This is a genomic window from Aeromonas sp. S15(2024), from assembly GCF_041402265.1.
Taxonomy (GTDB): domain Bacteria; phylum Pseudomonadota; class Gammaproteobacteria; order Enterobacterales; family Aeromonadaceae; genus Aeromonas; species Aeromonas dhakensis.
This window is the reverse complement of sequence record NZ_JBGLQY010000002.1, coordinates 341743-457085: the sequence shown is the minus strand read 5'-3', so window position 1 is coordinate 457085 and position 115343 is coordinate 341743. Positions and strand designations below refer to the sequence as shown.

Sequence of the window (115343 nt, the reverse complement as noted above, 5' to 3'; positions counted from 1 at the left end):
TGGGTCAGGGTGGAGCCGAATTTGCCAAGGGGCTTGACCCACCCGAACCGGGAGATGTCCTGGCTGCCGCACGGGGTGAAGGCACAGGCTTCCAGCTGGGTTTCCAGCTGCTCGACGGTCAGCTCGAAGGGGCGGGTAAAGCGATAAATCTGCAGGTTTTTAAACCACATGGCGTCCTCGGTCTCATAGATTGTCCGGCGGGCATTGTACTAGAGAGGCGCTTTGTGATCAGCCAATCATTCTTGCTAAATAAAGGGCGATCGACTTCACAGGGAGTCATATCCGTCCCCAAAGCCGTCATCAAACTCCCCTAGACTGCGGATGTTAAGGTTGTTAACAAGGATACCAATATGCTGAGGGCGAGTCGGTCCGACGACATGGACGAGATCGTCGAGATCTGGTTGCTGGCCTCCCTGCAGGCCCATGATTTTGTCGATGCTTCCTGCTGGTGGCAGGCGCAGGAAGATCTGCGCACCCGCTATCTCGAGCGCGCCCGCATCTGGGTGTTCGAGGAGCGCGGCGAGCTGCTCGGCTTCATGGCGCTGGTGGATGACTACCTGGCCGCCCTCTTTGTGCGCCCCGACCGTCAGGGGCGGGGGGTGGGTCATGCCCTGCTGCAGGAGGCCAAGTCCAAGGGGGCCAGGCTGCATGCCCGGGTCTTCGTGGAAAACGATCAGGCGGTGCGCTTCTATCGTCGCCACGGTTTCGTGATCGAGGGGGAGCTGGCCGACCCGCTCACCGGTCATCCCCAGTACCAGATGTGCTGCGAGCCCGCCTGAATCTGACGCCAGCACCCGGTCCGGCTTGAAAAAAGGGAGGCATATCCTCATCTTGTCTGCATCGGGTGCTGCTGGCACCACCTCCATACGAGCCGTTTTTTCATGAAGATCCTGCATACCGCCGACTGGCACCTTGGCCACCAACTCCATGGCCATGACCGCCGTTTTGAACACGATGCCTTTCTCGACTGGCTGGCCGACACCATCAAGAGCCGTGACATCGACGCCCTGCTGGTGGCGGGCGATCTGTTCGACACCGCCAATCCCCCCGCCAGCGCCTGGCAGCAGCTCTACCGCTTTCTGGCCAGGCTGCGCGCCGAGCACCCGGCACTGGAGATGGTGCTCATCGGCGGTAACCACGACTCCCCCTCCAAGCTGGATGCCCCCCACGAGCTGCTGCGCGCCTTCGACCTGCATCTGGTGGGCAGCATCAGTCGGGACGACGAGGGGCGGCTCGAGACCGAGCGCCTGCTGGTGCCGCTGCGAGGCAAAAACGGCGAGGTGGCCGCCTGGTGCGCCGCCGTGCCGTTTCTGCGCAGCAGCGATCTGCGCCCGGAAGGGCTCAGCGAGGGGCAGGACAGACTGATCGAAGGGGTACGCCAGGTCTATGAGGCGGTGCTGAGCGAGGGGCGGGCGCGCTGCAATCCGGATCAGGCCCTCATCGCCATGGGCCACGCCTATCTGGCGGCGGGCCAGCTCTCCGAGCTCTCCGAGCGGCGGGTGCTCGGCGGCAACCAGCACGCCCTGCCTGCCGAGCTGTTTGCCGCCGCCGACTACACGGCGCTGGGCCACCTGCACCTGGCCCAGAGCCCGGCCGAGGGGGTGCACTACAGCGGCTCGCCGCTGCCGCTCTCGCTGGCCGAGGCGAACTACAACCATCAGGTGCTGGAGGTGACGTTTGAGGGGGGCAAGCTGGCCCGCCTTGAGCGGATCCCGGTGCCCCGCGCGGTGGAGATGATCCGGCTGCCCCAGAGCGGCTTCGACGAGGCGCTCCAGGCCATCGAGGCGCTGGACCTGCCCGCTTGCCCGCAGCAGGCACAGCCCTTCCTCGAGGTGCGGCTGCTGCTGCCCAAACCCGAGGCCCGCATCCGCGAGCGCGTGCTGGCCGCCATCGGCGACAAGCCGGTGCGCCTGGCCCGCATCACGACCAGCTATCAGGGCTCGGGGCAGGGGCTGGCGGACGGCGCCGGCCAGCGCCGGCTCGATGAGCTCTCCCCCACAGAAGTGTTCCGCCTCTGTTATCAGCGTCAGTTTGACGGAGAGCCGGAGGCTGAGCTGGTGGCGTCGTTTGAAGAGATCCTGGAGCAGGTGAAGGAGGCCAATGCATGAAAATCTTGTCGCTGTCAGGGGAGAATCTGGCCAGCCTGACCGGCCCCTTTATCCTCGATTTTGCCGGTGGCGCCCTGGGGGCCGCCGGTCTGTTTACCATCACCGGCAATACCCGGGCGGATGTGGGCAAGAGCACCCGCGATATCGGGTCGGTATGGATGGAGGCGTGTGGCGTATGAAGATCCTCTCTTTGAGTGGTGAGAACCTCGCCAGCCTGACCGGTCAATTCACCATCGATTTTGCCGGTGGTGCCCTGGGGGCCGCCGGCCTGTTTGCCATCACCGGCAATACCGGCGCCGGCAAGAGCACCCTGCTCGATGCCATCTGTCTGGCGCTCTACGACGAGATGCCGCGCTTTATCGCCAATCGCAAGAACGTCGCCGAAGTGGGCCGCATGGATGACGAGGAGAAGCTCAAGGCCAACGACGTGCGCGGCATCCTCAGCCGCGGCCACGCCAGCGGTTTTGCCGAGGTGCAGTTTCGCGGCTGCGACGGCCGGGTCTGGCTGGCCCGCTGGGCGGTGCGCCGGGCCCGCAACCGCGCCGAGGGGCGCTTTCAGGCTCAGGAGCGCAGCCTGACCGACGTGGCGTCGGGCCAGGTGTTCAGTGGCAGCAAGCGGGAGCTGCAGGATCGCATCGACGAGCTGGTGGGGCTCTCCTGGGAGCAGTTTCGCCGCGCCGTCATCCTGCCGCAGGGGGAGTTTGCCGCCTTCCTCAAATCGAGCGCCGACGAGCGTTCGGCCCTGCTCGAACGGATGACCGGCACCGAGCTCTATTCCGCCATTTCGGTCCAGACCCATGAGCGGGCGCGGGAGGAGCAGCAGAAGCTCGCCGCCATCAGTCAGCGGCTCGGCGACGTGGCGCTGATGGACGAGGCGACCCGCGAGCAGTGGGTGAGCCAGCAGGTCAGCCTCGCCACCAGCCTCAAACACGAGCAGCAGCAACAGCAACTGATGCAGGATTTGCGCGACCTCAACGGCCGCATCGCCGCCCAGTTGCAGGCCTGTGAGGAGGGGGAGGCGGCCCTTGCCGCCGCAGAGGTGGCCCACGGTGCGGCCGCCCCCGAGCGCGAGGAATTCGCCCGCGCCGAGCAGGCCCAGGTGGCCCGCGCCGATCACGACGAGCTGGCTCGCCTTACCCTGGAGGTGCAGCAGCAGGAGAAACTGCTGGCCGAGCTCGGCCCCGAGCTTGGCAAGCTGGAGGAGCAGACCCAGCAGAGCGCCCTCACCGAGCAGCAGCTGCTGGCAGAGAAGATCGCCGCCGAGCGCGAGTGGGGCGCCCTGCAGCCCGAGCTCAAGCGGGCGCAGGAGCTCGATACCCGCATTAGGGAAAAGCAGCAGCAACTGCAGAAGATCCAGCAGGAGGGAACGCAGGAGCGGGAGGTGCAGCTCACCCTGGAGCAGGGCTGGCACCAGCAGCGCCAGCAGGTGGAACTGCTCAAGGCCCAGCACCAGCAGTGGGGCGCCTGGCTTGAGGAGCACAAGGAGCTGGCGCCGGTGGCCCGCCAATGGCAGCCCCTGCTCACCGCCATGCAGGATTGGGCCGAAGATGCCGACAGGCTGCAGCAGTTGCTCACCCTGCGCGAGCACAAGCTGCGTGCCCTCAGGCAGTTGCAGCACCAGCTTGAGCAGGGGCAGCAGGAGCGCGACTACTGGCTGCGTGAGCAGACCCGGTTGCAGCAACAGCAGCACGAGCTGCAGGAGCAGCAGTGGGAGGGGCGACTGGCCAAGGCGCAGGAGCAGTGGCAGCAGCAGACCGAACAGCTGGGTCAGCTACGCCAGCTGTTGGAGCTGGCGGACTATGGTCGCAATCACGGCGAGCAGCATGGTCGCCTGCAGCAAGAGATAGCCCAGCTGGAGCAGGCGCTCGGCAAGCTGGCCATCCTCGGCGACGAGCTGGCGCCGGCCCGTGAGCGGCTCGCCCTGCAACGGGACGAGGCACGTCACGCGCTGGAGCAGTCCCGCGCCATCGCCAGTTTCGAGCAGCATCGACACATCCTGCGCGACGGTGAACCCTGCCCGCTGTGCGGTGCCGAGGAGCACCCCTATCACCAGAGCCAGCCGCAGGTGGCGGGCATTCTGGGCCAGCTGGCGGAGCGTGCCCGCAGCCTGGAGCTCGAGTGGGAGCGGCTCAATCACCAATACATTCAGTGCGAGAGCGAACGCCAGGAGCTGGCCCGTCAACTGGCGGTGCGCCAGCAACATCTGCCGGAGCTGGAGACGCGCGCCGAGCAGCTGACCTTGCGCTGGCAACAACTGGGAGGCGATACCCTGCTCGGCCATCCGCTGCCGCTAGGTCAGAGCCCGATCGAGTGGAATGAATTGATGAATACCCTGCTGGGCCGTGGCCAGAGCCTGGAGCAGGGGCTGGCCCACAGCCAGCAGCAACTGCGTGAGGCCCAGCAGGGGCAGCAGCAGTTGCAGGCCGTGCGCCAGCAGTTGAGCCAGCTGGCCAGCCAGCACCAGCAGTTCGAGCAGCAGTGGCAGGAGGCAGACCGCCAGCGCATCGCCCTGGAGGGGGAGGTGAAGGCGATGAGCGAGCAGGAGACGACCTTGCGCCAGCGCCTCGAGCAGGGGGGCAACCGGCTCGACGAGCAGATGGGGGGCCAGCCCTGGCGCCAGTGGCTCGGCAGCCAGCAGTGGCACGAGTGGCAGCGGGCCTGCGAGGCCTGGCTGCATGGCCAGAGCGAGTGGGAGCGGTTGGCCGGCGAGATTGCCAGCCTTACCCCGGCCCTGAGCGCCCAGGAGGCGCGCCTGCAGAACCAGCGCGAGCTGCTGCACAAGCTCGAGCGCGACTACAAGGAGCATGAACAGCAACGGCAGGGTCTGGTCACCAGCCGCGCCACCTGTCTGGGGGGCGAGGAGATAGCCCAGGTCGAGCATCGCTGGCAGCAGCGGCTGCAGCAGCTGGCCAGCGAGCTGGAGATGATGCAGGGGGCGGCCCGCGCCCTGCGTGAGCGCCAGACCGAGCTCAAGGCCCGTCTCAACCATCTGGAGCAGGAGAAGCAGGTGAGCAGCCGGCGGCGGCGGGAGGTGCTGGGGCGCTGGGCTGCCCACGCCAGCAGCCTCGGCATTGCCGAATATGACCTGCGCCGCCTGCTGGCCATGAGCCCGGATGAGCTCAAGGCGCGCCGCGCCGCCTTGCAGGCGCTGGAGGATGCCCGCGCCGAGGCGCGTACCCGTTTGACCGAGCGGCAGCGGGCGCTGGCGCTGGAGGAGAGCAAGCGGGATCGTTACCGCGAGCATCACCCCGAGCTGGCAGCGCTGGCGCCAGAGGAGCTCGACAGCCGGCTGACGGCGCTGGAGGCGCACTGCCGTGCCCTCGACGAGCAGCTGTTCCAGTGCAAGAGCACGCTAGCCCAGGCCGAGGCGGCTGCCCTCAAGGCAGGCACCCTGCAGGAGGAGCTGGCCGCCCAGCAGGCGGTGGCGGATCACTGGCAGCGACTCTCCGATCTCATCGGCTCGGCCAGCGGTGCCAAGCTGCGAACCTTCGCCCAGAGCCTGACCCTGGAGCGGTTGCTGCTGGAGGCCAACGCCCAGCTTGCCGAGCTCTCCCCCCGCTATCGGCTGGAGCGGGTGCCCGGCACCGATCTGGCACTGCAGGTGGTGGATCTCGACATGGGGGACGAGGTGCGCTCGGTGGACTCCCTCTCCGGCGGCGAGAGCTTCCTGGTGTCGCTGGCGCTGGCGCTGGCCCTCTCCAGCCTGTCGTCGCGCCAGACCCAGGTCGAATCGCTCTTTATCGACGAGGGCTTCGGCACCCTGGATCCCGACAGCCTGGATCTGGCGCTCTCAAGCCTCGATTCCCTGCAGGCGGCCGGCCGCCAGATCGGGGTCATCTCCCACGTACAGACCCTGGTGGAGCGGATCGGCGTACAGGTGCGGGTGGAAGCCCTCGGCGGTGGCGAAAGCCGGGTGGTGCTGCCCTAAGCCCCTGCTTCGCTTTGCTGAGAAATCGCAGCCCCGTCATCTGGCGGGGCTTTTTTGTTTCAGTGTTTCGTCAATCTGGTCGCTTGAGCTAGGTCCATACCCGCGTATCGCGGGAAACGAGAGTGAGGGGTTGACCCCGGTCTTGCATCCATCTGCCCGCAAGAGGGAATGGTCAATGACATTGATGCCTGAAAGGATCCTGGCTCGCATCGCGATGCGGCCACGCAGTGACGCGCTGTATCTCATCTGGTTCTGCTGGGGCCTGGCGTTGCTGCTCTATGTGGCGGGATCTGCATATTACAAATTACCCATAGTGCCGTTGCTACTGATGGTGCTGCTGTTGATGGTGGAGAAAACCAAGATGTTTGGACGAAAGCGCAATGAGTCTGAGATGGTCGGGGCGGGGAGCACGACGACGGTGATCGCCAAGGGGGCCCGTTTCAAGGGCGAGTTGCAGGTGGAGGGTAATCTGGATGTGTATGGCCAGTTCGTCGGGACGCTGCAACTGAACGGCGGGACGGTACGCATCATGGAGGGCGGCCGGATTGAAGGGGATGTCAGCGCAGCCCATGTGATCATCAATGGCACCCTGGACGGCACCTGCGCCTCGAGCGAGGTGGAGATACTCGAAAGCGGCAAGATGAAGGGGTTGTTCAAGGGCGGGAGCCTCTCCATCCGCAAGGGAGGCCAGTTTGTCGGCCAGTCCCAGTCTCAGGAGGAGCAGAAGGGCGAGAGCAAGGGCAACGTCAAGCAACTGCAGCCTGAAGGTAAAAACAAGGCTGCCGATACTGCCGAGGTGGTGGCCAAACAGGCCTGATCAAAAGAGGGGCGAGTACGCCCCTCTCTGCAGACAAGGGATTAACTGCGTCGCTCTGGCAGCATATTGGTCAGGGTGTTGTCCTTGAGTACGTGGTGGTGGTAGATGGATGCCGCCGCGTGCAGGGCAATCAGGGCATAGCCAATGTTGGCCAGCGTCTCGTGCAGCTCCTTGATGGTGCCCTTCAGGCCGTCGTTGGGGGCGATGAGGGCGGGAAGCTCAAGGCCGAAGAAGGGGATGGGCTTGCCACCCGCGCTCAGCAGCAGCCAGCCCAGCAGCGGGGTGAGGATCAGGAAGCCATAGAGCGCCAGGTGGGCGAGTTTGGCCAGCTTGAGCATCAGGGGGGAGAGCTCGGGCACGATGCGCGGTGAGGGGCTGCTCGCGCGTACCAGCAGGCGCACCACCACCAGCGCCAGGATCAGCAGACCCACCATGAAGTGAAACTCCTTCATCAGGTCGCGGCCGACCGACCCTTTGGGGAAAATGTCCCTGAACTCCATCAGCGCATAGACGGCGATCATCAGCAGCAGGGTCAACCAGTGCAGCCCTATGCTCAGGCTGCCATAACGTTGTTCGGTATTTTTCAACATGTTCGTATCCTTCTCGGGGCTTGCATTGCATCACGGGTGGTCTCATCGGGTGGGCGTCCTGCCCCCGGGCCACTTTTTCCATGTTACTGCGAAGATGTGTCAAAACCTTGATCTCTGTGTGTTTTTAACATGTTATTTGTAACAGGCCGGCAGCGCGCCGGTCGAAGAACTGGTTTCGCTCATCCGGGAGAGGTTGTCAGGGTGGCGAACGGCTGATGCAAAGCCGCAGAGCAGGGTGTGTTGCGGCCGGGAACCGGGCACCCAGCCCAGTTCAATGAGGGCTTTACCCCTCTTCTCCCCTCATTTACCTTTAATAAAATCCTCAACAGGTGAAGGGAATTACCTTGACCATCACAGATCCCGTGATCCTGACCGAGCTGCAGCAGATCCTGTTTCGCTCCTTCGACGTGATCCCGTTTCCTATCCTGATCTCGGAATCGGCCTGCAGCGAGACGCTGGACAGCATCCCCACCCGACTGTCGGAGATCCCCGCCCGCCATCACAGGTTCGTGAACCGGGCTTTCGTGGCGCAACTGGGTTACGACCTGACGGATCTGCCTGACATGGCCAGCTGGTTTGCCACCGTCTATCGCGACGAGGAGAGCCGGGCACTGGCCATCTCGCGTTGGAACCAGGCGGTGATGAGCAGCCTGGCAAGCGGGGCTGCGGTGGCCGAGATGAATGCCCTGCTTTACTGCAAGAACGGCCAGCAGCGCTGGTTTACCATCACGGCCCAGTTGAAAGCCGATGCCATGCCGGGCTGGCACATAGTGACCCTGCGCGACATTCACGATCTGCACTGCATGATAGAGGAGGTGAGCCGGATCTCCTGCACCGATCCGCTGACCGAGCTTGGCAACCGGCGGGCTGCAGGCCAGCAACTGCAGGCGCTCTGGCTGCAGGGAGAACCCTTCTCGGTGATCCTGGGCGACATCGATCACTTCAAGCAGATCAATGATCGCTACGGGCATCCCGCCGGGGATGCGGCGCTGTGTGAGGTGGCCCGCATCATGACCGGCCAGCTGCGAGCCGGGGAGCACCTGGCCCGCTGGGGCGGAGAGGAGTTCTTGCTGATCCTGCCCGGGGTGGATGCTGAGCTTGTGGTCGAGCGGGCTGAGCAGTTGCGCCGGCAGTTTGTCGGCCATGTGGTCGCGTGGGAGGGGCAGAGCTTCTCCCTGACGATGAGCCTGGGCTGCGCTACCCGAGGCGAGGGGCAGAGCAGCGACAGCCTGCTGCAGGTGGCTGACAAGGCGCTCTATCAGGCCAAGAGCAACGGGCGCAACCAGGTGGTCTTCGGCAAGGAGTAGCTGGAAGGCGCCCATAAAAAAACCGAAGCCTGGGCTTCGGTTTTTTGTTGCAGCGATGGGCGTTCGGCCCATGCAGCCTTATTTCTTGATGCGGATCACCGGGGTCTCGCCCACGGTCACGGCACCCGTCATCTTCACCAGCTCTTTGATCTCGTCCATGTTGGAGATGACCACCGGAGTCAGGGTAGATTTGGCTTTGGCTTCCAGAACGGCCAGATCGAACTCGATGATGGTGTCACCGCGCTTGACCTGTTGACCTTCCTGGGCGATGCGCTTGAAGCCTTCGCCTTTCAGCTCAACGGTGTCGATACCGAAGTGAACGAACAGCTCGATACCAGAGTCGGATTCCAGCGAGAACGCGTGGTTGGTCTCGAAGATCTTGCCGATGGTGCCGTCGCACGGAGCAACCATCTTGTTGCCGGCCGGCTTGATGGCGATGCCGTCACCGACGATCTTCTCGGCGAAGACCACGTCGGGCACATCTTCGATCGGTACGATTTCGCCTGACAGCGGGGCAAAAATTTCGATGCCGCCGGTATCAGAGCTGTCATCGGAAACCAGTTTCTTCAGTTTATCAAACAGACCCATAGTAAAAGCTCCTAGAGATGATTGTCGCTGTTTGCAGCCGATCTTAGCAGACTGCCTTCTGCTTAATAAAGTTATCTACACAGGCTTCGATTTCGGCGGCGGTGGCAAAGCTCAGCGCTTGATCAGCCATGGCCTTCACATCTTCGAAGTTGGTGTTGCGGATAAGCTTCTTGATACGCGGTACAGAGATGGCGCTCATGGAGAACTCATCCAGACCCATACCCAGCAGCAGCAGGGTGGCACGCTCGTCACCAGCCAGTTCACCACACATACCGGTCCACTTGCCTTCGGCGTGGGATGCATCGATAACCATCTTGATCAGGGTCAGGACGGAGGGTGACAGCGGGTTGTACATGGCGGAAATCATCTCGTTACCACGGTCGACGGCCAGGGTGTACTGGGTCAAATCGTTGGTACCGATACTGAAGAAATCCACTTCCTTGGCCAGATGATGAGCCATCACGGCAGCAGCCGGGGTCTCGATCATGATACCCACTTCGATGGATTCATCAAAGGCTTTGCCTTCGGCACGCAGTTCGGCTTTCAGCGTCTCTACGGTGGCCTTCAGGCTGCGGAACTCTTCGACGGAGATGATCATCGGGAACATGATGCGCAGTTTGCCGAAGGCAGACGCACGCAGGATGGCCCGCAGCTGGGCGTGCATGATGTCGGCGCGATCGAAGAAGATCCGCACGGCACGCCAGCCCAGGAAGGGGTTCATCTCTTTCGGGAAATTCATGTAGGGCAGTTCTTTGTCGCCGCCGATGTCCATGGTGCGCACGATGATCGGCTGATCCGGCATCGCTTCGGCCACTTCTTTGTAGGCTTTGAACTGCTCGTCTTCGGTCGGCAGCGCGTCACGGTCCATGAACAGGAACTCGGTACGGTACAGACCCACGCCTTCGGCGCCATTGCGGATGGCACCTTCGGTATCCTTGACGGTACCGATGTTGGCGCACACTTCGACCTGATGGCCATCCAGGGTGATGGCAGGCAGATCTTTGAGCTTGGCCAGCTCGTCTTTCTCGGCCTGGAACTGGGCCTGGATCTCTTTGAACTTGGCCAGCTGTTCAGCAGTCGGGTTGAGGACGATCTGGTTGTTGATCGCGTCCAGCACCAGCACGTCACCATTCTTGACGCGCTCGGTGATGTCGTTGGTACCCACGATGGCCGGCAGCTCCAGGGAGCGGGCCATGATGGAGGTGTGGGAAGTACGGCCACCGATGTCGGTGACAAAACCCAGCACGTATTTCAGGTTGATCTGAGCGGTTTCGGACGGGGTCAGGTCTTTGGCGACCAGGATCACCTCTTCGTCGATGGTGCTCAGGTTGACAACGGCGATGCCCAGTACGTTCTTGACCAGACGGGTGCCGATGTCACGGAAGTCGGTGGCGCGCTCGCGCAGATAGGGGTCATCCAGCTCGGCCATCATCTTCGCGTACTGCTCGATGACCTCGTAGATGGCCTTGTCAGCGGTGGCCTTGTTGTCTTTGATGAAGGATCTGATATCCCCTTCCAGCTCTTCATCTTCGAGCAGCATGATGTGGCCTTCGAAGATGGCCTCTTTTTCTTCACCGAAGGTGCGACCGGCCATCTCTTTGATGGCTTCCAGCTGTGCGGCTGACTTGGTGCGGGCTTCGAGGAAGCGGTTGATTTCGGCATCAATCTGTTCGGCAGCGATTTTGCCCTGATTGATAACGATTTCATCTTCTTTCAGAAGAAGCGCCTTGCCGAATGCGATACCGGGGGACGCAAGAATGCCAGATATCATAATCCTTCCTATTAAAACGACTGTGGGGGAGGAATAAAGCTGGATTACTCCAGCTCGTCCATCAGGGCAACCAGCTTCTCAACGGCTTTCTGAGCGTCCGGGCCGTCGGCCTGGATGGTCACGTTGGTGCCTTTGGTCAGGCCCAGGGTCTGCAGCTTGAACAGACTCTTGGCGCTGGCGGATTTGCCACCGGAGACCACAGTGATCTCGCTTTGGAATTCTTTGGCTTCTTTCACGAACTGAGCTGCCGGACGGGTGTGCAGGCCGTTTTCAGCAGTAATAACAACAGACTTCTCGTACATGGTTTCACCCCATATTATTGATATTTTTTGGTGTGAGGGATGCTTTTGACGCTTCCTTCTCGCACCGTGTCAGTATGGATATGTTGTAAAGTAACGAAATCAGACCTGCAATGGTTTAATCCAGGTCAATTTTCTGTGCAGTATTCGGTGTCTGCCTCAACTCTTTTCCGTTATCGCGCTACAAGCCGCGTCAATGCTGGCCTGAAATTATTTTATAACGAAAAATAACACTTTGTTACTTTGTGATACCTAGTCGGCAAACACCTCGTGACGCGGCACAGGATATGAGATTTATCACAGAATGTCTGCTTTTTTCGTCACTGGTTTGCTTGTTATTTTACCCCGAAAAATAAGGGGTCGACTGGCGCTGCCAAGTGCTCAGTCTAGCCCATAAAGAAACGGCGCTCCTGAGAGCGCCGTTGTTTTGAAATAATCCGATCACTTATTGCTGCAGCTCTTGTTCGCTGAACACCCCGGCAAACAGGGCGCTGGAGAGGTAGCGCTCGGCAGCGCTCGGCAGGATGACCACTATGGTCTTGCCTTCAAATTCCGGCAGCTCGGCGAGGCGGGCTGCGGCCACCACGGCGGCACCTGAGCTGATGCCGGCCAGGATCCCTTCCTCTTCCATCAGGCGGCGAGCCATCTCGATGGCGTCATCGCTGCTTACCTGCTCGACACGATCCAGCAGGGTGAGGTCCAGGTTGCCCGGGATGAAGCCGGCACCAATGCCCTGGATCTTGTGGGGACCCGGTTTGATTTCAAGGCCGGCCAGACGCTGGCTGATCACCGGCGATTCGCTTGGTTCGACGGCAACGGAGACCACCGCCTTGCCCTTGGTCTGTTTCAGGTAGCGGGAGACACCGGTAATGGTGCCGCCGGTACCGACGCCGGCCACGAACACATCCACGTCGCCATCGGTGGCATCCCAGATCTCGGGACCAGTGGTCTTCTCGTGGATTTCCGGGTTGGCCGGGTTTTCAAACTGTTGCAGCAGCACATATTTGCCGGGCTCGGACTCGAGGATCTCGTTGGCCTTGGCAATGGCGCCCTTCATGCCGAGCGGCCCTTCGGTCAGCACCAGGTTGGCACCGAGTGCCTTGAGCAGCTTGCGGCGCTCCAGGCTCATGGTGGCCGGCATGGTCAATGTGATGGGATAGCCACGGGCGGCGGCCACGAAGGCCAGAGCAATACCCGTGTTGCCGCTGGTGGGTTCGATGATCTCCTTGCCCTTGGTCAGAACGCCGCGCTTCTCGGCATCCCAGATCAGGTTGGCGCCGATACGGCACTTGACGCTGAAGCTCGGGTTTCGGCTCTCAATCTTGGCCAGCACGCGGCCCTTGGTAACACGGTTGAGACGAACCAGAGGGGTGTGACCTATGGTCTGGCTGTTGTCCTCAAAAATTTTGCTCATGGTGCTATCCCTGTTTGTTACGGCGATGAAACAAGATTACCCTGTGGTTTCTGAATGAGAAGTGACGATTTGTTATAACAATATGTTATTACAAGATATAGAGCTTATTCTTTCTTATTGAGACCTCCCTCGCGAAAAGGTCTCTCGTCGTCAAAGGAATGGACGTTATGGGATTTGCAGGAAGCGATCGCTATCTCGCCTCAGAGGCGCTCAAGATGGCGGTCAATGCCGCCATCGTGCTGGAAAAGCCGCTGCTCATCAAGGGTGAACCCGGCACAGGCAAGACCGAGTTGGCAGAGGCCGTGGCCAGCCATCTGGGCACCGAGCTTATCGCCTGGCACATCAAATCCACCACCAAGGCCCAGCAGGGGCTCTATGAGTACGATGCGGTGGCCAGGCTGCGGGACTCCCAGCTCGGCGACCCCAGGGTGGGGGAGATAGGCCACTACATCCGCCGTGGCAAGCTGTGGCAGGCCTTCACTGCCGACCAGCGCCCGGTGCTGCTTATCGATGAAATCGACAAGGCGGATATCGAGTTTCCCAACGATCTGCTGCAGGAGCTCGATCGGATGGAATTCGACGTCTATGAAACCGGCGAGCGTATCAAGGCCCGCCAGCGCCCTGTGGTCATCATCACCTCCAACAATGAAAAAGAGCTGCCGGATGCCTTCCTGCGCCGCTGTTTCTTTCACTACATCCGCTTCCCCGACAAGGTCGAGATGCAGGCCATCGTCAAACTTCACTACCCCGACCTCAAGGAGAGCCTGCTTGGCGAGGCGATGGATCTCTTCTTCGAGCTGCGGGAAGTAGAGGGACTGCGCAAGAAGCCCTCCACCTCGGAACTCTTGGACTGGATCCGGCTGCTGTTGGCTGACGACATCGCCCCCGAGGCGATGCGCGCCCGCGAGCCAGGCAAGCTGGTGCCCGCCCTCTACGGCGCCCTGCTCAAGACAGAGCAGGACCTGCATCTCTTTGAGAAGCTCGCCTTTCTGGCCCGCCGTGGTGGCTAGATGCTGATCGATTTTTTTACCCACCTGCGTCGCCACCAGCTCCCCTGCAGCCTGCGTGAACTGCTGGACTTGCACGGGGCGCTGGCAGCCCGGCTGGCCAGCCTCGATATAGACGAGTTCTACCTGCTCTCCCGCTGCCTGCTGGTAAAAGACGAGGCTCACTACGATCGCTTCGATCGTGCCTTCGCCGAGTATTACGAAGGGCTGGCCGCCATCCCCCTGCTGCCGGAGAGCCTGCCGGATGAGTGGCTGCGCAAGGAGTTCGAACGGCTGCTGAGTGCCGAGGAGAAGGCGTTGCTCAAATCCCTTGGCGGGCTGGATCAGCTGCTGGCGACCCTCAACCAGCGCTTGAACGAGCAGAGGGAGCGCCACGCCGGCGGCAACAAGTGGGTCGGCACCGGTGGCAGCAGCCCGTTCGGCCACGGCGGTTTTCACCCGGAAGGGATCCGCATGGGGGGAGAGGGCCAGCATGGCAAGGCGGTCAAGGTGTGGGAGGCGCGCCATTATCGCAACTTCAGCGACGACTCGCCGCTGGGGCAACGGGCCATCCAGCTGGCGCTGCGCAAGCTCAGGCGCTGGGTGCGCCAGGGCAGCCCGGACGAGCTGGATCTCGACGACACCATCCGGAGCACGGCCAGGCAGGGCTGGCTCGATGTGAAGCTCAGACCCGAGCGCCACAACGGGGTCAAGCTGCTGGTCTTCTTCGACGTGGGAGGCTCCATGGATGCCCACGTGGCCGAGGTGCAGCGGCTCTTTTCTGCCCTGCGCCACGAGTTCAAGCACCTGGAGTACTTCTATTTTCACAACTGTCTCTACGACTTTGTCTGGCGAGACAACGCCCGCCGGCACGAGGAGCGCTTCGACACCCTGCGCCTGCTGCGCACCTACGGCAGCGACTACAAGGTGATCCTGGTGGGGGATGCCACCATGGGTCCCTACGAGATCACCTGGCCCGGCGGCAGCGTCGAATATTGGAACGAGGAGGCCGGTCAGGTGTGGCTGGCCCGCCTGCAGCAGCATTTTCCCAAGCTGGTGTGGATCAATCCCACCCCGCGGCGGGAGTGGCTCTGGCACCCCTCCATCAAGTTGATGAACGAATTGATCGGCGGGCGCATGCACCCGCTGACTCTGGCGGGTCTGGCTGCGGCCATCGACCAGCTGTGACCCTCTCTACCCGAACAGACCAACAAGCCGGGAGTGAACCCGGCGAGGAGCAAAGATGACCTCTATCGTGATCAGTGGCTCAGGCCTCTATACCCCTCCCTTTGCCGTCAGCAACGAAGCGCTGGTGGCCGCCTTCAACCAGTACGTGGATCTCTACAACGAGGAGAACGCCTCCGCCATCGACGCCGGCCAGCTGCCCGCCAAACAGCATTCGAGCAGTGAATTCATCGAGAAGGCCTCCGGCATCAAGAGCCGTTATCTGGTGAGCAAGGAGGGGGTGCTGGATCCCGACATCATGCAGCCATTGATGGCGGAGCGGCCCGATGACAAGCCCTCCATCATGGTGGAGATGGCGGTGGCCGCCGCCGAGCAGGCGCTGATCGCCGCCGGTCGCGAGCCGGGGGAAATAGATCTGGTGATAGTGGCCGCCTCCAACATGCCGCGCCCCTATCCGGCCCTCTCCATCGAGTTGCAGCACTATCTGGGGGCGAGCGGCATGGCCTTTGACATGAACGTGGCCTGCTCCTCCGCCACCTTCGGCATCAAGACGGCGGCAGACATGCTGGCGGCTGGCAGCGCCCGACTCGCGCTGGTGGTCAATCCGGAGATCTGCTCTGGGCACCTCAACTTCCGCGATCGGGACAGCCACTTCATCTTCGGTGACGCCTGTACCGCCGTGCTGCTGGAGCGGGAGGCCGATTGCCAGGTGGCCAATCCCTGGCAACTGGTGGCCAGCAAGCTGGTGACCCAGTACTCCAACAACATCCGCAACAACTTTGGCTTTTTAAACCGGCTCAGCCCGCGCACCCGTTACGGTGACGACAAGCTGTTCCGCCAGCAGGGGCGCAAGGTGTTCAAGGAGGTGCTGCCGCTGGTGTGCGACCAGATCGCCGGCCAGCTTGATGAGCAGGGCTGGGCGGCGGATTCCCTGAGCCGGCTCTGGCTCCATCAGGCCAACCTCACCATGAACCAGTTCATCGCCCGCAAGCTGCTCGGCCACGATGCCAGCCAGCAGGAGGCGCCGGTGATCCTCGACAGCTACGGCAACACCAGCTCGGCGGGTTCCATTATCGCGTTCCATCTGTACAATCGCGACCTTCCCGCGGGGGCCCGCGGTGTGCTCTGCTCGTTTGGCGCCGGCTATTCGATCGGGAGCCTGTTGTTGCGGCGCCTGTGAGGGGCGGGGTCATCTCCCCGCCGTCATGACGATAAGGTTTGGGTGGAATCATGCAGAGGATCACGGGGCGCTGCGCCCTTCACTACGGGGTGACGCTGTCACTGTTTTGTCTTTACGGGCTGCAGGTCTGCCCGTTTCTGGAGAGCCTGACGCTGCCCCAGCTGCTGGGGCCCGCGCTGGTGACCTTCGCCATCATGTTTGTCCTGCGTGACCAACTGCTGCGCAAGGTGACGCTGTCCGGTCAGGGGCTGGGAGGCTTCGGGCTGGAGGTGGGCTTCTACCTGCTGGGGGCCTTGCTGCTCTCTGGCTACAACGGCATCCGGTATGATTTTCCGCTGGAGAGCCACCTCAAGATCCTGCTGGGGATGAGCACCCTGGGCTTCCTGGTGGCGGCGGATCTGTCGCTGCAGCGGGACTGGCAGCGGGCCAAGCTGCGGGAGCATCAGGCCTGTCTGGTGCTGAACCAGCCGCTGGCCATGCCGGTTTCCCGCAAGTTCTCCCTGTTCGCCTTCACCACCCTGACCCTGCTTGGCGCTGTGTTCTTCCTGCTGTTCAACAAGGATCTGGAGTGGCTGGTCACAGTGGACAAGAGCCTGCCGCGGCTTGATGCCCAGCATTACATACTGCTGGAGATCGCCTTCGTGATGGTGGTGACCTTCGGTTATCTCTGGCTCATCATTCGCGGCTATGGCCGCAACCTGACCCTCTCCCTGATGCATCAGACTCGCGCCATGGCGCAGGTGCAGTGCGGCGATCTGGAGGCGCGGGTGCCGGTGATCCGTGACGATGAGTTCGGTCTGATTGCCGCCGGCACCAACCAGATGATCGGCGAACTGAAGGCGCGTCAGGACGAGCTCAATCTGACCCGGGACGTGGCCATCCTGGGGCTCGCCTCGCTGGCGGAGACCCGCGACAACGAGACCGGCGCCCATATCATCCGCACCCAGTTCTACGTCAAGGTGCTGGCGGAGCAGCTGAGCCGCAGCGACTGGGAGCGCTATCCGCTGGACGATGCCACCATCGATCTGCTGTTCAAGTCGGCGCCGCTGCACGACGTGGGCAAGGTGGGCATTCCCGATGCCATCCTGCTCAAGCCGGGCAAGCTGACGGACGAGGAGTTCGCCATCATGAAGCGCCACCCCCAGATTGGCGCCGATGCGCTGGCGAGCGCCGAAGCCCAGCTCGGCTCCAACTCCTTCCTGCGGCTGGCGCGGGAGATCTCCCTCACTCACCACGAGAAGTGGGATGGCAGCGGCTATCCGGCTGGGCTGGCGGGGGAAGCGATCCCCTTGTCGGGGCGGCTGATGGCGCTGGCGGATGTCTACGACGCCCTCATCTCAAAACGGGTCTACAAGCCCGCCTTCAGCCATGAGCAGGCCAGAACCATCATAGTGGAGGGGCGTGGCCGCCATTTCGATCCGGCCATCGTCGACGCCTTCCTCGCCTGCGAGGAGGAATTCCGCCAGATTGCCCTCAGGCACAAGGATCACGACTGACAAAAAACCACCCGAACGGGTGGTTTTTTTATGGCTGGCTCACTGGGCCGGCTCGATGGCGAGCACTAGACAACTGGGCTCGCTGATGCGAAAGCGCACGTTGCAGTCAAACAGCCTGACGCCGTACTCCTTGTCATCCGGCTTGCCCTTCTTGTAGGCGGGGCGGGGATCCTGGGCCAGCACTTCGCTCACCAGCAGGCGCAGCTCGGGGTGGGCCTTGAGCCAGGGTTGCAGCTGCAGTTCTGCCTCTGGGCTGAAACTCACCGCCAGCGGCGGGGTGGGGGCGTCGGGGGCGAAACCGCCGCGGGCATCCGGCAGGCTGTCGGCATAGGGAACATAGGGCTTGATGTCGACGATGGGGGTGCCATCGAGCAGATCCACCGCCCCCAGTTCGAGCCAGAGTTTGCCGCGCGCACGGCCGACCCCGTGCAGCTCGACCACCGAGAGGCCGAGGGGGTTGGGACGAAAGGTGGAGCGGGTGGCAAACACCCCGACCCGCTCGTTGCCGCCCAGGCGCGGCGGGCGCACCGTCGGGTGCCAGCCATGCTCCATGGTCTGGTGAAACACGAAGCTGAGCCAGAGGTGGGAAAACTGCTCGATGCCGCGCAGCACGTCCGGCTGATCGTAGGGGGGCAGTAGCTCGAGGTGGGCGCGGGCCGATTTGACCAGACCGGGCTGGCGCGGGATGGCGAACTTCTCCTTGTAGGGAGAGCGGATGATACCCAGGGTGTCGATTTCGAACTTCATGGCGGATCCTGACTGAAAACCCCGGCAATGTAGCACAGCAGCCCTTAAAACGCAGGCGTACCCGCTTGCCGTGATCTTGCTCCCATCCCGGCCGCCCGAAGGCTGTATCACGCCGCCAACTTGCGTAGGGTGGGCGCAGGAAGAGTGAAAGGTCCGTCGGCAGGGCGGGCCGGCACAACCGGCGTGGCCATCGAGGATGGGCCGCGCCGCACAGGAGAGACAGGGATGAAACTGCTGATCATCGGCGGCACCGGATTTCTGGGTCGCCATCTCGCCTCACTGGCGCTGGACTGGGGCCACGAGGTGACCTTGTTCAATCGCGGCCGTCGCCAGCATCCGGACTGGCGCGAGCTCACCCAGCTGCAGGGGGACCGGGATCAGGACCTGACCCCGCTGCATCGCCATCAGGGAAGCTGGGATCTGGCCATCGATACCTGCTGCTATCGTCCCGAACAGGCGGCGAGCCTGTCGGCCGCCCTGCTCGGGCGCTGCGAGCGGCTGATCTTCATCTCCACCATCAGTGTCTATCGCGACTTCGCCCAACCCGGGCAGGACGAGTCGGCGCCGCTGCACGAGATGGCCGAGGGGGAGCTGCCGGAAAATTACGGTCCCCTCAAGGTGTTGTGCGAGGCGACCTATCGTGCCCGCTGGGGCGAGCGGCTCTGCATCTTGCGCCCGGGCGTCTTGTGCGGCCCCCATGATCCCACCGGTCGGCTGGCCTGGTGGATCACGCGGGTGCAGCGAGGCGGCCCCTGGCTGCTGCCGGGGCAGGGGGAAGATCGGTTGCAATATCTGGACGTGCGCGACTGCGCCGAATTCGTGCTGCGGGCCGCCGAGCAGCAATTGAGCGGCATCTTCAATCTGGTCAAGCCCGGTATCGCGCTGAGCGACTGGGTGGATCGCCTGGCCGCCAGGCTGGCCCCCGCGACCCTGATCCTGCCCGAATGGGCGCCCTGGCCCGCGCTGCTGGCCGCCGGGGTGGAGCCCTGGCAGAGCTACCCGACCCTGTTGCCCAATGCACAGCCCGAGTATGCCGGCTATGGCCTCATCAGCGCCGAGGCGGCCATCGTGCAGGGCCTCAACTTTCGGCCGCTGGAGGAGACGGTGGCGGATGTGGCCGAGTGGCTGGCCGGCGCGCCGGACGCCGTGGTGGCCACCGGCATCACCGCCGAGCAGGAGGCGCGGCTGCGTCAGCTGGTCCGCTAGGGGCCAACAAGTGCGGCAGCAAAGCAAAAGGGCATCTCTCGATGCCCTTTTCTGTCTGGCGTGAGCGGCGTTATTCGGCGCGCATGGCGGCGCCGGCGGCGGTCAGTTGCTCGCGCAAGATGGCGCGATGACAGCGGGACTCCTGCTCGCAGTAACAGCCCACCGACAGGTTGGTGGTGTGGGAGAGGGCGGCCAGCAGCGCCAGATCGTGCCTGGCGGCGGGAGTCGCCAGCTCCGCCTTGTACTGTTTGCAGAAGGCGCTCCACTGGGCGGGCGTCTCGGCAGCCTGACCCAGCTTCATGGTGTCGTTGCTGGGGGCGAGATTGGGGAACCAGACGTCGTACCAATCCTGGCTGGCAAACTCGGTTTTGGGCACGCCGCGGGGCGGGCGGCGCACTGTGCCGATCCGCAGCCCCTCGTCGGGCAGGCGGGGCGTGCCGAGGCGAACGATGGCCAGTGCCATGCAGGCTCCTTGCTGTTGACGCTTATTTCTCGGTGGCGACTTTCAGCGCCTGGCCGTAGCAGATCACCTGCTTCAGGCAGCCCGGGGTGTCGCTGAATTCGGCGCACTTGTCGAAGGTGACGCCGTTGCCGCCCATGTCGGCCACGCGGCGGCGGGCCAGGGTACGGGCCTCGCCGGCGTTGGGGATCGGCTGCTTGGCATCGCTCTGGCAGGACTCCCCTTCGACGGTGCCGAGGTAGAGGTAGTTGAGATCGGCCAGCTGGCCCTGTTCATAGATCTGAACGCTGCCCGGCTTGAAGTACTCGTCGAAGTTCTCTTTGTCCAGATTGCTGTTGAAGGCAAAGTCGGCGCAGCCGGAGGCAATCAGGGGCATCATCAGGATCAGGCGTTTCATCGTCTCGTATCTTGTGTCGGTGATGAGGACAGTAGCAAGGCGCAGGCGCTCCATGTCGGCATCTTGTGGAATAACGAAGGGGCCATTATAGGGGCCAGTCGACGGTGTCGACCAGCCCCATTTTTAGCCGTATGGGCGGGGTGTGACCAGGATCCGGCCGTGTGTTGCCCGTGCAGCTTCATGCTGCCGGCAAAGATGACTGGCCTGCTGTCATGAGAGAGGGGCGCACCGGGCGCCCCTCTCTCGTTGCTCATCAGGTCGGTGCCAGCCGCTGATGCAGGCTGCGGTAGTAGTCGTCCGCCAGCAGCGTCTGATGAGAGGCGCAGAGGCGGATCTGCCCCTCTTCCATCAGGGCGATCCGGTCCATCTGCTCCAGCCCCAGCAAACGGTGGGAGATGAGCAGCAGGGTGCGATCCGCCCCCAGCTTGAACAGCAGATCCATGATCTCCCGCTCGGTCTGACTGTCGAGCCCCTCGGTCGGCTCATCCAGCAGCCAGAGCGGCGCATCGTGCAGCAGGGCGCGGGCGATGCCGATGCGGCGGCGCTCGCCACCGGAGAGCGGCCGGCCGCCATCCCCCAGCCAGGCATCGAGCCCGCTGTCGCTGTGGCCGTTGTCATCTTCCAGCAGATTGGCAAGGCCGACCTGGGTCAGCACTTGCACCAGCTGCTCGTCACTGGCATGGGGGGCGGCCAGCTTGAGGTTGCCGCGCAGGGTATCGGCAAACAGGTGCACCCGCTGGCTCACCACCGAGAGGGAGGCGCGCAGCGCCCCTTCGCTGTAGTCGGTGAGCGGCTTGCCATCGAGCAGGATCTTGCCAGCCTGCGGGTTCCATTCGCGGGTCAGCAGCCCCATCAGGGTGGATTTGCCGCAGCCGGTCTGGCCCAGCAGCGCCAGCTTTTCACCGGCCTGCAACTGCAGGGTGCAGCCGCGCAGCACCGGCTGCGGGTTGCCTGGGTAGCTGAAATAGAGGTCGCTAATCTGCAGCGCCCCCTGTGGTGCGTGGCGCTGTTCGTGGCCCCACTCGGGGGCCTTGGCCTCCTGCAGGATCTCGTTGAGGCGGCGGGCCGAGGTGAGGCTGGTGGAGAGGTGCTGGAAGGCACCGGCCAGCGGCATCAGCGCCTCGAAGCTGGCCAGGGTGGCGAACACCATCAGCGCCGTGATGGGATCCGGCGCGGCGCCTGCTACCCCGTGACCGGCCAGCCACAGCATCAGGGTGAGGGTCCAGCCGCTCAGCAGTTGCACCGAGCCGTTGGCCAGCCCGCTCACCCGGGCCATGCGGGCCTGGGCCTGGATCAGCGCCTGTTCGGCCTGCTGCAGCTCGTCGCGCGCCCGGGGGGCGGCGGCAAACATCTGTAGCTCGGCCTGGCCGTCCAGATAGTCCACCAGACGGGTACGCAGGTTGGATTTCTCGGCGATCAGCTGGCGACCGGGCTGGCGGCCGAGGAAGTAGAACACCAGCGGCAGGGCCAGCATGCCGAACAGCAGGATGGTGCCCAGTATCAGGGCCAGGTCGGCATCGAACAGCGAGAGGAAGAACACCAGACCGGCGGTGCTGAGCAGGGCCGCCCCGATGGGGGTGACCAGCCGCAGGTAGACGTGGTCCATGGCGTCGATGTCGGCCACCAGCCGGTTGAGCAGGTCCGCCTGGCGAAAGCCTGCCAGGGCGCCGGTGGAGAGCGGCGAGAGCTTTTGCCAGAACCAGACCCGCAGCCGGGTCAGTACCCGGAAGGTGGCGTCGTGGCTCACCACCCGCTCACCCCAGCGGCCGGCAGTGCGGATGATGGAGAAGAAGCGCACCCCGCCGGCCGGCGTCATGTAGTTGAAGTGATCGCGGGTGGCCGCCGTCAGCCCCGCCACGGCGGCGGCGGAGAGGAACCAGCCGGAGAGCGACAGCAGTCCCATCCCGGCGGCCAGGGTGACCAGTGCCAGCAGCAGACCGATGGAGAGGCTGAGCCAGTGCTGGCGATAGAGGCGCAGAAACGGCAAGAGATCAGTCATCGAGAGAACCCTCGTTACGTTGGGAGAGCAGGCGGGCAAACGGCCCCTGCGCGGTGCTGAGTTGCTGGAAGTTGCCCTGCTCCACCAGCTTGCCGCGCTCCAGCACCAGGATCTGGTCCATCTTGGTGAGCTGATCGAAGCGGTGGGTGATCATCAGCAGGGTCTGGTTGGCGATGACCTGCTCCAGCGTGGTCATGATGGCTCGCTCGGAGTGGCGATCCAGGCTGGCGGTCGGCTCGTCCAGCACCATCAGCTGGGTGGACTTGAGCAGGGTACGGGCCAGCGCCAGACGCTGGGCCTGCCCGACCGAGAGGCCGCCGGCCTGATCCCCCACCGCATAGTCGAGCCCCTTCTCCATGGCGAACTCCCATGCCTGGGCCCGTTTCAGGGCCTCTTCCAGTTCGCCGTCACTGGCGGCGGGCTTGGCCAGCAGCAGATTGTCACGCAGCGAGGCGTGGAACAGCTGCGGGTTCTGGGAGAGCCAGCCCAGCTGCCTGCGCCACTGGCTCATGTCGAGGCTGGCCAGCTCCTGGCCGTTGACCTTGAGCTCGCCGCGATAGGGGGCAAAGCCGAGCAGGGCGTTGACCAGCGAGCTCTTGCCGGCGCCGCTGATGCCGATGAGGGCGGTGCGTGAGCCCGCTTCCAGGGTGAAGTCGATGGGGCCGACCAGTACCTTGCCCTCGGCGCTCAGCACTTCAAGGCCTTTGGCTTCTACCCTGATGGGGGCGTCGGCATGGAACGGCGCATTGCCTGAGGCGGGTTCACTCACCTCGGCCTCGAGGAACTCCAGCAGCTGTTCGGCGGCGCCGATGGCCTGCGCCTTGGCGTGGTAGTGGGCGCCGAGCTCGCGCAGCGGGGCGTAGAACTCGGGAGCCAGAAACAGCACGAACAGGCCAGTAAAGAGGGTAACTTTGCTGCCATAGTGGCCGAAGTTCAGGTGATCGATATAGGAGAAACCGAAGTAGACGGCCACCAGCGCCACCGAGAGGGCGGCGAAAAACTCCAGCACGGCGGTGCTGAGGAAGGCAAGGCGCAGCACCTCCATGGTGCGTTCGCGAAAATCTTCTGAGGCATCGCGAATGGCATCCCCTTCCGCCCGGGTGCGCATGAAGAGCTGCAGGGTGCGCAGCCCCTTGAGGCGATCGAGAAAGTGGCCGGAGAGACGGGCCAGCGCCTGGAAGTTGCGGCGGTTGGCATCGGCGGCGCCGACCCCCACCAGAATCATGAAGAGGGGAATGAGGGGCGCCGTACCCAGCAGAATGAGGCCGGCGGCCCAGTTGACCGGGAATACGGCCACCAGAATCACCACCGGAATGAACACGGCAATCGCCATTTGCGGCAGGTAGCGGGAGAAGAAATCCTGCATGTTTTCAATCTGTTCCAGCAGCAGGCTGGCCCAGCTGCCGGCCGGCCGACGCTGGATGTAGGCCGGTCCCAACCGGCCGAGGCGGGTGAGCACCAGCTCGCGGATGGCCTGGCGCACCGCGCTGCCGGCCTTGAAGCTGGCCACCTCGCGGCCATAGGCCAGCACCGCCTTGCCGAGGGTGACCAGCAGCAGGGTAATGAAGAGGGGAATGGATCCCGCCGGGGTGGCGTCTTCGATGATGAAGCCGTGCAGCAGGGTGGCCAGCAGCCAGGCCTGCGCCACCATCAGGATGCCCTGCCCCAGGCCAAAGCCGATGGAGAGGCCGATCCAGCGCCGGCCGTGGCTCGATTGATTGCGCAACCAGCCATAGAGTCGTTTTTGCGTTTTTTTATCCATTACCACCATCCTCGCGTCGAGTGGCGCAAGACTATCCTCGCCCCCCAGGCTTGGCAACCTTGTAAATTCCGGCCGGTGAAAACGATTGATGGAAAAAGCGGCTTGCTGCTCATTAGTTGGTCGAACAGATTGATTTATGGTAAAAAACCGTATCGGGATGATTGCGCTCGGCGGCAAAATGCATATAGTAGAGGCCCTGACGCGGGTGTAGTTCAATGGTAGAACGGTAGCTTCCCAAGCTGCATACGTGGGTTCGATTCCCATCACCCGCTCCAAATTCCTGATAATGGCCAAAGCCGTTGTCACATCAGCCGAAACGGCTGTCTGTCGTGGGGTTTCCCCATCACACCAAGCAAGTTTTGATGCCAGGCGGGCATCGTATAATGGCTATTACCTCAGCCTTCCAAGCTGATGATGCGGGTTCGATTCCCGCTGCCCGCTCCAGCCTTGATGCAAAAAGCCCACTCCTGCGAGTGGGCTTTTTGTTATCTGTTTCTGGGCGAGGCTCACTGCCTGACCGGCACTCCTGAAAGCAGCTGCAATGAAAAAAGGCGCCATCGGCGCCTTTTCAACTCGGGAGGGAGGATTACTCCTGCTCCAGCTCGCCGCAGAAGCGATAGCCTTCGCCATGGATGGTGGCGATGATCTCGGGAGTGTCGTTGACGCTCTCGAAGTGCTTGCGGATGCGGCGGATGGTGACATCCACGGTGCGGTCGTGGGGCTTGAGCTCACGGCCAGTCATCTTCTTGAGCAGCTCGGCGCGGGTCTGGATCTGGCCCGGGTTTTCGCAGAAGTGCAGCATGGCGCGGAACTCGGAGCGCGGCAGCTTGAACATGTCGCCAGCCGGGCTGACCAGGGCGCGGCTGTTGATGTCCAGTGCCCAGCCGTTGAACAGGTAACGCTCCACCAGCTTCTTCTCTTCGCCACCGGCGGCCACGTTCATGGTGCGGCTCAGCAGGTTGCGGGCACGGATGGTCAGCTCGCGGGGGTTGAACGGCTTGGTGATGTAATCGTCGGCGCCGATTTCCAGACCCAGGATCTTGTCCACTTCGTTGTCGCGACCGGTCAGGAACATCAGGGCGATGTTGTCGTCCTCACGCAGCTCACGAGCCAGCAGCAGGCCATTCTTGCCCGGCAGGTTGATGTCCATGATCACCAGGTTGATGGTGTGGGCAGTCAGGGCCTGATGCATTTCGTCGCCATTGTTGGCTTCGAGCACGATATAGCCCTCTGCCTCGAAGATGCTTTTCAGGGTATTGCGAGTGACCAGTTCGTCTTCGACGATCAGAATGTGTGGTGTTTGCATGAGTATTCCCAGATTCTTATCAGTTAATTATCTAAATTTTAACACTCTTTGGCGTTACCCGACCGGTCCTGAAAATTAATTACGTCATCCTGGGTATGAATATCAGGTCGGATTATCGCGAATTTGGCATCAGCGTTGGCAAACATCCCTGTGCCACACATAGGCTCTCAATAAGTCTGATCGAGAGAAGCCTGGAAAGGTAGTCCATTACAAAAGTGGCTGCATTTTATCAGTTAACAGGCGCATAACAACACTCTTTGCCGTCAGATAGCAACTTTTTAACTCTGGTTTGATATAGGTCAAACCCTGAGTTCACAGCATGATACTTGGGGTTGCCCCCATTTTCGCCCCTATAAAATGTAATGGAATGTAACATGTGGTTGACATGAATTTGTGGGAAAACTACAGAAAAATCTGCTTTATTGCACCCTTTTCGGCGCCGAAATGGCCTGCCTACGCCATAGTGACGGCCTGGAATCCGGCCAGTCGCCAGCTGGGAATGCGTCGCAATACCCGCCGTCAGCGGGCCCTGTGGCGGGCCATTGCGGCGGTTCCTCGTTGGCAGGTGATGGGACCTTGCCGGGGCAGTTCGCTGGATGAAACATGGCAGGAGTCGTCGCTGCTGCTGGCCTGCCCGCGCAGCGAGGCCATCCAACTGGCAGCCCGTTTTGGTCAGAATGCCATCTACTGGGTGGAACAGGGGGAGCTCTGGCTGCTGCCGGTGTTGCTGGCGGGGGAGCCACACCATCTGGGCAGAATTGAATCCCACTGGATTGTCAGGGGCTCTTCTTGATGAAAGAATGAGCGAATTCATGTCCATGGAAGGAGACTTATGATGCTGGATCTACTGCCCGATCTCTGTGACGAGTACGGCGATGCCCTGCAGGTGGCGGAGCCGCTGTTTCAAAATTTCGGTGGCAAGGCGCTGTTTCACGGCCAGGCGGTCACTCTCTCCTGTTACGAGGACAACAGCCTGGTACGGGAGCTGGTCAACCGGCCTGGGCAGGGGCGGGTGATGGTGATCGATGGTGGCGGCTCCCTGCGCCGCGCCTTGCTCGGCGATCAGCTGGCGATCAAGGCGGCGGAGCAGGGCTGGGAAGGAATCGTGATCTACGGCGCCGTGCGCGACGTGGGCACGCTGGCGACACTGGCGCTGGGGGTCAAGGCGCTGGCGCCCTGCCCGGTCAAGACCGAGAAGCGGGGGCTGGGTGAGCTGGATGCGGTGGTGTCGTTTGCCGGGGTGACCATACATCCGGGTGACTACGTCTACGCCGATCTCAACGGCGTGCTGGTGAGCGCCACCCGGCTTATCTGATCTCGCTAGAAGTTGAAGCCGACCCCGACGCTGAGGGATTGTTCGGTGCGAAAGGCGCTGACGCCGTAGTTGGCGGTGATGGCCAGCTGCGGGGTCAACAGCAGGCTGGTGTTGAGCTCCAGCAGGGTGCTGGGCTTGCTCACCTCCAGCTGTTTGAGCTGGCTGCCGATGTTGAACATGGGGGAGAGCTGGTAGCGCACCCCCGAGCTCAGGTTGTAGCCGGATTGCTCGCTGCTGGGGCCGATGGCCGGGCCCGCTTCCATGTAGAGGCTGACGCCATCGTGCAGCGGATATTGATAGCCGGTATTGATGAGCCAGAGATCGAAACTGTCGTTGTGATGAGTCTGACTGCCGAGCAGCACGCCTGAGTAGCTTTTGACGTAGAGCTGGCTGTCGGTATCGTTCTTGAGGAAATCCCAGTCGGCGGCCTGGGCGGTGAGGCTGAGGCATGAGACGAGTGCGATGACGGATGATTTGACCATTCTTTTCCCCTCCCTGGGTCCGGAACAGGAATACAAGCATGGCACATGCCAGCTGTTAGTAAAGGGAACCCCGATCACAATAAAACAGTTTTGATTTGCTCCGCTCTCATGATACACAGGCCCCCATCATCCTGTTTCTTCCCCTATTTCGCTGATATCGAGAGGTGAATCCATGAACAAGAAACTGACTCTGCTGGCCGCGCTGGCCCTGGGGGGCTGCGCCATGGCCACTGGTTCCAAACTGACGCAACTGCAAGCCTCCACCTGGCAACTGCAAGGGGCGAGCGGCGACACCTTTACCCTGCAAGTCGCCGGTGACAAGGTGGCGGGCAAAGGCGGCTGCAACCGCTATTTCGGCAGCATTACCCAGCAGGGTGACGGCGTGCTGGCGCTGGGGCCCATGGGCTCGACCCGCATGATGTGCATGGGCGAGCTGGCCGGCAAGGAGATGCTCTACCTGCAGACGCTGGAGAAAGTGGCGAGCTTCCAGATCAGCGGCCAGCAGCTGGTGCTGAGCGGCGCCAACAAGGCGGCACTGCTCACCTTCGACGCCATGCCTGCCGCCAAGTAACTGACGTTTTTGTCAAAGGCTGTCGTAGCGCACGCAGCCGGATGCAGAAAGGGACGCCACGGCGTCCCTTTTGCTATTTGCACTCCCTTTTGCAACGGTGCGCGGATCGATTAGCCGCCGCGCTGGAACTTGAAGCGCTTCTTGCGCCGGTAGGGATAGACATCCTCAAACACCCCCTCCTTGATGTTGCTCTGCAGCATCTTCCAGTAGTTGGCGTCGAACATCTCCTTGTGCAGCGCCAGCATGATCTCGCGCACCTGCGGCTTTTGCAGCAGGAAGGTGGCGAACTCCTCGGGGAAGATGTCGTTGGGGGCCACCGAATACCAGGGCTCGGCGCTCCACTCGTCCTCGGGGTAGCGCGGTGGCGGGATCTGGCGGAAGTTGCACTCCGTCATGTAGCAGATCTCGTCGTAGTCGTAGAACACCACCCGGCCGTGGCGGGTGACGCCGAAGTTCTTGAACAGCATGTCCCCCGGGAAGATATTGGCAGCCGCCAGCTGCTTGATGGCGTTGCCGTACTCCTCCAGCGCGAGCCGGGTCTGCTGCTCGTCCGCCTTGTCCAGATAGAGGTTGAGTGGGATCATCTTGCGCTCTGTGTAGAGGTGCTTGATCACCAGCTTGTCGGCGGTGATGGTGAGCGCCGAGGGGGCTACCGCCTTGAGTTCGACCAGCAGCTCCGGCGAGATGCGATCGAGGGGAAACTCGAAGTTGGTGAACTCCTGGGTATCGGCCATGCGGCCCACCCGGTCGTGCTGCTTTACCAACCGGTACTTCGCCTTCACCTGCTCGTGACTCACGTCCTTGGGGGGCGTGAATTCGTCTTTTATCACCTTGAACACCACGTCGTAGGAGGGGAGAGTGAACACGCTCATCACCATTCCCTTGATGCCCGGCGCGATGACGAACTGCTCGCGGCTCTGGGCCAGATGGTGCTGATAGTGGCGGTAGAGCTCTGTCTTGCCGTGCTTCTGGCAGCCGATGGCGTTGTAGATCTCGTAGTCCGGCTTGTGGGGCATGATCTGGCGCAAGAAGGCGACGAACAGTGCCGGCACCGGGGCATAGACCATGAAATAGGCGCGGGCGAAGCCGAACACGATGGAGGCGAGATCCGGCTCGAAGATGACGGTATCCACATAGATGCTCTGGCCGGTGCTGAGCAGGGGCAGGATGAAGGGAAAGACCTGCTCCCTTGCCCGGATCAGCCCCACCAGATAGGCCCCCTTGTTGCGGTAGAAGACCTCTCTCAATAGTTCGATGGCGAAAGGCTCATCGTGCAGAATATGCGGGCCGTTCTCGGCAAGATGACGATGGATATCGACAATATCCCGCTGTTTGTCCTCATAGGGCAGGGTGAAGCTGTAATCCCCGAGCAGCTGGCTCAGAGTCTGCGGCAGGTGGGCGAGATCGGTGCGATAGATGCGCAGCAATGCGCTCAGGTCGGGCTTGTCACCGCGGCTGACGAAGGGGTGGATGTAGAGGTTCTCGTCGCGGATGTTGCGATGGCGAAAGATGCGGCGGTAGACGGAGTTGAAGAAGGATTCCGCCACCTCGAAGTTCTCGCACTTGGGCAGCAGGTCGCTGAAGGCCCCCTTGACCCGCTTGAGCAGCTCCTGGGTGGCGTGGTGTTCTCCCATCATCTGGCGGATGGAGCCGGCCGTCGCCCCCACGTGGTGGTCATAGAGGCGGATGCGCTCGCGCCCCGCCAGCTGCACCCCCAGCCAGTCGCTGTTTTCAAAACGGCTCTTGCTGCCCTGGGTGATTTCGAGAAACCGGCTGTAAAACGACTCGAAGCGTTGCAGAATCGTCTCGGCGACGGCCTGTTCCAATGGCTGCTGCATCTCTCTCTTCCTTGTGATCTGTCGGGCCGATGGCGCCTGGGATTGGCTGCAATTTGTCCACATTCCTAGCCACTATGGCAACATTCAAACGTCTGTTCAAGTGGCAATTTTCGGGTGAAAACGGTAGATTGCGCCCCTGTTTTGCCGACGTTCCGCTGTGGTTTGCACGTTCGGCCCTGCCCAGGAGAAGACCCGATGAAACTCTATTTTGTGCTGGTGGCCCCCGCCCGTCCGGCCAACGTGGGCGCCGCCGCCCGCGCCATGAAAACCATGGGCTTTGATGCCATGCGACTGGTGGCCAGCCGGGTGCACGAAGAGGAGGAGGCGAGCTGGGTGGCCCACGGTGCGCAGGAGATTTTGACCCAGGCCGAGGCGTTCGACACCCTGGAGGAGGCGCTGGCCGACATGGATCTGGTGGTGGCCACCACCGCCCGTCAGCGCGGCCGTTATCAGCACTACCTCACTCCGGCCGAGATCCGTGACCAGATCAAGGCCAAGCCCTCCCTTGAGAAGGTGGCCATCGTGTTTGGTTGCGAGGAGTCGGGCCTCTCCAACGAGCAGCTGGCCCAGGTCGACCTCATCAGCTATCTGCCGCTCAAGGTGAGCTACCCGTCCCTGAACCTGGGCCAGGCGATCATGCTGTACGCCTACGAGCTGAGCCAGTTGCTCGATGAGCCCGAGGTGCTAGCAGAAAATATTGATAACGCCGGACAGGTTCGGGTGCTGAAAAGCAAAACAGCAGAAATTCTTGGTGATCTCGGTGTTTCGCAGGATGAAAAACTGCATCAGTGGGTGATGGACCGAGTGCCCATGCTGCCGCAGCGGGATTTGAACATGCTCCATCTGCTCTGCAAAGACCTTGCCCGCAAACTTGGCAAAGAGGTTTAGGTTGACAGCCCGGCGCCCGGCGCGGTATTGCTAAAAGCCAGCTTCGTTCAAGAGTGTTCGTCATGCAGTTATTCACCAGCGTCATCACCACCACCATTATTACCGGTACCACCACAGGTGGCACTGGGGCCGGTTGATGCGCTGACGAACAAGCACAGAAATCAGAAAAAGGCCCGTACCCACCCAGTACGGGCCTTTTTTGTTGGGTTGTTTTCAGACAGTTTTTAGACCGATTAGCGGATCAATTTGCAGGGAATACAGGGAGATAGCGATGAGAGTGTTGAAGTTTGGCGGGTCGTCACTGGCCGATGCAGAGCGTTTTTTACGGGTCGCCGATATCGCGGTGAATACCCACGGCCAATCCCAGGTTGCCCTAGTGTTGTCGGCACCGGCCAAGGTGACCAACCACCTGGTGGCCCTGGTGGAGCAGACCAGCCGCGGCATGGATGCCAGCAGCACCCTGTTTGAAATCAACGGCATCTTCTCCCGCCTGCTGGCCGGCTTGAAGGAAGCTTACCCGGCGCTGGATGACAAGGCGCTGCAGGCCCGTCTCACCAGCGAACTGGATCAGGTGGAGCGACTGATGCAGGGCATCCGCCTGCTGGGGCTCTGCCCGGACAACGTGCAGGCTCGCATCCTGAGCCGGGGCGAGAACCTCTCCATCGCCTTCATGCACGAACTGCTTCGGGTGCGCGGCCTCGAGCTGGACGTCATTGTACCAGAAGAGCTGCTGGTGACCGACGGCGGCTACCTCGAAGCTCACGTCGACATCGAAGCCTCCCGCCTGCGCTTCGCCGCCAAGGGCCTGCGCTCCGACTGTCTCTACCTGATGCCGGGCTTCACCGGTGGCAGCGACAAGGGCGAAACCGTGCTGCTGGGCCGTAACGGCTCCGACTACTCCGCCGCCGTGCTGGCCGCCTGTGTCGATGCGGAGTGCTGCGAGATCTGGACCGACGTCGAGGGCTGCTACAACTGCGACCCGCGCCTGGTGCCGGACGCCTATCTGCTGAAAACCCTCTCCTACAAGGAGGCGATGGAGCTCTCCTACTTCGGTGCCAAGGTACTGCACCCGAAAACCATCGCGCCGGTGGCCCAGTTCCACATTCCCTGCCTCATCAAGAACAGCTTCAACCCGCAGGGGCCGGGCACCCTCATCGGGGTCGAGCAGGGGGATGACGACCTAAAGGTGAAGGCCATCTCGGATCTCTCCGGCATGTGCATGTTCAACGTCTCCGGCCCCGGCATGAAGGGGATGGTGGGCATGGCCGGCCGCATCTTCTCCGCCGTCTCCCGCGCCGGGGTCAGCATCGTCCTCATCACCCAGTCATCCTCCGAATACAGCGTCAGCTTCTGTATCCACAGCTATGACTGCGACAAGACCCGCAAGGTGCTGGAGCGCGAGTTCGAGCTCGAATTCAAGAACCAGCTGCTGGATCCGCTGGAGATCATGCAGGATCTGGCGATCATCTCCCTCATCGGTGACGGCATGCGCACCTCCAAGGGGATGGCGGCCCGCTTCTTCACCTCGCTGGCACAAGCCTCCATCAACATCGTCGCCATTGCCCAGGGCTCGAGCGAGCGCTCCATCTCTGCGGTGGTGCGGGATCGCAAGGTGGCCGAAGCCATCAAGGCCTGCCACCAGAACTTCTTCGGCAGCCAGCAGTTCATCGACCTGTTCGTGGTCGGTGTCGGCGGTGTCGGCGCAGCCCTGGTGGATCAGATTGCCCGCCAGCAGCCGGTATTGGCCGAGCAGGGCACTGGCCTGCGGGTAGTGGGCATCGCCAACAGCCGCCAGATGGCGGTCAACAAGGATGGCCTGAACCTCGCCAACTGGCGTGAACAGCTGGTGGAAGCCCGTGACAGCTTCAGCCTGGAAGCGGTGAAGAAGCTGGTGGAAGAGAGCCACCTCATCAACCCGGTGATCGTCGATTGCACCTCCAGCGAGGCCATCGCCGTCCAGTACGCCGATTTCCTCGCCGCCGGTTTCCACGTGGTGACCCCGAACAAGAAGGCCAACACCGGGTCGCTCGATTACTACAAGGCGCTGCGCCGCACCGCTCGTCAGACCCGCCGCAAGTTCCTGTATGAAACCAACGTGGGCGCCGGCCTGCCGGTCATCGAGAACCTGCAGAACCTGATCAAGGCCGGCGACAAGCTGCGCGCCTTCGACGGCGTGCTGTCCGGTTCGCTCTCCTTTATCTTCGGCAAGCTGGACGAGGGGATGGCCTTCTCCGATGCCACCAAGATTGCCCGTGGCAACGGCTTTACCGAGCCGGATCCGCGTGACGATCTCAACGGCATGGACGTGGCTCGCAAGCTGCTCATTCTGGCTCGCGAGGCCGGCATGGCGCTGGAGCTCTCCGATGTGGAGGTGGAGCAGGCCCTGCCACCCGGCTTTGATGTGAGTGGCGACGTGGAAGCCTTTATGGCTCGCCTGCCGGAGGCTGACGGCTGGTTCCGCGACCAGTTTGCGGCTGCGCAAGCTCAGGGCAAGGTGCTGCGCTACGTGGGTTCCATCGAGGGTGGCAAGTGCAAGGTCGCCATCAAGGCGGTCGGTGCTGACGAGCCGCTGTTCAAGGTCAAAGATGGGGAGAACGCGCTCGCCTTCTTCTCTACCTACTACCAGCCGATCCCGCTGGTGCTGCGCGGCTATGGCGCCGGCACCGAAGTGACCGCCGCGGGCGTCTTTGCCGACGTGCTGCGCACCCAGAACTGGAAGCAGGAGTTGTAAGCATGAGTTCAGACATGTACCAGAGCAGCAGCGTGGTGGCCTATGCCCCCGCCTCCAGCGCCAACCTGAGCGTGGGATTCGATGTACTGGGGGCGGCGCTCGCCCCCGTGGATGGTTCCCTGCTCGGGGATCGCGTCCAGGTCAAGGCCGCCGATGTGCCGTTTGCCCTCTCCTCCGTGGGCCGTTACGCCCACAAGTTGCCGGCTGACCCGAAAAAGAACATCCTCCATGACTGCTGGCTCGCCTATGGCGAGGCGCTGGAGAAACGGGGCCTTGGTCTCAAGCCGCTCGAAATGGTGCTGGAGAAGAACCTGCCGGTGGGCTCGGGCCTGGGTTCCAGCGCCTGCAGCGTGGTGGCGGCACTCGAAGGCCTCAACGCCTTTCACGGCGCCCCCCTCAATGAACACGACCTGCTGCTGCTGATGGGGGAGATGGAAGGCAAGATCTCCGGCTCCGTCCACTACGACAACGTCGCCCCCTGCTATCTGGGGGGCATGCAGCTGGTGCTGGAAGAGCACGGCGTCATCAGCCAGGGCATTCCGGTGTTTGACGAGTGGTACTGGGTGGTCTGCTACCCGGGCACAGTGGTCTCCACTGCCGCCGCCCGCGCCATTCTGCCGGCCCAGTATCGCCGCCAGGATTGCCTCACCTATGGCCGCCGGCTGGCCGCCTTCGTGCACGCCAGCTACACCGGGCAGGAGGGGCTGGCGGCGAGCGTACTCAAAGACGTGATTGCCGAGCCCTACCGCGCGGCGCTCATTGAAGGCTTTGCCGAGGTGCGGGCCCAGGCCGCCCAGAACGGGGCGCTGGCCACCGGCATCTCGGGCTCCGGCCCCAGCGTGTTCGTGGTGATGAAGGATCTGGCCCAGGCCGAGCGGATGAAGGATTGGATGGACGCACATTTCGTGCAGAACGAAGATGGATTTGCCCGGGTTTGCAAACTCGACATGGCCGGGGCACGGGTAACAGGAAGCGAGCTATGAATCTTTACAATATCAAGGACAAGAGTGAACAGGTGAGCTTCGCCCAGGCGGTGCGTCAGGGTCTGGGCCGCGAACAGGGTCTGTTCTTCCCCGAGCAGCTCGAGCCGCTGGCCGATGTGGATGCCCTGCTGGATCTGCCGCTGGTGGAGCGCTCCGCCCGCATCCTCAGCCACCTGCTGGGGGACGAAGTGGCCGCGCCTCAGGTGCATGAGCTGGTCAAGGCCGCCTTCACCTTCCCGGCGCCGCTGGTGAAACTCAAAGATGGTACCTATGCCCTCGAGCTGTTCCACGGCCCGACCTTGGCGTTCAAGGACTTCGGCGGCCGCTTTATGGCTCAGTGCCTTGCGGCCTTTAGAACCAACGACAAGATCACCATCCTCACTGCCACCTCCGGCGACACCGGCGCCGCCGTGGCCCACGCCTTCTACGGGCTGGAAGGGATCGAGGTGGTGATCCTCTACCCCAAGGGCAAGATAAGCCCGCTGCAGGAGGCGCTGTTCTGCACCTTGGGGGGCAACATCCGCACCATCGCCATCGACGGCGACTTCGATGCCTGCCAGGCGCTGGTGAAGCAGTCCTTCGATGACGAGGAGTTGAAAAAGGCGATCGGCCTCAACTCCGCCAACTCCATCAACATCAGCCGCCTGCTGGCTCAGGTTTGCTACTACTTCGAGGCGGTGGCCCAACTGCCGAAAGCCCAACGCGCCAAGGCGGTCATCAGCGTGCCGTCCGGCAACTTTGGCAACCTCACCGCTGGCCTGATTGCCAAGGCGCTGGGGCTGCCGGTGAAGCGCTTTATCGCCGCCACCAATGCCAACGATACCGTGCCGCGCTACCTGAAAACCGGCCAGTGGGATCCGCACCAGACGGTGGCGACCCTGTCGAACGCCATGGACGTGAGCCGCCCCAACAACTGGCCACGAGTAGAAGAGCTGTGCCGTCGCAAGGGCTGGGCGCTGGAGACCCTGGGGTCTGGCATGCGCAGTGATGCCGAAACCCGCGCGGCCCTCAAACGCCTGCACCAGCTGGATTACCTGTGCGAGCCCCACGGCGCCATTGCCTGGGATCTGCTGGGTGAACAGCTGGCCGAGGACGAAGTGGGGGTCTTCCTCTGCACCGCCCATCCGGCCAAGTTCAAGGAGTCGGTAGACGAGATCCTGGGGCTGGACGTACCGCTGCCCGGGCCCCTTGCCAAGCATGCCGCGCTGCCGCTCTTGTCCCATAACCTGCCGGCGGAGTTTGCCCCGCTAAGGGCCTTCCTGCTCGGTTAAGTTGATTGCCAATCCCCCGACCTCGGGGGATTTTTCTATCCGTTGTTTTCTATACCGTTGCTTTCTATTCATGACAGGGCGGGCAAGCCGCCTCATAAGGAGTGAAGATGAGTCAGCATCCCCTTCGAACTCTCATCGAGACCTGCGACGCCGCCATCTCCCGGCGCGACTTCGACGCCCTGATGGCCTTCTACGCCGAGGACGCCGCCCTGGTGGTCAAGCCCGGCATGGTGGTGCGCGGCATTCCCGCTATCCGCCGCGCCTTTACCGCCATCTCGGATTACTTTCAGGGGCAGCTCAAGGTGGAGCAGGGCGCCATGGAGGTGATCGAGGGGGCCGACAATGCGCTGGTGATCATGGAGACCCGGCTCAATTACCCCGATGGTCAGGGGAGCCTGACTGAGGAAACCCGCCGCGCCACCTATGTGTTTCGCAAAGAAGCCGATGGGCAGTGGCGCTGCACCATAGACAACTCCTACGGCACTGCGCTGCTGGCAGCGGTGGACCCCGCGCCTTCTGCCTGAACGCTCCCAGGGGCTATCCCAGAGCGGGGGCTGCTACAAGCCCCCGAATGGCAGGCAATCAACAAGCTGCTGATATAGAAACAGTTGTTAGAGGTTGCTGTGGTGCGGTGCCGGTTTGTTGCAGGTTTTCTCCGCCATAGTGGCGGCACGCAGAAGAATAAAAATCGTGGGAAAAGGCCGCCGATGGGGAGTCCCTTGACCAGCCGTTCGGTGGCTGTTAATCAGGGTGCTGCATGAAGCCATCATGGACGAACAAGGCCGGGACTCTGCTCAGGGTTGGTGGCCGATGGCCGGATAATAACGGATCAGGGAGCAAACCATCATGTGGCCGTACCGAAGAGTCGTAACGCAATCCCTCAAGACCCCTCTGGTGATCGCCAGGGTGCTGGTTTATATCGCGCTGTTAATCTTGTTGCCGCTGCCCTTGAGCATCTTCTCGGATTCTCTGGTCGGTGGCGCAATTGTTGTTCCTTACGCCGTCTCTGTGATGCCTGTCAGCGTCGGGCTGATCATCATCTCCGGCTTTATGGCCATCCTGATCGCCAGGGTGGAGGCGCTCAAGAACCGCTGATAGCGAGCACCGGCGCAGATAGTGACTCGCCAAACAGGATAAACAGGAAATAAAAATCCCCCGAGCGCGGGGGATTTTTATTGTGCGAACAGGCCGCGCGGGGTCAGAACCGGGAGGCGGGAAACATTCTGGTCACCGGTTTGCTGTACCTGTATCTGGATTTTCTGACGCTCTGGCAGAGGTTAGCGGCGACAGGGCTATTCCACGGCCGTTTTCTCACAGCTGGGGTTGCCCATATCGTCGTGAACACTACAATCCCAGTTGTGCACACCATCGCTGAGCTGGTCGTATTCTACCTTGGCTGCGGCCAGGTTGACCCCTTCCAGCTCAGTCGGCTGGACGTTCACATACCAAACGCGTGTGCCGTCGGTGACGAAGTTCTCCTGCAGTGGCTTGATGAGGGCGCTGTCGACCCCTTCTGGCAGGGGGGCGATCCGCTGGTTGCCGCTATAGAAGCCGTCTTTGGTCACGGCTGAAGAGAAGTTCAGGCAGTGGAAGCTGGTGGCATCCACCTCTTGTTGGGGTTCACCCTCGAAATAGAGGGTGTCATCGATGTTGGCCCACCCCTGGCAGACGTCGTACAACGCCACTTTTCCTTTGTGAGGGATGACCTTGGTCTGGTCGGCCACATAGTAGTAGTGGCGCTGGTCAGCAGCCTGACCATGGGCCGTCTTCAGGTGTTTGGGGTCCGCTCCCTCGAGCAGTTCGCCGGTGACGAGAAAGACATGGCGATCGTCGCTGGCAAAAGGGTGGTCAAGCAAGGCGAAGGCGGCGGTATTCACCGGCACCTTGATCTGCTCGCAATAGGCATAGGCCTGCTGCCCGCTCAGCAGGAAACTGCCAAGCGCCTTGGCGCTGTTGACATCAAAGCTGTCAGGCAGCGGCTGGGCATTGCAGAAATAGCGCCCCTGCGAGAGGGCCAGGGCGAAATTATCGTTGCGGTATATGACGTCAAAGTCCGTCGGCACAGCTCCGGCCAGCGGAGTTCCCGCTTGATTGCCATAGGGTTTGAAGATGACCTTGCCGGCATCGAGCTGATAGGGGGCAGCAATCTTTGCATGGCTTGCCAGCGGCAGACAGCACGCCAACAGGGCGCAGTAGCGAACATTCATAAGGGCTCACTGTTCATTGATAAGGTGGGTGATGATGCGAAATGGCAGCCTGGGTCTTGAGAGCACAGCACGCCCCAGAACGGTGCCGTTTGGGATCATACTTAGGTGGGTTTCCATATGACAAGCATGAAGCGCCGACAAGTCAATCCACCTAGCAGGACGTTATCTGTTCAGTTGACCTGCCCGCACTCGCCGGGTTAGCCTCTTGGCTCTTCTGATATATGAGTACTTCCTCCGATGCGCATTTAACCTGTCCGCACCCCGCCTTTTGATTCCTCTCCCGCCAGGGAGATCGGGTGCGTCTTACCGTGACAGGTTGATGCTGATTCCTTGTTTGTTTTCCCATTCGTGGACACGTGTCCCTGCATTTGGCTTGGCTCTTGGCCTGCGGCTCCCGCATTGGCCCACAGGAGTTCAGATGACCCATATCGCATGTCATATCAACGCCTTGCAGCTGCCCTTCGGCGCCTGTACTGTGCCCCTTACCTTCACTTTGCCCGCAACGGGCTGCACTCTGATCGGCCGTAACGGCATCGGCAAGAGCCTGCTGCTGGAACTGCTGGCGGGCCAGCGCCGCGCGGCTTCTGGCGAGATTGAGTGGCTGGCCCCCATCAGCTGGTTGTCCCAGTTTGCGCTCGCGCAGGATTATGCCGACGGAGCCAGCGTGGCCGACGTGATCGGCTGGGGCGAGCCGCTGCGGGCCCTTGAGCGCATCGAGCAGGGGAGCTGCGCCCTGGACGATTTCGAGCTGCTGGCTGATCGCTGGAACCTGCGCAGCGATCTTGCCGACCTGCTGGCAGAGGCTGGGCTCAGACTCGATGCCCATGCTCCGGTCAGCACCCTGAGTGGCGGCCAGCTCACCCGTTTGCGCCTGCTGGCACTGTTTGCGAGATCTGCTCACTTTCTGTTGCTCGATGAGCCTGACAACCACCTGGATGCCAGTGGCATCGCGTGGCTGAGCCAGCGATTGGCCAGCCACAGTGGTGGCTATCTGCTGGTAAGTCACGACCGGCGCCTGCTCAATCAGAGCAGCCAGATACTGGAGCTGGGCGAGCAGGGGCTGCAGAGCGCCAGCCTCTCGTTTGAGGCATTTTTGGCGCAGCAGGCCGAGTTGCAGGCTGCCCGCAGCGCCCGGCTGGCGCAGGCGGAGCGCCGTGAAAAAGCGGCGGCGCGCGGCGTGCAAAAGGTGCGTGAGCAGGCGGCCAGACGAGCCAGTCAGGGGCGGCGCGAGCGCGGCTCCCAGGCCAGGATCCTGCTCGATTTCAAAGCAGAGCAGGCGGGCAAATCCCTTGGCAAGGTGCTGGATCGCCATGAGCGGGGCCACAGTGCCCAGCTGGAGGCACGCGCCGAAGCGGCGGCCGCGCTGGCGGCTGTGCAGCCGCTTATCATGCAGTGGCCGGCGAAAAGCGATCGCAAGGGGGCGGCCCAGCCGCTGGTGATCACGGCGGCGTGCCACAGGTGCTGGCACAATCAGCAGGTAGATCTGGTGCTGCAGCGGGGGCTCGCTGTCTCTTGGCCGGTCGCAACGGCAGCGGCAAGTCGAGCCTGTTGCAGATGCTGCGCGGGGAGCTGGCACCCGAGGCGGGCAGTTTTCGCATCAATGGTCGGCTGGCGTGTCTTGATCAGGGGCTTAGCCTGATTGCGCGAGACCTCAGCCCGCTGGCCAATCTGCTGGTGGTTGCACCGACGCTCTCCGAGCGTGACGCAAGAACCCGGCTGGCGGGCATAGCACTGCGCGGCGATCGCTCCCTGATGCCCTGCCATGGTCTGAGCGGTGGCGAGCGGTTAAAGCTGGGCCTCTTGATGGTGCTGGCGCAACTGCCCGACTTGTTGCTGCTGGACGAGCCGGACAACCATCTGGATCACGCCTCGCGTCAACTGCTCACTCAGGTGCTGGCCGACTATCCGGGCACCCTGCTGTTGGTCTCCCACGATCCCGACTTTGTGGCTTGGGTAGGGGTTGAGAGGGAGTATTGGTTGGAGGGGGAGAAGCAGGCGCTGAAAAGTGTATGATCCTCTGCTCGGCCCGCTGACCAAGCTGCCGCAGCTCTCCGTTAATTCGCCAGCGGAGTTTGCTGGCTTAAGAGCCTTTCTGCTGGCTTGAGCCTTGGTCGAGAACTAACTGATAGAAATAAAAATCCCCCGGTAGCGGGGGATTTTTATTTCTATGGGTAAAGCTATTTGCCAACCTGACTGGGGACATAAGTTATTTGGCGATCTTTTCTTCATGACTAAATTATAACCTTGATTTAACAGGTATCATATTTTGACCAATTATGAAATCTAATTTAAGGTTATATAATTATGCCGTAATAAATGGTTTTTATGTAAATAAAAGAATAGTTTGTGGTGTTTGAATAGGTATTTTTGTATCCTTCTTACAGTGGTAAAAGCTTGTCAGCTAGTTACTGTTTGCTCTGAAGTGTGAGTTTTCTTGGTCTCCTTTATGTATTGTTGATCAGGCTTGTTAATATTTAACTATCACGAGAATAACGTCTGATAAAAAGGAGTTATCATCATATGTAGCTGTCTTTAAAATTATTTATTGTAATTCCTTTGGATGTAGGTCCAGTAATTTCCCTAGCCGTTATCTCCACATCATCATTGTTGAAAGTCATGACAATATAACAATGGCGTTCATTTTCTACTCTGCGATTTGAGTTAACCCCTATACTTCCATTAGCCAGAATTTTTACAGTTTTTGCTTTTGATGGAGTTTGATACCTAGGATATGTTGAATACTCTATAGCATGAAAAAGATGTTGGTGGCCATGTATTATTGTGCTTACATCATGACTGATAGCCGTTTTCAATATATCAACTGCATCAATACTCATTGAAATTCCATTGCTGCTTAATTTCTCAAGGTCATTTATTGGGAGTAGGTGATGATGTAAAACAGCAAGTCTATATTTTTTTGATGATGATTCGATGCCATATTGGGCAAGAACATCGAGTCCAGCCTGTCCAACATAGCCATATTCAGTCCATTTTGTTGCTGTAATTGAACATGAATTCAATACGCATAGATCGATATCTACATCCACTTTAGGAATGAAAAAGTCATGAAGGTAGTTAAGTGGTGATTGTCTGGTTCGACTATTCAAATCTTCCCTAAATATTCTAAAGTTTCTCTCATGTTGAGTATTTTGCTGGTTCAATATTGATTGTTGTTCCATGTCATACTGTGGATCGCTAGGTGAGTATCTGTTTATATCATGATTTCCAGGGCAAACAATAATATTATGGTGTAGTACATTAAGATTGTCTGCTAATGAATGAAGCTCTTTTATCGCTGAATTCATTTGCATATCAGACCAGTCACCATTAGATGTTATATCACCACTAATAATGATTGATGCTATATCATTATCTAAGCCTAAGTTTTTTAGATCATTCTTCAATATTGATGAAAGATTATTTTTATTAGGCTGGTATTTGTGGGCGTAATCTTTTCCAAAATGAACGTCAGAAATAAACAAAAATGTGTTTCTGTCTAGTTTGGTTCGTTCAGATTTTTTTGCAAGGCTACTTGATGTTTTCCCAGTGTATAGAATGAAAGTTGGATTTTCATTGTCTGAGAATAAATTATCAATGGTATCACTGTATTTTTTCTCTGTAATAGAAGAGATTAAAAGCCATGCATATACGTTGTCACTGTTCCCCCTATAATATGAAGGAACTCTCGTGCTTGTTTTTTGTTCTGATTCTGCAGTGTTTAATTCAACTCTGTCAACATGTGCTGTGTATAGCTTTTTATTTTCTCGGTTAACTAAGCTAACATTTCCACTGAATTTGGATATTAGTTCGACAATATTATCATCAATGTGTTCATGATCTTTTTTCCACCACCCCCACCAGACAGCACGATCCTTATTAATTATTTTTTGATGCTCTGTGATAGTGTCTATTCCATCTTGTGAATTACGAAATCTAAAGGCTAGTTTCTTTGGTTCCATTTTATAATTCTTTTGTATGGTGGGAGAGGAATATTCCAGTTAATTAATTCGCCGAGTGTACTTCTATCTTCTTCATAAAAACCAGATTCAATTGCTTTGTCTAGTAGTGAAATTAGGTTTTGAGTGTTGTTTACAATCCCTACCTCATTATTAGAGCTCCATATATTTATATTTTCTCTTCCTATAGCTCTCTTGCTTACTGATGGCCAAACCCAATCTTTCATACCATTGATGAATTGTATTTCAATCTTTTCATTGCTTTCCGAATATGTGCTATTTGTTACTCGGATTGCCAATTGATAATTGTCGAATACATATCTTACCCATGTGTCATTATTTGCGATTGGGTCAAGTAATGGTGGGCTAGAATGAAATGTAAACGTAACTAAATCTGCTACTCTAGGTTTCGGTTTTGTCTTGCTTTTAACATTGCTTAGTATTTCAAAGTATGGCGTCTCATATGATATGAAGTTTTTCGATAAACTATATTCACCCCATATATTCAACCAATCGAATAGTTGCTTTTTCTCATTAATTGCATCTGGTCTAGTTTCATCAGGCCAAATTGGAAAGAGAATTTTTGTATTTGGCTTTACAGAATTGCATGCCCAAGAGATCCAACGAAGATATATATCTAGATACCATGGGGGATCCATTATCACATAATCTGAGTTTGTTATTATTGGAGAGTGTTGGTTAATATTAACACGTAGATGGTTTTCAACAGTTTGGAACGGATGCCAATCAACTAATATGTAGTTATCTCCAGACAATCTACTTGATACTGATGGTGTACCTAAACATAATACATTTGTATTGCCGGAAAATAAATTAATTATTCTTTTGGTACTTTCTTCATCAAATCTCCAGTCAAAATCTAAAGGGTGTGGGTCAGGTCTATCTAAAATACTCATGAACCATCCTTATATATGGATACTAAACATAGATACGTAAAACTATAAATCCACGCTACCGCCCGTGGATTACAGCTTCCAAAATGCTCCACTAACCAGCGAGGACTGCAGCCCATCGCAGCAATAGGCACTGGATGGCTATGTTAAGCCAATCGAATCTGGTCTCACCAGTCAAAAAGTGACGTAACTATCAGGAATATCGGCGTTTTATGCGCTGGCTCAAGAAATCGCTGTCGCGGGGGCTGGATTCCCATGGCCCTTGATTTTATTGGGGGCGGCGGGCGTGGCGGGGACAAGAGTGGCTGGCTTGCCATTAAGTAGGGGCTGGTTGGGGAGAATCCCGCTTAGCCAATCGGCGCTATAGTGCGGGCTATGGTGCCCTGTGCTCCGTGGCCCTTGCTGGCAAGGCGGGGGATCTGCGGCAACAATCAGCTGTTGTCATAACAGTTACTTGCAATCAGATCATCATGCAAACGGGTCACCATGCCAACACATCACAATAAGGAACGTCATATGAAGCGTATTGCCATCCTGTTCGGCCTGCTCTGCGGCAGCGTGTTGCTGGCCAATCCGGTCTTTGCCAACGACGCTGCCCAGTTGCAGTGCGAGGCGCAGGCCGCGGCCAAAAAACTGGCGGGCGCCGCCAAGACCAGCTTTGTCGGCAAGTGCGTGAAAGATGCCGCCGGCGCTGCGACCGGCGCGTGCGAGAAGGCGGCCGCCGACAAGAAGCTGGCCGGTGCAGCCAAGAACAGCTTTATCCAGAAGTGCGTGAAGACAGGCGCGGCGGTGGAGCCGGCGGCCAAGTGCGAGAAGGCGGCTGCCGACAAGAAGCTGGCCGGCGCGGCCAAGAACAGCTTTGTCCAGAAGTGCGTGAAGGATAGCGCCGCCAAGTAGGGCGTTTTCTTGTCCGGTGTGTTTGCGGGGGGCCAGCAGGCCCCCCGCGCTATTTTGTGCATAGGGGCCTTATTGCTGAGCGGATAACTGGGCGCAGAGCCTAACCAACTGGCCCGGATCATCAGAGTTGGGGCTGAGTGTTGGCGCCGCTCTGCTCAAGGGTTGAGAGGGCGGTGCGCAGCCGGGCCAGGCCGATGGGTTTGTATAGGCAGTCGTCCATGCCGGCGGCGAGGCAGAGTTCCCGCTCGCGCGCTGTGGCGTGGGCGGTAAAGCCCCAGATAGGCTGGGTGTGGCCGCGGGCGCGCAGGCGGCGGGTCAGCTCGAAGCCATCCATCAGCGGCATCTGGCAGTCGGTGATGACGAGATCGAAGTCCTGGCTCTGGCTGGCCCGCAGTGCCTCGGCGCCGTTGCCGCGCACGCTCACCTCGTGGCCCAGGTGTTTGAGCTGCTGGCGCAGCAGCACCTGGTTGGCGTGGTTGTCGTCCACCACCAGCACCCGCAGCCGGGTTGGCGCAACCGGCCGGGGGGAGGGCACAAGCAGTGGCACGGCCGGCGGCGACGCGGCGTCGAGAAGCTCGTGGGGGGCGGCCAGCGGGGTGAGCGGCAGCCGGATCCTGAGCTCGGTGCCGCTGCCAAGCTCGCTGCTGACCGCTATCTTGCCCCCCATCAGCTGGCACAGCATGCGGGCGATATTGAGGCCAAGGCCGGTGCCGGCGAACTGGTACGGATCGTGGGCGCGGTAGAAGGGGCTGAACAGCCCGGGCAGCTTGTCGGGGGCGATGCCCACTCCGCTGTCGCGGATGATGAGGTGCAGCAGCGGCTGCTCCGCGCTCCCCGTGAGGCTGGCCTGCAGGCTCACCTCCCCCCGCTCGGTGAACTTGATGGCGTTGCCGAGCAGGTTGAAGACAATCTGGCGCAGGCGCAGCGGGTCGATGAGCACCCGCGGCAGGGGGGGCAGCTCGACCCGGTAGCCAAGCCCCTTCTGCTGGGCCATCCCCTTGCAGGCGCGGGCCACCGAGTGGAGCAGGGGCGCTAGCTCGCACGGCTCGGGGGCGAGGGTCAGCTGGCCCGCTTCGATGCTGGAGATGTCCAGCACGTCGCCGATGAGATCCAGCAGGCCGTTGGCGGATTCGGAGGCGATGCGCAGCTGCTCGCCGGTGTGGCGGGCGAGGGCGGGATCCTGGCTCGCCAGCTCCAGCATGCCGAGAATGGCGTTCATGGGGGTGCGGATCTCGTGGCTCATGGTGGCCAGAAAGTCGCTCTTGGCCCGGCTGGCGCGGTCGGCCTGCTCCTTGGCGCGGCGCAGCGCTTCCTCCATGGTCTTGCGCTCGGTGATGTCGATCCAGCCGTTGATCACCCCGCTGATAGCGCCGCGATAGTCAAAGTAGGGCACCATCCAGTGGTAAACGAACTGGCGCGGGCCGCGCTGGCTGAAGATGCGATCCGACAGTATGGGGCTGCCGCTTCGCAGCACCTGCTGAAAATCCTGCTCCAGGGCGGCGATGGCCTCGGCGCCGAGCAGCCCCTTGAGCCCCTCGGCAAACGAGGTACCGAGCACCCGCTCGATGGGGGCGTTGAGGGTGGCCAGGTACTTGCTGTTGCAGAGGATCACCTTGCCCCCCTTGTCGCGCACCACTATGGGGTGGGGCAGGCTCTCGCCGAGCGCCTCGATGAAGCGCACGTGCTCCTCCAGCTGGCGGCGGGAGGCCTGCTCCGAGCGGGCCAGCCGGTTGAGCATGCGGTTGCGGTAAAACAGCAGCAGGGCGACGGCGCACAGCCCCGCCAGCAGCAGGTAAAAGTAAGGGGCGTTGCGCTCCATGAAGGTGGGGGCCGGCAGTTTGCGGTTGCGCCACTGGTAACTCATCATCGCCAGCTCGTTGGGGGCGATGGAGAGGATGGTCTTGTCGATGATGTCCATCAGCATCCGGTTGGCGGAGAGGCCGGCAAAACCCATCCGGATGGGCTGGTCGTCGGCGGGGCCGGCGATGCGGATCTGCTGAAGCCGCCCCCCCTCCACCGCATGCTGGGCAAAATAGAGCGGCACGATGGCGGCATCGAGACGTCCCTCGTTGACCGCCTCCATCGCCTCGTCGGCGCTCTCCAGAAAGCTCACCTGGCTGTCGCCAAGCCCTTTGGCGATGGGGTTGTAGATGGTGCTGCCCACCCGCTTGCCGGCGAGCTGTGCCAGATCGCCGCTTAAGGCATCCCCCTTGCGGGCCACCAGCACATAGATGTCATCGGTGGCGTAGGGCAGGGAGGGGCGCAGCCGGTAACCCTCGGCCACCGGGCGGGAGATGGCACCGATGAGATCCAGCGCCCCCCTGAGCAGGGCCTTCTTGCGCGCCTGCTCCGAGCCGTAACTGACGAACTCGAAGCGCAGGCCGGAGCGCTTGCTGATCTTCTCCAGCATCTCCACCGACATGCCGGTGAGCTGGTTGTCGTAGTCGCGCACCCCGTAGGGGTAGAGGTCGTCCATCAGCCACACCTTCACCGGGCCGGCGCTGGCGAGCCAGGCGCGCTCCTCGCGGCTGTAGAGATCGCTGGGGCGCTCGATGATGTCGCGGATGGGGCCGTTCCACTGGTTGAAGATGAGGCTGCGGGTGACGTCGCTTACCCCCTCCAGGGTCTGGTCGAGCAGGGCCAGCAAGCCGGGATGAGCGGCCGACACCGCGAAGCGAAAGCCGTCCGCCGCGATGGCGGGCTGCGCCTGGCTGTGCTGGCGGATCTTGTCGAAGCGCTCGCTGTTGAGGTAGTGCAGGGAGTGGGGGTCGCTTAGCAGCAGCGGCTCGTGGCCGAAGAAGACCGCATCGAAGGCCGCCACGTTGGAGGGGTAATTGACCAGTACCAGATCCGGGTAGTAGCGCTTGAAGGCGGCCTCGTTCACGTAGCCCCGCACGGTGGCGACCCGCTGGCCCGGCAGCAGCAGCGGCCCCTGTTCGGCAGCGAGGGCCGAGAAGACGGGGGCACTGCTGAAATAGCGCCGGCTGAGGGCGATGCCCGCCTGTTCGGAGGTGCCGAGGTTGAGGTTGCCGAGGTTGACGAGGTCGAGATCCCCGGCCCGCAGCGCCGCCAGCGCGCTGCGCGAGTCGTGGAATGCCCGCAGTTTCACCGGTTTTTGCAGCGCCCTGGCCAGGATGTCGAGGTAGTCGGCGGCGATCCCCTCGAAGTGATCATCGGGCCCGATCATGGCGAACGGGCGATAGTCGTGGCGCAGCACCCCGACTCGCAGCGCCGTCATTTCGGCGAGCCAGGGCTGGTCAGCCGTGCTGGCGGGCGCCGGGGGGCTTTGCAGGTAGGGGCGACTGTGCAGGGTGAGCGCCTGGGCGCAGAGGGGCAGCAGCAGGCAGAGCAGCAGCAGGGGTCGGATCAGGTTCATTGCCAGATTGTGCCCCTCCCGCCGGTTGGATGGTGATCGAAAGCGGCGATTCTACCGAAGAGCGGCGCACAATGAACCTTTAATCAGCAGTTTGTCAGTGCAAACGGCAAGGCCGCTGGCGGGACGGGACTCGCCAGCGGCCTGCCAACTGTCCGCCCTGACTCCTGATTTGGACAGGGGCAGGCACGGCAGAGGACTCACACCCCCTCGCCATCGGCGGCGACTCTGGCCCGTCCTGCCTCTTTGGCCCGGTAGAGCTGGCGGTCGGCCGCCTCCAGCAGCTGTTGCGGCGTGCCGGTCTGGCTGGGGATGGCACAGACCACGCCAAGGGAGATGGTTACCACCCTGGCCACCTCGGAGGCGAGGTGCTCGATGGCCAGCTCGCGCACGGCGCTGCACATGCTGTCGGCGAGATGGACGGCGCTGGCCAGGGGGGTGTTGGGCAGCACGCAGGCAAACTCCTCGCCGCCGTAGCGGGCCACCAGATCGTGCGGCCTGCCCAGCCGCTCGGCCAGCACGGCGGCGATGGCCTGCAGGCAGTGATCGCCGGCCTGATGGCCATAGCGGTCGTTGTAGCGCTTGAAGTAATCGACATCGAGCATGATGAGGGAGAGGGGGGTGTTGTCCCGGCAACCCTGGCGCCACTGCCGCATCAGCTCCTCATCGAACTGGCGCCGGTTCGGTATGCCGGTGAGGCCGTCGAGCATGGCCAGGTTGCGCAGCAAGTCCCCCTGCAGCTTGAGGGTGATGTGGGCCTTCACCCTGGCCCTGACGATGTTGGGGCTGATGGGCTTGCTGATGAAATCCACCGCGCCGAGCGCCAGGCCGAACTCTTCGTCCGTCTCCTCCTGCTGGGCCGTGACGAAGATGACGGGAATGTCCCGGGTGTCGGGATCCGCCTTGAGTTGCTGGCAGACCTCGTGGCCGCTCATGCCGTCCATGATGACGTCCAGCAAGACAAGGTCTGGCAGCAGGCTGCGGCAGAGGGCAAGTGCCTGCTCCCCGCTGGTCGCCATGAAGATCTCGCACTCTTCGCGAAAGAGCTGGTGCAGCAACCTGATGTTGATCGCCTGATCATCGACGATCAGCAGTTTGGGGCGACGGTTGGTGGGCAGGTTCCAGGGGACCATCTTGGGCTCCATCATTGGTTGACGCACAGGGATTTCCCCAACTTGAGGGCGGCGCCGAACTCCAGATTCTCGATCAGGCTGGCAAACTGGCGAAAGGCGGTGTGCAACTGCGGCGGCGTCTTGGGTGCCAGGGCCTCGGTCAGCTCGACCGCCGCCAGATTGCCATCCTCCAGCAGCACCAGGATGTGCTGCATGGCCTCCCGCCATTCGGCGAGGGACAAGGCATCATAGGCCGGCTGCGCGGTGGTGTCGGGGGGCGGGGCGAAGGCTTTTTCGAGGCTCTCAAGGCTGAGCCGCACCGTCTCCTGCAACAGCTGCAGCCAGCCGGCGTCAGCCAGCAGCGCTGCGGCCTGCGGCTGGTCGGCGTGGAGCAGGGCCTGCTCCTGCGCCTTGGCCAGGGTGGCCAGTCGGCAGGCCCCCATGGTGCTGGCGCTGCCCTTGATGGCGTGCAATATGCGACAGGCCTCCGTGACCTGGCCAGCGGCGATGGCCTGGTGCAAGGCCTCCAGCTGTTCTGCCATGTCGGGGCCGAACAGGCTCAGGATCCGTTGCAGCAGCTCGATATCGTTGTCAAAACGCTGGCGTATGACGGATTCCGCTTCCAGCAGGGCTTCGCTGGCTGCGGGGGACGGGGGCTGGGCAAGGGCTGGCTGGCCAGCCTTGCCAAGCTGGGCCAGCAGGGTCGAGACCAGCTGTTCGAGGGCAATGGGCTTGCCCACATGCTCATTCATGCCGGCAGCCAGGCAGAGCTGGCGATCCGCTTCCGAGGCGTTGGCGGTCATGGCGATGATGGGCAGGTTGGCAAACTGCGGGTGGGCCCGGATCTGGCGGGTGGCCTCCAGCCCGTCAATATCCGGCATCTGCATGTCGATCAGCACCGCATCAAACGAGGGGGCTTGCTGCAATACCATGGCCACCCCGTCCCGCCCGCATTCGGCCAGCAGCACCCTGGCCCCTTCGCAGCTCAGCAACTCGCAGGCGACCTGGCGGTTGAGCAGATTGTCCTCCACCACCAGCAGGGTGAGGCCACTCAGCCGGCGGGTGTGCTGGGCAGGGAGTGCGGGCGCGACATCCTGGCCATGGAGGGCCTGATAGATGGCCTCTGCCAGCTGCTTGGGAGTCACGGGTTTGGTCAGCAGGCTGACGAAGGGGGTGGCGCCCGACTGGTGCGACTCGGTGAACACCTCGTGGCCGTAGGCGGTGACCATGATGACTCCGGGGGCTGGGTCTTGCCCGGCCTGTTGCCGGATCTGGGCGGCGGCGTTCAGGCCATCCATGCCCGGCATGCTCCAGTCCATCAGCACTATGTCGAAGGGACGGCCCAGAGCACTGGCCTCGCCGACCCGGCGGACGGCTTCTGCCCCCGAGTGGACCAGCTCGGCCTGCCAGCCGAGCTGCAGCAGGGTGCGTTGCAGCAGCTCTGCCGCCAGCTCGCTGTCGTCGACCACCAGAATGTAGGGGGGCGGTGCCATGTCCGGGCAGGCCTCCTTGAGAGACTGGGGGGCGGCCTGTGCCAGGGTGATGTCGAACCAGAAGCGGCTGCCACGGCCAGGTTCACTCTCGACCCGCAGCTCTGCCCCCATCAGCTTGAGCAGGCGTTTGCAGATCACCAGCCCCAGCCCGGAGCCGCCGAAGCGACGGGTGGTGGAGGCCTCGGCCTGGGTGAAGCTCTCGAAGATGCGCTCCAGCTGGTGGGCGCTGATGCCGATGCCGCTGTCGGTGACGGCCACGCGGATGGTGACCGTCTGCTCATGGCGGGCCAGCAGCGCCATGGTGATCACCACCTGCCCCTTGATGGTGAACTTGAGGGCATTGCCCGCCAGGTTGGTGAGCACCTGCTGCAGGCGCATGCTGTCACCGATCAGGAGATTGGGCAGATGGGGGTCGATATCGAACATGACTTCGATCTCTTTCTGGCGCTGGTTGCCGTCCAGTACGATGGCCAGGTCCCGCATCAGCAGCTCGATGTCGAAGGGGTGCAGATCGAGCTGCAGCTTGCTGGCCTCGATCTTCGAGTAGTCGAGGATATCGTTGAGCAAGCCCAGCAGGGAGTTGGCCGCAGAGTGCGCCTTGACCACATAGTCGAGCTGGCGGGCGGTGAGCTCGGTGTACTGGATCAGCTGCAACATGCCGAGCACGGCGTTGAGGGGGGTGCGGATCTCGTGGCTCATGTTGGCGAGGAAGGAGGACTTGGTCTGGCTGGCGGCATCTGCCTGCTCCTTGGCATAGAGCAGGCGGGACTCCAGCTCGGTCTGGGCTGTGATGTCACGGTTGAAGCCGATGACGCGCAGCGCCTGGCCGCTGCTGTCCCGCTCCACCTTGGCCCCGGCCTGGATCACCCGGTGATCGCCGTTGTCCTGCATCACCCGAAAGACGGGGTCGTAGATGCCGGTGCCGGCCACGGCGCGGTTCAGGCTGGCGGTGGTGGCCGCCAGATCGTCCGGGTGCACCCGGTTTGCCCAGTGCTGGTAGTTGAGCCCCTCGTCCCTGAGCGTCAGCGGCAGATCGTAGAGCTCGAACATGCGGTTGTTCCAGCTCAGGGCGTTGCTACCGAGCTCCCATGACCAGATCCCCAACTCGGCCACGTCGGCCGCCATCTGCAGCTGATCGCGGGTCGACAGGATCTCGTTGCGCTGGGCCAACTGCTGGGTCATGTCGGTCATGATGCAGACGAACATGCTGGAGCCCGCCGCCTGCATCCGGCCGATCGACATCTGCAGCGGGAACTCGCTGCCATCGCGCCGCCGCCCGATAAACTCCCTCTCCATCAGGGCGGCCAGCTGGCTGTCGCTGAGGGAACCGAGTGGCACCTCACCCAGCGCGTGCTCATCGCTGCTTTGCAACAGGGTCTGCACCTGTCGACCCTGGATCTCGCCGGCCTGATAGCCAAAGGCGCTCTGACCGGCCGGGTTGAGGGAGTGAATGCGGCCGTCAGGATCCATGGTCATGATGGGGTTGACGGCGGTGTCCAGGATGGCGCGGGTGACCTCGAGACTCTCGGCCAGCTTCTTCTCGGCCGCCTTGCTGTCGGTGATGTCGAGGCCGATGCCAAGGTAGCCCTGACTGTGCCCCTGTTCGTCACGGATGGCGGTGATCACCAGGGTGACGGGGAAGCGGCTGCCATCCTTGCGCACATAGGTCCACTCCCGGCTCTCCGCCCCTTCCCGTTCCGGCTTGTAGACGAACACCTGGAAGCCGCTGATCTGCTCGCCGTACTGGGCGCTGAGCTCGACACTGCGGACCTGCATCTCGTCGCGAGTGTGGAAGATGCCGGGGGTCTCCTTGCCGACCACGTCGGCGGCGCTGTATCCCAGCAGCTGCTCGGCCCCCTCGTTGAACAGGGTGATGGTGCCCTCCAGATCGGCCGCTATGATGGAGATTGCCGAGGCGGAGCGCAGGACGTTGCTCAATAACACGTTGATCTTGCTCAGCTCAGCCGTGCGCTCTGCCACCTGATGTTCCAGATTGGCGTTGAGCTCCAGGATCTTGGCCTCTGCCTGCTTCTGGGCCGTGATGTCCCGGATGGTCTCTGAGGTGCCGACCAGCTTGCCCCTATGGTCATAGATGGGGGCGATGGAGATGGAGAGATCCAGCAGATGGCCGTCCCTGTGCCGACGCCGGGCGGAGAAGCTCGGGATCCGGACGCCCTGCCTGAGGTCGGCGAGCAGCGCCTTCTCGCTGGCGCTGTCATGATCCGTCTGAAACAGCGCGCTGTCGGTACGGGTCAGCGCCTCGCCGGCCGGGTAACCGAACAGATCTTCGGCCCCCTTGTTCCAGCTTACGATGACGCCGCTCAGGGTCTTGGCGATGATGCCGTCACTGGCACCGGCCACGATGGCGGCCAGCCTGGCCTGTTCCTCAATGAGTTGCAGACGTTGCTGTTGCCCCTGGGCCCGCATGCGCGCAAGCAGGGTGAGCAGCAGAGTGAAGAGGCCGCCGGTGAACAACACCACATAGGGGGAGGTCTGGTTGAGCTGCGCCACGAACAGGGGGTGGGCGTCGAGCCTGATCTGCCAGCGGCGGCCATGAATTTCCCGCTCGGCGGCTCTGGACATGGTGATGTGGTGCGGATTGCGCGACTCGTGGTCGATGGCACTGGTATAGAAGGGCTGGATATGCCGGGGGTCGGTCACATCGATCAGTCTGATGTGAAAGGCCGGGCTCTCCAGATGCAGGGCGTCCAGCAACTCTTCCATCAGCAAGGGGGTATAGCTCCAGCCAAACCCGGCGGCCTCTCGCTCCTCGGGAGTCGCTGGAGTGGTCACGGTGCGGTAGATGGGCATCAGCATCAGAAAGGATTGCCTTGGCTTGCCCGTGGCCTGTACCAGGGTGATGGGGGGCGTCAGCCGTACCTCGCCGCTGCGGATAGCGGCGAGGGCCGCCTCACGGCGCGAGGGCTCCGAGGCGATGTCCAGCCCGATGGCCGCCTTGTTGCGTGATAGCGGCTCGATAAACTGGATGATGAAATGTTCACCCCGATAGGGCGAGAGCAGCTGAAGGGTGAAACCTGGCCGCCCATCTCGTCGGGCGCGTTGGATGAAGTCGTCGAGATCGGCATCCTTCACTCGCCTGATGAAGCCAAAACCCCGGGCACCGGGGAATTCACTGTCCACATCCCTGGTCAGGCTGTAACGAACGAAGTCCTCGTTGTTGAAGGCGTGTTCGCCGGCGGTCAGGATGGCGCCACGTACCCCTCTGAGACCGTACTGATACAGATCGAGTCGCGCCTTGACGGTATCTGCGACGTGCTCCGTGGCCGCCGTGATGCTGGCTTGCACCTGCTTGTCATTGCTGTAATGGAGGAGGAGGGTGCCGAGCAGGGAGAGCAGCAGGCCGATGAGCAATACTAGGCCTGCACTGCGGTTCAACCCTAAAAAGGGGTGGTGATTGCGCAAGCTGAAGCCTCCTTGCCTCGCTGATGACGTAGAGCACACCCGATACGACTATTGAGTCGCGTTAATGCATTGAAAGTAAACCCAGATATCTCGCATTCAAAACGCAGAGCGCGAAGGGGGGCGCTCTGCGTCGATCCCAAGTGGTATCAAATGAGTTGCAACATAACTTAGCATTAATCGCAGGCGTTTGTATCCGATTCTCCTGCTCGTCACCTTGGCCTGAACGGCAGCCGCGTCTATGCAAAGCGGTAGGAGCCCATGTAGAGGCTGCCGCCATCCCAGCTGTCGTGCAGTTTGACCGGCTTGTCCTGGCCGGCGGCGCCAAGCGCCACGAACAGCGGGCGCAGGTGATCGTCGTGGGGATGGGATTCCACCGCCCCCGGCGCGCGGGCGCGGTAATCTTCCAGCGCCGCTCTGTCACCCTCGGCCATGGTCAGCTCCAGCCAGTCGACGAAACTGCGGGCCCAGCCCGGCACCGGCGAGTTTTCCGGCCCCAGTGCCCGCAGGTTGTGGGTGATGGCGCCGGAGGCCAGGATGCCGATCCCCTGGGCACGCAGCTGCTGCAGCGCCTCCCCCAGTTGCCACAGCTGGTGCGGGGTGAAGCTGGCCGGGATGGAGAGCTGCACCAGCGGGACGCTGCTGGCGGGATCCATCAGCGAGAGCGGCGACCAGACCCCGTGATCCAGCTCGCGGCGCACCGGCTCGGCGGGCAGGCCCGCCAGCAGCAGCTGATCGCTCACCGCTTCCTGCAACCAGAGCGGGCTGCTGGCCGGCCAGCGGATGTGGTAGAGCGGCTCGGGGAAGCCGTAGAAGTCGTACATCAGGGCCGGATTGGGCTCGACGTTGATCTGCAGCTCGCTGCGGGTAAACCAGTGGGCCGAGATGACCACCAGCCCCTTGAGATCGCCAAGGCGCAGACTTTTGAGGAAGTGGGTCGCCGGCTGGTCGCGCAGAACCAGATCCGGGGCGCCATGGGAGATGAACCAGACGGGGGCGATAGACATGACAGACTCCATATGCGTTGTGCCGGTGCCAGGGCACCGAAAACGGTGGGCCAGGGCGACATGCCGCTGACGATATGGTCATTATCTGCCCCGAGATGCGAGTTAACAATCCAGCTTGATGGATAAGTACTATTCACTGTTGGTTGATAGTGTTGGGTGGGAAGGAGGGGGATCACCAATAACAAGGCCGGCGCAGTGGCCGGCCCTGGGGGAGCAGACAGGCGACAGGCCTGCCATCAACAATTTACTGAATACCCAGCAACTCCACATCGAAGATCAGCACGGGCGCTGGGTGGGATCTTGCCGGTTTACTGAATACCGAGCAGCTCGACGTCGAAGATCAGCACGGATCCCGGCGGGATCTTGCCGGCGGCGCGATCGCCGTAGGCGAGGTTGGCGGGGATGTAGAAGCGGGTCTTCTCCCCTTCCACCATCAGCTGTACCCCTTCGGTCCAGCCCTTGATCACCTGGTTGAGGCCGAACTCGATGGGCTCGCCGCGGGCGACCGAGCTGTCGAAGACGGTGCCGTCCAGCAGCTTGCCCTCGTAGTGCACCTTCACCTTGCTGGTGGCGGTGGGGTGAACGGTGCCGCTGCCCGGGGTCAGCACTTCATACTGCAGACCGGAGGCGGTGGTGGTCACCAGGGGTTTTTCCTTGTTGGCGGCGAGGAACTCGGCCCCCTTGCGCACATTCTCTTCCGCCAGCTTCCTGTTGTTGCTGCTCGAGTAGAAGTAGTAGGCGACGCCGGCAACCAGCAGCGCGATCAGAACGAGTTTCATCGGGTATCCCTATGTCGTGAAATGCCGGGAGGGCAGTGAGTACGGCATCTTATCCCAGCCGGGGCGTCAGGGCGAGCCGGGGCGGGGCAGGATGTGACCGGACGGGCAAATGAGCAGGGGGAGGCGACTGGCGCCTCCCCCTCGTCGTCAGGGCGGTCGTTACTTGGCGGCCACCATCATCAGGGCGGGCAGGGCGAAGAAGAGGCCCGCCACGTAACCGAGCGCCAGCAGCTTGTTCTCGCTGCCGACCCGGGCCAGCCCCTCGGCCGCCTTGACCGGCAGCTCGCGCAGGAAGGGCACCCCGTAGATGAGCACCACGGCGAACAGGTTGAACAGCACGTGCACCAGGGCGATGGTCAGCGCCAGCTTGGCCCCGGCACCGCTGATGGCGGTGGCGGCCAGCAGGGCGGTGATGGTGGTGCCGATATTGGCGCCCAGGGTGAAGGGGTAGAGCTGACGGGTGCTGAACACGCCGCCGCCGGCCAGCGGGATCATCAGGCTGGTGGTGGTGGAAGAGGACTGCACCATCACGGTAACCAGGGTGCCGGAGGCGATGCCGGTCAGCGGGCCGCGGCCCAGCGCCTTGTGCAGCACCTCTTTGGCACGGCCGACCAGCACCCGTTGCAGCACCTTGCCGAGCCAGGTGACGCAGCCGAGGATCAGCAGGATGCCGATGACGATGGTGGCGATGGCCGGCCCTTTACCAGGCAAGAAGGCGACCAGGTCGTCGATGAGGTTGAGGGCCGGGGAGATGAGGGGCTTCATGAAATCCATCCCCTTCATCGACATGTCGGCGGAGCCTACCAGCAGGGTGGCCAGCGCCTCGGCACTCTTTTGCAGCAGACCGAACATCAGCTCCAGCGGCAGGAAGATGAACACCGCCAGCAGGTTGAAGAAGTCATGCACGGTGGCGGCGGCAAAGGCGCGGCGAAACTCGCCCCGATCCCGGATATGGCCGAGGGAGACGATGGTGTTGGTGATGGTGGTGCCGAGGTTGGCGCCCATCACCATGGGGATGGCCATGCCGATGGGCAGGCCGCCGGCTACCAGACCGACGATCACCGAGGTGACCGTGCTGGAGGATTGCACCAGCGCGGTGGCCAGGATGCCGAGCAGCAGGGCGACGAAGGGGTTGTTGGCAAAGGCGAAGATCTGGGCCGCGCCCTCGGCGCCGCCGGAGAAGCCCTTGAAGCCGTGGGAGACGGCGCCGACGGCAACCAGGATCAGGTAGATCAGGGTGATCACAGCGAGCCAGTTGAACAGTGGGCCAGTACGACGGGTCTGCTGTTGTGCAAAAGATGGGGTGCTGTGCATGAAGCCTCTTGGGACAGTCTGCTTGAAAATGGACGGGCGCATTACAGCAGGGCTCCATGACAGAAATATGACAAAGTGACACTTTTGTGATGATTTGATGACATGGCCGGGTGGGGAAGATTGGACAGAAGGTGTCGGACTGGGGCGGGATCTCGCCCCGTTTGGCTGCGAATGTGTCTGGCGGCTTGCAGCCGGGGGACAGGGCGTTATGCTGCGGCCTTCCTTATCTCAACCAGCGTGGTGTTGTTATGCGTGCATGGGTGTTGTGTCTGTCCTTGGGTCTGCTGTCTGTCGGTGCCCAGGCGAGCGTGTTGAAAGCCGAGTGCAACCTCGACAAGGCAATGAAGAACGAGGCGCTCAATGCGACCCTGGGGGTCAAGGGCCGCTGTGATACCGACAAGCTGGTGCGCCAGCAGAAAGAGAAGGCCGGGGCCGAGGTGAAGAAGCACACCACGGACGTGCTGGAGCAGAAGAGCGCGGGTCTCAAGGAGGGCAAGAGCCAGCTGCAGGGGACCCAGCAGAAGGTCAATCAGGCCGGCCAGCAGCTCAAGCAGACCCAGCAGGATGTGAAGGCGGTGGCCAAGGATCCGCTCAAGGCGGCCGCCACTGCGGTGATCAACCAGGGTTGAGCCCGGCCGCCGCGAGGGCGGTGATCAGATGAGGTGCACGAAGAAGGGGAGCCATGGCTCCCCTTCTGCTTGGTTGGTGCTGGCCGCTTACTGCGAGTCGGCCGCCTCTTCGTACTGACGGAAGGGGATGCGGAACACCGCGAGGCGCAGGAACAGGTAGGTGACGCCGAGGCCGGCCCAGATCAGGCCCAGCTCCAGCGAGCTCTGCTCCAGGTTGATCCAGAGCGCTCCTATGGTGGCGGCGCCCAGCAGCGGCAGCAGCAGGAACAGCAGGTGCTCCTTGAGGCTCTTGTTGCGCTTCTCGCGTACCCAGAACTGACCGATGACCGACAGGTTGACGAAGGTGAAGGCCACCAGGGCACCGAAGTTCACCAGCGCCAGCGCCATGTCCAGATCGAACGACACCGCGGAGAGGGCCAGGGCGCCCACCATCAGCACGTTGATGGCCGGGGTGCGGTATTTCGGGTGGATGTAGCCGAATACCCGCTCCGGGATCATGCGATCGCGCCCCATCACGTAGAGGATGCGCGACACGCCGGCGTGGGCGGCCATGCCGGAGGCCAGCACCGCGACTGTGGTGCACACCAGCACCACGCTCTGGAACAGGGTGCCGCCGACGTAGAGGGCGATCTCCGGCAGCACGGCGTCCGGCTCCTTGAAGCGGGCCAGATCCGGGAAGTAGAGCTGCAGGAAGTAGGAGACGGTGACGAAGATGATGCCGCCGATGAGCGCGGTCAGCACGATGGCGCGCGGGATCACCTTGCCGGCATTCGGGGTCTCTTCGGAGAGGGAGCTCAAGCCGTCGAAGCCCAGGAACGAGAAGCAGAGGATGGTCGCACCGGTGAACAGCGGCACCATGCCGGCTGATTCGAAGTGGAACGGACGGCTGCTCAGCAAGGTCGCCGCCCCTTCACCCTGATAGATGCCCCAGCCCATCAGGCCGAGGAAGACGGTGATGATGGCCAGCTGAATGAAGACGATGACGCCGTTGAAGTTGGCCACCAGGTTGATGCCGCGCAGGTTCAGGAAGGTCATCACGGTCACCAGACCGAAGATGAAGATCCAGGGCTCGACACCGGGGAACATGGCTGTCAGGTAGATCTTGGCCAGCAGGATGTTGATCATCGGCATGAACATGTAGTCGAGCAGGGAAGACCAGCCGACCATGAAGCCGATGTAGGGGTTGAACACCTTCTGGGCGTAGGTATAGGCAGAGCCCGCGGAGGGGAACTTGCGCACCAAGTGGCCGTAGCTGATGGCGGTCAGCAGGATGCCGCCGAGCGCCAGCAGATAGGCGGTGGCGACGCGGCCTTCGGTAATGTCACCGACGATGGCGAAAGTATCGAATACCGCCATGGGTGTGAGGTAAGCCAGACCCATCACCACTACCTGGAAGAGGGTGAGCGTCTTGAGCAGCTTGGCACCGGCCATCACGCTTTCTCCTCTGTGATCGCCAGGGCGGCGAAGGGGGACGGGATCAGGGACGCAGCGCGTCGCTGGACACAGGGGGCGCCGGTCTGTGGCACAGACAAGTGGCGCACGCCGGCGGGGACCGGCAGGAAAGCAATGAAATGCCCCATGTATTTCCTCACAACGTCGGGAGATTGCCTGGCAATCTCGGTATCAATTCCGGTACAAAGTCCGGCCTCTTGGTGAATGTGGTTTACCCCTTAAAAACGAAGAACCGATGTTGCAAAAAACATCGGCTCTCAGGGGCGGCGTATTGTGCCCTCAGGGGGGGGAGGACACAAGCAAAAATGCCCCCGCCAGGGGATTTTGTTGACCTGGGTCAGGTCGGGGTTGCGCCCCCGGCTGGCAGCCTGTGCTGACAGGGGCGCGAGCGGAGCCGCTCTGGCGCGAAGGCCGCTGTCACGGCGGGTGAACAGGGGTAAAAAAACGCCCGCGAAAGGCGGGCGCAGTAGTCATGAAAAGGGGGCTCAGGAGGCGTCGGTTTCCGGCCGGCGCAGCTGGACCCGGAATACCGTCAGGCGCAGCAGCAGATAGAGGGCGCCGAGGGCGGCCCAGATCAGCCCCAGCTCGAAGGAGGCCGGCTCCAGATTGAGCCAGAGCACGCCGATGCAGGCGGCGCCGCACAGGGGCAGCAGCAGGAAGATCAGGTGATCCCGCAGCGTCTTGTTGTGACCGAGCTTGACGTAGAAGTGGGCAATCACCGCCAGATTGACGAAGGTGAAGGCCACCAGGGCGCCGAAGTTGATCAGTGCCAGCGCCATCTCCAGATCGAACGACACCGCCGAGAGGGCCAGGATCCCCACCAGCAGCACGTTCAGCGCCGGGGTCTGCCAGGTCGGGTGGATATAGGCGAAGAAGCGGCTCGGCAGGGCGCGATCCCGTCCCATCACGTAGAGCAGGCGCGACACGCCGGCGTGAGAGGCGAGCCCCGAGGCCAGCACCGCCACCGTGGTGCAGACCAGCACCACCGCCTGGAACAGCTTGCCGCCCACATAGAGGGCGATCTCCGGCAGTACCGCATCCGGCTGCTGGAAGCGGGAGATGTCCGGGAAGAACAGCTGCAGGAAGTAGGAGACGGAGATGAACAGCACGCCGCCGATCAGCGCCGTCAGCACGATGGCGCGGGGGATCACCCGATCCGCGTTCGGCGTCTCTTCCGACAGGGTGGTGATGGCGTCAAAGCCGAGGAACGACAGACAGAGGATGGAGGCGCCGGTGAGCAGGGGGGCCACCGCCATCTGATCGGAGAAGAAGGGACGGCTGCTCGCCACCGTGCCAAGCCCCTCGCCATGGTAGACACCCCAGGCGATGAGGCCGATGAAGACGGCGATGATGCTGAACTGCATGATGACGATCAGGCTGTTGAAGTTGGCCACCAGCTTGATGCCGCGCAGGTTCAGGAAGGTCATGACGGCGGCCAGCCCCAGGATGTAGGTCCAGGGTTCCACGCTCGGGAACAGGGCCTCCATGTAGATCTTGGCCAGCAGCATGTTGATCATCGGCATGAACATGTAGTCGAGCAGGGAGACCCAGCCCACCATGAAGCCCACATAGGGGTGGAACACCTTCTGGGCATAGGTGTAGGCGGAGCCTGCCGAGGGAAACTTGCGTACCAGGTGGCCGTAACTCATGGCGGTGAACAGCATGCCGATGAGGGCGAACAGGTAGGCGGTCGGCACATGGCCTTCGGTGATTTCGGTGACGATGCCGAAGGTGTCAAACACCGCCATGGGGGTCAGGTAGGCCAGACCCATGATGACGACGTGCCACAGCTTCAGGCTTTTTTTCAGGCCGACGGGTTGGGCATTCATTGTGCTTTCCCCTCAATCCGGGCCGAAGGGATCAGGCTGACGGCATCAACCTGGGCATAGGGGGCGCCAGCAAGGCGGCGCAGACCGGCGCGGGCCGGCAGGAAAGCAGTGAAATACCCCATGGTGTTCCTCACTAGAGAAGCGGGTGTCGTGAGATGGCAACCCATCTCGCTATCATTTCCGGTCGGTTCCGGCCTCGTTGTGGATTTGTTTGCCGCAAAAAAAGAACCTGACTCAGCAAGTGGTCGGTCCTTTTACGCGGCGGCGCATTGTGCATTCGTGTTGCCCCCTTGACAAGCATATCAAGGGGGCAAAAACGCATTTTTTTGCACTAATGGGCGAATGCTCTGTTTCAGATCAGGCGTGAGCCGCCTGCAGGGCCTGTTCAAGCAGGGTCAGCCCCTCCTCGATGATGGCCGGCGAGGCCGTCAGCGGCGCCAGGAAGCGGATAACGTTGGCGCGCACGCCGCAGGCCAGCAGCACCAGCCCGCGTTTGCCCGCCTCGGCCACCAGTCGCTTGGTGAGGTCGGCATCCGGCTGGTTTGCATCGCGCTGCCTGACCAGCTCCATGGCCACCATGGCGCCGGGGCCGCGGATGTCGCCGATGCAGTCAAAACGCTCGGCCAGCTGCTGCAGGCGCGCCTTGATCTGCTCGCCCTGGGCCTGAGCCTGCTGGTTGAGACGCTCCTCTTCGATCACCTCCAGCACCGCCAGGGCGGCGGCGCAGGCGATGGGGGAACCGGCGTAGGTGCCGCCCAGGCCACCCGGCTTGGCGGCGTTCATCACCTCCGCCTTGCCCACCACGGCGGAGAGCGGGAAGCCGCCGGCCAGGCTCTTGGCGAGCGTCATGATGTCCGGCTCGATGCCGCTGTATTCGGTGGCGAAGGTCTTGCCGGTGCGGCAGAAACCGCTCTGGATCTCGTCGCAGATGAGCAGGATGCCGTGCTGATCGCACAGCTGGCGTAGGCGCTGCATGAAGCTGGCGGAGGCGGGGTAGAAGCCCCCTTCACCCTGCACCGGCTCGATGATGATGGCGGCCACCCGGGTCGGTTCGATATCCGAGCTGAAGCAGAGATCCAGCGCAGCCAGGGCATCGGCCTCGCTCACGCCCAGATAGTCGCTCGGGAAGGGCAGGTGATAGACCTCCCCCGGGAAGGGGCCGAAGCCGGTCTTGTAGGGCACCACCTTGCCGGTGAGCGCCATCCCCATCATGGTGCGGCCGTGAAAGCCCCCCTTGAAGGCGATGGTGCCGCTGCGGCCGGTGTGGGCGCGGGCGATCTTGATGGCGTTCTCCACCGCCTCGGCACCAGTGGAGAGAAACAGGGTGCGCTTCGGGGTGGGGCCGGGCACCAGGGCATTCAGTTTTTCCGCCAGCTCGATATAGCCGGGGTAGGGGGTGACCTGGAAGCAGGTGTGGCTGAATTTTTCCAGCTGCGCGCGTACCGCGGCCACCACTCTCGGGTGGTTGTGGCCGGTGTTGAGTACGGCGATGCCGGAAGCAAAATCGATGTAGCGGTTGCCCTCCACATCCCACAGCTCGGCGTTTTGCGCCCGGTCGATAAACACCGGCAGCAGGGTGCCGACACCGTTGACCACGGCGGCTTCGCGGCGTGCTTGCCACGCTTTGTTTGATGCTGACTGACTCATCTTTCCTCCCTGAGGGGCCCGGGGCCCCTGTCTCAATGTGGCGAGGCCCCTTGGGAGCACTCACTTCGTCCTTGTTAAGCGATATGGCTGCACCGGCGGGTGGCGGGCCCCTGTTGCAGGCCCGGCCGCCGGCGCAAGATGTGGCTGCCTAGCGGATGCCGCCAAAGCAGAGGTATTTGGTCTCGAGGTACTCCTCCAGCCCCTCGGCTGCTCCTTCACGACCCAGGCCCGACTCCTTGATGCCGCCAAAGGGGGCCAGCTCGGTCGAGATGATCCCCTCGTTGATGCCGACCATGCCGTATTCGAGCTGCTCGGCCACCCGCCAGACGCGGGCGATGTCGCGGCCATAGAAGTAGGCGGCCAGACCATAGGGGGTGTCGTTGGCCAGGGCGATGGCCTCGGCCTCGGTCTCGAAGCGCACCAGCGGGGCGACCGGGCCGAAGATCTCCTCCTGCAGGATGGGGTTGGTTTTATCCACCTTGCCCAGAATGGTGGGTTGGTAGAAGAGCGGGCCGGCGGGGTGGGCTTCGCCCCCCAGCAGCAGCTCGGCGCCAGCGGCGGTGGCCTGTTTGACCAGCTCGGCCACCTTGCTGGCGGCGGCCGGGTTGATGAGCGGACCTATCTGGGTGCCCTCGTTCATGCCGTCGCCCACCTTGAAGGCCTTGACGGCGGCGGTGAGCTTCTCGGCGAAGGCGTCGTAAATGCCAGCCTGCACCAGGATACGGTTGGCGCAGACACAGGTCTGACCGGCGTTGCGGTATTTGGAGGCGAGCGCCCCGACGATGGCGGCGTCGAGATCGGCGTCGTCAAACACGATGAAGGGGGCGTTGCCGCCGAGCTCCAGCGACAGCTTCTTCATGGTGTCGGCGCACTGGCGCATCAACAGCTTGCCGATGCGGGTGGAGCCGGTGAAGGAGAGCTTGCGCACCGTCTTGTTGTTGCACAGCTCGTTGCCCACCGCCGCGGCCTGATGGCTGGTGACGATGTTGATGACCCCGGCCGGGATCCCTGCCTGCTCAGCCAGTGCCGCCAGCGCCAGGGCGCAGAGCGGGGTCTCGGCGGCCGGCTTGATGACGATGGTGCAACCGGCGGCCAGCGCCGGGCCCGCCTTGCGGGTGATCATGGCGATGGGGAAGTTCCAGGGAGTGATGGCGGCGACCACCCCCACCGGCTGCTTGATGGTGGCCAGCCGGCGGTCGCTGGAGAAACCCGGAATGGTGCGGCCATAGGCGCGTTTGCCCTCTTCCGCGAACCACTGGATGAAGCTGGCACCGTAGGCCACCTCCCCCTTGGCCTCGGCCAGCGGCTTGCCCTGCTCGCAAGTCATGATGCGGGCCAGCTCCTCCTGGTTGGCCATGATGAGCTCGAACCAGGCGTAGAGCCGGTTGCTGCGCTCCTTGGCGGTGAGCGCCGCCCAGCCCGGTTGGGCCGCATGGGCAGCGGCGATGGCGCGGCGGGTGTCGCCCTCGTCCATGTCGGGTACCTGGGTGATGACCTGGCCGGTGGCCGGGTTGTGCACCTCGAATCGGCGTCCGCCGCCGGCTTCGCACCAGCGACCATCTATATAGGCAAGGGATTTGATCAGGGAGAGTGCGGGTTGTGATGCTGACATAGATAGCAAGCCTCGATTGTGGGTCAGGGGGCCGGCTCATCCTGTGCCGCCACCGTATAGAATAATAAGCACAGGAAGACCATAAATTGAGCTGAAATGTTTTTCAAGTGTTAAATATATTTGAGTAAACTGTGTCCAGCGTGCTAGAAATGGAGCTGTTGGAGCGATTTTACCGGTTTCTGTGGTGCAGGGTGTGCAAAATAATGAACGGAGTGCACTGTGCAGGATAACAAACAGGTCGGTCGGATTGACTCGCTATTTTAACCGGGGCCGCCAATGGCTCCTACCAGGCACACAGGGAGGTGGCCGAATGCAGCAACCACAGGGCGAGACGCGCTGGCAGTCCATGACCGACAACCCGCTGGCGCAGAGTACCCAGGCGCAGAGCATGGGGGAGCGGTTGGCCGCCACTCGCCGCCGGCTGGGTCTTTCCCAGCGGCGGGTGGCCGAGCTGAGCGGGCTGACCCATGGCGCCATCTGCATGATAGAGCAGGACAAGGTGAGCCCGTCGGTGGCCTCTTTGCAAAAGCTGCTCAGCGTCTACGAGCTGCCGCTGTCGCGCTTCTTCGCCGAAGAGGAGGTGGCGAGCACGCCGAGCGTGGTGATCAAGGCTGAGCAGCTGATCGAGCTGGGCAGCCAGGGGGTCTCCATGAAGCTGGTGCACAACGGCAACAACCGCCGCCAGCTCGGCTTCATGCTGGAGACCTACGCCCCCGGCACCGATACCGGTGGCCAGGTCACCCACCTAGGGGAGGAGGTGGGTACCGTGCTGGAGGGGTCGGTGATCCTGACGGTGGCGGGCCAGACCTATCAGCTCAGTGCCGGGGACAGCTACGTGATCGACACGGGCGAGCCCCACAGTTTCAGCAATCCGTCGGGGCAGGTCTGCCGCATCGTCAGCGCCCATACCCCGGCCAACTTCTAGTGTCGAGACATCGTCTCGTTTGGGAAAAGAACTTGTAAGGAAACAGGGATCATGACCGAACATGTAAACAGTTACTACGCAGCCAGTGCCAACCAACACGCGCCCTATCCGACGCTGACCGAACAGCTGGAGTGCGACGTCTGCGTCATCGGGGCGGGTTATACCGGCCTCTCCAGCGCGTTGCACCTGGTGGAAAAGGGCTATTCGGTGGTGGTACTGGAGGCGGCCCGGGTGGGTTTTGGCGCCAGCGGTCGCAACGGCGGCCAGATCGTCAACTCCTACAGCCGCGACATCGACACTATAGAAGCGAATTGCCCGCCCGAACAGGCCAGGCTGCTCGGTTCCATGCTGTTTGAGGGGGGCCAGATCATCCGCGAGCGGATCAAGCGCTACAACATCCAGTGTGATCTGCAGGAGGGCGGGGTGTTCGCCGCCGAGACCGAGAAGCAGCTGCACGAGCTCAAGGCGCAGAAAGCGCGCTGGGAGAAGTGGGGCAACGACAAGCTGGAGCTGCTCGATGCCGACGGCGTACGCGAGGTGGTAGCGAGCGATCGCTACGTCGGCGCCCTGCTCGACAAGAGCGGCGGCCACATTCACCCCCTCAACCTGGCGCTGGGGGAGGCGGAGGCCATCCGCTTGCAGGGGGGCAAGATCTTCGAACAGTCCGCCGTCACCAGCATCACGCCGGGTCAGCCTGCTTTGGTCAAGACCGCCAAAGGGGCGGTGAAGGCGCGCTACGTGGTGGTGGCCGGCAACGCCTATCTCGGCAACCTGGTGCCCGAGCTCGCCGGCAAGAGTATGCCCTGCGGCACCCAGGTGATCGCCACCGAGGTGCTGGGAGAGGAGCGGGCCCGCTCGCTGCTGCCGCAAAACTACTGCCTGGAAGATTGCAACTACCTGCTCGACTACTACCGCACCTCTGGCGATCACCGGCTGATCTACGGCGGTGGCGTGGTCTATGGGGCGCGGGATCCGGCGGACATCGAGCGGCTGATCATCCCCAAGATGCTCAAGACCTTCCCCCAACTGGCGGACGTCAAGGTGGAGTACACCTGGACCGGCAACTTCCTGCTCACCCTGTCGCGGCTGCCGCAGTTTGGCCGCATCGGCCACAACATCTATTACATGCAGGGCTACAGCGGCCATGGCGTCACCTGTACCCATCTGGCGGGCAAGCTGCTCTCCGAGGTGTTGAGCGGTCAGGCGGAGCGCTTCGATGCGTTTGCCAAGCTGCCGCACTACCCCTTCCCGGGTGGCCGCCTGTTCCGTATTCCCTTCACCGCCGCCGGCGCCGCCTGGTACACCCTGCGCGATCGGCTGGGGGTATGAGCCGGCCCGTGCCGGGCTCATTCTCAAGGAAAAAGAAACACCGCCAGCTGGCGGTGTTTTGCTTTCTATGGGCGCTTATTGGGCCAGGGACTTCAACTGCTGCTTGTCCGGCGGGTTGTTCCAGTCGATGGGGCCATGGGTGAAGCGGTACTGCAGGCGGGGCAGGCTGGTCTCCAGCCACTCATCCCGAAAATAGGCGTAGCCCTGATCCCAGTCCGGGTCGTTGGCCCAGCCGGTCTGCAGGAAGTAGAGTCGGGTGCCCTGACCTTCCGGCACGAAGCGCAGGCAGACCTGGGTCTTCTGTTGGCGGATATGGGGCAGGGAGGGGGGAAAATTCCAGCTGAAACTGAGCAGGTCGTGGGGCATGACGGCCATCACCCGGCAACCTTCGCTGCCACGCTCGCCCAGCGGGGCATCGGGTCTGAAATAGATTTCGAAGGGACCATTCGGTTCCGGCACCATCAGGCATTCCGGCGCCAGAAAACTGCGCAGGCCGCTTTCGGTTGTCCAGGCACGCCAGACGTCGTCGATATGGGCCGGAACAAAGATATTGCCTTCTATCTGCTTGTTATCCATAAATCAGCGAGCCTCAAAACATCCATACACGGGACTCAGGCAGTATAGTCCCATGGCTCATGAAATGGACAGAGGTGTGTCACACCCCTGCCATTGCGGCGGTGTTATTCTGTGCCGGCGATTTGACAGGGCCCCCGTGTTCCATGGAGAGTGGGGTGGTACTCATATGACAGGGACAGTTTGATGATCAGAGCCATGCGAGAGACGGATATTCCCCAGTTGGCGCAGCTGTTTTTGAAAGGGCGGCGGCAGACTTTTCACTGGGTCGATCCTGCCCAGTTCCGGCTGGAAGATTTTGACGAGCAGACCCGGGGCGAGCAGATCTGGGTGGCCGAGCAGGGGGGGACACCTTGCGGTTTTATCTCAATCTGGGGCGATGAGAGCTTCGTGCACCACCTCTATGTCTCGGCCGACTGGCATGGCCAGGGCATGGGACGGGCCCTGCTGCAGCACGGGCTGGCTCCCTTCAACAAGCCTGCATCCCTCAAGGTGGCCACCAACAACACGGCGGCGCTGGCGTTTTATCACCGGTTGGGTTGGCAGAATACGGCGGAAACCGGCCACTGCGAGATCACCGGCCCCTGGCGGCGACTGATCCTGGAATAAGCCGGTTTGTCATGCCCCGTTTGCCTATTCGCACTGGAGAGGTTGCCGGCAGCCATCGCCGGCAATATATAGTGTCAATTGTCTACCTAGAGTCTCGTGTGAGTGGCGGAAAAATTAACAGCCGTGGCTAATTGTAAAAATAGCTGGCATCACCTGCCGAAAAATATGACAAGCTGTGCCGGATCTATTTGCCATGCGTTACATGGGGGAATTGCATGGTAAACGATCTTGTTGGCGAGCCAATGAGTAATGGCTGAATAAAGTGGCCGCAATATTCAGCCAGAACTTTTTTGTTAAGAAAGTGACAGCTGTTATAAAAACATTATGTTGTTCTCAAACAGCCGTGCTATTCTCAAGCTGTGTTATCCCTGTGACAAACAAAAATAATTCTGTGAGGAAGTAATGAACGAGTTTCTGAAAGTTCTGCTGAACATTCGCAGCCTGCGTGCGGCCATCCGTGAATTGCCGTTTGAACAGCTGCAAGAAGCAAAAGAGAAGTTCGATCTGGTATATAACGAGCGCGCCGATTCTGTTGAACAGGAGCGTGCCGAGCAGGAAGAGCGTCAGCGCAAGCTGAACGAGTTCACCGAAATGCTGCAGCAGGCCGGTATCGATCCCCGTGAACTGCTGAACAGCGCTGCCGCCCCGGCTGCCGCTGCCGGTGCGACCAAGAGCAAGCGTGCTCCGCGTCCTGCCAAGTACAAGTATCAGGAAGATGGCCAGGAGAAGACCTGGACCGGTCAGGGCCGTATGCCCAAGGCCATTGCCGAGCAAGTTGCGCTGGGCAAGGATCTGAATGATTTCCTGATCTGATCCCTGAGGGTCGATCATGAATGATGCCGCCCATGAGGCGGCATTATTATTTGTGCTCATTGAAATCCGCCCCTGTCAATTCCCCATGCTGTTTTATCCGACTGGTTTTTGTCGCATGACAATCGCATGATGTCACCCCTATTTGTTGCCGCCTGATTGAATGATTAATTTCCAGTTGGCTGGTTTTTTCATCACCGACATCGTTTTTATGGTGTGACTGGCTGCCTTCTTCTCCTCCTGTTGCTGGACTCATATAGCCCGTCAAGTATTAGGTAGGTCATTCCAGGGCGATACCATCAGCATTAAGAGATCGCCTGTTTCTGGCGCCTTGCCTCCCCCCTTTGGTTGTTGTTCATGGCATTAATCGGTCTGCTCACTGTCTGCGACCTGGTTGGACGAACCACAGCGTATTACCCCGGTTGTTTTATTGCGGCAGGCGCCAGATACCTGCGCACTTTTTATGGGAAAGAGATGCCCTGGGCATTTAATCGGTGGTATGGCGGGGAGATTGGAAAAGGAGAGTGGGGAAATAATAAGGCTCCCGTTACGGGAGCCTTATTCACCCTATGGATTCAACTTGCCAGCTGGGCCGGCCAGCGAACAGGGTCCGGCCGGGGCTGTCCCGGATATTGGCGGCGCCGCTCGACGGCATCCGCCAGCATGGCGAGCAGGGTCTGGGTATCGTCCCAGCAGAGGCAGGCATCGGTGACCGACTGGCCGTAGACCAGTTCGCTCAGAGGGGCCGGTTTCTGGCTGCCACCCTGCAGGAAACTCTCGACCATGACGGCGGCGATGGCATCGCTGCCTTCTGCCAGCTGACGGCAGAGCTCTCCCGCCACCCGGATCTGGTTCTTGTGCAGCTTCTGGCTGTTGCCATGGCTGCAATCCACCATCAGCCGGGGGGAGAGCCCCTGCCGTGCCAGCCGTTCGGCTGCCTCTTCCACGTCGCTCTGGTGGTAATTGGGGCGGGTGCCGCCGCGCAAAATGATGTGGCCGGCCGGGTTGCCTTCACTCTTGATCACCACCATGCCGCCCTGGCTGCCGGGGGCGGTAAACAGATGGGAGGCTTCGCTGGCCTGAATGGCATCGATGGCCACCCGGATGTTGCCGTCCGTCCCGTTCTTGAAGCCGACGGGGCAGGGCAGGGCCGAGGCCAGCTGCCGGTGAACTTGCGACTCTGTGGTGCGGGCACCGATCGCCCCCCAGCTGATGAGATCGGCCAGGTAGAGGAAGCTGGTGGTATCGAGAAACTCGGTGGCGGTGGCCAGCCCCAGCTGGTTGATGTCGAGCAGCAGCTGGCGCGCGAGCCGCATGCCGTGGTTGATGTCGTTGCTGCCATCCAGATGGGGATCGAACACCAGCCCCTTCCAGCCCACCGTGGTGCGGGGCTTCTCGAAATAGGTGCGCATCACTATCTGCAGCCGATCCTGATAGGCGTGGGCCAGCGAGGCCAGCCGTCTGGCGTAGTCGAGGGCGGCGAGGGGATCGTGGATGGAGCAGGGGCCAATCACCACCAGCAGGCGATCGTCCTCTCCTGCCAGGATCCGGCGAGCCTGCTGGCGGTGCTGGTCGATCCGGGTCGCCAGCTCGGCGGGACAGGGATGAAGTGCCAACAGGTCGGCAGGAGTGGGGAGTGCCTCCACCGCGAAGGCGCGCATTACCGAGTTTAAAACTGCCATCTGGATTACCTTGCTGTGCATAGGAGTGAGTGACGTGCACTCCACACCGGAACCCGGACGGGAGCTGCAATGGGGCGTCATCACCTGTTATTGTTGAGAGTGATTATCATTATCTTGTTGTCGGCCGCAAATGCAAGCACAACCGAGTGGCACACCAGAATGGGGGGAGAGCGCCGGCGGGCAAGGCCGCTCCAATGGCAATCAAGCCCATGACCGGCAGGCCATGGGCTTGATATTTCAGGACAAAATCAGCTGGTTTAGCTGTCCATCACGTCGTGACGGGCATGGTGATAGGCCTCTTCATCCTTGCCGTGGCGCCAGTAGGGCACGGCGTACACCCGGGTGCGATCCACCTCGAGCGTGCGCCGTACGTGACGGCGCATGGGGACCACCAAGCCCTCTTCCCCGCCAAACCAGAAGTAGCTCTGTTGCTCCTCCAGCGGCAGGGCGGTGAAGTATTCCACCAGTGGTGCCGTCTGCTCGGGGGTGCCGACAAACCAGCGCAGGCTTACCCCGGCGGGCAGCGACAGATCCTGCACATCTTCCTGATAGGGCACCAGCAGGGCGATGTGGCCGCGGGCATCGGCAGGCATCACCTCAATCATGGCGCTGATGGCGGGCAGGGCGGTGAGATCCCCCACCATGTAGTAGTAACTGGCCGGTTGCAGCATGGGATCCGGGCCACCGGGGCCCGAGATGGCCAGCAGATCGCCGGGCTTGGCCTGGCTGGCGAAACGGCTGGCGGGGCCGCCATCATCGTGCAGGGCGAAGTCGATATCCAGCTCCAGCTCCTCGCGGCGAAACGCACGAATGGTGAAGGTGCGCATGATGGGACGCTGGCTCGGGTCTTCCCAGCGCGGTCCCTGCGGGGTGGGGGTGGGCAGCACGGCATGGGCCTGGCCCGGCTGGGGCAGCATGATCTTGATATGGGCACCGCCACAGGTGAAGGGGTAGTCAGCGAGCTCCGGGCTGGTCAGGCAGATCCGGCGCAGGTGCGGGCTCACATCCTGAATGTGCTTGACCGTGAGCAGGCGGGGGCGATTGACCGGGGCGGACTGGGACATGGGCATACTCCTGACTGATAATGGCGCCCATTCTTCATTAAATGAAAATTATTATCAATTGGTTTGTGTGGCGGGTCAGAGAGTGATAGGGAAAAACGAAGGGGAGTGCAGTGGCGTGCAGAAAATAGCCCCCCTCGCCATGGGGCGAGGGGGCTGGGTTCAGGGGCGATCGCTGCCCCCCAGCGCCTTGTAGATCCTGGCCATGGTGTTGAGCTGCTCTTTCTGCTGGCCGAGCAGGGCGAGCTCGGCGTCCCACAGCCGGTTCTGCTCATCCAGCCAGGGTTGTACCCCGGTGGCGCCAGCCTGGTAGCGGGCTCTCGCCAGCCGCTCCGCCTCTTTGGCAAAGTCCAGCTGCTCGGCCAGGTAGCTCAGGCGTTGCTCGCCGTGGTGGCGGGCGGTCAGACCATCCTCCACCTCCACCAGCGCGCCGTAGAGCTGCTTGCGAAACTCAGCTTCGGCTATCTGGTAATCGAGCTCGGCGCCGGCGATGGCGAGCCGTGTCTTGTTGTACTCGAGGAAGGGCAGCGCCAACGAGGCGCCCAGTGTGCCCACCGGGTTTTGCAGCACCTGGGTCAGGGTGTCCGAGCTGCTGTTGGCGCCGCCGGTCAGCTTCAATGTGGGGTAGAGACCGGTGCGGATCTCGTCCCCCTTCGCCAGGGTCTTGCGCAGGCGCAGCTCGGCGGCGCGCACGTCGGGACGCCGCGCCAGCACGTCGGCCGGAATGCCGACTGCCAGGGTGGGGATGGCGGCCGTCGGCAGCGCCTTGGGTTCGAACGCCAGCGGACCGCTGCTGCGACCGAGCAACAGGCGCAGGGCGTTGCGGGCCTGCTCCTGCTGCATCAGAAGCGAGCTGAGCTCCGCCTGTTTGCCGGCCTTCTGCTGGCTGGCCTGCACCAGATCGAGCCTAGTCACGGCGCCGGCCCGGTACTTGGCCTGGGTCAGCTGCTCGGCGCGCTCATAGTTGGCGAGCTGCTGCTGGCCCAGGGAAATGGCCGAGCCGAGGTAGGCCAGCTGCCAATATTGCTCGAGCGCCTTGCCGATCAGCATCAGGCGGGTGGCGGCCAGATCCTGGGCGGACGCCTCGGCCTCCCAGCTCGCCTGATCCCGCACCGAGGCCAGCCTGCCCCACAGATCCACCTCGTAGCCGAGGGTCAGGGAGGGGCCCATGCTGCCTTCACTCTTGCCGCTCTTCAGATTCTTGGTGCCATTGCCGCCGAGGCTGGCATCGAGCGAGGGAGTCAGGTTGGTGTCGGCCAGATCGGCACTGAGCAGAGCGCTGCGCAGGCGCAGGCCGGCGACCTGCATGTCCGGGTTGGCAGCCAGCACGGCCTCGATCAGCCGATTGAGCTCGGGATCGTGGAAGCCTTGCCACCAGGGGCCGGCCAGCTGGCGGGTGAGACCGTCCTCCGGCTGCTGCCAGTGGTCGGCCAATGCCAGCTCCTGCCGCTGATAGCTGCTCTGCTGGCTGCAGGCGCCGAGGCCGAGCGCCAGGGTGAGGCAGAGCCCCAGTTTGGATAAGTGGTACATCGTCATTCCCTCGCCAGCGCCTCGACCGGATCGAGCCGGGCGGCATTGCGGGCGGGCAGATAGCCAAACAGGATCCCGATGAGCGAGGAACAGCCAAACGCCATCAGGATGGAAAAGAGCGAGAAGTGCATCTGGATGCTCTCCACGAACAGGGAGAAGAGCAGGCCGATGAAGAGGGAGACCCCCACCCCGAGCATGCCCCCCAGCAGGCTCACCATCACCGCTTCGATCAGAAACTGCTGCAGTATGTCCGACTGGCGGGCACCGACCGCGATGCGGATGCCGATCTCGCGGGTGCGCTCCACCACCGACACCAGCATGATGTTCATCACCCCGACGCCGCCGACGATGAGGGAGATCACCGCGATGGCGGAGACCAGCAGGGTCATGGTGGCGGTGGTCTTCTCCACCGACTTGATGATGCTGTCGCTGCTGAAGGTGAAGAAGTCCTTCACCCCGTGGCGCTGGGTCAGCAGCTCGATGGCGGCCTGTTCGGCCAGCGCCGGTTGCACCCCGTCCTTGACCCGGATGGTGAGCTGGCTGAAGTGGTTCTGGGAGATGAGGCGGCTCATCACGGCGCTGTAGGGCAGCCAGACGTTCACCGACTGGCCGCTGCGGCCAAACCCGGTCTCCTCTTCCACCACGCCGACGATGCGCACCGGTAGGGTGCCGACCAGCACCACCTGGCCGACGGGATCCTGTTTGCCGAGCAGGCTCTCTATGGTCTTGCCGTCCACCACCGCCACCGCGGTCCGGTTCTGGATGTCGCGTTCGTCAAACAGCCGGCCGTTGGTGAGCTTCATCCCCTTGACCCGGAAGAAGTCGCTGCCGACCCCGACTATGCTGCCGCTGTTGGTCTTGTTGCGATAGCGCAGCTGGCCGGAGGCGGCGATCTGGGGGCTGGCCCCTTCCAGGTAGGGCTGGCCGAGCATGGCGTCGAGATCCCGCTTGTTGAGGGTCTGGATGCTGGCGGCCTTCTCGTCCCCCCAATCCTTGCCGGGGAAGATGTCGATGGTATTGGTGCCCATGGCATTGATCTGGTCGATCACCTTGGCACGGGCCCCCTGGCCGAGCGCCACCACGCTCACCACGGCGGCGATGCCGATGATGATGCCGAGCATGGTGAGGAAGGTGCGCATGCGGTGGGCCAGCATGGCGTGCAGCGCCATGCGTGCCGCTTCCCGGTAGCGATCCCAGTCGTGGCCTGCCCCTTCCTTGCCGGCGGGGGCGGCGGTCGGGGTCACGGGGGCGGCGGCCGGTTTGCGGCCGCTGTCTTCCTGCACCCGGCCATCCTTGAGAGTGATGATCCGGTCGGCGTGGCTGGCCACCTCCATGTCGTGGGTCACCAGGATGATGGTGTGGCCCTGGGCGTGCAGCTCCCTGAGGATGGCCATCACCTCCTTGCCGCTCTGGCTGTCGAGGGCCCCGGTGGGTTCGTCCGCCAGGATCACCTCGCCGCCGTTGGCCAGCGCCCGGGCGATACTCACTCGCTGCTGCTGGCCGCCGGAGAGCTGGCTCGGGGTGTGATGGCTGCGCTCACTGAGCCCCAGTCGCGCCAGCAGTGCCTGCGAGCGGGCCTGGCGCTCGGCTCGCGGTGTGCCGGCGTAGACGGCCGGGATCTCCACGTTGGCGGCGGCATTGAGGTGCGGCAAGAGGTGGTAGCGCTGAAAGATGAAGCCGAAGTGGTGGCAGCGCAGCCTGGCGAGGGAGAGGGCGTCCAGGGTGGCGGTGTCCTGGCCGCGGAACAGGTACTGGCCGCTGCTCGGCCGATCGAGGCAGCCGAGCAGGTTCATCAGGGTCGACTTGCCGGAGCCGGAGGCGCCGACGATGGCGATCATCTCTCCCGCCTCGATGGCGAGATCGAGGGGGTGGAGCACGGTCACTTCCTGCTCTCCGCTCTGGTAGCGGCGCTCGATCCCCTTGAGCTGGATCAGAGGCTCGCTCACAGCATGATCTCCACGTCATTGCCACTGACCGGCGAACCCTGGTTCAGGGTGACCTTCTCCTGTTCGCTCAGGCCGCTGACCACCTCCACCTTGATGTCATCCTTCATGCCGGTCTTGATGCGGCGAGTCTCCTTCTGGTCATCCTCCTTGAGCAGGGTGACCTCGTACTCGTTCTCCCCGAGCTTCTTGCCAAGGGCGGTCTGCGGAATGGTCAGCACCTGCTTGCGCTCGCCGAGCACTATGGTGACCTGGGTGGTCATGGCGACCCGCAGGGTGTGATCCGGGTTGGGCACGTCGAACAGGGCGTAGTAGTAGACGGCGGCGTTGTTGGTGGCCGTGGTGCTGGTGGCCTGCTCATTGATGTTGGTGGGGGCCAGCTCGACGGTGCGCAGGGTGCCATGGTAGCGGGTGTCCGGATCTCCCATCAGGGTGAAATAGACCGGCATGCCGGCCTTGACCCGGGTGACGTCCGCTTCCGAGATCTGCGCCTTGACCGTCATGGTCTCCAGGTTGGCGAGCTTGAGCAGGGTCGGCACCGTCTGGCTGGCGGCCAGGGTCTGCCCCTGGCGGGTCACTATGCTGACGACGGTGCCATCCATGGGCGCCTGAATGCGGTTGTAGCCGAGCTCCGTCTTGGCTCGCTCCACCTTGATCTGGGCATTGTCGACTTCAGCCAATGCCCCCTGCAGCTCGGCTCTGGTCACGGCCAGCTGGGCTTCGGCGCTTTCCAGATCGGCGCGCGAGCTCGCCTCCTGCCTGAACATCTGCTGCTGGCGACGCCAGCTCAGCTCGTTCTGCTTGAGCTGGGCCTGCTTGATCTTGAGCTGGGCGCGGCGGCTGGCGAGATCCGCCTCGGCGGTCTTGAGGTTGTTCTGGGCGATCAGCGGATCGATCTCGGCCAGCAGGTCTCCCTGCTTGACCTTCTGACCTGCCTCTACCGCCAGATAGGTGACCTGGCCCGAGACCTGGGCACCGACGTCTACCTGCTCGATGGCCTGCAGCACACCGCTGGCCAGCACGGTCTGCTCCACGTCCTGGCGGGTCACCTCGGCGGTCAGTACCGGCTCGGGAGCCTTGCTCGGCCAGGCCAACCAGCCGATGGCGAGCACAGGCACGAGGGCGAGCAGGGCAATTTTTCTCTGCTTGGGAGTGATGTTCATTTTTCACCTGAAAGAAGCGAACGAAGGCGTGCAAGGGCAACATCCTGCAGCAAACGAGGCTCAAAAAACAGTGATGAATATGTAAGAAAACATGTAGATAGTCTTGTCACTAGCGTGCCCTAGTTGGGCTTCCTGGCGAGCAGACGGGGTGGGGGGCAGCGGGTGAAAAAGCCCGCTGCGGGAGGTCATTCGGGTACCCGGCCTGAGTCGGCGGGGGTCGGTCGTCAGCCGACGGCCTTGAGTTGTTCGGCGTAGGGCTCGTGGCAGATCTGGATGTCGAGCGGCAGTTTGTAGATAAGCAGGCGGGCCAGGGAGCCCTCCATCCAGTGGTGGCGGCTGCCGACCAGCAGCAGATCCATCGGGTGAGTGGCCAGCCAGCGTTTCAGGTCGGGCACCACGTCATCGACCACCAGGCACTGGTAATCCACCGGGTGTTGCAGGGTGGTGATGAGCTCGCTGATGATGGCCTTGGCGTCCAGCGTACCCTGGGCGCTGCGCTCCTCTTCCGACAGCGACAGGCTGTTGCGGCGCATCTTGCTGCTGTGGGTCAGGTGCAGCAGGGTGAGCTCGCCCCCCATTCCTTGTGCCAATTGACTCGCTTTGGCCAGCGTCTCCTGCTCGTAATCCTTGCCTTCCAGCAACAGCACGATATTGGTTGAGGTCATAAGCAGTTCTCCCTTGGCATGGTGCGGGCCACCCGGGACAAATGGCCTGTCCCAGAACACTGTGTACCCGCTATGTGTCGCATAGCACGAACCTGTCTCTGTGGCTGCAGGCGTCAGCGGGTGTCGCTGATGCAGCGCCAGGGCATGTTCGTTTACATCATCATAACAGACTGAGTTGAATGGAAAATGAAGGAAACGCGGGGCTGGACGGGCAAATGACGTGCGAGCCGTCAAAAGTGTGAGCAAAGCCGGGATTGGCCCCTCTCTGGAGCCATGCCGGACTGTGTTGGCTGGCAGACGGCAAGATAACAAGAGAGTGGGTGGGACGGGTGAGCAGAACGGTGAGTCCGGCGTGAAGCGGGACTCGCCGGGTCAGCGTGGCTTGCCCGCCAGATAGCTCGTCAGCCAGGGCAGCCCCTCTTTCTTGCGACTGACGGCGCCAATGAGCTGGATAGGGTGGGCGGGCAGGATGCCGTTGCTGGCGAAATGGAGCTGGCTGCCCCCCTGAGCCAGGTCGGTCAGCATCAGGACATAGGCATCCAGCCCATCCTCTGCCTGCCGCAGCTGCATGGCCTGTTCCAGTTCCGCCTGCCGGCTGTGCAACTGACCTGGATCCATCACGCAGATCTGGCTGACATAGAGCTGGTAGCCGGCGATCCGATACGCCTTTTCGTCGGCAGCGAGCAGTTCGGCCATGGGGGCGTCACCGAGCTGGGTGCGGCGTTCCAGCAGGGTCTGGGCAAAGGGCTCCAGCGCCAGATCCGCCAGCGGCAGCAGGGCATGGACGGCGGCGCGATCGCGCGCCGTGGTGGTGGGCGAGGTGAGACTGAAGGTATCGCTGATGATGGCCCCGAGCAGCAGGCGAGCCTGGGCGCGGGAGAGGGTATGGTAACCCATCAGCTCCAGCAGCACGGTGGCGCTGCAGCCCACGGCCCGGATCCAGGCATCGAGCGGCCCACGGGTAATGAGAGTGCCGATGCGGTGGTGGTCGATGAGGCCCTGCACGTCCGCCTCTGCCAGCCCCTCCGGCCCCTGCTCCAGCTCGCTGAAATCCACCAGGAACACCTGCTTGTTGGCCACGCTGCCCTGCAGCAGGGGCGGGGCGGTGACGCCGGCGGTGTCCAGAATGAAGCGGGTTTCCGCAATGGGTTCGCCAAGGGCATAGGCCTGAGCAGGGCGGCCCTGGCGATTGAGCCAGTCGGCAGCCACCAGGGCGGTACAGATGCTGTCGCTATCGGGATTCTTGTGGCCAAACACGTGGAGCATGGTGCCATTCCTGTGGTTGATGACGTACCTGAGTCAAGATCAGGTATGCGGGACAAACGGGAAAACAGGGGGCTTGCCCCCGCTCTGGATTCACTCTATGCGCCGTCCCCGCTGATGGCAACCAGCGCAGGCCGCCCTGCGGCGGGCGAGACCCTGTTGTAAAAGGGGGGCGCACTCCTGCAGCTGAATCGTCTTGGAGCTGGGTAGGGAGGCAGACCTGGGCAGCAGATTAGGGCAGGTAGGCAAATTCGGACAGGGAGACAGGAGGAAGGAGATAGCTGTGTGGCAAGCGCCGGGGGATCGCCCCTGGCCGCAAGGTTCACGCTGCAAGAGGTGGATAGGGGGATGGGCAAGCAAGGAGATTAGGCCGTGTCTCGGTATGAGCGAGAAGCTATGAGGCTTCGATCCGGCCAGGCAGGCCGTGACCATTCAAACCGCCAGAAAGTGATCTCTCGGGGGGTGAGCTCTCCAGAATGCGGCAACGGCGGCATGGTGATGATGCACCCGCCGCGGCGCAGCAAACCGCCGTCACCAGCAGGCGGGGTTACGCGGGGAACCTGATCCTCAACGTGGGCCCCGCGTGCAGATGGCTGACCTTTGCCTCAGCAGGCCAGCAGTTCGCGAGCGTTGGCCAGGGTGTTGTCGGTGATCTGATCGCCCCCCAGCAGACGGGCCAGCTCGTTGAGACGGGCACTTTGATCCAGCGCCTGCATCTGGGTTTCGGTGGTCTTGCCGTCGGTGTGCTTGCTCACCACCATGTGCTGGTGCCCCTTTCCTGCGACCTGGGGTAGGTGGGTGACCACCATCACCTGGGTCGATTCCCCCAGCTGGCGCAGCAGGCGCCCTACCACGGCCGCTGTCGGGCCGCTGATCCCCACGTCCACTTCATCGAAGATCAGGGTCGGCGTCGAGATCTTGCGGGCGCTGATGACGACGATGGCGAGGCTGATGCGCGACAGTTCACCGCCGGAGGCCACCTTGCCGAGCGGCTGGATGGGCTGGCCCGGGTTGGTGGTGACCATGAACTCCACCCGGTCGATGCCGAGCGGTGACAGGCTGCTCTGGGCATCGGGGCGCACCTCGATGGCGAAGCGGCCGTCCGGCATCGCCAGCTCGTGCATGCTGGCACTCACCTTGGCGCTGAGTTCCTCGGCATAGCGTTGGCGACTCTGGCTCAGGGCCTCGGCGGCCTGCACGAAGGCCTGGCGGGCCTCGGTCAGCTCGTCTTCCATCCCCTCCAGCCGCTCTTCGTCTGAGTTGAGGCGCGCCAGATCGGCGGCCAGCTCCTGATGGTGCAGGGCCAGCTCGGCCGGTTTGACGTGGTGCTTGCGGGCCAGGTTGATGGCCTTGGAGAGGCGGCTCTCCAGCTCGTTGAAGCGCTCTGGATCCAGCTCCAGCCGGTCCAGGTAGCTGCGCAGCTCGCTGTGACTCTCCTGCACCCCTATCAGGGCCTCGTTGAGCATGCCGAGCACGTCGCCCAGCCGGCTGTCCATGGCGACCAGCCCCTCGGCCCGATCAACGACAGTTTGCAGCAGACCGGCGATGGTGGTCTCCTCGTTGTCATAGAGCAGATCCAGGCAGGCGCCGCACTCCTGCATCAGCTCGGTGCCGTTGGCCAGGCGCTGGTGCTCCTCTTCAATCTCTTCAAACTCCCCCAGTTGCAGGGCAAATTCATCCAGCTCCTGCACCTGGTATTCGATGAGCTGGCGGCGGGCCTCCCGCTGCTGCTGCTCGGCCTTGAGCCGGTTGAGCTCATTCTGCAGCTGGCGCCACTGCTGGTAGTGGCGGCGTACCTCATCGAGCAGCAGATGGTGGCCGGCGTAACCATCGAGCAGGGCGAGCTGGTAATCGGGCTTGAGCAGCATCTGGTGGGCATGCTGGCCATGGACGTTGACCAGCAGCTGGCCCAGGTTCTTGAGCTGGGTGAGGGGCACGGGCACGCCGTTGATGTAGCTGCGCGAGCGCCCCTCGGCGGAGATGACCCGCCGCACTATGCATTCCCCTTCGTTTTCCAGCTCGTTGGTGGCCAGCCAGGCGCGAGCGGCCGGGTTGCCATCCAGCAGGAAGCGGGCGCTGACCTCGCTCTTGTCACTGTCCGGTCGCACCATGCCGGCTTCGGCACGCTCCCCCAGGCACAGGCCCAGGGCATCGATGGCGATGGATTTACCCGCCCCGGTCTCACCCGTGATGCAGGTCATGCCCGGTTGCAGATCGAGTTCGAGAAACTTGACGATGGCGAAGTTGTTGACGGTCAGCTGGGTCAGCATGGTCTCATCCTGTATGGGCCAACATTACTGTGTATGTATCCAGTATATACTGGTTTTCCATACAGTAAAGATGTCGCCGCGGGACGGAATGCAAAACGGCCCGCGTCAGGGGCCGTTTTGTGAGAAACAGGGAGTGCAGGGCTGGAGATCAGAACAGCTTGCTGCCCCAGCCGAGCTTGTTGCGCAGCACGTGGAAGTAGCTGTAATCCAGCGGATGCACCAGATGCAGCTTGTGGCTGCTCTTCTTGATGAGGATCTCGTCCCCCGGGTGGACCGCCAGGGTCACCTGGCCGTCGCAGCTCACCTGCATGGCGTCGTCCTGATTGTCCGGCGAGACCAGCAGCCGCACCTCGCTGTCGGCGTCCAGCACGATGGGGCGGCTGCTCAAGGTGTGCGGGAACATGGGCACCAGCGTGATGGCGTTGAGCTTGGGGGTGAGGATGGCGCCGCCCGCCGACAGGGAGTAGGCGGTGGAGCCGGTGGGGGTGGCCACTATGATGCCGTCCGAGCGCTGGCTGTACATGAAGCTGCCGTCGATGTAGACCTCAAACTCGATCATGTGGGCGATCTTGCCCGGGTGCAGCACCGCCTCGTTGACCGCCAGGTTGTTGGACTTGCGCTCGCCGTGGCGATAGACCGCCGCCTCCAGCAGGAAGCGATGCTCGCTCTTGTAGTGGCCGCACAGCACCTGCTCCAGCGGCAGCAGGTAATCCTGCGGCGAGAGATCGGTGAGAAAACCGAGGTTGCCCCGGTTCACCCCGATCACCGCCACGTCGAAGCGCGACAGTACCCGCGCCGCCCCCAGCATGTTGCCGTCACCACCGACCACGATGGCGAGATCCGCCTGCTGGCCCAGTTGCACCAGATCCATCACGTTCTCGTCCATGATGCCGAGGGCGTGGGCCACCCGGCTCTCTACCAGCACCCGGAAGCCGCGGGTGGTCAGGTATTGATGCAGGCCGGTCAGGGTCTGGTTGGCCCCTTCGTGGTGGGGCTTACCAATCAGGGCGATGGTTTTGAACGGAGAATCCATGGTCTGTCGGGTCTGGGATGAGTATTGGGGGGAGTATACCGCGCTTTGGGGGGGATTTGTCTGCTGCCGGCGTGTCCGCTTGTGCCATGGGGCGGGAAAAGGCCGTAAATTGCCTGTCGCGTCACCTCCTTGGCGATAATGGCACCCTTTTCCCCTTGAAAGCCGGGGATCCATCCCCATAATAGCGCCAACATAGTCGGCCCGTTGCCGTCCGGTCGCGCAACCGGAGAGCGGGCCCTCATAAGTAACCCGCAATTGGAGATGTCATGAACCACGAAGAACAAAAGGTTGAAGCGATGGAGCAAGTGGAAGCCCAGCCAGTCGAGCCGACCGATGTAGACAGTGAAGTGACAGCCGAGCAGGCCCGCATTGCCGAGCTGGAGGCGCAGCTGGAAGCTGCCCAGCAAGCCTCTGCCGAAGAGCGCGAGCGCGCCATTCGTGCCGTCGCCGAGATGGAGAACCTGCGTCGTCGCGCGGCGCAGGACGTGGAGAAGGCGCACAAGTTCGCGCTGGAGAAGTTCGCCGCCGAGCTCTTGCCGGTGCTGGACAACATGGAGCGCGCCATCGAGCTGGCCGACAAGGAAAACGACGCCCTCAAGCCGATGATCGAAGGGGTAGAGCTGACCCTGAAATCCATGCAGAGCGGCGTGGCCAAGTTCGGTCTGGCGGCGCTGGATCCGACCAACCAGCCGTTTGACCCCAACGCCCATCAGGCGATGAGCATGGTGCCGAGTGCCGACGTGGCGCCGAACACCGTCATCGCCGTGATGCAGAAAGGCTACGAGCTGAACGGTCGCGTGATCCGTCCGGCCATGGTCATGGTATCCAAGGCCGTCGACTGAGTCGGCGCTTGATGCCCAGGCCCGCCGCTTGGCGGGCTTTTTGTTGTGTATCCCTGCGGTGCGTCATGGCCCGGCCATGACAAAAGGTGGGGTTTTTGCAGGGCGGGGCTTGAAGTGGCCACTTGCGACCCCATATAGGATGCAAGGCCACGGCGGCACAAAAAATTTGATGCCGGGAGCTTGAAAGCCAGATTGGCAGGCCCCACCTAGCCGTTAACGCATTAAGGCGAGCCCCTCGCCAGTTTATTCAAAGTATTTGGAGATTCGTCAAATGGGTAAAATCATCGGTATTGACCTGGGTACTACCAACTCCTGCGTCGCTATTCTGGATGGCGACCATGCTCGCGTGATCGAGAACGCGGAAGGCGACCGTACTACTCCGTCCATCATTGCCTATGCCGATGACGGCGAAATCCTGGTTGGTCAGCCGGCCAAGCGTCAGGCCATCACCAACCCGAAGAACACCCTGTTCGCCATCAAGCGTCTGATCGGCCGTCGTTTCGAAGATGACGAAGTACAGCGTGACCTGAAAATCATGCCGTACGCCATCGCCAAGGCCGACAACGGTGACGCCTGGGTCGAGGTGAAGGGCAAGAAAATGGCACCGCCGCAGATCTCTGCCGAAGTGCTGAAAAAGATGAAAAAGACCGCCGAAGACTACCTGGGCGAGCCGGTAACCGAAGCAGTCATCACTGTTCCGGCCTACTTCAACGACGCCCAGCGTCAGGCCACCAAGGATGCCGGTCGCATCGCCGGTCTGGATGTAAAACGCATCATCAACGAACCGACTGCCGCGGCTTTCGCCTACGGCGTCAACAAGGTCAAGGGCGAGCGCAAGGTTGCCGTGTATGACTTAGGGGGCGGTACCTTCGATATCTCCATCATCGAGATCGACGAAGTGGAAGGCGAGACCACCTTCGAAGTACTGGCGACCAACGGTAACACCCACCTGGGCGGTGAAGACTTTGACAACCGCGTCATCAACTACCTGGTTGACGAGTTCAAGCGCGAGCAGGGCATCGACCTGCGCAACGACCAGCTGGCCCTGCAGCGTCTGAAAGATGCCGCCGAGAAGGCCAAGATCGAGCTCTCTTCCGCCCAGCAGACCGACGTCAACCTGCCGTACATCACTGCCGATGCCACCGGTCCGAAGCACATGAACATCAAGGTGACCCGCGCCAAGCTGGAATCCCTGGTGGAAGACATGGTGAAGGACTCTCTGGAGCCGGTTCGCGTCGCCCTGAAAGACTCCGGTCTGGCGGTTGGCGAGATCGACGACGTCATCCTGGTGGGTGGTCAGACCCGTATGCCGCTGGTTCAGAAGACAGTTGCCGAGTTCTTCGGCAAAGAGCCGCGCAAAGACGTCAACCCGGACGAAGCCGTGGCCATGGGTGCAGCCATCCAGGGTGCCGTGCTGTCCGGTGACAAGACCGACGTACTGCTGCTGGACGTTACCCCGCTCTCTCTGGGTATCGAAACCATGGGCAGCGTGATGACTGCGCTGATCGAGAAGAACACCACCATCCCGACCAAGAAGTCCCAGGTGTTCTCCACTGCCGAAGACAACCAGTCTGCCGTGACCATTCACGTGCTGCAGGGTGAGCGCAAGCGCGCCAGCGACAACAAGTCCCTGGGCCAGTTCAACCTGGAAGGCATCCGTCCGGCACCGCGTGGTCTGCCGCAGATCGAAGTGACCTTCGACATCGACGCCAACGGCATCCTGCACGTCTCCGCCAAAGACAAGGAGACCAACAAGGAGCAGAAGATCACCATCCAGGCCTCCTCTGGTCTGTCTGATGACGAGATCGAGCGCATGGTACGTGAAGCCGAAGCCAACGCGGCCGAGGACAAGAAGTTTGAAGAGCTGGTGCAGGCTCGCAACCAGGCTGATGGTCTGGTCCACTCCGTGCGCAAGCAGGTGACCGAAGCCGGTGAAGCTCTACCTGCCGACGACAAGACCAAGGTCGAAGCTGCACTGAGCGAGCTGGAAACCGCCATCAAGGGTGACGACAAGGCCGTTATCGAAGCCAAGCAGCAGGCACTGCTGGAAGCGTCCCAGAAACTGATGGAGATTGCCCAGCAGCAGGCTCAGGCGCAAGGCGCCGCCGGTGCTGATGCCGGTCAGTCCTCCTCTTCCGCCAAGGCTGACGACGACGTGGTCGACGCCGAGTTCGAAGAAGTGAAAGACGACAAGAAATAAGCCCGACCCAGATGGGCGAAGTCCGCTTCGCCCATCGGCTTGATTCTATGAATTTACGGGCGTTGGGTGACCAACGCCCGTCTGCGTAACTGCTGATATAGCAACAGGATAAGTATGTCGAAGCGCGATTTCTACGAAGTGCTGGGGGTATCGAAAGATGCCGACGAGCGCGAGATCAAGAAGGCGTACAAGCGTCTGGCCATGAAGTATCACCCTGACCGCAATCAGGGGGATGCCGGTGCCGAAGAGAAGTTCAAAGAGGTCAAGGAAGCTTACGAGATCCTGACCGATGCCAACCTGCGTGCCCGCTATGACCAGTACGGCCACGCCGGCGTGGATCAGAGCCAGGGTGGCGGTGGCCACGGTGGCTTTGGCGGTGGCGCCGATTTCGGCGACATCTTCGGCGACGTGTTTGGCGATATTTTCGGTGGCAGTCGTGGTGGTGGCCGTCGCGGCCCGGCCCGTGGTTCCGACCTGCGCTACACCATGGAGCTGACTCTGGAAGAGGCGGTACGCGGGGTCTCCAAGGAGATCAAGGTACCGACCCTGGTCCACTGTGAAGTGTGTAACGGCTCGGGAGCCCACACCGGCAGCTCTGCCCAGACCTGCCCGACCTGCCACGGCTCCGGCCAGGTTCAGATGCGTCAGGGCTTCTTCGCGGTGCAGCAACCCTGCCCCCACTGTCACGGCCGCGGCAAGATCATCAAGGATCCGTGCCGCAAGTGCCACGGCGAAGGTCGCTACCAGAAGACCAAGACCCTGTCGGTCAAGATCCCGGCTGGCGTCGACACTGGCGATCGCATCCGTCTCTCCGGCGAAGGGGAAGCGGGGGAGGCCGGCGCACCGGCGGGCGATCTGTATGTACAGGTGCACGTCAAGGAGCACGAGATCTTCGTGCGTGACGGCAACAACCTCTACTGCGAAGTGCCCATCAGCTTTACCGCGGCAGCCCTGGGTGGCGAGATCGAAGTGCCGACCCTGGATGGCCGGGTCAAGCTCAAGGTCACTCCTGAGACCCAGACCGGCAAGATGTTCCGCATGCGGGGCAAGGGCGTCAAGTCCGTGCGCTCCGGCCAGGTGGGGGATCTGATGTGCAAGGTGGTGGTGGAGACCCCGGTCAAGCTGACCGAGCAGCAAAAAGAGCTGCTGCGCCAGCTGGATGAATCTTTCAGCGGCGCCGCCGCCAAGACCCACAAGCCGAAATCGGAAGGCTTCTTCGAAGGGGTGAAACGCTTCTTCGACGATCTGACCAGCTGATCTTCGCGACCCTGATATCAAGAGCCGGCCCTGTGCCGGCTCTTTTTTTGCCCCAGCTTTAGCAAGATCCCCGCTTATTGAGTGGATCCCGATGAGGGATCTTCCTCACAACTTCCGCCAATTCCTGCTGTACGAATGTTATCCCGCTCACACTTGAGCTGAAACGGTTTAGCTGATGTATTGAGTTAGCTAAATTGGTTTAGCTATGCTCTCTTCGTCGATAACAACAGGCCCGACCGGGCGACAGATGACAGGTGAGGACGATGACGATGTGCAAGCACAAGTTGGCGCTGGCGGTAGCGCTGGGATTGGGGATGAGTAGCCCGCTGTGGGCGGCGGATGGCGGTATCGAGGCCCGTCTGGCGGCGCTGGAGGCACGGGTGCAGGCGGCCGAGGCGCGCGCCACCGCCGCCGAAGCGCGGGCCGACGAGGCCCAGAGCAAGGCAAACGAAGCCCGCGAGACGGCCGTGGTGGCCAAGGCCCAGAGCGAGAAGGTGGACAAGCAGACCGCCGGGGCCCAGGGCTTCGAGTTCCACGGCTATGCCCGCTCGGGCCTGCTGGTCAACGGCAATGGCAACGGCGGTCGCGGCGGCCCCTACATCACCCCGGCCGGCTCGGTGGGGGGCGCCGTGGGTCGCCTTGGCAACGAGGATGACACCTACATGGAGGCCAACCTGCTGAAGACCCAGACCTTCGCCGATGGCAGCTGGGCCCGCTACAAGCTGATGCTGGCGGACGGGGTGGAGACCAGCAACGACTGGACCGCCAGCGATTCCAGCCTCAACACCCGCCAGGTATTTGCCGAGATCGGCGATCTGGCGAGCTTCGACGGTCCCTTCAAGCATGCTGTGCTGTGGGCGGGCAAGCGCTTTGACCGGGACAACTTCGATATCCACTGGCTCGACTCGGACGTGGTGTTCCTGGCCGGCACCGGCGGTGGCGTCTACGACGTGCAGCTGGCCGACAGCTGGAAGGCGAACTTCTCCCTCTACGGACGCGACTACGGCGACATCAGCGCCAGCGGTCTCTCCGACATCGAGAGCTACATCCTCACCATGAACAACCGCGTCGGCAACTGGCAGTGGATGCTGAACGGCCTGTCTGCCAAGGACAACGAGGCGCGCATCAACGACGGTGGCGCCGGCAGCGAGGCGGCGAACAAGGGGGCACACACCCTGCTGGCCTACCACGCCGACAGCTTCTTTGGCATCAACCCCGGCTTCTCCAAGGCGGCCGTGCTGTATGGCCACGGCCTGGGTGCCGAACTCAAGGGGCTGGGTTCCGACAGCGAGCTGCTGGCGGACGCCGATGCGGTGCGGGTCGCCGTGTTTGGCGCCACCGATCTCGCACCCCGCTGGCGTATCGCCCCGGCTCTGCTGGCCGAGCAGAGCAAGGATCGTTACGTGAAGGGGGACGAGTACCGCTGGGTGACCCTCAATGGCCGGCTGGCCCAGGTGCTGAGCCAGAACGTCGAGCTGGTCTACGAGGCGACCTGGCAGTACATGGATCTCGATCCCAAGGGCTACAAGGGGCGTCAGGCAGTGAGCGGCGACTTCACCAAGCTCACCTTCGCCCCCACCTTCAAGGCGCAGACCGCTGGCTTCTTCGAGCGGCCCGAGTTGCGGGTATTCGCCACCTGGATGGATTGGTCCTCCGAGCTCGACAACTACGCCAGCACCGATGCCATGGGCCAGAGCAACTTCACCGCCGGCGGCGAGTGGAACTTTGGCGTGCAGATGGAAACCTGGTTTTAGTTCGTTATCCCGATCACAAAAATGGCAGCCGGCGTCGGGATCTGTTGGTTGGCTAAAACGGTTTAGCTGATAATGCCAGCCAACAAAACAGAGTCCGGGTTTGACAGTCGATCCGATGCAGCAGTGGAGTAGCAAGGTGACGAATCGTGTGTGGGTAATGGGGGATGCGGTGGTGGACTTGATCCCGGAAGGGGAGCAGCACTACCTCAGGTGTCCGGGCGGCGCGCCGGCCAACGTGGCGGTCGGGGTGGCCCGGCTTGGCGGGGAGTCGGCCTTTATCGGCCGGGTCGGCGCCGATCCCTTCGGCCGCTTCATGGCCGATACCCTGGCCAGCGAAGGAGTCGACACCCGTCACTTGATCCAGGATCCGGCTCATCGCACCAGCACGGTGCTGGTGGAGCTCGATGCCGAGGGCGAGCGCAGCTTCACCTTTATGGTGAGGCCCAGCGCGGATCAGTTCCTGACCCCCGCCGATCTGCCGGTCTTCCAGGCCGGGCAGTGGCTGCTGACCTGCTCCATCGCGCTCGCCAACGAACCGGTACGTGGCAGCTGCCTGCAAGCCATGGCGGCCATCAAGGCCGTCGGGGGGCGGGTCTGCTTCGATCCCAACCTGAGGCCCGAGGTGTGGGGCAACCCCGCCGAGATGCTGCCCGTGGTGCGCGAGGCCATCGCCCTCGCGGACGTGGTCAAGCTGTCGGTGGAGGAGCTGCAACTGCTAAGCGGTCTGGACGATCTGGCGATGGGGCTCGCCACCATTTCAGGCCCGGCCCTGGTGCTGGTGACCCGGGGGGCGGCCGGCGTGGTGGCTCGCCTCGGTGGCGAGCTGCTGGAGTGGGTGGGGCCCAAAGTGACTCCCATCGACACCACGGGGGCGGGGGACGCCTTCGTTGCCGGTCTGCTGAGCGCCCTGGCCGAACGGACCTCGCTGCCCGCTCTGGATGAGTTGCCTGCCATCCTGGCCCGGGCCCACGGCTGCGGGGCGCTGGCCACCACCGCCAAGGGGGCGATGACGGCGCTGCCGAGTCGCACCGAACTGGATACCTTTTTGCGATCGGGGGCAAGCGGCTGTTGATCCGCGGCTAGAACCGCGGGTCGACAGACCTTACTCTCATGTGACATGAGCCTGCCGACGGCGGGCCATAAGAGGAAGAATATGAATATCAGTGCGATAGCCAAGGATCTGGTGCCCCTGCTCGGGGGCAAGGAGAACATCGTCAGCGCCGCCCACTGCGCCACCCGGCTGCGGCTGGTGCTGGCGGACGACAGCAAGGTGAACAAGGCCGCCATCGACAAGCTGGAGGGGGTCAAGGGGTGCTTCAGCAACGCCGGCCAGATCCAGGTGATCTTCGGCACCGGCCTGGTCAACAAGGTCCATGCGGAGTTCGTGGCGCTGACCGGCGCCGGCACCGCCAGCAAGGCGGAGCTGACCGACCTGGCGGCGGCCAAGCTCAACGTGGCTCAACGCCTGGCGCGGACCCTCTCCAACATCTTCGTGCCCATCATTCCGGCCATCGTCGCCTCCGGCCTGCTGATGGGGCTGCTCGGCATGGTGCGCACCTATGGCTGGGTCAACGCCGACAGCGCGCTCTTCATCATGCTGGACATGTTCAGCTCGGCGGCCTTTGTCATCCTGCCGATCCTCATCGGCTTCACCGCGGCGCGCGAATTCGGCGGCAACCCCTATCTGGGGGCGACCCTCGGCGGCATTCTCACCCACCCGGCCCTGACCAACGCCTGGGGCGTGGCGGGGGGCTTCAAGACCATGGACTTCTTCGGGCTCGATGTCGCCATGATCGGCTATCAGGGCACTGTCTTCCCGGTGCTCTTGGCGGTCTGGTTCATGTCCCACCTGGAGAAACAGCTGAGAAGGCGCGTCCCCGATGCCCTGGATCTCATCCTCACCCCGTTTTTGACCGTCATCATCACCGGCTTCGTGGCGCTGCTTTTCATCGGCCCGGCAGGTCGGGTGCTGGGGGATGGCATCTCCTTCGGCCTGAGCGCCCTCTATGAGCAGGCCGGCTGGCTGGCGGGGCTGGTGTTCGGCGGCACCTATTCGCTCATCGTCATCACCGGTATCCACCACAGCTTCCACGCCATCGAGGCGGGCCTGCTGGCGAACCCGGCCATCGGCGTCAACTTCCTGCTGCCCATCTGGGCCATGGCCAACGTGGCCCAGGGCGGCGCTTGTCTCGCGGTCTACTTCAAGACCCGGGATGTGAAGATCAAGGCCATCACGGTGCCGGCGGCCATGTCCTGCCTGCTCGGCATCACGGAGGCGGCCATCTTCGGGGTCAACCTGCGTTACATCAAGCCCTTCCTGGCCGGCTTGTTCGGCGGAGCCTGCGGCGGTGCCTACGTGGTGGCGGCCAAGGTGGGCATGACGGCGGTGGGGCTGACCGGCATTCCGGGCATGGCCATCGTCCAGCCCATGAGCCTCATCCACTACGTCATCGGCCTGGTGATCGCCTTTGGCGCCGCCTTCGCCGCCTCCTACCTGCTCAAGTACAAGGTGGAGTGATGAAGGAAAGCCATCTCCTCAAACAGGTTGTCCGGTCGCTGCTGGCCGGACAGCTCAAGGCGGCGGCCGATCCCCATCGGCCCCGCTGGCATCTGGCAGCCCCGGTGGGGCTGCTCAACGACCCCAACGGCTTTATCGAGCACGGCGGGCGTTATCACCTCTTCTACCAGTGGAACCCGCTGGATTGTGCACACGCCAACAAGGGCTGGGGTCACGTCACCTCCACCGATCTGCTGCACTGGCAGCACGAGCTGCCGGCCCTGCTGCCCATCGAGCCCTACGAGCAGAGCGGCTGCTATTCGGGCTCGGCGGTGAGCGACGAGCAGGGGCGCCTGACTCTCATCTACACCGGCAACGTCAAATACCCGGACGGTAGCCGTACCGCCTACCAGTGTCTGGCCCGGGACGACGGTATGGGCGGCTTTGCGAAGCTGGGGCCGGTGCTGGACCTGCCCGCAGGCTACAGCGGCCACGTGCGCGACCCCAAGGTGTGGCACGACGGCCGGCAGTGGCTGATGGTGCTGGGGGCCCGCACCCTGGATGACAAGGGGGAAGTGCTGCTCTATCGCGGCGACGCGCTGGATGGTTGGACGCTGGTCGGCCCCATCGCCGGCAGCGGGCGCGGTGGGCTTGGGGAGTTCGGCTATATGTGGGAGTGCCCGGATCTGTTTGCTCTTGATGAGCGCCATGTGCTGATCAGTTGCCCTCAGGGCATAGACCCCCGAGGGGAGGATTATCGCAACCTCTACCAGTGCGGCTGGCTGGCGGGCCACTTCGACGGCACTCAGTTCGAGCACGGTGCCTTCCACGAGCTGGACCGAGGCTTCGAGTTTTACGCCCCCCAGACCACCCAGGACAGCCAGGGGCGGCGCCTGTTGTTTGCCTGGCTGGGGCTGCCGGAGGAGAACGAGATGAGCCAGCCCACCCTCGAGCATGGCTGGATCCACCAGATGAGCTGCCCGCGGGAGCTGTTCTGGCATGACGACTGGCTCTGCCAGCGGCCGGTGGCGGAAATCGCGGCCCTCAAGGGGGCTCCGACCCGCTTCGAGGGAGCGCCGGACGAGCTGCCTGCCCTGGCCATCGACTCGGCCTGGCTGGACCTGGCCTTGAGCGGGGAGGGACGCCTCGGGTTCGGCTCCGTGGCCGAGCTGGTGTGGCAGCCGGGGCACCTTGTCCTGCGCCGGCAGAACTGGCAGAGCGGGGAGTGGGAGGAGCGAGGCTGCCCCTGGCTGGGGGGCAAGATCACCGTCTTGTGCGATCGCTCCAGCCTGGAGTGTTTCGTGGATGGCGGTCGCCAGACCCTGTCGACCCGCTACTTCCCCGGTGAAAACCCAATACTTTCCGCACGTTGTGACGGTAACGACAGCAAAATTTGCCTCGATCACTGGCTGCTGGCGGCCTGCCTAGTACAATAGCCCGGTGTCAGTTTGCCGGGAGGTCAGGTGGAGAAGAAGAAACGGATCACGATTGCCCAGATAGCCACGCTCGCGGGGGTCTCCAAGGCCACCGCCAGCCTGGTGCTCAACGGCAAGAGTGCGGAGTACCGCATCGCCGACGACACTCGCAAGCGGATCCAGGCGGTGGCGGAAGAGTGCCACTACCAGCCGAGCATCCATGCCCGCTCCCTGCGGGCGGCGCGCAGTTACACCTGGGGACTGGTGATCCCCGACCTCACCAACTTCGGTTTCGCCAGCATTGCCCGGACCCTGGAGTCTCACTGCCGGGAGGCGGGGATCCAGCTGCTCATCGCCTGCTCCGAGGATGACCCCACCCTGGAGCAGCGGGTGGTGGACAACCTCATCAGCCGCCAGGTGGACGGCCTTATCGTCGCCTCCAGCGGCCACAGCGACGACATCTATGCTCGCATTCACGACCGTCTGCCGGTGGTGCAGCTCGACCGTCACATCGGCGAGTCGCGCCTGCCCATGGTGATCTCGGATGCCTGCAAGGCCACCGCCGAGCTGGTGCAGGACATGGCGGCCGGCTGCGGGGAGGAGATCTACTACTTCGGCGGCCTGCTGGATCTCTCCCCCAGCCGCCACCGGCTGGCGGGCTACGAGCTGGGGCTGCACCGCGCCGGGCTGGAGGCCACATCAGACCGGGTGCGCCACCGTGACTACCAGCCAAGCTCGGGTTATCAGTTGATGGCCGAGCTGGTGGCCGAGCTCGGGGCACCGCCCAAGGGGCTCTTCACCGCCTCCTTCACCCTGCTCGAGGGGGTGCTGCGCTACCTCAACGAGGCTGGGCTGATGGAGACAGGGATGCGGCTGTGCACCTTCGACGACCACGACCTGCTCGACTGCATCCCCATGCGCATCGACTCGGTGGCCCAGGATTGCCCGGCCCTGGCCCGCGCCGCCTTCGAACTGATGCAACAGCTGATTGCGGGCAATCCCCCCACCCAGACCGCCCAGGTCATCCCCCCCAGGGTGCGCTGGCGCAGCCGTCGCTAACCCGGAAAGATGAAAAAGCCCCGCCAGTGCGGGGCTTTTTGCTGTGGGGCGAGGGCTCGCCTCAATCCGTGGTACTGGCGCGCCAGAACACCTGCTTGATGTGAGGGTGGATGCCGAGCTTCACCATCAGGGCGTCCAGCTCGTCGCCATCGATGGAGGTGGCCAGCAGCACCGCGGATATCTCCAGATCCCGCTCGCCGAAGGGCTCGATGTCGAGCTCGCTCAACGGATAGTTGGCCTGCTCCAGCATCTCTTCCAGCCAGTGCAGCACCTCCTTCTGGTATTCGCGCTGGGTGAGGGCGGTCACCCGGTAGGTTACCTCGGTGTCTGTGTTGTCCACCGGACGGCGGTTGATCTGGTTCACCAGCGGGCGCAGCAGGGTGTTGGCGGCCAGCACGAACAGGGCGCCGAGGATCGCCTCCATGGCCAGCCCGGCCCCGCTGGCGGCACCGACCGCGGCCACTCCCCACAGGGTGGCGGCGGTGTTGATGCCGCGGATGTTGCCGGATTCGCGCATGATGACGCCGGCGCCGAGAAAACCGATGCCGGAGACGATGTAGGCCACCACGTGCACCACCCCGTAGGTGCCGCCGTGCAGGTCATAGATGCGCTGGGCCAGGTTGACGAACAGGGCCGCGCCCACCGCCACCAGCACATTGGTGCGCAGGCCCGCGGTACGCTGGCGGTACTGACGCTCCAGCCCCACCAGACTGCCGAGCACGAAGGCGAGCAGCAGGCTGGCCAGGGTGTCGAGCAGGGAAATCATGTCCAATTGTTGCCACATTCTCATGGCGTACTCCTTCTGTTGCAGATGGCCTTCCTGAAGGCGGGCGAGGATTCCCTTGCCTGATCCCCGTGCGTGAAGGCCATCACCTCATCGAAAAAACGCACGGAAAGCCCGGCCATGCTGGATGGCGGGCTGGGCTGCGAAACGGATTGAAAGGGGCCAGCGTGGCTGGCCCCGGTTATGGCTTGCTCAATTGAGCGCCGGTTCAGGGTCGCGGCGCGGATGCAGCTCCCAGCGGACCGGGTGATGTACCCCCACCTGGTGCACGAACTGCACCAGATAGCGCCGCTGGGGCGGGGTGCAGTGCAGATTGAGCACCAGCTCCCGCCCGCCGCTGCGACCGGGTCGCAGGGACTGCAAGGGGTGCAGGCCCGCCGGTTGCAGGGTGTGGTTCACCAGATCCAGCACCTGCTCCATGTCGGCCCGATCCTCGCAACGGATCTGCAACCGGTAGTGGTGCTGGCGCTCCTTGCCACGCAGCCAGAGCGGCAACAGGCCGCGACCCAGTCTGCTCAGCAGGGGGTGAGTCCGGTTGGTTACGGACAGGGTTGAAATAAAACGCATAGCAGCCTCCTTGTGGGAAGCAGAAACTATGCAGGCATGGCGGCCATGGCTTTTGGCCAATGGTCACCAGACGTCAAGTGTAAAAAGAGAAGAGGGGAGTGGATTTCCGCTTCTCGCAGGGCTGCGAGCATGCGGCAGAGGATGACCTGCGGCTAGCTCGCGACCCGGGTACCGACGACGAGGGTCGGTCTACAACTGTCACTTGATGAGTTGCCCACTGATGGTCTCCGCTGTTGATGGACGGCCTGATGGTACTCATCCAGAGCGGTGGGGTAAAGCCTCATCGCCCATTTAGCAACATTTAGATACAAGTTCGTCAATAGTCGGGGCCGGCTGGCTACCTCCGTGGCCATAGGAGGGCGGCGAGATGCCCCGCCCCCCTCATTCCGCCCCAGATGGCAGGTTTTTCTCTACCTTGGCGCGCCGCTATTTCAACCCCAGCCGTTTGAGGATCATTGCGGCTGGGCAGAAGCCGGTGAAGGCGCTCTGGATCAGGTTGACCCCGACAAAGACGCTCAGCCAGACAAAGCCCGGGTGCACCCAGGCGGTGAGCAGCAGCGACAGCAACAACATGCAGCCCGCGACCACTCTTACTCCATTTTCTACTGTCATGACCTTCTCCTTAGTTAATTTAGATATTGCTAATTTAGTGTCGCTTTATACAATAGAACCAAATATCAGTAATTGCTAATTTACTCCCATGAGCCAATTCGACGAGATGAACAGACACGCGACGGCCGCCGCCTCCCTGCTCAAGGCGCTGGCTCATCCCGAACGCCTGATGGTGCTCTGTCAGCTGGTGGAGGGGGAGAAGGGAGTCGGGGAGCTGCTGGCCCGCAGCCAGCTCGGCCAGTCGGCCTTCTCCCAGCAACTGTCGGTATTGAAGCGCCAGGGTCTTGTCCGCTCGCGCAAGGTCTCCCAGCAGATCTACTACTCGCTGGTGAGCGAGGCGGCCGCCGATGTGCTGGCGGCGTTGCAAACCCATTTTTGTCACTCAGAAAATAAGGAATCTTGATGATGGAAAGCCAATGGCTGCTCTCCCTGGGGGGCGGCATGCTGGTGGGGCTCGCGGCCCTGATCCTGATGCTGTGCAACGGCCGGGTGGCCGGGATCAGCGGCATTCTGGCCGGTGCGCTGCAACACAGGGCGCCGTGGCGACTGCTCTTCCTGCTGGGGTTGGGAGCGGGAGCCTGGTTGGCACTGACGCTGGGTTGGGCCAGCATGCCTGCATTCACCGCGCTGCCCGCCTGGCCGCTGGTGCTGCTGGCCGGTCTGCTGGTGGGCATCGGCACGCGTTTTGGCAATGGCTGTACCAGCGGCCACGGCATCTGCGGCATGGGGCGGCTCTCCGTGCGCTCCATAGTGGCGACCCTCACCTTCATGGCAACCGGTGTGCTGACCGTGTTTCTGACTCATCATCTCTTCTAGGAGGCTATTGCGATGACCTTGTTGACAAGTCTGCTCGCCGGTTTGCTGTTTGGTCTGGGTCTGGCCATCTCAGGCATGATAGACCCCGCCAGGGTCACCGGTTTTCTCGATCTGGCCGGCGCCTGGGATCCCAGCCTGGGGTTCGTGATGGGGGGCGCCCTGCTGGTCTTCATGCCGGGTTATTTCTTGCTGGTGAAGCCGCGGCGCCTGAGCCTGCTGGGAGAGCCCATGGCTGTGGTGCCAGCCCCCAAGCTGGATCGCCGCCTCATCGGGGGATCTGCCCTGTTCGGCATAGGTTGGGGATTGGTGGGGATCTGCCCTGGGCCTGCCTTGAGTCTCATTTCCAGTGGCCAGCCCATGATATTGTTGTTCGTAGCCGCCATGGTGGCCGGGATCTTGCTGGTTGATCGGGTCCTGGTGAAGGTGCGGGAGAAGCGCTGCCACGCCCGCTCCGCCTGAATGGATTGCCCCCGCTGCCGGGGAAGGAGAACTATCATGGAACCGATCCGCTTGCCGGGGGCCATTCTGCTGGCCGTGGCATCTGCACTTGTCTCTCCCATGACGCTGTCGACGGCATGGTCTGCCGAGACGAATGGCGAGGCGGCCCTGACACTGGCTCCCCGTCAGGTGACCGACTGGCTCACCCTGGATGGCACTGTCAGCGCCATCCATCAGGGGACGGTGGCGGCCCAGACTGGCGGTCGGGTCTCCCGCATGCTGGTGGATGTGAACGATGAGGTGGTGGCCGGACAGCCCCTGCTCGAGATCAGCGGCAAGGAGCAGTTTGCCGCCGTGACCGGCGCCGAGGCGCGACTGGCCCGGGCCCAGGCCCAGCAGGTGGAAGCCGAGCGCCAGCTCGCCCGCTTCCAGGCGCTGATAGCCAAGGGGGTGATCACCCGCGCCCAGCTCGACAGCGCCCTGGCGAGCGACAGATCTGCCCGCGCCGAGGTGAACGCCGCCGAGGCTGCCCTCACCCAGGCCCGGGAGGCCTACGGCTATACCCGTATCCTCGCCCCCTACGCCGGGGTCGTCACCAAGCGACTGGTGGAGCTGGGGGAGACGGTGGCCCCAGGGACGCCGCTGCTCTCCGGCTTTTCCCTTGATGCCCTGCGGGTGGAGGTGGAGCTGCCCCAGTCCGCGCTAGCCCTCGCCGGCCAGCCGTCGGATGCACAGGTGCTGCTGCCGGATGGCAAGGCCGTTACCCCCCTCAAACTGACCCGCTTCAACTATGCCGACAGCCAGAGCCACGCCTTTCGGCTGCGCCTCGACCTGCCGCCGAGCACGGCAGGGGTGCTGCCCGGCATGTGGCTCAAGGTGCAGCTCAAACAGGGCGAACGTCAGCTGCTGCAGGTGCCGGAGCAGGCCCTGCTCAGGCAGGGTGAGTTCAGCGGTCTCTACCTGAAGGAGGGAGAGCGCTGGGTGCTGACGCCGGTGCGGGTCGGCCATTGCCAGGCAGGGCAGTGCGAGATCCTGGCGGGCGTCCAGAGCGGCGATCGGGTGGCACCGGATGGCTGGGCGCGCCAGCAGGCGGTGGCCCATGAGTAACGACGCTCACGACAGCAAGAACAAACTGGGGCCAGCCGGCCGGTTGGCGGCCCTGTTTCAGGGCTCGGCCATCACCCCGTTGCTGGCGCTGGTGGGGCTCTTGCTCGGCCTCTTTGCGGTGCTGGTGACCCCCAAGGAGGAGGAGCCGCAGATCGATGTCACCTTCGCCGACGTCTATATCCCCTTTCCGGGGGCCAGCCCGGCGGAGGTCGAATCCCTCGTCACCACTCCCGCCGAACAGGTTATTTCCCAGATCAAGGGGATAGACACCCTCTACTCCTTCTCTCGCCCGGACGGCGCCCTGCTGGTGGTGGTGTTCAAGGTGGGGGTGAGCCGCGAGCAGGCCATCGTCGATCTCAACAACCAGCTCGACTCGAACCGGGACTGGCTGCCCCAGGGGCTTGGCGTCGGCCAGCCCCTGGTCAAACCCAGGGGGATCGACGATGTGCCCATCGTCAGCCTGACGCTCTGGAGCAAGCAGCTGGGGGCCGCCGAGCTGACCCGGGTCGCCCACGAGCTGGAGACCGAGCTCAAGCGCCTGCCCGGCACCCGCGATATCTACAGCCTGGGCGGCCAGCGCGCCGTGCTGCGGGTGATGCCGGATCCGGCCGCCCTCAGTGCCCATGGCATCAGCTGGGGGGAACTCAACCAGCGTCTTGCCGCCGCCAACCAGGTGGGTAGCGAGCAGGCCGTGGTGCAGGACAACCGGGAGATCAAGGTGCAGGTGGGCCAGTTCCTGCAGAGCGAGCAGGAGGCCCGCGAGCTGGTGGTGGGCCTGCACGATGGCAAGCCGGTCTACCTCGGCGAGGTGGCCCAGGTGGCGCTTGGGGAGGAGACCCCGACCCAGCGCAGCTGGATGGGGCAGGGTGAGCAGAGCTATCCGGCGGTGACCCTGGCCATCGGCAAGCAGCCGGGGCAGAACGCAGTGGAGGTGGCCAAGCGGGTGGAGGCCCGGGTCGAGAGTCTCAAGAACCGGCTCATCCCGGCCGGCGTCGAGGTGACGGTGACCCGTGACTATGGCGTCACCGCCGAAACCAAATCCAACACCCTCATCGGCAAGCTCATCTTCGCCACCACCGCGGTGGTGCTGCTGGTGCTGGTGAGCATGGGCTGGCGCGAGGCGCTGGTGGTGGGCATCGCCATCGTCATCACCCTGGCACTGACCCTCTTTGCCAGCTGGGCGTGGGGCTTTACCCTCAACCGGGTGTCCCTCTTTGCCCTTATCTTCTCCATCGGCATCCTGGTGGATGACGCCATAGTCGTGGTGGAGAACATCCACCGCCATCGCGGCCTTGGCAAGGGCTCCCTCAGGGACCTTATTCCGGGCGCGGTGGACGAAGTGGGGGAGCCGACCATTCTCGCCACCCTGACCGTGATCGCGGCCCTGTTGCCGATGGCCTTTGTCAGCGGCCTGATGGGCCCCTATATGAGCCCCATCCCCATCAATGCCAGCATGGGGATGCTCATCTCCCTGCTGGTGGCCTTTATCTTCTCCCCCTGGCTGGCGGGCCATCTGCTCAAGAGCGAGGGGCATGTCGCCCACGGCGAGGCCAGGGCCGGCCTCTTCCAGCGACTGATGACCCCCTTCCTGATTGGCGCTGGCGCCAGGAGCGCGAGACGCAAGCTCTGGCTCGCCATCCTGCTGCTGGTGGCAGGCGCCGCCGCCATGCCCATGGTGCAGTGGGTGGTGCTCAAGATGCTCCCCTTCGACAACAAGTCGGAATTCCAGCTGGTGCTCGACATGCCGGAGGGGGCGACCCTGGAACAGACCGAGCGCACCCTGCTGGCGGTGGGGCGCGAGCTTGCCAGGGTGCCCGAGGTGAAGGATTACCAGATTTACGCCGGCAGCGCCGCCCCCATCAATTTCAATGGCCTGGTGCGCCACTACTTTATCCGCAGCGGCGCCAACGTGGGGGATATCCAGGTCAATCTGGTAGACAAACACGATCGCCATCGCAGCAGCCACCAGATTGCCCAGTCGGTGCGCGCCCCCTTGCAGGCCTTCGCATCCGCAGCCGGCGGCAACCTGAAAGTCGTGGAGGTGCCACCAGGCCCGCCGGTCTGGTCACCCATAGTCGCGGAAGTGTATGGCCCGACGCCAGCTGCCCGTGAAGCGGCGGCCCGCGCCGTAGAGGCCCGCTTCGTGGCCACGGCGGATCTGGTGGATGTGGACATCTATCTGACCGACCCCCAGCCCAAGTGGCGGCTGGTGGTGGATCGCAGCAAGGCGGCCCGCTTCGGGGTCGATCTCGGCGATCTGGTGGCGACCCTCAACGGCGGCGTGGGCTATCAGGATGCCAGCTGGCTGCATGCTCAGGGCGCCAAGTACCCGGTACCGATCCGTGTCGAGCTCGCCCCCGGCGACAAGCGGGATCTGGCCGGCATCCTGGCGCTCAAGGTGCGCAGCCAGAGCGGCCAGCTCATCCGGGTCTCCGAGCTGGTGAGCCGGCGCGACGAGCTGGCCCCTTCCTACCTCATGCACAAGAACATGCGGCCCATGGTGATGGTGGTAGCCGACATGGGGGGCCATGCCGACAGCCCGCTCTACGGCATGTTTGCCGCCGGAGCCGATATCGACCTGCCCCAGTATTACGTGCAGCAGCCGGATAAATTGGGGGAGGTGGCGCTGTTGTGGGACGGGGAGTGGAAGATAACCTACGAGACCTTCCGCGACATGGGGCTGGCCTATGGGGTGGGGATGATCCTCATCTACCTGCTGGTGGTGGCCCAGTTCCGCTCCTATCTGGTGCCGCTTATCATCATGGCCCCTATCCCGCTCACCCTGATCGGGGTGATGCCGGGCCACGCCCTGCTGGGGGCCCAGTTCACCGCCACCTCGATGATCGGCATGATAGCCCTGGCCGGGATCATAGTGCGCAACAGCATACTGCTGGTGGATTTCATCGAGCAGCAGCGCAGCGCCGGCATGGCGTTCGAGCAGGCGGTGATCGGCGCCGCTCAGGTGCGGGCCAAACCCATCCTGCTGACGGCGCTGGCGGCCATGATCGGTGCCCTGTTCATCCTCGATGACCCCATCTTCAACGGCCTGGCCATCAGCCTGATCTTCGGCATTCTGGTCTCCACCCTGCTCACCCTGGTGGTGATACCGCTGCTCTACTACAGCCTGATGTCGCGCCGGGCGGAGGGGGGCGCGGCAGATGTGCCGGGCGCACAATGACAGAAGGGCCACCCGGGTGGCCCTTCTCGTTTCACACGTTCAGGGAGGAGATATGCCGGCTGGCGGGGCTCAGCGCCCCTTCATCAGCGGGAAGTAGCGCCGGTCGGCCTGGCTCATGTGGCCGACCACCAGCTCCTGAATGATGAAGTTGAGCAACTCGTCGTTGCCAAGGGTACCCGCCCTGGCGGCGGTCATCAGCTGGTCAGCCTTTTGCAGCAGCAGCTGGTGGTCTTGCTGGTGGCTGGTGAACTCGGGGTAACCCAGCTCGGCCAGCACCTGCTCTTCGAAGGTGAAGTGGTGGCGTGCCACGTCGAACAGATTTTCCATGCACTCCAGGAACAGGGCGGGGTGCTCCTGGTGATCCTTCATGTGCTCCAGCAGCCGGTTGGTCAGCACGAACAGCTGGCGATGCTCGGCATCGATGCGCGGGTGGCCGCACTCGTGGCTGCTCTGCCACACCAGCGAGCCCTGTTCCGGATCCAGCCCGGCGGTATAGAGACAGACCCGGCCGCGCCCTCGTCCCTTGGCCTGATACATGGCCTGATCGGCGTGGTGCATCAGGGTCTTGGGGTCGGTGCCGTGCTCCGGGTAGAGGGCCACTCCTATGCTGCTGGAGATGCGCAGCTCCTGCTCCTCGTCGATGCGAAACGGGTGGCGCAGGCGCTGGTGCAGGTGATCGGCCACCGTCAGCGCCTCGTCCCCTGTGTTGGGCAGCAGGATCACGAATTCGTCCCCACCCAGGCGGGCCACCAGATCCCGATCCCGCACGCAGTGGCGCATCCGCTCGGCCACCATGTTGAGCAGCACGTCACCTGTCTCGTGGCCGAAGGTGTCGTTGATCGGTTTGAAGTGGTCGAGATCGACGAACAGCAGGGCCAGCTGGGCAGTCTTGCCTGCCATGACCTCTTTCAACCGCTGTTGCAGCAGCCGGCGGTTGGGCAGGTTGGTGAGGGGGTCGTAGAAGGCGAGCCGGCGCATCATCTCCTCCCTGGCGGCCCGCTCCGTGATGTCGCGGGTGACCCCGAGGATCGCATCGGGCTGGCCCTGCTCGTTGCCATGCAGGGTGGTGATGGTCTCGGTGGCCACCAGATGTCCCTCCTTGTGACGCAGCTGGGTACGAATGACACAGCGGGTCTGCTCGTGATCGCCGCGTTGCCAGGCGGCGAGGGAGCCGCTCAGCTCGGCGCGCAGCTGTTTTCTGGATGTCTCCGGAATAAGCTGCCTGAGGGGGAGGGTGAGCACATCGGTGGGGTCGTAACCGCTGAGCGGCTGGATGGCGGGGCTGACATAGCGAAAGCGCAGGGTGGTGGTGTCCATGGTCCAGATGACGTCGGCACTGTTCTCCGCCACGAAACGGTAGTGCTGCTCGCTCTGGGCCAGCTCGCGGGTCAGTCGCTGTCGGCCACGCGCCTCCTGGCGCAGGCGCAGATAGAGGTAGCAGAAGATACCGAGCAGGGTCAGCAGGGAGAGGGTGATCAGCATGGCCACCGCCACGCTCTTGTCGAGCAGCTGGCGCTGCTGGCGGATCCGCTCCCGATCCGGGTTGTAGAGAAAGTGCTCCAGGTCGGGCAGGGCCGACAGCAGACCGGCATCGAGGTAGTTCCTGGCGATCTGCTGCCAGCGCTCCGGCTGCATGTAGCCGGGCTCGACCAGATCGGGCTGCATCAGCTCCCGGGTGGTGTCGGCCTCGAACTGCAGCAGATCACGGCCGGCGCCGCTCGGGTAGTTGGTCACGATCCAGTCGATCATCTCGGCCGGGTTGTCCATGGCGTAGCGCCACCCCTTGAGGGTCGCCTGCTGGAAGGCATAGACCCGCTCCGGCCGGCTGTTCAGCTCGCGCTCCGAGGTGAACAGGTTGTCACCATAGAAGTCGAAGTCGATGCTGCGGGGGGAGAACACCCGGTAGGGGATGCCCATCTTGGCCAGATAGAAGGGCTCGGTGGTGCTGTAGGCGCTGATGGCGTCCGTCTTGCCCGCCAGCAATGCCTTCAAGCCCTGCCGGTAGGGCTGCTTTATCCAGCTCTCCGGTGGCGTGTGGCGGTTGAGGTAGATCTGCAGCTCCTGGGAGCCGGGCTCCAGCATCAGCCGCTTGCCCGCCAGATCCGCCGGCTGGCGAATGTCGGGTCGCTCCAGGGTGAGCAGCACCAGTGGCGAGTGTTGCAACATGGAGGCCAGCACCACGATGGGCTGGCCGCTGGCGCGGGCCAGCAACAGATCACTGCCGCTGATCCCGAACTGGGCATTGCCCGACATCACCTCGTTGACCACATCGGTGCCGGTCATGGCGGGTCGCAGCGTGACATCCAGACCGGCGGCTCGATAGAAACCCTTGGCCTGGGCCGCGTAATAGCCGGCAAACTGGAACTGGTGTTGCCAGGGCAACTGCACTGTCACCTTGTCAATCACCGCCTTCGACGGCGGTGAAAAAAAGGCGCAAAACATCGCCGAACCAAGCATTGGCAGGTACCAGAGCAGGCGATGAAGGGAGGAATTTACGACGCTCATACTCATTCCTCTCGGGAGACGATGGTCCGTCCTAGAGTCAAACAATTCCTTGTTGCCCGCAAGGGGGCGAAAGGGCGCTATAACAGGGGATGCGTAACAGAAAAAATGATTTCTGTGTCATTCATCACATTTGGCCTTCCTGCTCGTTATTTTTGGCAATTAAGCGAAGAATTACGGAGCCATATGACCTATAAAAATGGTCGCATTTTAGTCGTATTTGATTGTCGATTACCTCAATAAGCGCGAGTGTTTGGGCTCTTTTTAGCGCAATGCGTCAGTCTGTGTCGCCGTATCACGGGATACTTTCAACTTGCTGTCGAAATGTGTCGAAACTGCGATTATTGCGTTATGAGTCAATTATTGGCGGGAGGGGGGAAGCGGATCCTTGCTGCCCGGGTGGTATGATAGCGGTTCTCCCATCCCGATGAGGCCTTCTCATGTCCCGATTGCGTCTGTTGTTGTCCGACTCCCACGATCCTTTGTTCAATCTGGCGGTGGAAGAGTGCATTTTTCGCCAGATGGACCCGCATCAGCGGGTGCTGTTTCTGTGGCGCAACGCCAATACCGTGGTGATCGGCCGGGCCCAGAACCCCTGGAAGGAGTGCAATACCCGCCGCATGGAAGAGGACGGGGTGACCCTGGCTCGCCGCAGCAGCGGTGGCGGCGCCGTGTTTCACGACCTTGGCAACAGCTGCTTCACCTTCATGGCGGGCAAGCCGGAGTACGACAAGAGTATTTCCACCTCCATCGTGCTGGACGCGCTCAAGCGGCTCGGGGTCGAGGCTTTCGCCTCCGGCCGCAACGATCTGCTGGTGGCGACCCCGGACGGGGAGCGCAAGGTGTCGGGCTCGGCCTATCGAGAGACCCATGATCGCGGCTTTCACCACGGCACCCTGTTGCTGGACGCCGATCTTGGCCGGCTCGCCAATTACCTCAATCCCGACCCCAAGAAACTGGCCGCCAAGGGCATCAGCTCGGTGCGCAGCCGGGTGGCCAACCTCGGCGAACTGCTGCCGGGCATCGACCATGGCCAGGTGAGCCAGGCCCTGTGCGAGGCCTTCTTCAGCCACTACGGTGAGCGGGTACGGCCAGAGCACATCTCCCCCGAGCGGCTGCCAGACTTGCCCGGCTTTGCCGAGACCTTCGCCCGCCAGCGCAGCTGGGAGTGGAACTTCGGCCACGCCCCGGCGTTTACCCATCAGCTGGACGAGCGTTTCGGCTGGGGCGGGGTGGAGCTGCACTTCGATGTGGAGAAGGGGGTGATAGGGCGGGCGCAGATCTTCAGCGACAGCCTGGAGCCGGCGCCGCTGGATGCACTGGCCGCGCGCTTGCCCGGGGTGGCTTATCAGGTGGAGGCCATCGACGAGCTGTTGCGCCAGTGGCGCGGCGAGTTTCCGGCCCTGCAGACCGAGCTGGAGGCATTCTCGCGCTGGTTGCTGGCATCGCTGCGCTGACGCTTTTCTCGCCGCTGGGGCGGGTGGATCACAAAATCAAAAGAGGCGCTCGAAAGGCGCCTTTTTGCCAGCCGTTGTCCGCCCTCATGCATGACAAAAAGTAGGGGAGGCCATTAGATATTGTCGCTGTTTCAAACGGTGACCCAGGGGTATAAGGGCAGCACATTTGCTGTACTAATGGTATAAAAATGAGTGACTTGGTCTATTTGAAAGATGAAGGCGTCAACGCCATCCACCCCGAATTCGAACGTCGTTTTACCACAGTCAAAGCCAACTTTTTCTCGCGCAATCCCGATCTCTGGCCGGTCTTTCGTGAACCCGGCTTCGCCACCCTCAACGAGTTTCGCGCCCGCGGCCTGGCCCCGTCGGCGCGGCTGAACGCCTGGCCCGATGGTTGCGCCCGTCTCGCCGACCTGTGCGAGACCATGCCGGTGCCGCAAGCCATGCGCACGCCGGGCGAGCCCATGGCGGAGCTGCTGTTTGCCGGCGCCCTCTCCAAAGACTGGGAAAACCCCTCCAGCGTCGAGAACGTGGTCACCATGTCGGCGGATCCCGCCATCTACGGCGCCCAGATGGGGATCCTCGCCAACCCCAACCTGGTCTACTCCGAGTATGCCGGGGTGGCCGAGGAGCTGGAGAAGAAGGTGGTGCGCCAGATTGCCCTGCTGGCGGGTTACGATCCGGCCCGCGCCACCGGCATCTTCACCCAGGGGGGGACCTTCTGTAACCTCTATGGCTACCTGCTCGGCATTCGCAAGAGCCTGTCCGAGGCCAAGCACAAGGGGCTCGGTCACTATCAGGACTACCGCATCATCAACTCCCAAGGCGGCCACTACTCCAACATCACCAACCTCTCCCTGCTCGGGGTGGACATCGAGAACAAGACCATCCGCATCCAGGTGGGCGAGAACAACGACATCGATCTCGACCACCTGGAGCGTACCCTGACCGCCTGCTTTGCCTTGAAACACGTGGTGCCCACCATCATGCTCACCATGGGCACCACCGATACCTTCGGGGTGGATCGGGTGAAACCCGTGGTCGCGCTGCGGGATCGCCTCTGCGAGCGGTTCGAGGTGGCGGTCAAGCCCCACATCCACGTGGACGCCGCCATCGGCTGGTCGATGATCTTCTTCCTGGATTACGACTTTGCCGCCAACCCGCTCGCCATCAACGCCGCGACTCTGGCGGGCATAGAGCGCAACGTGAGCCGCTTCGTCGAGCTCAGATACGCCGACTCCTTCACCGTTGACTTCCAGAAGTGGGGCTATGTGCCCTACACCTCTAGCCTGGTGATGATCAAGGAGCAGGACGACCTCAAGGCGATGGAGAACGACCCGGAGAACTTCTCCTACTTCGAGCGGGACATCCAGGGCCACACCCACCTGCAGTCCACCATCGAGTGTTCCCGCGGGGCGAGCGGCCTGTTCGGTGCCTATGCGGCCCTCAACTATCTGGGGGTCGAGGGGTATCGCACCGTGCTGGCCCACTGCCTGCAAAATGCCAACTATTTCCGCTTCCGGTTAAGCCAGCTTGGCAACGTCAAGCTGGTGGCCCAGGAGAATCAGGGGCCGAGCGTGGGCTTCAAGATCTACAACCCCGAGTGGGTAAGCGATCCGGAGGCCGAGTTCGCCTTCGAGCTGGCGCGCAGCACGGACCCCGCCTACAAGGCGCGCCTGCAGCGCAACACCGACTATCACCGCAGCCTGTTTACCGGGCGTGGCAAGGTGGGGCTCTATACCAACTGGGTGGAGGCCATCGCCCACTCCGACTACGATGCCCGCGGCAAGTACTCCTATATCGCCGGTGAGAAGGCGGTCTTCATGAACCCGGCCTGCGGCCGCGAGCAGATCGACGCCTTTATCGCACATATTCGCGGCTGAGTGGCGAACGGTATTTAAAGAGAACCGGACAGCAAAACGGCGGGATGATCCCGCCGTTTTTTATTGGTTCCGGTTACTGCTTCTGAAGAGCCGTCACCGTCAGCTTGCCAGCCGGGCTTTCGGCGTGGAAGCGCACCGCATCCCCCACCTGCAGATCCTTGAGCAGGGCCGGGTCGGCCACCTGGAACACCATGGTCATGGCGGGCATCTTGAGGTTCGCGATGGCCTCGTGCTTGATGCCCACCTTGCCATTTGCCGCGTCGATGCGGCTGATGACTCCCTTGGTCATCACCCTCTCCTGCATTCCCTCCATCTGCTGCATGTCACCCATCTGGCTCATGTCATGGCCTTCGTGGTTCATCATCTCCTCGGCCTGCAGGCCGGTGTGGGTAGCAAGGCCCAGCAGCAGGGTCAGCGTCTTGTAGTTCATGATGGTTTCCTTGTTTGGGTTGTCCGGTTGATCAGGGGGCAGTCGGGGTATCCGTCTGCGCAGTCGTGTGGTCGAGGGTCTTCAGGGTGCGGCTGCGCCAGAGGTAATAGGCGGCGGGCAACACCAGCAGGGTCAGTATCAGGGCGGTCACCATGCCGCCTATCATGGGGGCGGCGATGCGCTGCATCACCTCCGAGCCGGTGCCCTGGCTCCACATGATGGGCAACAGGCCGGCGATGATGGTGACCACCGTCATCATCTTGGGGCGCAGGCGCAGGGCTGCGCCGTGGACCACGGCCCGGTGCAGGCCGGCCTGGTCCGGTTTGCCGCTGGCCACCAGATCGTCCCAGGCGTGGTTGAGGTAGACCAGCATCAGCACCCCGGTCTCCACCGCTACCCCGGCCAGGGCGATAAAGCCCACCCCCACCGCTACCGAGAGATTGAAGTCGAGCAGCCAGAGGGTCCAGATCCCGCCCACTACCGCCAGTGGCAGAGTGGTGAGAATGAGCAGCACCTCCTGGAAGCGGCGAAACGCCAGATAGAGCAGCAGCACGATAATGGCGACGGTGAGCGGCACCACGTAGGTGAGTCGCTCCATGGCCCGCTCCATGTATTCGTACTGACCTGACCAGCTGAGGGCGTAGCCCGATGGCAGCACCAGCTGCTTGCCCACCTCGGCCTTGGCCTCCTTCACGAAGGAGCCGATGTCGCGGCCGCGAATATCCACGTAGACCCAGCCGTTGAGGCGCGCGTTTTCACTGCGCAGCATGGGGGCTTCGTCGCTGATATAGACTCGGGCCACGTCCGCCAGGGCGATGCGCGCACCGCTTGGGGTGACCAAGGGCAGCAGCTCAAGGCTCGCCACCGAGTCGCGATAGCTCTGGGGATAGCGCAGGTTGATGGGGTAACGCTCACGCCCCTCTATGGTCTGGCCCACCTCCATGCCGCCCACCGCGGTGGCGAGCACCGCCTGCACGTCGGCGATATTGAGGCCGTAGCGGGCCGCCTTGAGCCGGTCGATGTCCACCTTCACATAGCGGCCGCCCGCCACCCGCTCGGCGTAGACGGATGAGGCCCCCTCAACCTTGCCAACGATCTGCTCAAGTTGCTGGCCAAGTTGTTGAATGACCTTGAGATCGGGCCCGGCAATCTTGATCCCCACCGGGGTCTTGATGCCGGTGGCCAGCATGTCGATGCGGGTCTTGATGGGGGGCACCCAGGCGTTGGTGAGGCCGGGGAAGCGGATGAGGGAATCGAGCTCCTCTTTGAGTTTCTCCGGGGTCATGCCGGGGCGCCACTGGTCGCGGGGTTTGAGCTGGATGCTGGTCTCCATCATCACCAGATCCGCCGGGTCGGTGGCCGAGTCGGCGCGCCCCGCCTTGCCGAACACGTTCTGTACCTCGGGCACGGTGCGGATGAGCTTGTCGGTTTGCTGCAAAATCTCCCGCGCCTTGCCCACCGAGATGTTGGCCGCGGTGGTGGGCATGTACATGATGTCCCCCTCATCGAGCGGCGGTATGAACTCGGAGCCCAGGTGCTGGAGCGGCCAGAAGCCCGCGATCGTGACCACCAGGGCGGCGGCGAGGGTGGTTTTGGGGTGAGCCAGCACGGCGTTGAGCAGCGGGATATAACCCTGGCTCAGGCCACGGTTGAGGGGATTGGCCTGCTCGGGCAACACCTTGCCGCGGATGAAATAGCCCATGATCACCGGCACCAGCGTGATGGCGAGCGCGGCGGCGGCGGCCATGGCGTAGGTCTTGGTGAAGGCCAGCGGATGGAACATGCGCCCCTCCTGCGCCTCCAGCGCAAACACCGGCAGGAAGCTCATGGTGATGATGAGCAGGGAGAAGAAGATGGCGGGGCCGACTTCGATGCTCGCCTCCGTGATGATGCGCCAGCGGTTCTTGTCGGTGAGCGCCTCCCGCTCCATGTGCTTGTGGACGTTCTCTATCATTACGATGGCCCCGTCCACCATGGCGCCAATGGCGATGGCGATGCCCCCCAGCGACATGATGTTGGCGTTGATCCCCTGCAGGTGCATCACGATAAAGGCGGTCAGAATGGCGATAGGGAGGGTGATGACCACCACCAGCGACGAGCGCAGGTGGAACAGGAAGGCGAGACAGACCAGCACCACCACGGCGAACTCCTCCACCAGCTTGCCGGAGAGGTTGTCGATGGCGCGCTGGATAAGGTCGGAGCGATCGTAGACGGTGACGATCTCCACCCCCTCCGGCAGGCTGGATTTGAGCTCGGCCAGGCGCTCCTTGACCCCGTCTATGGTGTGCTGGGCATTTTCGCCGTAGCGCATGACGATGATGCCGCCCACCACTTCCCCTTCGCCGTTGAGCTCGGCGATGCCGCGCCGCATCTGGGGGCCGGTGACTACGTCCGCCACGTCACCCAGCAGCAGGGGGGCGCCGCGCACATTGGTGCCAAGCGGAATCTGTTTTAAGTCCTCCACGCTCTTCAAATAGCCATTCGAGCGCACCATGTACTCCGCCTCCGCCATCTCGATGACGGAGGCGCCGGTCTCCTGGTTGCCCTGCTTGATGGCGGTCTCGATGAGGGAGAGCGGGATGCCGTAGGCGCGCAGCTTGTCCGGATCGACCCGTACCTGGTACTGGCGCACCATGCCGCCTACGGTGGCGACTTCGGAGACGCCGTTCACCGTCTGCAGCTCGTACTTGAGGAACCAGTTCTGCAGTGACGTGAGTTCGCTCAAGTCGTGCTTGCCGGTTTTGTCCACCAGCGCGTACTGGTAGACCCAACCTACCCCGGTGGCGTCCGGCCCGAGCTGGGGCTGGGCCCCGGCAGGCAGATTGGGGGCCACCTGGCTCAGGTACTCCAGCACCCGGGCGCGGGCCCAGTAGAGGTCCGTGCTGTCGTCAAACAGCACATAGACGAAGGAGTCACCGAAGAAGGAGTAGCCGCGCACCGTGGTGGCGCCCGGCACCGCCAGCATGGCGGTGGTGAGCGGGTAGGTCACCTGGTCCTCTACCACCTGGGGCGCCTGGCCCGGGTAGGAAGTCTTGATGATCACCTGCACGTCGGAGAGATCTGGCAGGGCGTCCACCGGGGTCTGCTTGACCGACCAGAGGCCCCAGGCGGTGAGCATGACGGTCAGCAGCAACACCAGAAAGCGGTTGCTGACGGACCAGCGAATGATTGAAGGGATCATGACTGGACACCTCTCATTCGGTGGGCTGGCAGCAAATTGGGTTTGTGCTCAATGCAGCGAAGCATGGCAGGGATCATGATTTATCCCCCATCTGGTGCTGGCTGTGATCCATGCCTTGCATGCCTGGCATCTCGCCCTTGGCCTTTTTCATCGGCTCGTCTTCTGCCGGTTTGTCTTCCACATGGATCTGGATGATGCGGTACTCGTCCCCCTCCTGCTCCACCTGCAGATGCAGGGTCTGATCCGGTTTCAGCTGGCTGATGTCCACGCCGTCGGCCACGGTGAAGTCCATCTCCATGGCGGGCCACTGCCACTCGGGAATGGGTTGGTGAGAGATGCCTAGGGTACGCCCGGCGAGATCGATGTTCTGCACCTGGCCCTGGGTCCATACCTGCATGGGACGCACCGCCGTCATGCGCTGGAAGTCCGAATCGATGGCGGACTCGGAGTCGAGCAGGAACTGGGCCGAGCTGACGATGCTGTCACCGGCTTCGACCCCCTCATCGATGGCGACCTTGTCACCAAACTGGGGGCCCAGGGTGACGGCCACCGACTTGAAGTTGCCATCCCCCAGCGCCAGCACCAGCCTGTCCTGGCTGCCGGTGCGGATCACCGCTTCGCTCGGCACCACCAGGCGGGGTTCCCCCTTGCCGGTGCTGATGCTCACCTTGGCGAACATATTGGGTTTCAAAAACTCGTCCGGATTGTCAAAGCGCAGGCGGACCCGCAGGGTACGGGTGCTCGCATCAAGCGTCGGGTAGAGGTAGTCCACCCGGCCCTGCCAGCGACGGCCCGGGGCATAGTCCAGGGTCATGGTGACCGGATCGCCGACCTTGATCTGGGCCGCCTGGCGCTCGAACACCTCGGCACTCACCCACACCTGCTTGAGGGTGCTGATGTTGAACAGGGGCGCGGCGGGTTCCACATACTGGCCTTCCCGCACCTTGAGCTCGGAGACATAGCCGCTGCTCGGGGCGTAGATGCGCACCGTCTCCTGCACCTTGCGGGTGCGCTTGAGGGCCGCTATCTGATCCGCCGGCACCTGCAGGGACTTGAGCTTGCCCTCGGCGGCGCGCAGCAGCAGGGGGTTGGTGGTATTGAGCGCCAGCAGGTACTCGTGCTGGGCGTTTACCAGATCCGGGGCGTAGAGATCGTAGATAAAGCTGCCTTTGGTGACCTGTTGCCCCTCGTTCTTGATGGCGAGGTTGCGGATCCAGCCCGCCATCCGGGAGTTGATGGCTTCGAGCCGCTCCTCGTCATAACCCACGTAGCCGACCGTCTCGATCTGCTGGTGGACGGGCAGTTTCTCCACCTTGGTCAGCCGCACCCCCAGGTTCTGCTGGATCTCGGGGCTGATGGTGACGGTGCCAGGGAAGCCGCCCTGTTTTTCCTCATAGACGGGGATGAAGTCCATCCCCATGTTGTCCTTGGCGGGGCCGTCGCGCTTGTCGCGGGGATCCATGGGGTTGACCCAGTAGAGCGGTGTATTCTCCCTGGCGGTGGCGCCACCGTCCGTCTGTTTGGCGGCCCAGTAGCCGCCACCGGCGCCGAGGGCGAGCAGCAGGGTGGATAGCAGCAGGGTCCGGCTCATCGCACACCCCCTGTCCGGGACGGGTGGGGCAGGTCGGCGCAGTGGGCAAGAGGCACGGGGCGGCCGTGTTCGGCCACGGGGCCGGGGATCGGGGCAAATGACATGATACTTCTTCTCTTCTGTCAGAGCGCCGGAGGGGGTGTGCAGGCAAGGCATCACCAGAGTCCGGGCGGCAAACTGGGCGCGGCTGAATGGTCAGCGTGCGCACGGCTCCCTGTGCCATGGCCGGGTCAGCCGGCGACACAGGGTCAGGCAAGGTGGGCGGCAACGGGCAAGGGCCGCCCCGAGAGAAGTGCTTTCTAGTGGCGCAGCACCGACAGCATCAGGTGTCGGCGCGGCCAGGAGGGAGGGTGGGTGCCGCGGGATCGCAGGAAGGGATCCCGCAGCCAGTTGTCCAGCCCGCTGCTGGCGGTCCCGAGGGGCAGCAGCAACAGCGGCAGGGCGAGCAGGGTCAGCAGGGCGGCCAGCAGCGGCAAGCCAGGGCTGCTGCTCGAGGTGAGCCCGCCGTGCATCTGGCACTCTTGGCTGGCGGCATCTGGTGCCCCGGCATCCTGGGATGCCCCGTGGCAGGAGAGTCCCTGCATGGGGCTGCTGCTCATGGCCTGATGGTCTTGCGCCATGGCGGCGTTGAGGGCATCCAGCCCGTGCCAGCCGATGCAAAGGGTGAGATTGCAGACGAGCATCAGCCCCAGCAGCAGCCGGGCAATGCGTTCTGTGGGCAATCTCGATGAGAGCATGGGGAAAATCCTGACAATGACTGGGGACACTGTAAACCTTGCCTTGAGGAGAAGGTCAATGGCCCCGGCCGTATCAGAGAGGGGCCTGATGAATCGTTAAGCGCCACTTAACGATGGCGTATAGCCAACCCTAATGAAGCCAGCTCCTTTGCTCGTTAGGATGCGTACCGGTCAGAAGTTGCCAGGGCATCAAACCGGGGGTTTGAGCTGTCTCTCTGGCGAGTCTCCATCCAGTTCATTGTTCGGGAGTAACGATATGCAGCAACGATGGCTGGCGCTGATGCTTGCAGCCTTGCTGAGTCCCTCTGCCATGGCCGGCGGCCTTGCCTTGTATGAAACCAGCGCGGCCAACAGTGCCCTTGCCAACGCAGGGGCGGCCGCCCGCGCCCAGGGGGCGGAGACCATCGCCAGCAATCCGGCCGGTATGACCAGGCTGGCAGGCACCCAGTTGCAGGTCAATGGCGGCGCTGTATACGGCGACCTCGAGTTGGATCTGAAGCAGGGGGGTAACAACGGCGGCAATGCCCTGCAGAGCGCCCCGCTTGGCAGCCTCTATCTGACCCACGCCATCGATGAGCAGTGGGTCGCCGGCCTCGGACTCTTCGGCAGCCACGGTCTGGGGATCGATTATGGCGAGGGGTGGCAGGGGCGTGGCTATGTGCAGTCCGCCAAGCTGACCGGGATCGCCTTTGCTCCCAGCCTGGCGTATCGCGTCGATGACCACTGGTCGGTGGGGGCCAGCCTGATCGCCATGCATGGGGCGCTGGAGGCCTCACTGGACATGACGCCGAACGGTTCAACCAGTCAGGCATTTTCCGACAGCGACTGGGCGTACGGTGCCTCCTTCGGGGTGCTCTACGAGCTGGATCAGGACTCCCGCATCGGCTTGAGCTACGTCTCCGAATTGAAGTGGGAGCTGGACGATCAGCCGTTGAGCCGGCTGAATGGAGCCGGGCTGGGGGTGGAGATGATGATCCCGCAGATCCTGACCCTGAGTGGCTATCACCAGCTCAACCCGCAGTGGGCCCTGCTGGCCAGTGCCAATTGGCAGCAGTGGTCCCGCTTTGGCGAGGTGGATCTCGCGTCGGGACAGCAGAGCCGAACCCTTGATATGCAATACCAGGACACCTGGCACCTGAGCCTGGGTGCCCAGTTCGATGTGACGTCGGCCCTGCGCCTGAGCAGCGGCATCGGCTATGACAGCAGTGCCGTGGACGACGTGCACCGCACTGTTACCCTCCCGCTTGGCGAGAGCTGGCGCTGGGGTCTGGGGGCCAGCTATCAGCTGACACCAGCCACCAGGCTGGAAGCCAGCTATACCCTGGCCTGGCTGGGGGATATGGCAGTGGAGCAGGATGGGGTCGGTCGTCCCCAGCTGTCAGGTACCTACCACAACAGCTACCTGAACTTCTTGAGCATAGGGGTGCAACACCAGTTCTGAGGCCTGACTTGTCACGTTGGGAGGTGGCCGGCTATGTGTTCTCTTGCCGGCGAACGTTGACGATAAAAAAAGCCCCTCCATGAAGGAGGGGCCGGGGCAGCGTGACTCGAGTGGTCAGGCCCGTTTTTCCGAGCGCCGCATGATGAGGCGGAAGAAGAGCGGGATGAAGAAGATGGCGATGAAGGTCGCCGCCAGCATGCCGCCGATGACCGGCCAGCCGAGGGCGTGGCGGCTCGCGGCGCCGGCACCGCTGGAGGTGACCAGGGGCACACAGCCGAGGATAAACGCCAGCGAGGTCATCACGATGGGGCGAAAACGCAGGCGCGCCGCCTCCAATGCCGACTCGATGAGGGTCATCCCTTCTTCATGCTTCATCACCGCGAACTCCACGATCAGGATGGCGTTCTTGGCCGCCAGCCCCACCAGCGTCACCAGACCTATCTGGAAGTAGACGTTGTTGGTGAGCCCCACGGCCCAGGTGGCAAGCAGGGCACCGAACAGGGCGAACGGCACGGCGGTGATCACCGCAAACGGCAGGCTCCAGCGCTCATACTGGGCAGCCAGGATGAGGAAGATCATCACGATGCCGAAGCCAAACGCCGTGGCGGCGCTGCCGGCAGCGGCCTTCTCCTGGTAGGCGGCGCCGGTCCACTCCAGCTTGGCGTCGTTGCCGAGGGTCTGGGCGGCGATCTCCTCCAGGGCGGCAATGGCCTGACCCGAGCTCACCCCTGGCGCCGGCTGGGCCATGATCTTGGCGGCCGGGAAGATGTTGAAACGCTCCACCAGTTCGGGGCCGGTGGCATCGCGCACCGTCACCAGGCTGGTGAGGGGGATCATCTCGCCGCTGTTGGAGCGGACATAGACGTTGCGGATGTCATCCTTCTTGGCACGGTAGTCCGCCTCGGACTGCAACTGGACCCGGTAGGTACGACCGAACTGGTTGAAGTCGTTGACGTAGACCTGGCCGAAGGTGGCCTGCATGGTGTCGAACACGGCGTTGATGGGCAGTCCCAGCGCCTTGGCCTTCTCGCGGTCGAGATCCAGGTAGACCTGGGGCACGTTGGCGCGGAAGGTGGTGCTCACGCTGGCGAACTCAGGACGCTGCTTGGCGGCATCGATCAGGCGTTGCACCTCGCCCGCGAAGGCGTGCACGTCGCCGGTGCCGCGGTTCTGCAGATAGCCTTCGAGACCGCCGGTGGTGGACATGCCCTGGATGGGAGGCGGGTTGAAGGTGGCGGTGAAGCCATCGGCCAGCCCCATCAGGCTCATCCCCTGGAAGGTCTTGGCCAGGGAGAAGGAGTCCTGACCCTCGCCCTGACGCTCTTTCCAGTCCTTCAGGGTGATGAAGGTGAGGCCGCGGTTGCTGATGATGGAGCCGGACAGGATGTCAAAGCCCGAGAAGGTGACCACGTCCTTCACGCTGGGGTTGGCCATGGCCATCTTGTCAAAATCATTGGCAACCGCCTGGGTACGGGTCAGGGCGGCGGCATCGGGCAGCATCACGGAGCCGATGAGATAGCCCTGATCCTCGTCCGGCACCAGGGCGCCCGGCACCTTGTGGAACAGCACATAGCTGCTGGCGAGGATGATGGCGATGATGCCAAAGGCCACGCCGACCCGGCGGTTGAGGAAGGCCACCCCGCGCACATAGCGGCGGGTCAGCTGATCAAAGGCATTGTTGAACCAGACGAAGAAGCGGGCCGGCTGGTGGTGGCCCTCTTTGAGCAGGATGGCGCACAGGGCCGGCGACAGGGTGAGCGCCACCAGGCCGGAGATGGCCACCGACACGGCGATGGTGATGGCGAACTGCTTGTACATCACCCCGGTCATGCCGCCCATGAAGGCAACCGGCAGGAACACGGCGCAGAGCACCAGCACGATGGCGACCACGGGGCCGGAGACCTCCTGCATGGCGAGGATGGCGGCCTCCTTGGCGGAGCACTTCTTCTCGCTCATGATCCGCTCGACGTTCTCCAGCACCACGATGGCGTCATCCACCACGATACCGATGGCGAGCACCATGCCGAACAGGGTCAGCAGGTTGATGGAGAAGCCCAGCATCAGCATGCCGGCGAAGGTACCGATGAGCGACACCGGCACCGCGATACAGGGGATCAGGGTGGCGCGGAAGTTCTGCAGGAACAGGTAGACCACCACGAACACCAGCACGATCGCCTCGAGCAGGGTCTTGACCACCTCCTCGATGGAGATCTTCACGAACTCTGTGGTGTCGTAGGGGATCTGGTACTCCACGTCCTGCGGGAAACGGCCCTGCAGGCGATCCATGGTTTCGCGCACCTGATCGGCCACCGCGACCGCGTTGGCACCCGGTTGCAGGTAGGTGGCGATACCGATGGCCGGCTTGCCGTTGGCGCGGGCCAGCACGTCGTAGTCCTTGCCGCCGAGCTCGACCCGGGCCACGTCTTTGACCCGGATCTTGGAGCCGTCCGGCATGGCGCGGATGATGATGTTCTGGAACTCCTTCACATCATCGAGGCGCCCCTTGGTCTGCACCGTGTAGGTGAAGTCGGTGGGGGTGCTGGTGGGCTGGGATCCGATCTTGCCCGCCGCGAACTGGGTGTTCTGCTCGCGGATGGCGCCGATCACGTCGCTCGGGGTGAGCTGCAGCTGGGCCAGCCGGTCCGGGCGCAGCCAGATCCGCATGGCGTAGTCGGTACCGCCGAACAGGGAGGTGTCCCCCACCCCGGGAATACGCTTGAGCTCGTCGATGATGTTGAGCAGGGCGTAGTTTGACAGATAGGTGGTATCAAACGAGCCGCTGGGGGACTGCAGGGTGATCACCTGCAGGATGGAGGTGGACTTCTTGCGTACCGTCACCCCCTGCTTCTTCACCTCTTCCGGCAACTGGGCCATGGCGGCCGAGACCCGGTTGTTGACGTCGATGGTCGCCTGATCGGGATCGACCCCGATGTCGAAGTAGACGTTGAGGTTCATCTGGCCGTTGGAGGCGGAGCCGGATTGCATGTAGATCATGTTCTCGACCCCGTTGACCTGCTGTTCAATGGGGGCGGCCACGGTCTGGGAGATCACCTCCGGGGTGGCACCCGGGTAGAAGGCGGTCACCGAGACCACGGCGGGGGTGATCTGGGGATACTGCTCCACCGGGAGCGCGCGCATTGCCGCCATCCCGCCCAGCACTATGATGATCGAAATCACGCTGGCGAAGATGGGGCGTTCGATAAAGAACTTGGAAAACATGGGGGCTCCTTATTTGCCAGCGGCACCCTGGGTGATCTTGGCGTTGATCGCCTTCATCTCCTCGGCGGAAACCGGTTTGACCACGGCGCCGGGACGAGCCTTCATCAGCCCCTCGACGATGTAGCGATCGCCGGCCTGCAGGCCTTTGTCGATCAATACGCCGCTGTCGACCACCGACCCCAGCTTGACCGGACGGGGCACCACCTTGTTGTCGGCATCCACCACCATCACCATGCGGTCGGCCTGGGACTGGA

At 62.6% G+C, this 115343-nt stretch carries 90 protein-coding genes, 2 tRNA genes, 2 pseudogenes and 1 other annotated feature (2 of these 95 only partly in view); of the genes and pseudogenes, 45 read left to right on the top strand and 49 right to left on the bottom strand.

Annotated elements, in window-relative coordinates; all coding sequences use genetic code 11:
* A protein-coding gene (gene rdgC, locus ACB033_RS06170) for a recombination-associated protein RdgC (RefSeq protein ID WP_005303149.1) crosses the window boundary here: on the bottom strand, positions 1–170 show its 5' end (the start). The gene continues 742 nt to the left of window position 1, outside the view; the window shows 170 of its 912 coding nt (coding positions 1–170); its start codon is at positions 168–170; its stop codon lies beyond the left edge, outside the window.
* 180 nt (positions 171–350) lie between these two features.
* On the opposite strand from rdgC, the gene ACB033_RS06165 reads away from it, so the two are divergent.
* The 5 genes and pseudogenes from ACB033_RS06165 to ACB033_RS06145 all read left to right on the top strand — a co-directional run bounded on the left by ACB033_RS06165 (position 351) and on the right by ACB033_RS06145 (position 6853).
* Entirely contained in the window at positions 351–779 is a 429-nt protein-coding gene (locus ACB033_RS06165; protein WP_005303147.1) for a GNAT family N-acetyltransferase, read from the top strand.
* Positions 780–881: 102 nt separating this feature from the next.
* On the top strand, positions 882–2108 hold the full coding sequence (locus tag ACB033_RS06160) for an exonuclease SbcCD subunit D C-terminal domain-containing protein (RefSeq protein ID WP_139726332.1): 1227 nt from the start codon (positions 882–884) through the stop codon (positions 2106–2108).
* Positions 2105–2206, top strand: a pseudogene (locus ACB033_RS06155) (exonuclease SbcC); the annotation flags it as partial. The gene ACB033_RS06160 and the pseudogene ACB033_RS06155, both read left to right, overlap by 4 nt.
* A gap of 77 nt (positions 2207–2283) precedes the next feature.
* The gene (locus ACB033_RS06150) at positions 2284–6036 is read left to right on the top strand and encodes an AAA family ATPase (RefSeq protein WP_139726334.1); all 3753 of its coding nucleotides are present in this window, start codon (positions 2284–2286) and stop codon (positions 6034–6036) included.
* A gap of 175 nt (positions 6037–6211) precedes the next feature.
* Complete coding sequence (locus tag ACB033_RS06145) at positions 6212–6853, top strand: polymer-forming cytoskeletal protein (RefSeq protein ID WP_139726335.1); 642 nt, start codon at positions 6212–6214, stop codon at positions 6851–6853.
* A 41-nt stretch (positions 6854–6894) separates the two neighbouring features.
* On the opposite strand, the gene ACB033_RS06140 is transcribed toward ACB033_RS06145, so the two are convergent.
* Entirely contained in the window at positions 6895–7443 is a 549-nt protein-coding gene (locus ACB033_RS06140; protein ID WP_005303137.1) for a cytochrome b, read from the bottom strand.
* A gap of 344 nt (positions 7444–7787) precedes the next feature.
* Between ACB033_RS06140 and ACB033_RS06135 the strand changes: the two genes are divergently transcribed.
* Positions 7788–8750 (top strand): GGDEF domain-containing protein, encoded by a 963-nt coding sequence (locus tag ACB033_RS06135; protein WP_162519981.1) that lies wholly within the window; start codon positions 7788–7790, stop codon positions 8748–8750.
* 78 nt (positions 8751–8828) lie between these two features.
* On the opposite strand, the gene crr is transcribed toward ACB033_RS06135, so the two are convergent.
* The 4 genes from crr to cysK all read right to left on the bottom strand — a co-directional run bounded on the left by crr (position 8829) and on the right by cysK (position 12822).
* A complete protein-coding gene (gene crr / locus ACB033_RS06130) occupies positions 8829–9338 on the bottom strand; it encodes a PTS glucose transporter subunit IIA (protein ID WP_005303134.1) in 510 nt (169 codons plus the stop codon).
* A 43-nt stretch (positions 9339–9381) separates the two neighbouring features.
* Positions 9382–11109, bottom strand: a complete 1728-nt coding sequence (gene ptsI / locus ACB033_RS06125; protein ID WP_005303130.1) for a phosphoenolpyruvate-protein phosphotransferase PtsI — start codon at positions 11107–11109, stop codon at positions 9382–9384.
* Positions 11110–11153: 44 nt separating this feature from the next.
* Positions 11154–11411 (bottom strand): HPr family phosphocarrier protein, encoded by a 258-nt coding sequence (locus ACB033_RS06120; protein WP_005303128.1) that lies wholly within the window; start codon positions 11409–11411, stop codon positions 11154–11156.
* Between the two features lie 442 nt (positions 11412–11853).
* Positions 11854–12822, bottom strand: coding sequence for a cysteine synthase A (gene cysK / locus ACB033_RS06115; protein ID WP_005303122.1), 969 nt, complete (start codon positions 12820–12822; stop codon positions 11854–11856).
* 167 nt (positions 12823–12989) lie between these two features.
* On the opposite strand from cysK, the gene ACB033_RS06110 reads away from it, so the two are divergent.
* From ACB033_RS06110 to ACB033_RS06095, 4 genes are read left to right on the top strand one after another with little or no spacing between them, the layout of a single operon-like run.
* The gene (locus ACB033_RS06110; RefSeq protein WP_139726337.1) at positions 12990–13832 is read left to right on the top strand and encodes a MoxR family ATPase; all 843 of its coding nucleotides are present in this window, start codon (positions 12990–12992) and stop codon (positions 13830–13832) included.
* Positions 13833–14996 (top strand): VWA domain-containing protein, encoded by a 1164-nt coding sequence (locus ACB033_RS06105; protein ID WP_126881378.1) that lies wholly within the window; start codon positions 13833–13835, stop codon positions 14994–14996. It begins immediately after the preceding gene.
* 55 nt (positions 14997–15051) lie between these two features.
* Positions 15052–16173, top strand: a complete 1122-nt coding sequence (locus tag ACB033_RS06100; protein ID WP_019839765.1) for a beta-ketoacyl-ACP synthase III — start codon at positions 15052–15054, stop codon at positions 16171–16173.
* A 50-nt stretch (positions 16174–16223) separates the two neighbouring features.
* Entirely contained in the window at positions 16224–17669 is a 1446-nt protein-coding gene (locus ACB033_RS06095; RefSeq protein ID WP_017781989.1) for an HD domain-containing phosphohydrolase, read from the top strand.
* A 39-nt stretch (positions 17670–17708) separates the two neighbouring features.
* On the opposite strand, the gene tsaA is transcribed toward ACB033_RS06095, so the two are convergent.
* Positions 17709–18416, bottom strand: coding sequence for a tRNA (N6-threonylcarbamoyladenosine(37)-N6)-methyltransferase TrmO (gene tsaA / locus ACB033_RS06090; RefSeq protein WP_371140400.1), 708 nt, complete (start codon positions 18414–18416; stop codon positions 17709–17711).
* Between the two features lie 225 nt (positions 18417–18641).
* Between tsaA and ACB033_RS06085 the strand changes: the two genes are divergently transcribed.
* Positions 18642–19622 (top strand): NAD-dependent epimerase/dehydratase family protein, encoded by a 981-nt coding sequence (locus tag ACB033_RS06085; protein WP_139725952.1) that lies wholly within the window; start codon positions 18642–18644, stop codon positions 19620–19622.
* 70 nt (positions 19623–19692) lie between these two features.
* Here the strand turns inward: ACB033_RS06085 and ACB033_RS06080 are convergent, their stop codons facing one another.
* The 4 genes from ACB033_RS06080 to cydD all read right to left on the bottom strand — a co-directional run bounded on the left by ACB033_RS06080 (position 19693) and on the right by cydD (position 24240).
* Positions 19693–20085, bottom strand: coding sequence for a DUF488 domain-containing protein (locus tag ACB033_RS06080; protein WP_005303108.1), 393 nt, complete (start codon positions 20083–20085; stop codon positions 19693–19695).
* A 22-nt stretch (positions 20086–20107) separates the two neighbouring features.
* Positions 20108–20479, bottom strand: coding sequence for an Rcs stress response system protein RcsF (gene rcsF, locus ACB033_RS06075; protein ID WP_010633326.1), 372 nt, complete (start codon positions 20477–20479; stop codon positions 20108–20110).
* Positions 20480–20732: 253 nt separating this feature from the next.
* Positions 20733–22478 carry a cysteine/glutathione ABC transporter ATP-binding protein/permease CydC gene (cydC, locus tag ACB033_RS06070; protein WP_139725951.1) on the bottom strand — a complete coding sequence of 582 codons (1746 nt, stop codon included), beginning with the start codon at positions 22476–22478 and terminating at the stop codon, positions 20733–20735.
* Positions 22471–24240 (bottom strand): cysteine/glutathione ABC transporter permease/ATP-binding protein CydD, encoded by a 1770-nt coding sequence (cydD, locus tag ACB033_RS06065; protein WP_139725950.1) that lies wholly within the window; start codon positions 24238–24240, stop codon positions 22471–22473. The genes cydC and cydD overlap by 8 nt, the downstream gene beginning before the upstream one ends.
* A 201-nt stretch (positions 24241–24441) precedes the next feature.
* On the opposite strand from cydD, the gene ACB033_RS06060 reads away from it, so the two are divergent.
* Together ACB033_RS06060 and ACB033_RS06055 are read left to right on the top strand one after the other, a co-directional pair.
* A tRNA-Gly gene (locus ACB033_RS06060) sits at positions 24442–24515 on the top strand.
* Between the two features lie 94 nt (positions 24516–24609).
* A tRNA-Gly gene (locus tag ACB033_RS06055) sits at positions 24610–24684 on the top strand.
* Between the two features lie 142 nt (positions 24685–24826).
* On the opposite strand, the gene arcA is transcribed toward ACB033_RS06055, so the two are convergent.
* Positions 24827–25546 (bottom strand): two-component system response regulator ArcA, encoded by a 720-nt coding sequence (arcA, locus tag ACB033_RS06050; RefSeq protein ID WP_010633329.1) that lies wholly within the window; start codon positions 25544–25546, stop codon positions 24827–24829.
* Between the two features lie 376 nt (positions 25547–25922).
* On the opposite strand from arcA, the gene ACB033_RS06045 reads away from it, so the two are divergent.
* Positions 25923–26339 (top strand): DUF3293 domain-containing protein, encoded by a 417-nt coding sequence (locus ACB033_RS06045; RefSeq protein ID WP_139725949.1) that lies wholly within the window; start codon positions 25923–25925, stop codon positions 26337–26339.
* A gap of 42 nt (positions 26340–26381) precedes the next feature.
* On the top strand, positions 26382–26861 hold the full coding sequence (locus ACB033_RS06040; protein WP_010633331.1) for a putative 4-hydroxy-4-methyl-2-oxoglutarate aldolase: 480 nt from the start codon (positions 26382–26384) through the stop codon (positions 26859–26861).
* 5 nt (positions 26862–26866) lie between these two features.
* Here ACB033_RS06040 and ACB033_RS06035 read toward each other — a convergent pair whose 3' ends face one another.
* Positions 26867–27343, bottom strand: coding sequence for a hypothetical protein (locus ACB033_RS06035; protein WP_139725948.1), 477 nt, complete (start codon positions 27341–27343; stop codon positions 26867–26869).
* Positions 27344–27515: 172 nt separating this feature from the next.
* On the opposite strand from ACB033_RS06035, the gene ACB033_RS06030 reads away from it, so the two are divergent.
* Positions 27516–27914, top strand: a complete 399-nt coding sequence (locus tag ACB033_RS06030; protein ID WP_139725947.1) for an META domain-containing protein — start codon at positions 27516–27518, stop codon at positions 27912–27914.
* A 110-nt stretch (positions 27915–28024) separates the two neighbouring features.
* On the opposite strand, the gene aceK is transcribed toward ACB033_RS06030, so the two are convergent.
* Complete coding sequence (gene aceK, locus ACB033_RS06025; protein WP_139431335.1) at positions 28025–29752, bottom strand: bifunctional isocitrate dehydrogenase kinase/phosphatase; 1728 nt, start codon at positions 29750–29752, stop codon at positions 28025–28027.
* Between the two features lie 195 nt (positions 29753–29947).
* Between aceK and ACB033_RS06020 the strand changes: the two genes are divergently transcribed.
* The 6 genes from ACB033_RS06020 to ACB033_RS05995 all read left to right on the top strand — a co-directional run bounded on the left by ACB033_RS06020 (position 29948) and on the right by ACB033_RS05995 (position 36720).
* A complete protein-coding gene (locus ACB033_RS06020; protein WP_017781996.1) occupies positions 29948–30640 on the top strand; it encodes a tRNA/rRNA methyltransferase in 693 nt (230 codons plus the stop codon).
* A 72-nt stretch (positions 30641–30712) separates the two neighbouring features.
* Positions 30713–30843, top strand: a sequence feature (Thr leader region).
* A 68-nt stretch (positions 30844–30911) separates the two neighbouring features.
* Positions 30912–33371, top strand: coding sequence for a bifunctional aspartate kinase/homoserine dehydrogenase I (gene thrA, locus ACB033_RS06015; RefSeq protein ID WP_211028438.1), 2460 nt, complete (start codon positions 30912–30914; stop codon positions 33369–33371).
* Between the two features lie 2 nt (positions 33372–33373).
* On the top strand, positions 33374–34354 hold the full coding sequence (thrB, locus tag ACB033_RS06010; protein WP_005303083.1) for a homoserine kinase: 981 nt from the start codon (positions 33374–33376) through the stop codon (positions 34352–34354).
* Positions 34351–35625: a threonine synthase gene (gene thrC, locus ACB033_RS06005; RefSeq protein ID WP_371140399.1), complete on the top strand. Its 1275-nt coding sequence runs from the start codon at positions 34351–34353 to the stop codon at positions 35623–35625. The genes thrB and thrC overlap by 4 nt, the downstream gene beginning before the upstream one ends.
* A gap of 107 nt (positions 35626–35732) precedes the next feature.
* Positions 35733–36149 carry an SgcJ/EcaC family oxidoreductase gene (locus ACB033_RS06000; protein ID WP_017765727.1) on the top strand — a complete coding sequence of 139 codons (417 nt, stop codon included), beginning with the start codon at positions 35733–35735 and terminating at the stop codon, positions 36147–36149.
* Positions 36150–36471: 322 nt separating this feature from the next.
* Complete coding sequence (locus ACB033_RS05995; RefSeq protein ID WP_139725943.1) at positions 36472–36720, top strand: hypothetical protein; 249 nt, start codon at positions 36472–36474, stop codon at positions 36718–36720.
* A 197-nt stretch (positions 36721–36917) separates the two neighbouring features.
* On the opposite strand, the gene ACB033_RS05990 is transcribed toward ACB033_RS05995, so the two are convergent.
* Positions 36918–37832 (bottom strand): DKNYY domain-containing protein, encoded by a 915-nt coding sequence (locus tag ACB033_RS05990; RefSeq protein WP_139725942.1) that lies wholly within the window; start codon positions 37830–37832, stop codon positions 36918–36920.
* Positions 37833–38250: 418 nt separating this feature from the next.
* Between ACB033_RS05990 and ACB033_RS05985 the strand changes: the two are divergent.
* Positions 38251–39845 (top strand): annotated as a pseudogene (locus ACB033_RS05985) (ATP-binding cassette domain-containing protein).
* A 503-nt stretch (positions 39846–40348) separates the two neighbouring features.
* Here ACB033_RS05985 and ACB033_RS05980 read toward each other — a convergent pair.
* Positions 40349–41791, bottom strand: coding sequence for a metallophosphoesterase (locus tag ACB033_RS05980; protein WP_139725941.1), 1443 nt, complete (start codon positions 41789–41791; stop codon positions 40349–40351).
* Entirely contained in the window at positions 41773–42705 is a 933-nt protein-coding gene (locus ACB033_RS05975) for a hypothetical protein (protein ID WP_139725940.1), read from the bottom strand. The genes ACB033_RS05980 and ACB033_RS05975 overlap by 19 nt, the downstream gene beginning before the upstream one ends.
* A 513-nt stretch (positions 42706–43218) precedes the next feature.
* Between ACB033_RS05975 and ACB033_RS05970 the strand changes: the two genes are divergently transcribed.
* Positions 43219–43599: a hypothetical protein gene (locus tag ACB033_RS05970; protein ID WP_162519928.1), complete on the top strand. Its 381-nt coding sequence runs from the start codon at positions 43219–43221 to the stop codon at positions 43597–43599.
* A 121-nt stretch (positions 43600–43720) separates the two neighbouring features.
* Here ACB033_RS05970 and ACB033_RS05965 read toward each other — a convergent pair whose 3' ends face one another.
* The 6 genes from ACB033_RS05965 to ACB033_RS05940 all read right to left on the bottom strand — a co-directional run bounded on the left by ACB033_RS05965 (position 43721) and on the right by ACB033_RS05940 (position 56097).
* On the bottom strand, positions 43721–46975 hold the full coding sequence (locus ACB033_RS05965; protein WP_371140398.1) for a response regulator: 3255 nt from the start codon (positions 46973–46975) through the stop codon (positions 43721–43723).
* A 197-nt stretch (positions 46976–47172) separates the two neighbouring features.
* Positions 47173–48105, bottom strand: a complete 933-nt coding sequence (locus ACB033_RS05960; protein WP_139725937.1) for a diguanylate cyclase — start codon at positions 48103–48105, stop codon at positions 47173–47175.
* Between the two features lie 11 nt (positions 48106–48116).
* Positions 48117–53000, bottom strand: coding sequence for a PAS domain S-box protein (locus ACB033_RS05955; RefSeq protein WP_139725936.1), 4884 nt, complete (start codon positions 52998–53000; stop codon positions 48117–48119).
* A gap of 236 nt (positions 53001–53236) precedes the next feature.
* Entirely contained in the window at positions 53237–54004 is a 768-nt protein-coding gene (locus ACB033_RS05950) for a class III extradiol ring-cleavage dioxygenase (protein ID WP_139725935.1), read from the bottom strand.
* A 308-nt stretch (positions 54005–54312) separates the two neighbouring features.
* Entirely contained in the window at positions 54313–54783 is a 471-nt protein-coding gene (locus tag ACB033_RS05945; protein ID WP_010633350.1) for an FKBP-type peptidyl-prolyl cis-trans isomerase, read from the bottom strand.
* A gap of 159 nt (positions 54784–54942) precedes the next feature.
* Positions 54943–56097 carry a sodium:phosphate symporter gene (locus ACB033_RS05940; protein WP_017780726.1) on the bottom strand — a complete coding sequence of 385 codons (1155 nt, stop codon included), beginning with the start codon at positions 56095–56097 and terminating at the stop codon, positions 54943–54945.
* Between the two features lie 248 nt (positions 56098–56345).
* Here ACB033_RS05940 and ACB033_RS05935 point away from each other — a divergent pair, with 248 nt between their 5' ends.
* Positions 56346–56726, top strand: a complete 381-nt coding sequence (locus ACB033_RS05935) for a hypothetical protein (RefSeq protein ID WP_139725934.1) — start codon at positions 56346–56348, stop codon at positions 56724–56726.
* 87 nt (positions 56727–56813) lie between these two features.
* Here ACB033_RS05935 and ACB033_RS05930 read toward each other — a convergent pair whose 3' ends face one another.
* The 6 genes from ACB033_RS05930 to ACB033_RS05905 form a co-directional block, all read right to left on the bottom strand.
* Complete coding sequence (locus tag ACB033_RS05930; RefSeq protein WP_005303054.1) at positions 56814–58157, bottom strand: APC family permease; 1344 nt, start codon at positions 58155–58157, stop codon at positions 56814–56816.
* Positions 58157–58306, bottom strand: coding sequence for a hypothetical protein (locus tag ACB033_RS05925; protein ID WP_017765716.1), 150 nt, complete (start codon positions 58304–58306; stop codon positions 58157–58159). Before ACB033_RS05925 ends, ACB033_RS05930 begins: the two co-directional genes overlap by 1 nt.
* A 357-nt stretch (positions 58307–58663) precedes the next feature.
* Entirely contained in the window at positions 58664–60007 is a 1344-nt protein-coding gene (locus ACB033_RS05920; protein WP_005303048.1) for an APC family permease, read from the bottom strand.
* Positions 60004–60129: a hypothetical protein gene (locus tag ACB033_RS05915; RefSeq protein ID WP_005303046.1), complete on the bottom strand. Its 126-nt coding sequence runs from the start codon at positions 60127–60129 to the stop codon at positions 60004–60006. The genes ACB033_RS05920 and ACB033_RS05915 overlap by 4 nt, the downstream gene beginning before the upstream one ends.
* Before the next feature lie 235 nt (positions 60130–60364).
* Positions 60365–61654: a 4-aminobutyrate--2-oxoglutarate transaminase gene (gene gabT / locus ACB033_RS05910; RefSeq protein ID WP_139725933.1), complete on the bottom strand. Its 1290-nt coding sequence runs from the start codon at positions 61652–61654 to the stop codon at positions 60365–60367.
* 148 nt (positions 61655–61802) lie between these two features.
* Positions 61803–63266, bottom strand: a complete 1464-nt coding sequence (locus ACB033_RS05905) for an NAD-dependent succinate-semialdehyde dehydrogenase (protein WP_139725932.1) — start codon at positions 63264–63266, stop codon at positions 61803–61805.
* 310 nt (positions 63267–63576) lie between these two features.
* Between ACB033_RS05905 and puuR the strand changes: the two genes are divergently transcribed.
* Complete coding sequence (puuR, locus tag ACB033_RS05900; RefSeq protein ID WP_139725931.1) at positions 63577–64191, top strand: HTH-type transcriptional regulator PuuR; 615 nt, start codon at positions 63577–63579, stop codon at positions 64189–64191.
* Positions 64192–64242: 51 nt separating this feature from the next.
* Positions 64243–65520 carry an FAD-binding oxidoreductase gene (locus ACB033_RS05895; protein WP_019840188.1) on the top strand — a complete coding sequence of 426 codons (1278 nt, stop codon included), beginning with the start codon at positions 64243–64245 and terminating at the stop codon, positions 65518–65520.
* A 75-nt stretch (positions 65521–65595) separates the two neighbouring features.
* Here the strand turns inward: ACB033_RS05895 and ACB033_RS05890 are convergent, their stop codons facing one another.
* Positions 65596–66096 (bottom strand): SRPBCC domain-containing protein, encoded by a 501-nt coding sequence (locus ACB033_RS05890; protein WP_005303036.1) that lies wholly within the window; start codon positions 66094–66096, stop codon positions 65596–65598.
* Positions 66097–66279: 183 nt separating this feature from the next.
* On the opposite strand from ACB033_RS05890, the gene ACB033_RS05885 reads away from it, so the two are divergent.
* Positions 66280–66702: a GNAT family N-acetyltransferase gene (locus ACB033_RS05885; RefSeq protein ID WP_010633357.1), complete on the top strand. Its 423-nt coding sequence runs from the start codon at positions 66280–66282 to the stop codon at positions 66700–66702.
* Between the two features lie 402 nt (positions 66703–67104).
* Positions 67105–67515: an H-NS family nucleoid-associated regulatory protein gene (locus ACB033_RS05880; protein ID WP_005303032.1), complete on the top strand. Its 411-nt coding sequence runs from the start codon at positions 67105–67107 to the stop codon at positions 67513–67515.
* A 572-nt stretch (positions 67516–68087) separates the two neighbouring features.
* Here the strand turns inward: ACB033_RS05880 and ACB033_RS05875 are convergent.
* The 9 genes from ACB033_RS05875 to nadK all read right to left on the bottom strand — a co-directional run bounded on the left by ACB033_RS05875 (position 68088) and on the right by nadK (position 80122).
* Positions 68088–69194 (bottom strand): 3-deoxy-7-phosphoheptulonate synthase, encoded by a 1107-nt coding sequence (locus tag ACB033_RS05875; RefSeq protein WP_026141467.1) that lies wholly within the window; start codon positions 69192–69194, stop codon positions 68088–68090.
* 257 nt (positions 69195–69451) lie between these two features.
* Positions 69452–70258 (bottom strand): siderophore-interacting protein, encoded by an 807-nt coding sequence (locus ACB033_RS05870; RefSeq protein ID WP_139725930.1) that lies wholly within the window; start codon positions 70256–70258, stop codon positions 69452–69454.
* Between the two features lie 159 nt (positions 70259–70417).
* Entirely contained in the window at positions 70418–71791 is a 1374-nt protein-coding gene (locus ACB033_RS05865; RefSeq protein WP_139725929.1) for an efflux transporter outer membrane subunit, read from the bottom strand.
* Positions 71788–73731: a MacB family efflux pump subunit gene (locus ACB033_RS05860; protein ID WP_139725928.1), complete on the bottom strand. Its 1944-nt coding sequence runs from the start codon at positions 73729–73731 to the stop codon at positions 71788–71790. Before ACB033_RS05860 ends, ACB033_RS05865 begins: the two co-directional genes overlap by 4 nt.
* Positions 73728–74891 (bottom strand): macrolide transporter subunit MacA, encoded by a 1164-nt coding sequence (gene macA, locus ACB033_RS05855; protein WP_017780716.1) that lies wholly within the window; start codon positions 74889–74891, stop codon positions 73728–73730. Before macA ends, ACB033_RS05860 begins: the two co-directional genes overlap by 4 nt.
* Before the next feature lie 224 nt (positions 74892–75115).
* Positions 75116–75556 (bottom strand): universal stress protein, encoded by a 441-nt coding sequence (locus ACB033_RS05850; RefSeq protein ID WP_005303019.1) that lies wholly within the window; start codon positions 75554–75556, stop codon positions 75116–75118.
* Between the two features lie 372 nt (positions 75557–75928).
* Positions 75929–76822 carry a DHHA2 domain-containing protein gene (locus ACB033_RS05845; protein ID WP_371140397.1) on the bottom strand — a complete coding sequence of 298 codons (894 nt, stop codon included), beginning with the start codon at positions 76820–76822 and terminating at the stop codon, positions 75929–75931.
* Positions 76823–77424: 602 nt separating this feature from the next.
* A complete protein-coding gene (recN, locus tag ACB033_RS05840) occupies positions 77425–79089 on the bottom strand; it encodes a DNA repair protein RecN (protein ID WP_139725926.1) in 1665 nt (554 codons plus the stop codon).
* Positions 79090–79237: 148 nt separating this feature from the next.
* Positions 79238–80122 (bottom strand): NAD(+) kinase, encoded by an 885-nt coding sequence (nadK, locus tag ACB033_RS05835; RefSeq protein ID WP_005303013.1) that lies wholly within the window; start codon positions 80120–80122, stop codon positions 79238–79240.
* A gap of 266 nt (positions 80123–80388) precedes the next feature.
* On the opposite strand from nadK, the gene grpE reads away from it, so the two are divergent.
* The 8 genes from grpE (at position 80389) to ACB033_RS05795 (ending at position 91146) form a co-directional block, all read left to right on the top strand.
* The gene (gene grpE / locus ACB033_RS05830; RefSeq protein ID WP_005303011.1) at positions 80389–80964 is read left to right on the top strand and encodes a nucleotide exchange factor GrpE; all 576 of its coding nucleotides are present in this window, start codon (positions 80389–80391) and stop codon (positions 80962–80964) included.
* Positions 80965–81235: 271 nt separating this feature from the next.
* Positions 81236–83164 (top strand): molecular chaperone DnaK, encoded by a 1929-nt coding sequence (gene dnaK, locus ACB033_RS05825; RefSeq protein ID WP_005303009.1) that lies wholly within the window; start codon positions 81236–81238, stop codon positions 83162–83164.
* A 114-nt stretch (positions 83165–83278) separates the two neighbouring features.
* A complete protein-coding gene (dnaJ, locus tag ACB033_RS05820; protein WP_005303007.1) occupies positions 83279–84421 on the top strand; it encodes a molecular chaperone DnaJ in 1143 nt (380 codons plus the stop codon).
* Positions 84422–84684: 263 nt separating this feature from the next.
* A complete protein-coding gene (locus ACB033_RS05815) occupies positions 84685–86175 on the top strand; it encodes a carbohydrate porin (RefSeq protein ID WP_139725925.1) in 1491 nt (496 codons plus the stop codon).
* Positions 86176–86290: 115 nt separating this feature from the next.
* Positions 86291–87247, top strand: coding sequence for an aminoimidazole riboside kinase (locus ACB033_RS05810; RefSeq protein ID WP_139725963.1), 957 nt, complete (start codon positions 86291–86293; stop codon positions 87245–87247).
* 81 nt (positions 87248–87328) lie between these two features.
* Positions 87329–88693 carry a sucrose-specific PTS transporter subunit IIBC gene (locus tag ACB033_RS05805; protein ID WP_005303002.1) on the top strand — a complete coding sequence of 455 codons (1365 nt, stop codon included), beginning with the start codon at positions 87329–87331 and terminating at the stop codon, positions 88691–88693.
* Complete coding sequence (locus ACB033_RS05800) at positions 88693–90108, top strand: sucrose-6-phosphate hydrolase (RefSeq protein WP_139725923.1); 1416 nt, start codon at positions 88693–88695, stop codon at positions 90106–90108. The genes ACB033_RS05805 and ACB033_RS05800 overlap by 1 nt, the downstream gene beginning before the upstream one ends.
* Positions 90109–90135: 27 nt before the next feature.
* Positions 90136–91146, top strand: a complete 1011-nt coding sequence (locus ACB033_RS05795; RefSeq protein WP_017783220.1) for a substrate-binding domain-containing protein — start codon at positions 90136–90138, stop codon at positions 91144–91146.
* A 61-nt stretch (positions 91147–91207) separates the two neighbouring features.
* Here the strand turns inward: ACB033_RS05795 and ACB033_RS05790 are convergent, their stop codons facing one another.
* The 3 genes from ACB033_RS05790 to ACB033_RS05780 form a co-directional block, all read right to left on the bottom strand.
* Complete coding sequence (locus tag ACB033_RS05790; protein ID WP_005302996.1) at positions 91208–91936, bottom strand: MgtC/SapB family protein; 729 nt, start codon at positions 91934–91936, stop codon at positions 91208–91210.
* Positions 91937–92122: 186 nt separating this feature from the next.
* A complete protein-coding gene (locus ACB033_RS05785; RefSeq protein ID WP_005302994.1) occupies positions 92123–92497 on the bottom strand; it encodes a hypothetical protein in 375 nt (124 codons plus the stop codon).
* A 426-nt stretch (positions 92498–92923) separates the two neighbouring features.
* Positions 92924–93109, bottom strand: a complete 186-nt coding sequence (locus ACB033_RS05780; protein ID WP_005302992.1) for a DUF2892 domain-containing protein — start codon at positions 93107–93109, stop codon at positions 92924–92926.
* A gap of 88 nt (positions 93110–93197) precedes the next feature.
* Between ACB033_RS05780 and ACB033_RS05775 the strand changes: the two genes are divergently transcribed.
* From ACB033_RS05775 to ACB033_RS05755, 5 genes are read left to right on the top strand one after another with little or no spacing between them, the layout of a single operon-like run.
* On the top strand, positions 93198–93512 hold the full coding sequence (locus ACB033_RS05775) for a helix-turn-helix transcriptional regulator (protein ID WP_010633372.1): 315 nt from the start codon (positions 93198–93200) through the stop codon (positions 93510–93512).
* Positions 93512–93925, top strand: coding sequence for a YeeE/YedE family protein (locus ACB033_RS05770; protein WP_010633373.1), 414 nt, complete (start codon positions 93512–93514; stop codon positions 93923–93925). The genes ACB033_RS05775 and ACB033_RS05770 overlap by 1 nt, the downstream gene beginning before the upstream one ends.
* 12 nt (positions 93926–93937) lie before the next feature.
* Positions 93938–94384: a YeeE/YedE family protein gene (locus ACB033_RS05765; RefSeq protein ID WP_017765698.1), complete on the top strand. Its 447-nt coding sequence runs from the start codon at positions 93938–93940 to the stop codon at positions 94382–94384.
* A 36-nt stretch (positions 94385–94420) separates the two neighbouring features.
* Positions 94421–95470, top strand: coding sequence for an efflux RND transporter periplasmic adaptor subunit (locus ACB033_RS05760; RefSeq protein ID WP_371140396.1), 1050 nt, complete (start codon positions 94421–94423; stop codon positions 95468–95470).
* Positions 95463–98648, top strand: a complete 3186-nt coding sequence (locus tag ACB033_RS05755) for an efflux RND transporter permease subunit (protein WP_139725922.1) — start codon at positions 95463–95465, stop codon at positions 98646–98648. The genes ACB033_RS05760 and ACB033_RS05755 overlap by 8 nt, the downstream gene beginning before the upstream one ends.
* A gap of 69 nt (positions 98649–98717) precedes the next feature.
* Here ACB033_RS05755 and ACB033_RS05750 read toward each other — a convergent pair whose 3' ends face one another.
* A complete protein-coding gene (locus ACB033_RS05750) occupies positions 98718–101153 on the bottom strand; it encodes a diguanylate cyclase domain-containing protein (RefSeq protein ID WP_139725921.1) in 2436 nt (811 codons plus the stop codon).
* Positions 101154–101590: 437 nt separating this feature from the next.
* Here ACB033_RS05750 and ACB033_RS05745 point away from each other — a divergent pair, with 437 nt between their 5' ends.
* Positions 101591–102607: a lipoate--protein ligase A gene (locus ACB033_RS05745; protein WP_139725920.1), complete on the top strand. Its 1017-nt coding sequence runs from the start codon at positions 101591–101593 to the stop codon at positions 102605–102607.
* Positions 102608–102795: 188 nt separating this feature from the next.
* Positions 102796–104490 (top strand): pyridoxal-dependent decarboxylase, encoded by a 1695-nt coding sequence (locus tag ACB033_RS05740; protein WP_139725919.1) that lies wholly within the window; start codon positions 102796–102798, stop codon positions 104488–104490.
* 73 nt (positions 104491–104563) lie between these two features.
* Here ACB033_RS05740 and ACB033_RS05735 read toward each other — a convergent pair whose 3' ends face one another.
* The 4 genes from ACB033_RS05735 to ACB033_RS05720 all read right to left on the bottom strand — a co-directional run bounded on the left by ACB033_RS05735 (position 104564) and on the right by ACB033_RS05720 (position 110429).
* Positions 104564–104920, bottom strand: coding sequence for a copper-binding protein (locus tag ACB033_RS05735; RefSeq protein WP_139725918.1), 357 nt, complete (start codon positions 104918–104920; stop codon positions 104564–104566).
* A gap of 31 nt (positions 104921–104951) precedes the next feature.
* A complete protein-coding gene (locus tag ACB033_RS05730; RefSeq protein WP_095592343.1) occupies positions 104952–108101 on the bottom strand; it encodes an efflux RND transporter permease subunit in 3150 nt (1049 codons plus the stop codon).
* A 73-nt stretch (positions 108102–108174) separates the two neighbouring features.
* Positions 108175–109692, bottom strand: coding sequence for an efflux RND transporter periplasmic adaptor subunit (locus ACB033_RS05725; RefSeq protein WP_139725917.1), 1518 nt, complete (start codon positions 109690–109692; stop codon positions 108175–108177).
* A gap of 299 nt (positions 109693–109991) precedes the next feature.
* Positions 109992–110429 carry a hypothetical protein gene (locus tag ACB033_RS05720; protein WP_026141807.1) on the bottom strand — a complete coding sequence of 146 codons (438 nt, stop codon included), beginning with the start codon at positions 110427–110429 and terminating at the stop codon, positions 109992–109994.
* 256 nt (positions 110430–110685) lie between these two features.
* On the opposite strand from ACB033_RS05720, the gene ACB033_RS05715 reads away from it, so the two are divergent.
* Positions 110686–111870, top strand: coding sequence for an OmpP1/FadL family transporter (locus ACB033_RS05715; RefSeq protein WP_139725916.1), 1185 nt, complete (start codon positions 110686–110688; stop codon positions 111868–111870).
* A gap of 114 nt (positions 111871–111984) precedes the next feature.
* Here ACB033_RS05715 and ACB033_RS05710 read toward each other — a convergent pair whose 3' ends face one another.
* Positions 111985–115089: an efflux RND transporter permease subunit gene (locus ACB033_RS05710; protein WP_017786317.1), complete on the bottom strand. Its 3105-nt coding sequence runs from the start codon at positions 115087–115089 to the stop codon at positions 111985–111987.
* Between the two features lie 9 nt (positions 115090–115098).
* Positions 115099–115343, bottom strand: partial view of an efflux RND transporter periplasmic adaptor subunit gene (locus ACB033_RS05705; protein ID WP_017786316.1) — the 3' end only. The gene runs 955 nt beyond the window's last position; only the last 245 of its 1200 coding nucleotides appear in the window; the start codon falls outside the window, past its right edge; its stop codon occupies positions 115099–115101.

What these genes read in the sequence shown, in the direction of transcription:
- ACB033_RS05925 (WP_017765716.1), bottom strand. Translation starts at nt 58,306, where the DNA reads ATGGGGCATTTCATTGCTTTCCTGCCGGTCCCCGCCGGCGTGCGCCAC.
- dnaJ (WP_005303007.1), top strand. Translation starts at nt 83,279, where the DNA reads ATGTCGAAGCGCGATTTCTACGAAGTGCTGGGGGTATCGAAAGATGCC.
- thrA (WP_211028438.1), top strand. Translation starts at nt 30,912, where the DNA reads ATGAGAGTGTTGAAGTTTGGCGGGTCGTCACTGGCCGATGCAGAGCGT.
- ACB033_RS05775 (WP_010633372.1), top strand. Translation starts at nt 93,198, where the DNA reads ATGAGCCAATTCGACGAGATGAACAGACACGCGACGGCCGCCGCCTCC.
- ACB033_RS05965 (WP_371140398.1), bottom strand. Translation starts at nt 46,975, where the DNA reads ATGAACCTGATCCGACCCCTGCTGCTGCTCTGCCTGCTGCTGCCCCTC.
- ACB033_RS05980 (WP_139725941.1), bottom strand. Translation starts at nt 41,791, where the DNA reads ATGGAACCAAAGAAACTAGCCTTTAGATTTCGTAATTCACAAGATGGA.
- ACB033_RS05760 (WP_371140396.1), top strand. Translation starts at nt 94,421, where the DNA reads ATGGAACCGATCCGCTTGCCGGGGGCCATTCTGCTGGCCGTGGCATCT.
- ACB033_RS06095 (WP_017781989.1), top strand. Translation starts at nt 16,224, where the DNA reads ATGCAGAGGATCACGGGGCGCTGCGCCCTTCACTACGGGGTGACGCTG.
- ACB033_RS05780 (WP_005302992.1), bottom strand. Translation starts at nt 93,109, where the DNA reads ATGACAGTAGAAAATGGAGTAAGAGTGGTCGCGGGCTGCATGTTGTTG.
- ptsI (WP_005303130.1), bottom strand. Translation starts at nt 11,109, where the DNA reads ATGATATCTGGCATTCTTGCGTCCCCCGGTATCGCATTCGGCAAGGCG.
- ACB033_RS06110 (WP_139726337.1), top strand. Translation starts at nt 12,990, where the DNA reads ATGGGATTTGCAGGAAGCGATCGCTATCTCGCCTCAGAGGCGCTCAAG.
- ACB033_RS05895 (WP_019840188.1), top strand. Translation starts at nt 64,243, where the DNA reads ATGACCGAACATGTAAACAGTTACTACGCAGCCAGTGCCAACCAACAC.
- recN (WP_139725926.1), bottom strand. Translation starts at nt 79,089, where the DNA reads ATGCTGACCCAGCTGACCGTCAACAACTTCGCCATCGTCAAGTTTCTC.
- ACB033_RS05870 (WP_139725930.1), bottom strand. Translation starts at nt 70,258, where the DNA reads ATGTCCCAGTCCGCCCCGGTCAATCGCCCCCGCCTGCTCACGGTCAAG.
- aceK (WP_139431335.1), bottom strand. Translation starts at nt 29,752, where the DNA reads ATGCAGCAGCCATTGGAACAGGCCGTCGCCGAGACGATTCTGCAACGC.
- rcsF (WP_010633326.1), bottom strand. Translation starts at nt 20,479, where the DNA reads ATGAAACGCCTGATCCTGATGATGCCCCTGATTGCCTCCGGCTGCGCC.
- ACB033_RS05865 (WP_139725929.1), bottom strand. Translation starts at nt 71,791, where the DNA reads ATGACGATGTACCACTTATCCAAACTGGGGCTCTGCCTCACCCTGGCG.
- ACB033_RS05995 (WP_139725943.1), top strand. Translation starts at nt 36,472, where the DNA reads ATGTGGCCGTACCGAAGAGTCGTAACGCAATCCCTCAAGACCCCTCTG.
- ACB033_RS05720 (WP_026141807.1), bottom strand. Translation starts at nt 110,429, where the DNA reads ATGCTCTCATCGAGATTGCCCACAGAACGCATTGCCCGGCTGCTGCTG.
- ACB033_RS06165 (WP_005303147.1), top strand. Translation starts at nt 351, where the DNA reads ATGCTGAGGGCGAGTCGGTCCGACGACATGGACGAGATCGTCGAGATC.
- arcA (WP_010633329.1), bottom strand. Translation starts at nt 25,546, where the DNA reads ATGCAAACACCACACATTCTGATCGTCGAAGACGAACTGGTCACTCGC.
- ACB033_RS05790 (WP_005302996.1), bottom strand. Translation starts at nt 91,936, where the DNA reads ATGAGAATGTGGCAACAATTGGACATGATTTCCCTGCTCGACACCCTG.
- ACB033_RS06140 (WP_005303137.1), bottom strand. Translation starts at nt 7,443, where the DNA reads ATGTTGAAAAATACCGAACAACGTTATGGCAGCCTGAGCATAGGGCTG.
- ACB033_RS05950 (WP_139725935.1), bottom strand. Translation starts at nt 54,004, where the DNA reads ATGTCTATCGCCCCCGTCTGGTTCATCTCCCATGGCGCCCCGGATCTG.
- gabT (WP_139725933.1), bottom strand. Translation starts at nt 61,654, where the DNA reads ATGAGTCAGTCAGCATCAAACAAAGCGTGGCAAGCACGCCGCGAAGCC.
- ACB033_RS05940 (WP_017780726.1), bottom strand. Translation starts at nt 56,097, where the DNA reads ATGCACAGCACCCCATCTTTTGCACAACAGCAGACCCGTCGTACTGGC.
- ACB033_RS05710 (WP_017786317.1), bottom strand. Translation starts at nt 115,089, where the DNA reads ATGTTTTCCAAGTTCTTTATCGAACGCCCCATCTTCGCCAGCGTGATT.
- nadK (WP_005303013.1), bottom strand. Translation starts at nt 80,122, where the DNA reads ATGGATTCTCCGTTCAAAACCATCGCCCTGATTGGTAAGCCCCACCAC.
- ACB033_RS06080 (WP_005303108.1), bottom strand. Translation starts at nt 20,085, where the DNA reads ATGGCACTGGCCATCGTTCGCCTCGGCACGCCCCGCCTGCCCGACGAG.
- ACB033_RS06120 (WP_005303128.1), bottom strand. Translation starts at nt 11,411, where the DNA reads ATGTACGAGAAGTCTGTTGTTATTACTGCTGAAAACGGCCTGCACACC.
- ACB033_RS05765 (WP_017765698.1), top strand. Translation starts at nt 93,938, where the DNA reads ATGACCTTGTTGACAAGTCTGCTCGCCGGTTTGCTGTTTGGTCTGGGT.
- ACB033_RS06145 (WP_139726335.1), top strand. Translation starts at nt 6,212, where the DNA reads ATGACATTGATGCCTGAAAGGATCCTGGCTCGCATCGCGATGCGGCCA.
- thrB (WP_005303083.1), top strand. Translation starts at nt 33,374, where the DNA reads ATGAGTTCAGACATGTACCAGAGCAGCAGCGTGGTGGCCTATGCCCCC.
- ACB033_RS05755 (WP_139725922.1), top strand. Translation starts at nt 95,463, where the DNA reads ATGAGTAACGACGCTCACGACAGCAAGAACAAACTGGGGCCAGCCGGC.
- ACB033_RS06150 (WP_139726334.1), top strand. Translation starts at nt 2,284, where the DNA reads ATGAAGATCCTCTCTTTGAGTGGTGAGAACCTCGCCAGCCTGACCGGT.
- thrC (WP_371140399.1), top strand. Translation starts at nt 34,351, where the DNA reads ATGAATCTTTACAATATCAAGGACAAGAGTGAACAGGTGAGCTTCGCC.
- ACB033_RS05920 (WP_005303048.1), bottom strand. Translation starts at nt 60,007, where the DNA reads ATGAATGCCCAACCCGTCGGCCTGAAAAAAAGCCTGAAGCTGTGGCAC.
- cydC (WP_139725951.1), bottom strand. Translation starts at nt 22,478, where the DNA reads ATGACTGATCTCTTGCCGTTTCTGCGCCTCTATCGCCAGCACTGGCTC.
- ACB033_RS06035 (WP_139725948.1), bottom strand. Translation starts at nt 27,343, where the DNA reads ATGGTCAAATCATCCGTCATCGCACTCGTCTCATGCCTCAGCCTCACC.
- cydD (WP_139725950.1), bottom strand. Translation starts at nt 24,240, where the DNA reads ATGGATAAAAAAACGCAAAAACGACTCTATGGCTGGTTGCGCAATCAA.
- ACB033_RS05730 (WP_095592343.1), bottom strand. Translation starts at nt 108,101, where the DNA reads ATGATCCCTTCAATCATTCGCTGGTCCGTCAGCAACCGCTTTCTGGTG.
- ACB033_RS05970 (WP_162519928.1), top strand. Translation starts at nt 43,219, where the DNA reads ATGAAGCGTATTGCCATCCTGTTCGGCCTGCTCTGCGGCAGCGTGTTG.
- ACB033_RS05975 (WP_139725940.1), bottom strand. Translation starts at nt 42,705, where the DNA reads ATGAGTATTTTAGATAGACCTGACCCACACCCTTTAGATTTTGACTGG.
- tsaA (WP_371140400.1), bottom strand. Translation starts at nt 18,416, where the DNA reads ATGAAGTTCGAAATCGACACCCTGGGTATCATCCGCTCTCCCTACAAG.
- ACB033_RS06020 (WP_017781996.1), top strand. Translation starts at nt 29,948, where the DNA reads ATGAAACTCTATTTTGTGCTGGTGGCCCCCGCCCGTCCGGCCAACGTG.
- cysK (WP_005303122.1), bottom strand. Translation starts at nt 12,822, where the DNA reads ATGAGCAAAATTTTTGAGGACAACAGCCAGACCATAGGTCACACCCCT.
- ACB033_RS05990 (WP_139725942.1), bottom strand. Translation starts at nt 37,832, where the DNA reads ATGAATGTTCGCTACTGCGCCCTGTTGGCGTGCTGTCTGCCGCTGGCA.
- ACB033_RS05805 (WP_005303002.1), top strand. Translation starts at nt 87,329, where the DNA reads ATGAATATCAGTGCGATAGCCAAGGATCTGGTGCCCCTGCTCGGGGGC.
- dnaK (WP_005303009.1), top strand. Translation starts at nt 81,236, where the DNA reads ATGGGTAAAATCATCGGTATTGACCTGGGTACTACCAACTCCTGCGTC.
- ACB033_RS05770 (WP_010633373.1), top strand. Translation starts at nt 93,512, where the DNA reads ATGATGGAAAGCCAATGGCTGCTCTCCCTGGGGGGCGGCATGCTGGTG.
- ACB033_RS05815 (WP_139725925.1), top strand. Translation starts at nt 84,685, where the DNA reads ATGACGATGTGCAAGCACAAGTTGGCGCTGGCGGTAGCGCTGGGATTG.
- puuR (WP_139725931.1), top strand. Translation starts at nt 63,577, where the DNA reads ATGCAGCAACCACAGGGCGAGACGCGCTGGCAGTCCATGACCGACAAC.
- ACB033_RS05725 (WP_139725917.1), bottom strand. Translation starts at nt 109,692, where the DNA reads ATGAGCCGGACCCTGCTGCTATCCACCCTGCTGCTCGCCCTCGGCGCC.
- ACB033_RS06040 (WP_010633331.1), top strand. Translation starts at nt 26,382, where the DNA reads ATGCTGGATCTACTGCCCGATCTCTGTGACGAGTACGGCGATGCCCTG.
- ACB033_RS05930 (WP_005303054.1), bottom strand. Translation starts at nt 58,157, where the DNA reads ATGGCCGGTGCCAAGCTGCTCAAGACGCTCACCCTCTTCCAGGTAGTG.
- ACB033_RS06030 (WP_139725947.1), top strand. Translation starts at nt 27,516, where the DNA reads ATGAACAAGAAACTGACTCTGCTGGCCGCGCTGGCCCTGGGGGGCTGC.
- ACB033_RS06105 (WP_126881378.1), top strand. Translation starts at nt 13,833, where the DNA reads ATGCTGATCGATTTTTTTACCCACCTGCGTCGCCACCAGCTCCCCTGC.
- ACB033_RS06160 (WP_139726332.1), top strand. Translation starts at nt 882, where the DNA reads ATGAAGATCCTGCATACCGCCGACTGGCACCTTGGCCACCAACTCCAT.
- ACB033_RS06100 (WP_019839765.1), top strand. Translation starts at nt 15,052, where the DNA reads ATGACCTCTATCGTGATCAGTGGCTCAGGCCTCTATACCCCTCCCTTT.
- ACB033_RS05915 (WP_005303046.1), bottom strand. Translation starts at nt 60,129, where the DNA reads ATGGGGTATTTCACTGCTTTCCTGCCGGCCCGCGCCGGTCTGCGCCGC.
- ACB033_RS05935 (WP_139725934.1), top strand. Translation starts at nt 56,346, where the DNA reads ATGCGTGCATGGGTGTTGTGTCTGTCCTTGGGTCTGCTGTCTGTCGGT.
- ACB033_RS06085 (WP_139725952.1), top strand. Translation starts at nt 18,642, where the DNA reads ATGAAACTGCTGATCATCGGCGGCACCGGATTTCTGGGTCGCCATCTC.
- ACB033_RS05960 (WP_139725937.1), bottom strand. Translation starts at nt 48,105, where the DNA reads ATGGTCCCCTGGAACCTGCCCACCAACCGTCGCCCCAAACTGCTGATC.
- grpE (WP_005303011.1), top strand. Translation starts at nt 80,389, where the DNA reads ATGAACCACGAAGAACAAAAGGTTGAAGCGATGGAGCAAGTGGAAGCC.
- ACB033_RS05750 (WP_139725921.1), bottom strand. Translation starts at nt 101,153, where the DNA reads ATGAGCGTCGTAAATTCCTCCCTTCATCGCCTGCTCTGGTACCTGCCA.
- ACB033_RS05905 (WP_139725932.1), bottom strand. Translation starts at nt 63,266, where the DNA reads ATGTCAGCATCACAACCCGCACTCTCCCTGATCAAATCCCTTGCCTAT.
- crr (WP_005303134.1), bottom strand. Translation starts at nt 9,338, where the DNA reads ATGGGTCTGTTTGATAAACTGAAGAAACTGGTTTCCGATGACAGCTCT.
- ACB033_RS05800 (WP_139725923.1), top strand. Translation starts at nt 88,693, where the DNA reads ATGAAGGAAAGCCATCTCCTCAAACAGGTTGTCCGGTCGCTGCTGGCC.
- ACB033_RS05785 (WP_005302994.1), bottom strand. Translation starts at nt 92,497, where the DNA reads ATGCGTTTTATTTCAACCCTGTCCGTAACCAACCGGACTCACCCCCTG.
- ACB033_RS05735 (WP_139725918.1), bottom strand. Translation starts at nt 104,920, where the DNA reads ATGAACTACAAGACGCTGACCCTGCTGCTGGGCCTTGCTACCCACACC.
- ACB033_RS05740 (WP_139725919.1), top strand. Translation starts at nt 102,796, where the DNA reads ATGAGTGACTTGGTCTATTTGAAAGATGAAGGCGTCAACGCCATCCAC.
- ACB033_RS05745 (WP_139725920.1), top strand. Translation starts at nt 101,591, where the DNA reads ATGTCCCGATTGCGTCTGTTGTTGTCCGACTCCCACGATCCTTTGTTC.
- ACB033_RS05945 (WP_010633350.1), bottom strand. Translation starts at nt 54,783, where the DNA reads ATGAAACTCGTTCTGATCGCGCTGCTGGTTGCCGGCGTCGCCTACTAC.
- ACB033_RS05845 (WP_371140397.1), bottom strand. Translation starts at nt 76,822, where the DNA reads ATGCTCCACGTGTTTGGCCACAAGAATCCCGATAGCGACAGCATCTGT.
- macA (WP_017780716.1), bottom strand. Translation starts at nt 74,891, where the DNA reads ATGAACATCACTCCCAAGCAGAGAAAAATTGCCCTGCTCGCCCTCGTG.
- ACB033_RS05880 (WP_005303032.1), top strand. Translation starts at nt 67,105, where the DNA reads ATGAACGAGTTTCTGAAAGTTCTGCTGAACATTCGCAGCCTGCGTGCG.
- ACB033_RS05850 (WP_005303019.1), bottom strand. Translation starts at nt 75,556, where the DNA reads ATGACCTCAACCAATATCGTGCTGTTGCTGGAAGGCAAGGATTACGAG.
- ACB033_RS05890 (WP_005303036.1), bottom strand. Translation starts at nt 66,096, where the DNA reads ATGGATAACAAGCAGATAGAAGGCAATATCTTTGTTCCGGCCCATATC.
- ACB033_RS06000 (WP_017765727.1), top strand. Translation starts at nt 35,733, where the DNA reads ATGAGTCAGCATCCCCTTCGAACTCTCATCGAGACCTGCGACGCCGCC.
- ACB033_RS05810 (WP_139725963.1), top strand. Translation starts at nt 86,291, where the DNA reads ATGCAGCAGTGGAGTAGCAAGGTGACGAATCGTGTGTGGGTAATGGGG.
- ACB033_RS05875 (WP_026141467.1), bottom strand. Translation starts at nt 69,194, where the DNA reads ATGGCAGTTTTAAACTCGGTAATGCGCGCCTTCGCGGTGGAGGCACTC.
- ACB033_RS05885 (WP_010633357.1), top strand. Translation starts at nt 66,280, where the DNA reads ATGATCAGAGCCATGCGAGAGACGGATATTCCCCAGTTGGCGCAGCTG.
- ACB033_RS05715 (WP_139725916.1), top strand. Translation starts at nt 110,686, where the DNA reads ATGCAGCAACGATGGCTGGCGCTGATGCTTGCAGCCTTGCTGAGTCCC.